Source organism: Candidatus Accumulibacter propinquus, assembly GCF_056856495.1.
In genome coordinates, this window is record NZ_JBSEHC010000006.1 from 461,374 (window position 1) to 556,607 (window position 95,234).

Sequence of the window (95,234 nt, forward strand, 5' to 3'; positions counted from 1 at the left end):
TGGCTCGGCGACAGCATGGGTGAAATGGCGGCCTATTACACGCTCGCCGACCTGGCGCTGATCGGCGGTACGCTCTTGCCTTTTGGTGGACAGAACCTGATCGAGGCGGCGGCCTGTGGCTGCCCGGTGTTGCTTGGGCCGCACAGTTTCAATTTCGCGCAGGCCAGCGCCGATGCGATTGCCTGTGGGGCTGCGCTGCAGGTTGCAGACGTCGGAGAAGCGGCGACTGCCGCCGGCGAACTGATCGGGCACCCACCGCGACTATGCGCCATGCGTGCAGCCGCGCTGCGTTTCAGTCAGGCACACTGCGGTGCCACGGTGCGTACGATGGCGTTGGTGCAGCGGCTTATGGAGCCTCGAAAAGGGTGTTGACCCGTTCCAGGTCGGACTCGCTGAGCGAGCCGACCGCCGCCTTCAGCTTGAGTTGCGCCAGCAAGGTGTCGAAGCGGGCTTTCGCCAGATCGCGCCGGGTGACGTACACCTGGTTTTCGGCGTTGAGCACATCGATGTTGATGCGTACGCCGACCTCGTATCCGAGTCGATTGGACTCCAGGGAACTGAGGCTCGAAACCAGCGCCGCGTCGAGCGCGCGGACGCCGGCCAGACCGTTGACCACGCCGAGGTAAGCCTGGCGCGCGCCGAGCGCCGAGTTGCGCCTGGCGCTGTCCAGCCCCGCCCGTTCGGCGTCACGGCGGGCGATGGCTTCGCGCGTTCTCGAGTTGACCGCCCCGCCCTGAAAAATGGGGATGTTGATCTGCAGGCCGACCTGGCCGGTAACCGTATCGATCGACCCGGCGCCAAGCTGGCCCGGGCCATTGTTGTGCCCGTAGTTGGCGACCACATCGACCGTCGGGTAATGCCCGGCGCGGTTGATGTCGACCGCCTTGTCGGCGGCTTCGGCGGCTGCCAGTTGCGCCTGCACGACGAAGTTGTCGCGTTCGGCCGCTTCGACCCACGGGTCCATGCTGGCGGGTTGCGGGGGTTCCATCATCGCTTGCGGCTTGAGTCGATGCAGTTCGCCGGGATCCTTGCCGACGAGGACGCGCAGCGCATAGCGCTTCACTTCCAGGTCGTTCTCGGCGGCGATTTCCTGGGCGGTGGCCAGGTCGAAGCGCGATTGCGATTCGTAAGTGTCGGTGATCGTCGCTGTCCCGACCTCGAAATTTTTCCGCGCCTGCGCCAGTTGCTGTGCGATGGCCGTCTTGTTGGCCTGAACGGCACGCAGGTTTTCGATCGCGAACAGGACGTCGAAATAAGCCTGTGCCACGCGCAGGATGAGGTCCTGACCCGCCTGTGCGAAGTTGGCCTCGGTCTGCATCACCAGCAGCCTGGACTGATCGTATTGCACGAAGTTCTGCCAGCGGAAAAGCGGTTGTGTCAGGTTGACGCCGTAGCTGTTGCTGTTGTACCTGTTCTGGTAGTTCTTCTTGACCGAGAAACCTGTTTTTTCGTCGTTGCTGGTGACCGCGTAGCGGGTGTCGTTCCCGAAGGTGTTGCCGCTCGCGCCAATGTTCGGCAGCAGGCCGGCGAGAGCCTGCGGCTGTTTCTCACGCCCGGCGGCGGCGGTCGCGCGTGCCGCAGCGTACTGGGCGTCGTAGGCCAGAGCTTCACGGTACACCTGTACCAGATCGGCGGCAAACGCCGGAATGGCCGATAGCAGAGCCACCAGTACAAAACTGTATTTGCCGGCGCTGAGTTTCAGGGGCATGACGCTAACTCGCTTTCAGTACTTGTGCATGGCCGGTTCAACATCGTCTGCCCACGCATCGACCCCCCCGGAGAGATTGTAGATGGCGCGGAAGCCCTGGCGTTCGAGGAAGGCTCCAACCTGCAAGCTGCGCACACCGTGGTGGCAGATCACGACAATGTCGGCGGTGGCGTCAAGCTCGTTGAGTCGGGTCGGCAAGGTCCGCATCGGCATCAGAAGCGATCCGGCGATATGGCACAACGCGTACTCCCAGGGCTCGCGCACATCCAGCAGCATCGGCTCTTGCCGATCCGGGGATGTGGCAATCCCCGGCGACGGTTCGCTTGCCGCCAGCCACTCTGCCAGTTCGACTGCCGAGAGGTGGTGCATCGAGGGAGGCAGTCCTCAGAAGACGAATCTCTGGCGTTTGCCGGTGATCAACGCCGGAAGCACGGTTTCAAAGAGGTTGATCGAGTTGAACGCCTGGTCATCGCTACGGATGATCAAGCGTGCCTGCATGACCGGTGCCGTACCGATGAAAGCCATCAGGCGACCGCCGGGTTTGAGTTGCTGCAGGAAGGCGTCGGGAAGCTCCGGGAGGGAACCCGAGAGGACGATCACGTCATAGGGCGACGGCCCCGACCACCCGAGTGCCGCGTCACCGATTTCGACGCTGACGTTGCTTACCCCGGCCTGCCGCAGGTTGCGCCGCGCGGTTTCGGCGAGAACCGGGTCGATCTCGACGGTGTGTACGTACTCGGCCTTCGACGCCAGGAGTGCGGCCATGTAGCCGCTGCCGCTGCCGACCTCGAGCACGATATCGGTGCTCCTGACGCCCGCTTCCTGAAGAACACGCGCTTCGATCTTCGGCGACAGCATCGTCTGACCGTTGCCAATGGGCAGTTCCAGGTCGGCAAAAGCGAGTGCCTTGAGCGCCTCAGGCACAAAAACTTCACGCCTGACCATTGCCAGGATATCCAGTACCTCCGGATCCAGCACCTCCCAAGGGCGGATCTGTTGCTCGATCATGTTGAAGCGAGCCTGTTCCATGTCCATCTTCACCGCAGCCATAACCTTCCCCGTCACAAGTAATATTAGCACGTCCTAATATTCAACGCCCAGCCCAAAATTATACCTTGTAAAGGCAATGGCTCGGGCATCGGAAAAAGCCGGCGCACAGGCCGAGCGCTGAGGGTTGCGCCACAGGTGGTACTTCCTTACCCGGCGCGGGGCTGCTTGGGAAAAGGAGACGCGGAGACGGGAAATAGAAACGGCGCCACTTGGCGCCGTTTCCAATTGCTGCCGAAGATCGATCCCAGAATGCTAGGCGCTGAGGCCCTTGACCTGTGCGGCGAGGCGGCTCTTGTGGCGGGCGGCCTTGTTCTTGTGGATGATCTTCTTGTCGGCGATGCGATCGATCACCGCTACCGACTCCTGGTAAATGCTTTGTGCGGCTGCCTTGTCGCCAGCTACAACGGCCTTCTGCACGCGCTTGACGGCGGTGCGCAGGCTGGAGCGCAGGCTGGCGTTGTGGGCGCGTTGCTTGACGGCTTGGCGGGCACGCTTGCGCGCTTGTGCGCTATTGGCCATGAATGATTGTCCCTGTCAAAAACTGGTGAGTAAGTCGAAAGCGCGGAATTTTACAGAGTCCGTGTGCCGGACGCAAGCAGGATGTGACCAACGGGCGCATAGCCTGTGTCACGAACAAGAAAACGGGCGCCAGGGCGCCCGTTTTCTTGTGTTGAGCTGAGCGTTTGATCAGAAGCTGTGGCGAAGGCCTGCGCCAAGTGCGTAGTTGCTTTCGCCGAGCGCTCCAATGCCCCCAGTATTCGTCGCAGTGCCGATGGCGATCGATTGGCCGGGGATGGAGTACTTGTCGTTGCTGAAGTAGCTGTACGCGGCGTAAATGGCGGTCCGCTTGGAGAGCGGGTAGGTGTACATCGTACCCGCGCCCCAGCTATCGCCATCCGGCATATTGCGGTTGTTCAGCGACAGGCGGCCATAGCCGATGCCCAGTGTACCACGGCCGATCGGTGCGGTCAGGCCGACTGTCCAGAGGTTGTTGGACTTGATGTTCGAGACGACCAGGCTGTTGTTCTCGGTGCTGGCCAGGTACGCATGGCTAAGGTCGGCGGCTGCGCCGACGTTGTTGTTGTTGTAGAGGGTCTGGTAGCTGGCGAAGGCCTTGACAACTTGGAAGTCCCAACTACCGCCGACATACCATTCATTGATGCTCTTGCTGGTGCCAGGCACTTTGTATGCCGTGGGGGGGGCATTGTTATCAATGGCAGCAACGCGAGACTGGTAGACTGCGTCGACATTGACCGGACCATTGGCATAATTCAGACCGAGGCCGTAGGCGCTGTTGTAATACGGACTGTTGATGTCGTTGTTGTAAGTATTCCCGAGATTGCTTTCACCAAAGCTGTAGATGCCCTTGAGGGTGAATCCGGACAGATTGTTGCTGGTGTAGGCAATCGAGTTGTTGAAGCGTGCCGGGCTATTGGGAGTGATGGTATTACCGCCGAGATAGCTGAGGCTCGATTGAATACTCAGGTCGGTCGCATCGAGTGCGTCGTTGTTGGCGGTGGCGTCGAAGCCCGGAGCGTACTGACGTCCAAGCGAGAGCGTGCCGTAGTTGCTCGCCAGACCGACAAACTGCTGTCGGGCCCAAGCAATGCCAGTGTTCTGGTCGATTGAAAGACCGTATTCGAGAGTGAATACGGCTTTCAGCCCATTGCCCAGCGCCTCTTCACCCTTGAATCCCAGGCGATTGCCGGCGGTGAGTCCGTTGGCGACACCACTGAAGGTGTTCGTGCCCTTGATGCCCGGACCAGGGTTCCCGGAGCTATACAGGTAACCGGCGTCGAGAACGCCATAGATGGTGACGTTGGTCTGGGCAGCGGCAAAGCCTGAAGCCATTCCGGCAACCGCCAAAGCGATGAGTTTCTTTTGCATGTCTGCTATCTCCTGAGGGTTCAAAAACAAAATAAAGCTAGAAATCCTTGTCGCTCAGTCTGTTCCACTGGGGGAGAGCTTATGTGCGACGACGACTTGATTCTGGCAGACCTCAAGCGGGGGAGCAAGCTGCGCAGGCTTTGTTGCTGGACGATAATGGGTAAAGTGTTGCAATTGTGATACATACAAGACCAGCTGCTGAGGAACAATTGGCGATCACTGCGTCGGGCATTGACCTGCTGAAGTGCTGTAAGCCTTTGCTAAATAAAGAAAAAAATGAATCGTGCAAGAAATACGTTTGGGAATTCCGAGGCCACCGGCTGCCTTCCGTTCCAGGCGGAGCGTCGAACTTGGCAGAATATCCAAAAAAAACGGGCGCCGAAGCGCCCGTCGAAAGATCCAAATGACCGAAGTCAGATTAGAAGGAGTGGTTGATGCCGGCGAGGAACGTCTGGTTCTGTTCGTCGCGGGCAGCAGTAACCGGGAGACCCGCAACTGGCCCATTGGCAACACTGTTTCTGTCGTTATTGGCCCAGACATAGCCGGTGTACAGCGTGGTACGCTTGGACAGCTTGGTCGTCCAGCCGATCGCGAACACGTCACTGTTGCCATTCAAGAGTTTTTGGCCTAAGACATTCGAGCCTTGATCCCACATTTGCTGGGCGTAGCTCAGATGAACATTGCTCGCCGAGAGGACGGGGATTACAGCGCCAACACTCCAGGTCTGGTTATCCAGGTTGGCAGGATTCTTGTCGTTTTGCCCTTGGTAACTGGCCATCAGCTTGACCATTTTCAGGTCGAAGCTGCCACCGATGTACCACTCGTTGATGTCCTTGCCATTCCCTTGTACCAGGAACGCCCTCTCGTTATCCGGGAAACTGGAGGCATTGTAAGTGACGGCAGGCAGCGTGCTGTTGTTCGGGAACGGGGCAGCTAAGGTGGGTGCGGTCACTGCGGTCTGTACGTCCTGGCGCACTTGGTAAACGAGGTCGACATTCACGGGGCCGTTGGCGAAGTTGAATCCGAGACCGTAGCGGCTGTTATCCGTGGTGCTCACGCCCGCGCCGGTGCCGGTGCCGCTGAGGAAGCTGCCACCGTTGTTGTTTTCACCGAAGGAGTAAATCGCCTTGCCGGTGAAACCGCCCCAGTTCGGGCTGGTGTAGGTGATCGCGTTATTCCAGCGGGCGCCGCTGTTCGGGGTGATGGTATTGCCGGCATTGCTCGTCAAAAAGGATTGGGGCGAGAACAGTGCGCCGCCGAAGGCGTCATTATTAGCCGATGCGACATAGCCCGGGGCATACTGACGACCCAGTGCGACGGTACCCAGCTTGGCGCTGGACAGACCTACGAACTGCTGGCGGGCAGCAAGGCCGCTGGCGCTGGCGCCGACACCAAAGTTGCCGTCGATGTCGAGCGCGTATTCGAGGGTGAAGATCGCCTTCAGGCCATTGCCCAGAGCTTCCTCGCCCTTGAAGCCGATCCGCGAGCCGGCCAGCAGGCCGGACTGGACGCCGCTGAAGGTATTGGTGCCCCTGATGTTGGCACCAGCGTTGTCGAATCTGGTGCCAGCCACACGGCCGGGATCGCCCCAACTATAAACATAGCCGGCGTCGACGATACCGTAAATGGTGACGTTGGTCTGGGCAAAAGCAGCGCCCGAAGCCAGGCTGGCGACTGCCAGTGCGATGAGTTTCTTTTGCATTGTGAATCTCCTCTAGGTTTGAGATCGATGAGGCCAGACTGCGGCTTCATCAAACTGGACCTCTCGAAAAAGAAACGAGAAGTTGCAGAGATTCTGGCAAACGTCGGAGAGTCGAGCAAGCTCCCTGAGCGCTTTCGCCGACGGTATGCCACTCGCTGTTGGGTTTTTGCAACAGGCGTGGCAATTTGTCCCCCAAGCCTGCCACTCGGCGAGCGGATAGCGCGCAGGAGCGGGTCGATGGGATGTCGCGGAGTTGCCTGCGACCGAGCGAACACGGGTTGCCCGCGTCCGCGGACGGTCAGGAAAACAACTCGGCCAGGGCCATTCCGGGGTCAGCGGCGCGCATGCAGGCCTCGCCGACGAGAAAGGCGTTGACGCCGTTGTCGCGCAGCAACTGCACGTCGCTGCCGCAGAGAATGCCGCTCTCGGTGACGACGATGCGGTCTGCGGGGAGGGAAGGCAGGAGTTCGAGGGTGGTCTGCAGGCTGACCTCGAAGCTGCGCAGATTGCGGTTGTTGATGCCGATCAGTGGGGTTCGCAGTTGCAGCGCGAGGTCGAGTTCGCGGCGATCATGGACTTCGACGAGTACCGCCATGCCGAGCGCGTTGGCGATGGACTCGAAGTCGCGCAGCGTCGGCAGATCGAGTGCCGCGGCAATCAGCAGTATGGCGTCGGCACCCATGGCGCGGGCCTCATGGACCTGGTAAGGGTCCACCAGGAAGTCCTTGCGCAGCACCGGTAGATCGCAGGCGCTGCGGGCCGCCTGCAGGTACGCCGGCGCGCCCTGGAAAAACTGACGATCGGTCAGCACCGACAGGCACGCCGCGCCATGATGCTGATAACTGCCGGCGATTTCGGCCGGGCGAAAGTCGGCGCGCAGGACCCCCCGCGACGGGCTGGCTTTCTTGATCTCGGCGATCACGGCTGGCCGCCCGGCGGCGACGCGATCGCGAATCGCGCCGAGAAAATCGCGGGCCGCAGGCTGCCGTTCCGCGTCGGCGCGCAGCGCCACAAGCGGCACGTGGGCCCTGGCGGCAAAGACCTCTGCACGCTTGACGGCGAGTATGCGGTTGAGAATGTCGCTGCTCATCGCAGTGCCATGCTGCGGTTTCCTGTCGAGGCCGCCGATCAAGCCGAAAAGCGCTGCGTAAAGGCCACCAGGTCGTCGAGCCGGGCGCGTGCCGCGCCCGAGGCAATGGCTTCGAACGCCTGGTCAACGCCATCGGCCAGGGTGTTGGCCAGACCGCTCACGTAGATGCTGGCGCCGGCATTGAGCGCGACGATGTCGCGTGCGGCACCGCCCGTGTTTTCGAGCGCGCCAAGCAACATGGCTTTCGATTCCTCGACGTTGGCCACCCGCAGTACGCGCGGGTCGTGTACCGGCAGGTTGAACTGCTCGGGGTGGATCGCGTATTCCTCGACGCGGCCGTCCTTCAGTTCGCCGACCAGCGTTTCGCCGGAGATCGAGATTTCGTCGAGACCTTCTCGGCCGTAGACCGAGAGCGCGTGCGAACTGCCGAGCCGCTGCAGCACGCGCACCTGGATACCGACCAGATCGGGGTGGAAGACGCCGAGGACCTGATTGGCCGCGTTGGCCGGGTTGGTCAGCGGCCCGAGGATGTTGAACAGGGTGCGTACGCCCAGTTCGCGCCGTACCGGCGCGGCGTGCTTCATGGCGCTGTGATGATTGGGGGCAAACATGAAGCCGATGCCCACTTCATCGATGCTCGCCCCGACCTGCGCCGGCGTCAGGTTGATATTCACGCCGAGGGCTTCGAGTACGTCGGCGCTGCCCGACTGCGAAGAGACCGAACGGCCACCATGTTTGGCGACGCGCGCGCCAGCCGCCGCCGCGACGAACATCGCCGCGGTCGAGATGTTGAAAGTTTGCGCGCCGTCGCCACCCGTGCCACAAGTGTCTACCAGGCGGGTGCGGTCGCCGACCAGCACCTTGGTCGACAACTCGCGCATGACCTGGGCGGCGGCCGAGATTTCGCCGATCGTCTCCTTCTTCACGCGCAGGCCGACGATGATCGCGGCGATCATGACCGGCGTCACTTCGCCGCCCATGATCTGACGCATCAGGGAGATCATTTCATCGTGAAAAATCTCGCGGTGTTCGATGACCCGTGCCAGGGCGTCCTGGGGCTTCATTTGGCGTGCTCCTCAAGGAAGTTCTTCAACAGGTCGTGGCCACTCTCGCTGAGGATCGACTCGGGGTGAAACTGAACCCCCTCGACGGCCAGCGTGCGATGGCGCAAACCCATGATCTCGCCGTCTTCGGTCCAGGCCGTGATCTCCAGGCAGTCCGGCAAGGAATCCCGTTCGACGGCCAGCGAATGATAACGCGTGCAGGTCAGCGGACTGGGCAGACCACGAAACACGCCGTGCTGGTTATGATGGACCGGCGATACCTTGCCGTGCATCAACTTGCGCGCATGCACCACGCGGCCCCCGAAGGCCTCGCCGATCGCCTGATGGCCGAGGCACACCCCGAACAGCGGTATCTTGCCCGCAAACTCGCGAATTGCCGCCAGGGAAACCCCGGCCTGCACCGGTGCGCAGGGGCCCGGGGAGATCACCAGCCAGGCCGGCTTGAGACGAGCAATCTCGGCGACGGTGATGGCGTCGTTACGAAAGACCCTGACCTCCTGCCCCAACTCGCCGAAGTACTGCACGAGATTGTAGGTGAAGGAGTCGTAGTTATCGATCATGAGCAGCATTTTCGGTGCATCCTATTGATTTTGCTCGGCCGGTGCCTTTTGTCTTCCAATCGATACCCGCTTTATCTGTCGCTGGATGAATCTGCCGGCGAAAAGGGCTCAACCATGAGGTCTGGCATTGTCGCATTGTGCAGTTGCACTATCAAGAAACGGGCGGCGCGAAAACCGTACTGGCACCTCTGGCTTATGGATAAAGTGGCCCCCCCCCGAAGTCAAGACAAGAATCAAGTCTGTTCAAGCTGGGCACTTGACTTCAGTAGCAACTGGACGACGCTGCCCCGGTTTTGCCTTTGCTTTGTGCTGTTGCTGTTGATCTTGCGTAGCATTGCCGGTCGCCTGTCAGGCGGTGTATGCTCGTGCCCATGAGCACGCTGACTTTCGACACACTTCGCTACACCGAGCGCCTACGCGCCGCCGGCGTCCCTGAGCAACAAGCCAAGGCCGAAGCCGAGGCGCTACGCGATGTGCTCGCCGAGGCCATGGACTCATCGCTCGCCACCAAAGCCGATCTGATGGAGGTCAAGGCTGAGCTTCGGCTTGAGATGGCAGGCATTCGCGGCGAACTGTCGACCATCAAATGGATGATGGGCGTGTTGATCGCCGTGGCGCTCGCCAATTTCGCCAAGCAGTTCTTCTGAGATGGACGTTCGCCCCATCACCTCGCGGCGCGAGTCTGGGCTGCTTGCGTATCGTGCCGACGCAGCCATTGCTCCAGCATGGTCAGGATCCACACCATTTCTCCGTAATAGCCCGGGTGTCCCGGCAGATACTCGGCCATCAGCCTGGACGTGAAGTCGGCGCGCACGATTCCCCGTCCGGCGAGGGTACGCAGCGAATCCTCGGCGAGTTCCCGCAACGCCGGGGTGCGCGTCGCCCAGACGCCAAACGGCAGTCCGAAACCCTTCTTCTTCTTGGTGAGGATCGCGTCGGGCAGGAAGCCGCGCAGCGCCTCCTTGAAGAACCAGCGCAGCTTGAAGCGGCGCAGTTTCCAGTCGGGCGGCAGCGCCATCGAAAAATCGGTCAGCCTGTCGGAGAGCAGGGGATAAGCGACTTCGATACCGGCCATCTGCGTGGCGCCGCGTACTTTCGGCAGGTCACTGTCGGCGAGTGTGTAACGCCAGTCGTAAGCGAGCATTCGATTGACCAGACTCGGCGCCTGGCACTCGTCCCAGGTGGCCTGCATGTGTCTTGACGGCTCGTTCAGGTCGATCTGCGCCAGAAAGTCCGGGTTGAGCACGCTGGCCGGATCGAGTTGCATGATCAGGTTGAAACTCTGCAGGCGATCCGGCATCGGCACGCGGGCGTGCCGTACATAACCGGTAGCCTGCTTGATTCCGGGGATGCGGCGCAAGGGGCTGCCATCTTCGCACAGCGGTTCGATCGCTCGCCGCAGGCCTGGCGGCAGGTGGTGGTAGAACTCGAAGAGCCGTTGCATCGCGTAGCGCGAATTGCCCCCGAACAGTTCATCGCCACCGTCACCGGCGAGCATCTTGGTGCAGCCGTCGGCCTGCGCGATCCTGGCGCAGTAATAGGCCGGCAGGGCGGAAGAGTTGCCGAAGGGTTGATCGTGATGCTGTGCGACCGCCGGAATGCTGTCCAGGAGGTCCGTCGGCGTCACGTAATATTCGTGGTGTTCGCAGCCGAAGTGAGTCGCGGCGAGGCGGGCGTACGCCATTTCGTCATAACCCTCGGCGTCGAAGCCGATCGAGTATACGGGCGCTGGTTTGCCGGTGATCTGGCAGAGCATGCCGGCCACCGTCGAGCTGTCGGTACCACCCGACAGGAAGGCGCCGACGCGTTGGTGACCCGTGATCTGCTCGGCGACGCTCTCGCGGATCAGATCGCGGAAGCCGTCGCGTGCCGGGGCAAAGGATTGACGGTGTTGCTCGTCGAACTGCAGTGGCCAGTGGCGCTGCACATGCGCACCGTTGCGGTCGACCAGCAGCGAATGCGCCGCCGGCAGCCGGCGTACCTGCTGGAAGATGGTGCGTGGCGCAGGAATCATGTGGAAGTACAGATAGTCGAAAATCGCCTGTGGATCAAGTTCACCGCCGTGTCCCGGAACGCGGTCGGCGCGATCGGCAAAAGTGAGCATCTGGCCATCGGCCCGATAACACAGCGTCTCGATGGCGAAGCGGTCGGTGGCCAGGAAGGCGCACTGGCGCGCCGTATCGACAATGGCCAGGGCGTAGGAGCCGTGCAGTTGCGTGGCGAGGTCGACACCGCTGCGGTGCCAGGCTTTCAGAAGTTCCGCGGCAAGACCAGCGGGTCGCGACATGCCTGCGGCACCTCCGTCCCTGAACGAGGGGGAGCCGATGACCGCGCAGATGGCCTCTGCGTCGCGTGCGACATCATCGCCCTGCAGCGCCAGTGTCTTGATGGAAAGCGGCGCAGCGCCGGTGCCGAAGAGGCCAGCCAGGTCAATCTGGCCAGAGAGTCGATCTTTCATCATGAGGTGTGTTGGGGGCAGTTTGTTGGCCGACAGGATGCTACGCTAAAGCGGTGACTCTTGTTGTGTCAGATTTCACTCTCAAGCCTGATACACTTTTCGGAGGTGGCGGAGGCGTCCATGTTCCTGGTTGCCACTCCCGGTCGCGCCACGCAGAGACGAAAGACCGCTATTGTTGAAAACCTTGCCGTTCAATCCACTCCATACCAGAGGCCTGAGTCTCCTGCTGCTGCTCGCGGCGGCCGCACTGGGGGTCTTCATTGCCCTGCATCATCCGCTATGGCAGCCCGTTCCCCTGCTTGGATTCGTCCTTGCCGCCGCATGGTTCTTCGTCAATCCAGGCCTGTGGCTGGTCATCGTTCCGGCGCTGCTGCCGCTGCTGGGCCTTGCTCCCTGGACCGGGTGGATCAGCTTTGAGGAAGTCGATCTCCTGATTCTGGCGGCGGCTGTCGGGGGTTATGCCAGATGCGCTTACCGGACGAGCGCTTGTTCGCTGCGACTATCCTGGTCGTGCTTGTTTCTGGCCGGCCTGATGTCGATATCGCTGCTGCTGGCGATGACGCGTGGATTTGCCGATGCGGGAGGCTTCGTTTTCGGCTGGTATCAGGGTTACGACGGACCGATGAACAGTGTTCGCATTGCCCGGAGTTTCTTTCTGGCGTTGCTGATGGTTCCTTTGATGGCACCGCAGCACGACCAGTCCGCAACGGCGGTGGCCCGCAAACTGGCCCTGGGAATGGCTCTTGGGCTGGCTACCGCTTCGCTGGCGGCGCTGTGGGAACGCCTGGCGTTCACCGATCTGCTCAATTTCTCCAGCGACTACCGCTCGACGGCGCTGTTCTGGGAGATGCACGTCGGCGGTGCCGCGCTCGATGGCTGGTTGCTGCTGACCTTTCCGTTCGCCATCTGGGCCTTGCGCAACGCCGTGGGTGCGCCGCAGTCGGCGATCGCCCTGACCTTGGTCGGCCTGGCCGCGTATGCGTCGCTGACAACCTTTTCCCGCGGTGTCTATCTGGCTTTGTTGGTATCCCTCCCATTGCTTCTGTGGCAAACGCGCAGCAAGGGAGTGCTCGGAGAAGCGGGTGACCAGGCACCCCATTGGGGCGTCGTTCGCTGGGTGGTTGCCATCGCCTGTCTGGCCGCCATGGCGCGTCTCGTTTTTCCTTATGGCGGTTATCGCGGTCTGCTGGCGTTATTCGGGGTAGTGGTGGTGGCGCTGTCGACGCCCCTGGTGTTGCGGAACATTCCGCCGGGTCGGTTGCTTGCCGGTAGCGTCCTGGGCTTTCTGTTGGGCGCGCTGCTGGTCGTTTTCTCCAACTTCCTGCCCAAGGGTCCCTACGTACTCTTTGCGTTGCTGTTTTTCAGCGTGTTCGGATTGCTGCATGCTCCGAAAGTGATGGCCGTACGCTTCCGGCCGGCAATTTGTCTGGGCGGTTTTGTCTGCCTCGCGCTTGCCGCCGCCAACGTTACCGGTCATTGGGGAGGCGTCGAGGCTCTGCCGGGAAGCTGCCTGGCGCTGGCAATGCTGTTCCTGGTTGTCCTCGTCGGCGCGCTGGCCAGGCAGCCCCTGTGGCCTGCCGATTGGCGATGGCAAGGCGGTCTGCTGACGATTGCCCTGGTGGTCAGTGGAACGGTGGCGGTTTTTTTTGGCGGGGCCTACATGGGAGACCGGTTCTCGACGTCGGGTCAGGATCTTGATTGGCGCTTGTCACACTGGAAGCAGGCGGTGGCGTTACTGGAGACTTCCGGGGACGTCGTGTTTGGCAAAGGCCTGGGGAGATTTCCGGCGAATTATTATTTTGCGGCCCCGAACGGCGCATCACCCGGGGCGTATCAGGTCCGCGGCGAAGGGGGGCAGACCTGGCTTTATCTCCTGGGTGCGCGCCATCCGATGAGCGTCGGCGATATTTTTCGCGTTTCGCAGCGACTGGACCTCGCTGCCCAGGGGCCATTCGAGTTGAAACTCAAGGTGAGGGCCGGCGCGGATGTGGGAATCCATGCCGAAGTCTGTGCCAAGCATCTTCTTTATTCGGCGGATTGCGCGATCGGAACGGCGACCATCAAGGCGAGCAAGGGCACCTGGCAGCCTGTCCAGTTACGTCTGGAGGGCAAGGCTTCGGCTGGCGGCCCGTGGTATGCCCCACGTTTCAAGATGTTTTCCGTGGGAATTCTGAATCAGGGCGGGGCTGCCGATGTCGACGATCTGGTATTGACTGCGGGCGGCAGCGACAACCTGCTGGCGAACGGTGACTTCGGCAAGGAAATGCAGCGTTGGTTCTTTACCAGTGACCACGAGCACCTGCCGTGGCATGCGAAGAATGTGCTGGTCAACATCCTGTTTGATCAAGGGGCGCTGGGTTTGACGGTGTTTCTGCTGATGACCCTGGGCGCCTTGTGGCGCTTGAACCTCGGCAAGGCTCGCGGGCACCGGTTGTCCCCGTACCTGACGGCATCGATCGTCGGATTTCTGGCCGTGGGCATGTTCGACAGCCTGACCGACGTACCCAGGCTGGCCTTCATCTACTACCTGCTGGTCTTGTACGCGATTTCTCTCGTTGCTTTCGGTCCACCGCCGACCACGCTGCAGGCAACCAGACAAACTCCATCGCCACGCGAGGCTGTGTAGCGATGCGGCACGCCTGGCTGACAACCCTTCTGGTCTGTTCGACGCTGCTGTCGCCCTCGTCATGGGCGCGCGTGATCCGCGTCGGCGTGGGTGGGGATGTCTCGCGCATCTCGGATGCCGCACAGTTGGCGAAGGATGGGGATATCGTCGAGATTGCCGGGGGCGAGTGGCACGGCGATGTCGCGCTGTGGTCGCAGCGGCAATTGACGATCCGTGGCATTGGGCGACGCCCGGTCCTGGCTGCGGATGGGAAGAGTGCCGAAGGAAAGGCCATCTGGGTCATACGCAACGGCGACTTCCTGATCGAGAACATCGAGTTCAGAGGGGCCCGCGTTGCGGACGGCAATGGTGCCGGTATTCGTTTCGAGGGCGGAAGGTTGCTGATCAGGAATTGTGCCTTTCTGGACAACCAGATGGGTGTCCTGACCAGCAATGACGAGAAGGCTGAACTGGTGATCGAAAGCAGCCTCTTTGCCGAGGCTGTCAAACAGGAGCAACCCCTGTCGCATCTGCTCTATGCTGGCCGGATTGCCTCGCTGAAGGTCTCCGGGAGCCGTTTCCATTCCGGGCATATTGGCCATCTGATCAAGTCGCGGGCGCGCGGCACTGATCTTCGCTACAACCTGATCTACGATGGTGCTGCGGGCCGAGCTTCCTACGAGGTTGACTTGCCGAACGGTGGGGAGGCGATACTGATCGGCAATGTGATCGGGCAGAGCAGCACCACCGCCAACCCGGTGGTCATTGCCTATGGTGCCGAAGGCGAGTCCTGGCCCAGGAATCGGCTGGTGTTGTCGCACAATACCTTGATCAGCGAAGGCATGCAGCCGGCCTGGTTCATCCGTGCGTGGCGGCAGCGACTTCCGGCAGGGACGCAGGTGCACACGCTGAACAACCTGTTTTCGGGTGTTGGTCTGTTCAACTACGGCTTGTCCGGAATCCAGGTGGGCAACTATCCGCTGTGGCACGGAGCGTTCGCGGGTGTTGAAGTCCTGGACTTCCGGCCCAACGGCGCCTCCTGGTTGCGAGGCGTGGTGGGCAAGCCTTCCATCGAAGGCCAGGATGTCAGTCCGGGCGCTGAATTCGCCTTGCCTTTGGGACTCAGAAATCTGACGGATGTGGAGCTTCTGATGCCTGGCGCGATGCAGTAAGCGGTGTGCCGGTATCGACGAGAGGGTACAAGGTCAAGGTGCATCTCTCCCGCCGGTCAGCAAACCCGTCCCTGGAGTTCTCGACAAATCAGGTGGTTGAGGTAAGCGTTGACGCGGATGACGCGGCGTAAACCAGGAACTCCGGGTTGTCTGCCAGGCCGCTGATGAACGGCTGCGGCGCGGAGAAGTCGGTTCCACAGTGGTAGATGGCCCGGTCCTCGCGCGAGGCGACGTAGAAGTTGCCGGTATTGTCGAAGCACATGCCGGCGATCGTCCTGACGCCACTGAGCACCGTTTGCAGTTCTCCTGTTCCAAGGTGATACCGAAGAACGGTATCGGTGGCGCTGCTGCCGATGTAAAGATGTTCGCCTTGCGCCAACAGGTGCACCGGGGCTCCCAGGAACTGGGCGGCGGCGATTTGTCCTTGCAGTTGCCCTTGCGTCTTGCCGTTCCGGAGATCGTAGATCTTCACTGTGTTGCCGGGTTCGTCGGCCACGTACAGCGAGGTGCCGCAGACCACGACATCGCGTACCGAGTGCGCGACCCGGCGCCGCTTGGGTTTCTTCTTTGACGGAACCGCTTCGAAGAGCACGTCCAGCCCCACCGGCCGGCTGAGGTTGGAAGGTGCACGCCGTGGAGATGCCGGCAGGTCGCCGATGGACGACGCGACGAAAGTGCCATCGAGGAAGCGTTTGCCCTTCTGCGCTTTCAGGAAGCTGGCAAGCGGCAGGGTGCGAGCGCGCTTCACGACACCTCCCGGCGCTTGCAGCGCGGTGACGACATTGCTGTCCTGGCTGGACACGTACGCCCGGTCGCTGCCATCGAAGGCCAGAGCGAAGGGGTGTACAACGCCATCGGAGACGCGTGCATCGGCATAGATTCCCAGGTAGGCATGCGTGTGGTCGGCATCGGGCTTTCCGTTGTAGACGAGGACCTGGCTGGCATCCTTGTAGCCGTTGATGACATACAGTCTGTCTCCCGGACCGAAAACGATGTCGCGCAGTTCGTTCAGCGGTGGGGATTTGGCTGGCGTCTGCAGCGCCGCAGTCGTGACACAGGTTGGCTCGCCATTGATCACGTCGTAGGCATGGACATTGTTGATCGCGTTGCTCACTCTGCCGCCGTGAAACGTCACATAAAACATGTGCTTCTCCTTTCCAGAGCCCAAGGCTCGACAACGAAGCCAGGAAGCATAACCGCTTTTGGCGATCGGCAAAACGTTGCTGGTGCCCCTGGGAACTGGCCGGCTAACTGGCCGGCAGGTCACCCGGCGTGTCGATATCCCGATGGACGCCCGCATCATCGACTTCGATCAGCACGATCGATGGCTGGAGATCGTCGATGAACTGCCTGGCGCCGCGATCGCCCTGCAAGCCCGCAAGCTCGGCGAACCAGCGCCGGGAAAAGCCCATCGGGTGACCACGGCGCCCGCGATACCGCGGCGCAGCGATCTCGGCGCCGTTTTCCAGTGCTTCGAGTACCGACCGCAGGGTGCGTACATCCAGGAACGGCATGTCGGCGAGGGCAACCAGCCAGCCGGCGGCGCGCGGGGTCAGCCGCACGGCGGATGCGAGACTGTCTCCGAGCCCACGTGCCGGTGCCGCGTCGACGTGGACCGCTACGCCAACATCGATCAGGAGGTTGCGCAGTGTCGTCTGTTCGGGCCGCAGCACACTGATCGAACGCGGGCAAACCGCAAGCAGGGTTCTTGCTGCGGCGACGGCGATGGCTGTCCCGTCAGGAAGCGGCTGAACAAGCTTGTCGACTCCGAATCGTCTTGAGTATCCTCCGGCCAGGAGAACACCGACGATCTCTCCGTCTGCCTCGGGCATCGATTAGGCCCCTGGATGGGCAGCGTCGATGTCAGCAGCAGGGTGTGGGTGCGCCGGGCACTCCACTTCGGCAGCGCGCCGCGTCGCCAGGCCGTACTTGGCTGCCGTCATTTCGGCGAGGATCGAAATCGCGATTTCCGGTGATGTCCTGCTGCCGATCGGCAGCCCGACAGGCCCGTGGAGGCGATCGACCTGCTGCGTGTCGAGATCGAAGTACTTCCGCAGCCGTTCCCGGCGTCTGGCGCTGTTGGCGCGAGAGCCGAGCGCGCCAACGTAGAACGCCGGCGACTTGAGCGCTTCGAGCAAGGCGAGATCATCCAGTTTCGGATCGTGGCTGAGTGCCAGTACGGCCATCTGCGGGTCCGGTTGCATCGCCAGCACCACATCATCGGGCATGCCGTCGGCGAGCGTGGCGCCGGGCACATCCCATCCCTGGCGGTATTCCTGCCGCGGATCACAAACGGTGACGGCGTAATCCAGTGCCTGTGCCATTTCGGCAAGATAGCGCGAAATCTGGCCGGCGCCGATGAGCAGCAGGCGCCAGGCGGGTCCATGCATGGTGCGTAGTCTCTTGCCGTCCCAACTCATCGTGTCGGTACCGGCGGCGTCTTCGACGCTGACCTGCCCGCTGGCGATATCCAGGGAACGGATCGTCGACCGCCCCAGCGCGATGGCCTTCTCGATTTGCGCCAGCAGGTGTACCTCAGGGTGTGGTTCGATGACGAGTTCGAGAGTGCCCGCGCAGGGCAGGCCGAAACGTGCGGCCTCGGCCTGGGTGCCCCCGTAAGTCCGGGTGAGAGGGAGTGTGCCGGCCAACTGCCCGGCCAGCATGCGGTTGATCAGGTCGTCTTCGATGCAACCGCCCGAAACCGAACCCTGCACCCGTCCATCGTCGCGGATGGCCATCCAGGCGCCGGCAGGGCGCGGTGCAGAACCCCAGGTGCGGGCGACAGTCACCAGTGCCAGGCGATGGCCTTGTGCCGCCCAGTTTCGTACTGCCTTGAGTAATTGCCGGTCGCTGCTGTCCATGTTCAGGTGCGCCAATCTTCGCTGCGGAAACGCCGGCGGCGTTGGTGGCCAATCGCTTGCAGGGCGTTCATGAGGGGGGGCTCCGGCCGTTGACGGGACGCAGCACAAGCGGTGAGCCGCTACGGACCAGCGTTCATTGTCGGCGAATTCCTTCAGCCCGTGGCGCCGGCGCGGCAGAAAATTTCCATCACGGCGAGATCAGGGAGTCGCCGTCTGTCGAGTGAAGCAGGCGCAATCAGGCGCGTCGCTGTTGCCGCCCCGCGGAACAGGTATTGACGTCCTGTTTGTGGCATGCCTTTCGGGCAACTGGCAAACTCGGCATAATCCGGACTGCGGAAGTGCCGCGGAACAGGAAAGGTCGAATGCATGGGTCCTCTTGTTTGCCGATGAGCAGTCAATGAACGCTGCGACAAAAGCGGTTTCGATAGTCGATCGGGTACAGCTTGTCCGGATTCGCATCTTTTGTGGACATGCGAACGGGAATATGGCGAGCGTCATGATCGGTGCGCTTCTGATCGCTACCGTTCTGCACAGCGGCGGTGTTTCCTTGCGCACGCTCGCGGTCTGGGGTCTGGCGATCGGCCTGGCATCGGCTGGCGTGCTGCTGTTCGAGCGTTACGTTGCACGCGTCGGGATCACGATGGAGAACTGCCGCCGACTGGCGTACGTGCGCATCGGGCTGGGTGCCGGAATCGCCCTGCTTTATGGCCTCTCGGGTTTTTTGCTGCCGGGCGCAGTTCCCGCGGCGGACACGTTTCTATTCATCATTGTCTCGACACTGGTCACCGTCGGTGCCCTGGGCTACGCCATGGTGCCTGCGTACTACCTCACCCTGAACGCGGTCAGTCTGCTGCCACTGACCGGACATTTTCTCCAGCAATACCTGGCTTCTCGGGACAGCTACTATCTGTTGCTGCTGATGGTTTCGATCATTTGGCAGGCGGTGGTGCTGACCAAGGCGCACCGCGCGTCGCTGACCGCGATCGACGCCATCGTGCTCAATGAACGCCTCAAGGACGAGGTCGAGGAGCACCGTCGCACACGCGAAGCCATGCGTCACATGGCGCTTCATGATGAATTGACCGGCCTCGGCAATCGCCGCTACTTCGAGGAGACGGCGACACGCACGCTGAAGATCGCCGCGCGTGACCAGACCAGATTCGGTCTGCTGGTCGTCGACTTGAACGACTTCAAGCCGGTCAACGACCAGCATGGACACGCGGGTGGAGATTCCCTGCTGCGGGCGGTCGCCGCTCGCCTGCTCGGTGCCGTGCGTGCGGCAGATTTTTGTGCGCGCATGGGCGGCGACGAGTTTGCGATCGTCGTCGCCAGCGTTCATGACGATGACGATGTGGTCGAGGTCGCCGAGAAATTGCTGTCGGTGCTTGCCGAACCCTTCATGCTCGATAACATCGTGGTGCAGACCAGTGCCAGTATAGGATGGGCAGTCTATCCCGACGATGGGAGCGACGCCACAGAACTGATGGCGGTTGCCGATCAGCGAATGTATCGCGAAAAGCGGTCCAGCAAGGAGGACCAGTCGAACCTGCTCTCCGCCTACTAGCGGACCTTCTCCTGACGCTCCCGATAAAGAGACACCGGCATGCCTGCATACCAGGTCAAGCACGAAACCATCGCCGTTGGCGGTGCGCTGTACCTGATCCGATCGCTGCTCGACCTTCGACAGTATTCCGATCCGCTCGGTGAAGCAGCCCGCGCGGGTATCTCAACGGCCAGTTGGCCGTTGTTTGGCCAGTTGTGGCCGTCGGCACGGATTCTCGCCGCGGCCATGCAGACTTTTGACCTGCGCGGGAAACGTATTCTGGAAATCGGCGCCGGTCTCGCCCTCGCCAGTCTGGTGATCCACAGCCGCGCCGGCGATATGGTGGTCAGCGACTATCACCCTTTGAGCCGGGTCTTCCTGAAGGAGAACCTGTTGTTGAACCGACTCGGACTCCTTGTGTCCGGTCGGGGAAAGGTTGCGCCCGTCCTGAAGGAGAACCTGTTGTTGAACCGACTCGGACCGCTGGAATACCAGACCGGCAACTGGGAGGGCAGCAACCCTGGCCTTGGACTCTTCAACCTGATCATCGGTAGTGATGTGCTGTACGAACGACAACAGGCCAGCCAGCTTGCCGGCTTTATCGATCGTCACGCAGCGCCCGCCGCCGAGGTGATCATCGTCGATCCGGATCGAGGCAACCGTGCCGGGTTTTGTCGAGAAATGGTCAGCCGCGGCTACCGCTACAGTGGTCGACGCGCGGCCAGCTTCCTGGAAAACGGCGATCGTTTCAAGGGATGCTTCCTGACGTTCATCAACGCTGCCACTTTGCAATGTTCGTGATTTCCCGCACCTCCCGAGCGATGTGCCGGTCGGCAACGTCAAATTGGAAAGCAAGAGTCGGAGTGTCCAGACCCAGGCAAACGCCTAGAGTGTAATCACCAATCCGGCGGCGACGCGAAGGACAATGACCAACATGGCACGAGATGGCGACCAACGCGCTTTGGCAACGCTGAGTGACCCTCGCTGGGCAGCCGTCGTCGCCCGCAACCCGGCCGCCGACGGGACGTTCGTCTATTCGGTGGCCACGACTCGCGTGTATTGCCGGCCCAGCTGTTCGTCGCGCCGGCCCAAACCGGAGAACGTGGCCTTTCATGTCACGCCGGTCGACGCCGAGCGCGCGGGTTTTCGTCCCTGCAAGCGTTGTCAGCCCGATCAATGCTCGCCCGGAGCGCGCCATACGGAAAGCATTGCTGCTTTGTGCCGCTTCATCGAGACCGCCGAACAGGTGCCGACCCTGGGAGAACTGGCGGCGCGTGCGGGTTTCAGCGCCTATCACCTGCACCGTCTGTTCAAGGCAGTGACCGGCCTGACGCCGAAGGCCTATGCCAGTACGCAGCGAGCCGCAAGAATCCGCCGCGAGCTGCTGCAGAGTGCGACCGTGACCGAGGCGATTTATGGCGCTGGCTACAATTCCAGCAGCCGCTTCTACGAACAGTCGGATCAATTGCTGGGAATGACGCCGTCGGACTACCGTGGTGGCGGCGCCAACCAGGCCATTCGTTTTGCCGTCGGTGAATGCTGGCTGGGATCGATCCTCGTCGCGCAGAGCCGGCGCGGCGTTTGCGCGATCCTCATCGGAGACGACCCGGACGCCCTGGTCCAGGAACTCCAGGACCGCTTTCCCGCGGCCGAATTGATCGGTGGCGACGCCGAATTCGAGCGACTCGTGGCCAGCGTCGTTGGCCTGGTCGAAACGCCCCGACTTGGGCTCGATTTGCCTCTTGACGTCCGCGGTACGGCTTTTCAGCAAAGGGTATGGCAGGCGTTGGGCACGATTCCGGCTGGTGCGACGGTAAGTTATGCGGAGCTCGCCGAACGCATCGGTGCGCCCGCGTCAGCCCGCGCCGTGGCCGGCGCATGTGCGGCCAATATCCTGGCGGTGGCCATTCCCTGCCATCGCGTCGTGCGCAGCGATGGCAGTTTGTCAGGCTATCGCTGGGGGATTGAGCGAAAACGCGCCCTGCTGGAGCGCGAGGCGACGTCGTGATCGTGCCTTGTCCTCGCAAGCCGTTGTCGTGCAGGCGTCAGGCCTGCGGCTGCCTTGGCCATGCGTGGGACCGGTTATTCCGCACAGCCGCCTGCTGGTAGCGTGGCACAACGTGCCGCGGCAGCGCCCGCGGCCCCTGGCGAGCAAGGACTGCCATCGGCAGTGGTGGACAGTCCCGTGGCCCACAGCGTATGCTGACCAAGTGGTGGCGCCGACAGGATCTTTCGTTCTGACCACCACGGCTTGGTTGCCGGCACAACAGCCCGTTCGGCCGGGCAGTGCTTGCCGGGTTGTCGCGAGGGAGCGGAGTGGACAGCGAACAAATCAGGGACGAGGTCCTGGCCAGGCTGGAAATCGAACGTGAGGTCCGCGAGCAGTTGGCGCGCCAGCAAAGCGAGCCGAGTGTCCCGAGCGGGACGGGTATCCGGGCATGGCTCGACAGCAAGTTTGGTCTGCTGCTGATTGGGGCGGTGATCAGCGGCATGCTCGTGCCGACCTTCCAGTTCACCCAGGAGGAGATCCGGTGGCATCGGCAGAATCGCTACAACAATCTCGAGCGCCAGCTTGGCAGCATGCGCGAGAGTCTGAAGCAGTTCATCGCCGTGCAGGCCTTGAGCGCGGAACTCTACGATCTCGGTCTGGCGGTCCTGGATACGCCTGCAGCCGCCGCCGATCAGCCGCAACGGGAACAGTGGCGCAAGGAACTGCGTGCGCTGCAGGCACGCCGAGTGCAGCAGAACGCGGTCTTTGCGGCGACGGTGTTCTACTTTCCAGGCGCTGCGCAGCAGCCTATCCGCACCGCCTGGAATGACTTGATGCGGCCAGCACAACAGTTGCAGGCCTGCGTTGGCGAACTTCTCGGTGAAAACGGGCCCCTCAGCGGAGCGAAAAAGTCTGCCGACAAAGCGGTCGATGCCAACGAGGTCGCCGTGAGACTGGATAGCAGCCTGGCCGAAGTCAATCAGGCTTACGAGCGCGTGTTGTCGATGTTGAGGCAGCAATTGATCGAGGTGGAGCATGAAAGTTGGAAATTCCAGTAAATCCGCGCTCGCACTGGGCGTGTCGATTCTCCTCTGCGTCGCGCCGGGGTCGGTCCCGGCCGATGTGGGCGGCGGCAAGGGCTATCCGGCGACTCCCTGGAGGATCGCCGGACCCAGGAACGTGCAGGAGATCGAGAAGGCGAAAGCCCTTGCCGCGCAGTACCAGACGCTTTCGATGACCTCCGACACGGCTTCCGGGGATGGCTCTGACGTGCTCCGCCTCAGGCGTGTCACGCTGCGGGTCGAGCAGCCGCGGGCGGACGACAGCGTCGGGTACGCCCTGGTTGGCAAGTCAGCTTCCGGCGAGACCGTCACGCTGTCCTTCAGCGAGATCGAGAGTTTCGTGGTCACCTCCCGGAAGGCGGCGACGCTTACCTTGTCCGTGACGGTCTGGCCAGACATCTCGCCACAGCAACTGCTCGACAAGCAGCCGACCTATCAGCAACTGTCGGCTGGCTACCGGCGGACGGTCGCTCTCGAGGTGAGCACGCGCTCCGCGGATGGGCGCCCTCTCGTTTTTGCCGAGAAAGGCGAGTTCGGGTCCATGCTTCCCCTCGAAAAACTCGCCGCAGGGACGCCCGGCAACTTCTATGGAGAACATCCGCACATGACTCACCCACTGCGCTTCTGGTGGGCGATCCCGTCGGTCAGCAACGACCCGGAATATCCTTATCGGATGATTCCCGCCGCGTCACGGGGAGATGCTCCCCCGGCCGCGGTCGTGGTGAAGCTTGCCGATCGCTGAGCATGGTCGAGTTCTCCGCTCAGTGGCGGATACAGATCTTGCCGAATTGTGCGCCGCTCCTGAGATACGCCAGGGCATCCGGCAGCGCTTCAAACTCGAAGACGCGGTCGACGATTATCGGTACACGGTGTTGTTCGAGTGCCCGGAGCATCGCTTCGAAACCGTCGCGGTGGCCGACGGTAACACCCTGCAGCCGTACCTGCCGGGTGATGATCAGGCCGAGCGGCGTAGACAGCGAGGCGCCCGAGAGGACGCCAATCATCGACAGCGTCCCGCCCGGGCGAATGCAGCGCAGTGACTGCGGCAGCGTTTTCTCGCCGCCGAGTTCGACGATGTGGTCGAAACCGCGGCCACCGGTGATTTCGCGCGCCGGTTTCGACCATTCAGGTGTCGTCCGGTAGTTGATCGTCGCATCCGCACCCAGGGCCTTGAGGCGTTCGATCTTTTCGTCGCTGGAGGAAATCACGGTGACCTGGGCGCCGGCAAGCTTGGCAAACGCCAATGCAAACAGTGCGACCCCGCCAGATCCCTGCACCAGTACCCGCTCGCCTGGCTTCACCGCGCCCAGGGTGGCGACCGCGCTCCAGGCGGTGAGCGCGGCGCAGGGCAGCGTCGCGGCTTCGCTGTCGCTGAGGTAGTCAGGCACCTTCACCACGCCCTGCTCGGAGAGGCACATGAACTCTGCCATCGTGCCGTCGATCGGGCCGCCCAGCGAACCCGTCATGCGTGCAAGGTCCGGGTCGCCGGCGATCCAGCCCTGGAAGAAGGTCGGGCAGACACGGTCGCCGACGGCCACGCGGGTGACGCCCGAGCCGACCTCGACGACCTCGCCGACGCCGTCTGATAGAGGAATCAGGGGCAGTGTTCCGGTGAAGCTGCCATAGCCCCGCTCGGGAACGACCAGGTCGCGGTAGTTCAGCGACGAGGCGCGCATCCGCAGCAGCACCTGCCCCGCCTGCGGCTGCGGTTGCGGGCGTTCGGCGATCTTGAGGTTGGCCATGCCCCAGTCGTCCTGAATCTGAAAAACGCGCATTCATCACCTCCGATATTGAATGTTGAGCGCCGACCACGGCGCACGGACTGCCCTTAATCTACCCCATCCGCGCCTGTTGCCGGACGAGGACCGGTATTGCCACGCCGCTTGATGAGAGTCTGCAGGCCGTGCACGGTCGTCAATCGGTGATTTCATGCCGGTGACGTCGCCACCACACCCGGCCCCTCGTCCCTGCTGGCGATCTCGACCAGGCAGTCGTAGAAGGTTGCACCACCTCCCATGTCGGTCAACTCCTGGCTGGTTACCTCGTTGCAGTTGCGTCCGTCTGGCGAAAGCTTGCGCCACCAGATCGAGGTAGCCATGACCACGCCCGGTCGCACGCGGTCGCTGATGACGGCGCGGGCGTGGAATTCGCCGCGCTCGTTGAAGATGCGCACCGTGTGATCATCGGTGATCCCGCGTGTCGCCGCGTCCACCGGATGGATGAGCACGCTGGGCGATTTTTCCTGGGCCAGGAAACGCGGCGAATTGGCGAAGCTGGTGTTCAGGAAGTTGCGTGCCGGCGGCGTGATCAGGGCCAGAGGGAATCTGGTGGCGAGCGCACTCTGCCGCCACTCGCGAGGCGCGATGAAATCGGGCAAGGGGTCCAGCCCGGCACGGGCAAGCATGTCGCTGCTGAATTCACATTTGCCGGAAGGCGTCGGGAAGCCACCCTGCGCAAACGGCGCGGCACCACGCGGCAGGTTCAGGCGGGCGTGGCCGTCGGCCTTGAGTTTTTCCCAGGACAATCCGGCGAGCCGCGGATCGTCCCAGTCGAAGGCCTGGCGACAAAGGTCGTCGTCGCTGTCGGTAAAACACGCCTCGCTGAAACCCATCCGCCGCGCCAGACGACGAAACAGTTCGGTATTGGGCAGCGCCTCGCCAAGCGGTGCGATTGCCGGTTGGTTGACCTGCAGGTGCAGATGGCCGTAGGACTTGTGGATGTCGAGTTGTTCCATGTGGCTCGTGGCCGGCAGCAGGAGGTCGGCATAGTCCGCGGTGTCGGTCTGAAACAGATCGTGGACGACGGTGAACAGGTCGTCGCGGGCAATACCGCGCACCACTTCTCCCGCTTGCGGGGCGACCGCGACCGGGTTGCTGTTGTACACGAACAGCGCTTTGATCGGCGGCTGCGCATGCAGCAGATCGTGGCCGATGCGGCTCATGTTGATCGTTCGCGGTGCCGGTTTCGGCATCAGGTCCGGCCGCTCCAGGGCCGCTTCATTGACCGGGTAGTTGCCCGAGGTGGAGAGCAGCACGCCGCCTGCCGGATCTCGCCAGGCGCCGGTGAGTGCCGGCAGGCAGGACACCGTTCGCAGTGCCATGCCGCCGCCGGCAGTACGGTTGATGCCGTAGTTGGTGCGAATCGCCGTCGGGCGGATCGTACCGTAGGCGTGCGCAAGGTTTTCGACTTCCGCCGTGTGCAGGCCGCAGATTGCCGCCACGCGCTCCGGCGGGTACGCCAGCGCCCGTTCCCGGAGGGCCTCGAAACCGAGCGTGTGGTGCAGGATGTAGTCGTGATCGAGGAGGTCGTCGCGGATCAGCACGTGCATCATTCCGAGGGCCAGGGCGCTGTCGGTTCCCGGCAGCAGGGCGATGTGCTGGTCACACTTGTCGACGCTTGCCGTGCGGCAGGGGTCGATGGCGATCAGGCGTGCGCCGCGTCTTTTCGCTTCCTGAACCAGGCGCCAGAAATGGAGGTTGGAAACGATGCTGTTGGTGCCCCAGAGGAGGATCAGCCGCGCATCGACGACATTTTCCGGGTCGAAGCCGATGCTCGCGCCGATCGTCGCCCGATAGCCCATTGCACCCGCGCTGGCACAGATCGTCCGGTCGAGCTGTGCCGCGCCGAGACGGTGAAAGAAGCGGCGGTCCATCGACCCATAACCCAGCAGACCGGAGTTGCCGGCGTAGCTGTACGGTACGATCGACTCGGCGCTACTTTCAGCGGCGATGCGGCGCAAGCGCTCGGCAATGGAGGTCAGTGCCTCTTCCCAGGAGATGCGCTCGAATCTTGCGCCGGGACCCTTGGGGCCGACCCGGCGCAACGGGTGCAGCAGGCGGTCGGGATGATAAATGCGCTCGGGGTAGAAGGCGACCTTGGTGCACAGCACCCCTGCCGTCGGGGCATGATCGGCCGCGCCGGCGACCTTGAGCACGCGACCATCGCTGACGGTTACTTCGAGCGCGCAGGTGTCGGGGCAATCGTGTGGGCAAACGCCGCGCACCCGGTGCGTGGCTGCAGGTTTGGGGGCGGGTTTGACCATTCGGCTCTTTCAGTCTGATGTCGACGGCGAAACGATAGCAGCTTGTGGGCCGTTCCGGCACCCCGCGGTGGATATGCCGCCTGCAGGCACGACGCGTTCCGCGGTGTATTCGCGCGCGCGGGCCTGGGGCCTGCGCCGGCTAGGGTAGAATGACGCCGATGCTGGTTCTTGGGATCGAATCCTCCTGCGACGAAACGGGTATGGCGCTGTACAGCAGTGATGCTGGCGGCGTCCTGCTGGCGCACGCATTGCATTCACAAGTCAGCATGCATGCTGACTACGGCGGGGTGGTGCCGGAACTCGCATCGCGGGATCACATCCGTCGCGTCGTGCCGCTGCTGCGCAAAGTACTGGCCGATAGCGGACGTTCGCTGGCCGAGCTTGACGCCGTGGCTTACACGCAGGGACCTGGCCTGGCTGGCGCCTTGCTGGTTGGGGCGGCTTTTGCCGAAGCGCTGGCCATGGCCCTCGGCGTGCCGACCATCCCGGTGCATCACCTGGAAGGTCACCTGCTGTCACCTTTGCTGTCAAGCCGGCCGCCATCGTTCCCTTTCGTCGCCCTGCTCGTTTCGGGTGGCCATAGTCAACTGATGCGCGTGAGCGGTATCGGCGAATACGAGTTGATGGGCGAAACGCTTGATGACGCGGCCGGCGAGGCTTTCGACAAGACGGCCAAACTGCTCGGTCTCGGCTATCCAGGTGGCCCGGTGCTGGCTGCCCTGGCCGACCGTGGTCGGCCAGGGCAGGTCAAACTGCCGCGCCCGATGCTGCAATCCGGGAATCTCGATTTCAGCTTCAGTGGTCTGAAGACGGCTGTGCTGACCAAGGTGCGCGAACTGGTCACGCTCAGCGATCAGCAGCGGGCGGACATTGCGCGCGGATTCCAGGATGCGATTGTCGACGTGCTGATCAGCAAGGCTCTGCGTGCGGTGAAAGTCAGCGGTCTGAAACAACTGGTAGTCGCCGGTGGCGTCGGTGCCAACCGCGAACTGCGGCGGCAGCTTGATGCACAGGCTGCCAGAACCGGAATCGCCGTTTTTTACCCTGAGTTCGAATTCTGCACCGACAACGGTGCGATGATCGCGTTGGCGGGGGCCTTGCGTTTCCAGGCTGGTGGGGCGTGCGGCAAGCCGGCCGGCGCCTTCGCCGTGCGGCCGCGCTGGCCGCTGACCACATCCTGAGGCAGCGCCTGCTGCCGGCGGCAAGCTGTTCTACTGGCGGAAGACCGGTTTGGAGCAGCCAGGGGTTCCTGTTCGTCGTAATGCGGTCAGCGGGATTTCCCGGCACCGATTTTCGGCTCGCTGCCGGCCATCAGGCGTTGCAGGTTCTGCCAGTGCTTGCCGACCAGCGCCATGGCGATGATGCCGACGACCAGTACCCGGCTGTCACCCCCCCATATCAGGAGCGCGTAGGCCGGTGCTGCGGCTGCCGCGACCAGTGCCGCCAGCGAAGAATAACGTAGCGTGAAGGCGACGAGTATCCATGTACCCAGGGTGGCCAGGCCGAGCCAAGGGTTGATTGCCAACAGCACGCCGGCGGCCGTAGCCACTCCTTTGCCGCCCTTGAAGCGGAGAAAGACGGGGTAGAGATGGCCGAAAAAGACGGCCAAGGCCACCCATCCTACCGCGTAGCTACCCAAGGCGTACTCTGACGAGTAGCGACTGACGAGGAAGACCGCCAGCCAGCCCTTGGCCGCATCGCCAAACAGGGTGAATATCGCTGCACCCTTGTGGCCACTCCGCAACACATTGGTGGCGCCGGGATTCTTCGAGCCATAAGTCCGTGGATCGGCGAGGCCGAAAAGTCGGCTGGCGACCAGGGCGAAGGAGATGGAGCCCAGCAGATAAGCGGCAAGCACCACCAGCAGAGTGATCAGGGACGGCGGCATCGGGCGTGATCGAGTAGTCGGTAGTGCTCTGGGTTAGAATGCGCGCTCTGTCGTCGCGCTGCGAACCGGGCGCCTTACCCACAATTCTACACCGACCTGAAGCACTCCCGTATGGACATCATCTTCATCAACGATCTGCGCGCCTCGACCCTGATCGGCATTTACCCGCGCGAGAAGGCGATGCCCCAGACCATAGAAATCTCGTTGCAAATCGGCACTTCGACGGCCAGTGCCGGTGCCAGTGACGACATCCGCGACACCATCGATTACGCCATGGTGGTCGAGCGCCTGCATGCCGAACTCGCTGCACGCCACTTCAATCTCCTTGAAAGGCTGGCTGAGTACGTGGCCACGCTCCTGCTCGAAGACTTTGGTGCGACCTGGGTGCGCGTCTCGATTGCCAAACTCGGCATGCTGCGCGGCGTGCAGCGCGTCGGCGTGGTGATCGAGCGCGGCGCAGCGGCCTGAGGTGCCCTCGTCAGCCGCCTGCGGCAGCGGGCTTTGGCGGCTGTTTGCTGGTCGTCGGCAGGTGCACGTCGAGTTCCCTGGCCTTGGCGTCGGGGACGACTTCCAGCAGCGTCACCACTTTCTTCACATCGCTCGTGGTTCTCGCTACCTGGATCGCTGAATCGGCCTCGCGCTGGGTGACGAGGCCAAGCAAATAGACGATACCTGCCTCGGTCACCACCTTGACGTGTATCGCGTTGAACTTGCCGGAGTCAACAAAGCGGCTCTTGACCCTGGTGGTGATATACGAATCGTTGCTGCGCGTCGAGAACGACGTGACCGGGCCGATGGCAAGTTCGTTGTAGACGCCTTGCACCTGCGGGACGCCGGAAACGAGACGTTCGATTTCGGCCTTGTTGGTCTCGGAAGCGACCTCGCCAGTGATCAGGACCTTGCGGTTGTAACTGGTGAAGTTGGTATGCGAGGTCTCGCCGAATTTTTCGTTGACGCGCGCGCTGGCCTTCCATTCGATGGTTTCGTCATCGGTTTGCGTGCCCAGGGAACGGCGATCCATGGTCGCCAGTGCGCCGCCGGTGGCGCCGGCAGCGACCATCGGCAGGCAACCCTGGAGCGTCGGCAGGAGGGCTGCGCCGAGCAGCAGGCCGGTGGCCAGAAACCGTTTCATTCTTCAACTCCCATAAGCAGACAATCGATCCCATCGCAAAGGCAGTGGATGATCAGCAGATGCGTTTCCTGAATTCGCGCCGTACGCTCGGCCGGTACGCAGATGTGGACGTCGCTGTCGCGCAGAATCTCGCCGATGGCGCCGCCGCCCTTGCCGGTGAGCGCAACGACGCGCAAATCGTTCTCGTGGGCGGCATTGATCGCTTCGATGACGTTGGGTGAATTACCCGAGGTCGAGATTGCCACGAGGATGTCGCCGGGTTGCCCCAGGGCGCGCACCTGCTTGGCGAACACGGCTTTATATCCATAGTCGTTGGCGATCGCCGAAATCACCGAGGTGTCGGTACTCAGTGCGATTGCCGCCAGTTCGTGGCGCTCCACCTCGAAGCGTCCGACCAGTTCGGCTGCCAGGTGCTGCGCGTCGGCCGCCGAGCCGCCGTTGCCACAGGCAAGGATCTTGCCGTTGTTCAGCAGACTCCCGACCATCGCCTCAATTCCTTCGGCAATGGGCGCGGCCAGCAACTCGACAGCGTCGAGTTTGGTTTGTGCGCTCTCCTTGAAGTGCTGACTGATACGGTCGGTCAAGTCCATGGGTGGTGATTCTGTTCTGCAGAAAGGAGTGCCGACGATTCTAACATCACAGAGAGAGGAAGACCTCGAACTCGATTCGTCGCCAGGGATTCGGGTCCGCCCGCAGCTTCGAAACGCGTGCCTCGAGTTTCTCGCCGGCGTCGAGGGCGGTGGCTACGGCACGGTTCTCGGCGCGCGGCACGTAACCCAGTTGCCGACCATTCCATTCCACGCGGATCGCTTGCGGGTCGTGGCGGTTGCCGGGTTCGCGGACGAGGGTCAGTCGATCGCCGACCCTGATCTGCGGCCACAATTCGGCTACGGCGTAATATTGGCTGCCGGCCAGCGGCGAGCTTTGCACAAGAATTCGGATCGTCTCCGCAGCGCCGGCGTCCAGGCAAAGACCCAGCCAAAGCAGCGCGCTAAGGCTCGGAAAACGCATCACGAATCCATTCGATAGCCGTTTCGGACAGTCCGTCGAGCAGGATGCAGTCGAAACGGCAGTCGCATTCCCGGCCCGGGTGTGTGGCCAGATAATGCTGTGCCGCCAGCACGATGCGCCTCTGCTTGGCCGTGGTGATGCTGGCCGCCGCGCCGCCGAAGCGGGTATTGCGGCGCAGGCGAACTTCGACGAATACCAGCACCCGCCCTTCGCGGCAAATCAGGTCGACCTCACCACCCCGACAGCGATGATTACGGGTCAACAGTGACAGGCCGTGCCGTTCGAGAAAACGCGCTGCCAGATCCTCGGCCAGCATCCCCTGGCCGGTGGGGTGTGCGGCTGCGCCGCTCGTGTTATCTTTGTCGCTCACCTGCAAGCTGATCTCCATGACGGAAGAATCCCCCACATTATATGTAGTTCCGACTCCCCTTGGTCACCTGGGCGACATGACCCCGCGCGCCATCGAGGTCCTGCGACAGGTGCCGTGGATCGCCGCCGAAGATACGCGCCACAGTGCGCCGCTGCTGCGCCACTACGGTTGCCAGGCGCGCTTGCTGGCAGCACACCAGCATAACGAGGAAAGTGCAGCGCAACAGGTCATCGCACGCCTGGCTGTCGGAGAGTCGGTGGCGCTGATTGTGGACGCGGGCACGCCCGCCGTTTCCGATCCCGGAGCGCGACTGGTGGCGCGTGTGCGTGCCGCAGCCTACCGTGTTGTCCCCTTGCCCGGTCCTTGTGCGGCCATCGTCGCGCTGTCTGCGGCCGGGCTCAGCGAAGCGCATTTTCTGTTCTACGGATTCTTGCCGAGCAAGGCCGGGCAGCGCGCAGAGGCCTTGCGGGAACTCGTGCATTTACCGTACGCGCTGGTCTTCTACGAGGCGCCACATCGCATTCTCGAAACTGTCGCCGCTTTGACCGAGGTCTTTGGACTCGAACGAACACTGGTGCTGGCGCGTGAGTTGACCAAGTTGTTCGAAAGCATTCATGCCTGCGCGCTTGGTGAAGCGCAGGACTGGTTGTTGGCTGACAGCAATCGCCAGCGCGGCGAGTTCGTGCTGCTCGTCTCCGGTGCGCCGCGTGTCGAGGAAGCGGCCGAAGGCGAGCGCGTGCTCAAGCTGTTGCTGGATGACGGACTGTCGGTGAGCCAGGCGACCAGGCTGGCGCACGCAATCAGTGGTGTCGGGAAGAAGGCGCTGTACCAGCGCGCTTTGCTCCTGCAGGGCTGAGGCGGCCGGGCGGGCGTGCCGTTCCATGCCGCTGCCAGCGGCGGTGAATGTCATCCCGATGACGGTCATCGAGGGCATGTCCTGTCCCGGCATTGCTGATGCGTTTCCCGCTTGCACCAGAGAGATTGCTGCTTCGTTGAAGCCGCTTTCACATTAGAATTGCAGAATGACCTCCCAGAATCCCGGGACTGACTTCGCCGGACGAACGCATGCTGATCACCCTTATCCGTCCCGATGACTGGCACCTCCACCTGCGCGATGGCGCAGCGCTGAGGGCCGTCCTGCCGCACAGCGCGCGCCAGTTTGCGCGTGCCATCGTGATGCCCAACCTGCGCCCACCGATCACCACGGTCGCCGCCGCCGAGGCGTATCGCGCGCGCATCCTCGATGCCCTGCCGCCGGGAATGTCGTTCGCACCGCTGATGACTTTGTACTTGACGGACAACACGCCGGTCGACGAGATCCGGCGCGCCGTCGAGCACCCTGACGTGCACGCCGTCAAGCTCTATCCCGCCGGCGCCACGACCAACTCCGACTCCGGGGTGACGGACGTCGATAAGTGTGACGCGGTGCTGGCGACGATGGAGGAACTGGGGATGCCTTTGCTGGTGCATGGCGAGGCAACCGACCCGGCGATCGACGTGTTCGACCGCGAAAAAGTGTTCATCGAGCGTGTGCTGCAACCCTTGCTGACGCGCTATCCGCGTCTCAAGGTCATTTTCGAGCACATCACGACCAGCGATGCCGTAGAGTTTGTCGCTGCCTGTGGAGCGAACGTCGCGGCGACGATCACCGCGCATCACCTGTTATACAACCGCAATGCCATTTTTGCTGGCGGCGTGCGCCCGCACTACTATTGCCTGCCGGTTCTCAAACGTGAGGAGCATCGGCGGGCCCTGCTGCGTGCGGCCACCTCCGGCAACCACAGGTTCTTCCTCGGGACCGATTCCGCGCCGCATGCGCGTCACACCAAGGAGGCTGCCTGCGGCTGTGCCGGGTGCTACACGGCGCATGCCGCGCTCGAACTGTATGCTGAGGCGTTCGCGTCAGCAGGCGCTCTGGATCGGCTGGAAGCTTTCGCCAGTTTCAATGGTGCCGATTTTTACGGGCTGCCGCGCAATACCGACCAGGTGACGCTGGAGCAGGCTCAGTGCCGGGTGCCGGACACCTATGCTTACGCCGAGGGAGAAGCGCTGGTGCCCTTGCGGGCCGGAGAATGGCTGCCGTGGCGATTGCTCGCCTGAGGCGGACGCGGTACCGCGAAATGCAACTGGGGAGGTGGCGCGTGGCGTGGGAAAAACTGTTGGCCGTATTGTTGGTGCCCCTGCTGGTCGGCTGCTCGGATCAGCGCATGTCTTTCGACATTGCCTCGAGCAAGCATTCGCTGACGCTGATCCGCGTGCTGAATTTCTTCTGGGAAAGGACCGCCAACTACTCGGTGGTTGCCACGCGCATGCCCGATTGCATGCGCCGACATGAGATGGGACCGGGCGGTGCGGACAGCAAGGTGGAAGTGTATGCACCGGGCAACGATGCCTGGATTCTCAAGCAGGGCAAGCGCATGTTTGTCGTGGAAACGCGCACCTGCGAGGGTTTTGCGAAGCTTGACGGAGAGCCGGAAGGCGGCCTCGGTCCCTTGCAGGGAACATTCCAGATGCGTAGCGGTACGTTGACCTTTGTGGTTGCACCGAAACGAGAGGCCGCTGAAAGAGCACCGGCAAGCGAGTGAGCCCGGATGCCTTTCCTTCGCCGGGGGGCTTGTTCGCGCCCTTGTCACCGCTGCTTGAACAGATTCCCTTTGCCCCGGATCCGGCTTCGCTCGACCTCCTGATGGCACCGCTCGACCTGCGCACCGGCAGCGGGCGGCTGCTCCGTTTCGTGCCGCCGCCCGGCGACGGCCTTGATTATGAAATGCGCATTTGGGAGCGTGGCGAAGTGGTTACGCGACCGGACAACTGGCACGACTTTTTCAATGCTTTGGTGTGGTGTACCTTTCCGCTGGCCAAGGCCGCCCTGAACGCACGCCATGCCGCCGCGCTGACGGTGCAACCCGCAATCCGCGGCAGCGATCGTGACGCGCTGACGCATTTCGATGAATGCGGCGTGGTGGTGGTGGCCTCGGATCCCTCGCTGCTGGCCTTGCTCCGCGGTTTTCAGTGGCGGGCCTTGTTCTGGGCGCGCCGACACGATCTGGCGCGGGCGCTGCGTTGCTTCGTCTTCGGGCACGCGACCTACGAACACTTGCTGCGGCCGTTCCGGGGTCTGACCGCCAAGGCGGTGCTCTACGAAGTGACTGCGGACTGGCTGTGCCGTCCATTGTCCGGGCAACTGTCGGATATCGACCGGCGCCTGGCCAGCGAGTTCGCGGCTGGCGAGCACCTGTGCGCGCGCGCCTTGCACCCGCTGCCGTTGATGGGGCTGCCTGGGGTCACACGGGACAACGAAACCGCCGCGTATTACGACGACCAGTGGCAATTCCGGCCGGGGCGTCGCGCACCCGGCGTATAATCAAGCCGGGAAGTCGGTCAGGCAGCCGCTGGGCAAGAGGTGCAGACCTCGCGCCGAGAGGAAAGTCCGGGCTCCGCAGAGCAGGATGCCGGTTAACGACCGGGCACCGTGAGGTGACGGAAAGTGCAACAGAAAACAGACCGCCGATGTCCTTGCGCAGGCCAGGGCAGGTAAGGGTGAAACGGTGAGGTAAGAGCTCACCGCGGCCGTGGTAACACGGACGGCACGGCAAACCCCATCCGGAGCAAGGCCAAATAGGGAAGCTTGGGCGTGGCTCGCGCTGCTTCCGGGTAGGCTGCTTGAGCGTGCCGGTAACGGTACGCCTAGAGGAATGGCTGTCCACGACAGAACCCGGCTTATCGATCGGCTTCCCACCTTCCCGCATTGATTTCCAGCATCGCCGACGGCGACAGCTGCGCCGGCATTTCGCGGTTTACTCCCCTTCAGATTGGATCCAACTGGCATCAGTGTGCCAGTTTTTCGCACGCTTCCGGTGCATATTTCTGTCACTTGGCGCGGTTTTTTAAGAAACTACTTTAACTGCGCTGATTTCGGCATTGTTTTTTTGAAGGGATCTCTTTCTTCTTTGCATCAGAAGTCGTCCATAACCCATTGTACATATTGGGAAAGGCAATATCGCACCTCTTGCTTTGGCAGAATCTTTGCCTTACAGTGGGAGCAAGTGGTGGAAAGTGGGAAGTTTGCCGTCTCGGTGCTTGGAAAGCAAGGAAAGAGTTGGATTGATGTTTCAGGGCGCGGCTGCACTAAGTCTGGATGCCAAGGGTAGGCTCGCCATTCCGGCTCGCCACCGGGAAGCGCTCGCGTCCGCCGCCGATGGCAGGCTGGTGCTTACCGCGCACCCGCATCGCTGTCTCCTGCTTTACCCTGAACCCGCGTGGGCGCCCATTCGGGACCAGGTCCTGGCGGCTTCGAGTTTCAATGTGCAAGCGGCGGCGATCAAGCGTCTGCTGGTCGGGCATGCCCGTGAAGAGGAGATGGATGCGGCCGGTCGGCTTCTGGTAGCGCCTGAACTGCGCCAGTTTGCACAGCTTGAGAAGCAGGTGTGGCTGGTGGGTCAGGGCAGTCATTTCGAAATCTGGTCCGATGCCGGCTGGCAGAAGCAACAGGAAGCAGTTTTCGCTCTTGGCGATCAGTTCTTGCCCCCCGGGCTCGAAAACCTGGCGCTGTGAGCTTGTACTTGCAGCACCAGACCGTCCTGTTGCGGGAGGCGGTGGCGGCACTGGATATCAAGCCCGCAGGAACATACGTCGACGGCACTTTTGGTCGCGGCGGACACAGTCGGGCGATCCTTGATCTGCTCGGACCCGATGGTCGTCTGCTGGCGCTAGATTGTGATCCGCAGGCGGTGGTGTTGGCCGGCGAGATTCGGGATCGGCGACTGCTGGTGATGCACCGACGCTTTGCCGACTTGGCAGATGCCGTGAGTCGGGCCGGGATTGAGATCGAGGAAGGCGTCGATGGCGTCCTCCTCGATATTGGCGTTTCATCGCCACAGCTGGACGACGGAGCGCGCGGCTTCAGCTTTCGCTACGACGCGCCTCTTGACATGCGGATGGATACGACACAAGGCGAGACCGCGGCAGAGTGGCTGTTGCGGGCTGGCGTGCAGGAGATCACGGAGGTCATTAGGAATTATGGTGAAGAACGGTTTGCTTTCCAGATTGCAAAGAAGATTGTGGCTGCTCGGCGAGAGCGGCCGCTGGCAAGCACCGGCGAGCTCGCAGCCCTTGTACGCGCGACCGTGCGGACCCGCGAGCCCGGCCAGGACGCGGCGACGCGTACCTTTCAAGCTCTACGGATTCATATCAATCAAGAACTCGAACAACTCGCGTTAGTGCTGCCGCAGGCCATGACTGTCTTGAAACAGGGAGGGCGCCTGGTGGTGATCAGTTTCCATTCGCTCGAAGACCGGATCGTCAAGCACTTCATGCGCGACGAGGCGGTTCCTGACCACGCGCCGAGAAAGCTGCCCCTGCGTGCCACGGAGTTGCCGCAGCCCAGGCTGCGTCTGCTGGGCAAGCCGCTCAGGGCAAGCGCAGCCGAGGTCGCGGCCAACCCGCGGGCCCGCAGCGCGGTGATGCGTGTCGCAGAAAGACTCGCCGGGAGGGCCGCCTGAGATGGTTCGTCTGAACGTTTTTCTGTTGCTTGCCGTCGTCATCTGCAGTCTCGGTGTGGTGACTTCACAACACAAGGCGCGCAAGATTTTTCAGGCGCTTGAGGTCGAACAGGAGCGCGCGCGGCAACTCGAGGTCGAATTTGGGCAGTTGCAGCTGGAACTTTCGACCTGGGGCACCGCGCCACGTATCGAGAAGATTGCCCGCGAGAAACTCAAGATGCGGACGCCGGAAACGGAACGGGTGATTACGGCAACCCCTGCCGGAGGACTAACGCGATGATGCGTTTCAAAGGAAAAGTGGCACACAAGTTTGCCGAGAGCCCCTTGCTGCAGATGCGTCTGCCACTTTGGCGTTCGCGCCTGATGGCCCTGCTGATTCTGGGCTCTTTCGCCGTGCTGATCGGGCGTGCCTTCTACCTGCAGACGCTGAACAATGACTTCCTGCAGGAGAAGGGCGAGTCACGCTACCGGCGCGATATCGAAATCTCGGCTTCGCGTGGGCGAATTGCTGATCGTCACGGCGATGTCCTGGCCATTTCGACGCCGATGAAGTCGATCTGGGCGATCCCGCCGGCGACGACGATGTCGCCGGTGCAGACCAGACAATTGGCAGCTCTGCTGGAAACCGACCCCAAGCAACTGGCCCAGAAGCTCGACACCGACAAGACTTTCGTATTTCTTCGCCGGCAGATTCCACCGCCGGTGGCCGAACAGGTGGCGGCGCTGAAGTTGCCTGGGATTGGCCAGGACAAGGAGTACCGTCGCTTCTATCCGACCGGTGAGATGACCGCGCACATGGTGGGATTTACCGGCGTTGACGACAAGGGGCTCGAAGGCGTCGAACTGGCCTTCCACGGGCAACTGCTGGGCCAGCCGGGTAGCCGCAGCGTGATCAAGGATCGGCGCGGCCAGATCGTCGAGGATGTCGGTTCGATCAAGCCGCCGCAGGATGGCAAGGAAATCCGTCTGGCGCTCGATTCGAAGATTCAATACCTGGCCTACAGCCACCTCAAGCAGGCGATCGCCGAGAACAATGCCAAGGCTGGCGGGGTCGTCGTGCTCGACGTGCGCACCGGCGAAATCGTCGCGCTGGCCAACTGGCCGACCTACAATCCGAACAATCGCGAGGGGCTGTCCGGCGGGCAGTTGCGCAACCGCGCCGTCACCGATACTTTTGAGCCCGGCTCGACGCTCAAACCTTTCACCATCGGTCTCGCCCTCGATAATGGCAAGGTGCGCTCAGACACCGTCATCAACTGCGCGCCCGGTCGGCTGACGATCGGCAGCGCGACGATTTCCGACGCCCATCCCCACGGTGCGCTGACGGTGGCAGAAGTCATTCAGAAGTCGTCGAATGTCGGAGCGGCCAAGATCGCCGCCATGTTGCCCGCGCAGAAGATGTGGCAGATGTTCGACGATGTCGGTTTCGGTCAGGTGCCACGCCTGGGCTTCCCCGGTGAAGTGAGCGGCCGGGTTCGTCCATGGAAGAACTGGCGGCCAATCGAACAGGCAACGATGTCCTACGGCCATGGCATTTCCGTGTCGCTGATCCAGTTGGCGCGCGCCTATTCGGTATTTGCCCGCGACGGCGATCTGATGCCGCTCTCGCTGACACGACTCGATTCCTCGACGCCAACCGGCGCCGCGGTGTTCAGCCCGAAGACCGCGCGCGAAGTTCGCAGCATGCTTGAAATGGCCGTTCTGCCAGGCGGGACGGCGCCCAAGGCGCAGATTCCCGGTTACCGGGTGGCCGGCAAGACGGGTACCGCGCACAAGCTCGAAGGCGGTCGCTACGCCAACAAGTTCGTCTCCTCGTTTGTCGGTTTCGCGCCGGCATCGGACCCGCGGCTGATCGTTGCCGTCATGATCGACGAACCCAGTGGTGGCAAGCACTATGGGGGTGATGTCGCGGCGCCGGTGTTTGCCGCGGTGATGGGCAACTCGCTACGCACCCTCGGCATTGCACCGGATGCACCGCTGGTGGTCGCGCAAAGCCCGAAGACGCCAACGCCGAAGGCCAGGCTGTGAGCAATCTTCAGGCGGCAGTCGCGCATGGCGACGCCAGCAGCAGCGTGCTGCGGCGGCTGGCAGCGCTCGGCGTTGTACCGAGCGGCGTCACCGACGACAGCCGTCAGGTTCGTCGTGGCGACCTGTTCCTGGCCTATCCCGGCGACCTGGCCGACGGCCGTCGTTACATCGCCGAAGCCATCAGCCACGGCGCGGCGGCCGTGCTCTGGGAGGAAAACCCGGTTGCGGGTGGCGAATTTTCCTGGCACAGCGGCTGGCAGATCGCCAATCTGCCGATCAACGGTCTGCGCACGTTCTGCGGACCGCTGGCGCACGCCATCTACGGGCGTCCAAGCGAGCGCTTGTCGCTGGTCGCCGTCACCGGCACCAACGGCAAGACCAGCGTCACGCAGTGGATCGGCAGCACCCATCCGCGTCGTTGTCCGATCATCGGTACGCTGGGAGCCGGCTTGCCGGGTCAATTGCTTGAAACCGGGTTCACCACTCCCGAGGCGACAACGCTGATGCGCTTCCTGGCCGACTTTGCCGACCGGGAAGCGCAGGCCTGCGCGCTCGAAGCCAGCTCGATCGGTATCGCCGAAGGGCGCCTTGACGGCGCCCGCGTTGACGTGGCGGTGTTTACCAATCTGACGCGCGATCATCTCGATTACCACAGCAGCATGGAGCAGTACGCGCAGGCCAAGGCGAGACTGTTCACCTGGCCGCGCCTGCGCCTGGCGATCAGCAATCTCGACGACCCCTGCGGGCGTGCGCTGGCCGCATTGAGCACGGCGACCAAGGTCATCGGCTACACCCAGCAGGATCTGCCCGCCGATCGGCAGGCGACGATCCGTGCCGAGGAGGTCGAGGAAACCATCGACGGCCTGCGTTTTCGCCTGTGCGCGCCGAGTGGGCGTGCCCTCGTCGAGACCGGCCTGCTCGGTCGCTATAACGTGTCGAATCTGTTGGCCGTGGCCGCGGTTCTGCTCGACGCCGGCCTGACGCCGGCGGCGGTTGCCGAGCGCTTTGCGGGCCTGACGCCGCCGGCCGGTCGCCTGGAAAAGATCGGCGGTCACAACGAGCCGCTGGTGGTGGTCGACTATGCGCACACTCCCGATGCCCTGGAGAACGCCTTGCGGGCCTTGCGGCCGGTGGCGAGCGCGCGCGGAGCGGGTCTGACTGTGGTGTTCGGTTGTGGTGGCGATCGCGATCGCGGCAAAAGGCCGTTGATGGGTGAAATCGCGGTAAGCCATGCCGACCGTGTGGTGCTGACCAGCGACAACCCGCGTAGCGAGGATCCACAAGCCATTCTTGACGATATCCGCGTCGCCGCCCCAACCGCCGAGAGCATTGTCGATCGTGGCGAAGCGATTCGTCGCACCATTGTTGCCGCGCATCCCGCCGACGTGGTGCTGCTGGCCGGCAAGGGGCACGAACCCTATCAGGAGATCGCCGGTGTGCGGCGGCCGTTTTCGGACGTGACGCAGGCGCGTGCGGCGCTCGATGCCCGCCGGGAGAGCGAGCGATGAGCGTGATGATGGATCTGCTGAGCGCTGCACGCGCCACTGCCGGCAAGCTGCTCGGCGACAATCGGACCTTTTGCGGTGTATCGACCGATAGTCGCAGTGTTGCTGACGGCGAGCTGTTTGTCGCCCTGCGTGGCGATAATTTCGATGGCCACGATTACGTCGCCGCTGCTGCCGCGCGCGGTGCGGTTGCCGCCGTGGTCGCCGCAGACGCGGCCGAAGGCTTGCAGGCGTTGGGCTTGCCACTGGTGCAGGTCGCCGAGACGCGGTTGTCGCTGGGGGCGCTGGCCGCCGACTGGCGTTGCCGTTTCACGCTGCCGCTGATCGCCGTTACCGGCAGCAACGGCAAGACGACGACCAAGGAAATGATTGCCAGCATCCTGAACACGGCCTTCTCCGAAGCGGTCCTGTCAACCCGCGGGAATTACAACAACGACATCGGCCTGCCACTCACGCTGCTCCGGTTGAACGCGACACATCGCGCGTCGATTCTCGAAATGGGCATGAACCACCCCGGTGAAATCGCGTATCTGGCGGGCATCGCACGTCCCACGGTGGCCCTGGTGACCAACGCCCAACGCGCGCATCTGGCCGGGATGGGTTCGCTGGAGGCGATTGCCGCAGAAAAGGGGAGCATCTACAGTGGTCTCGATGAAAGCGGTGTCGCCGTGTTCAACGCCGATGACGCCTGGTCTGCGCTGTGGCGCGACCAGAGCCGCGGCCTGGCGACGATGACCTTCGGCTTTGAGCGGCCGGCGGAGGTGACCGGCAGGTTCTACCTGCATGGTCTCGAAAGTCGTCTCAGCGTTTGCGCTCCGGGTGGCCAGTTCGATGTTCTGCTGGCCCTGCCGGGGCAGCATAACGCGCGCAACGCTCTGGCCGCAGCCACGGCCTGCCTGGCGGCAGGTGTTTCGCTGGCCGACGTGCAGGCTGGTCTGGCCAGCTTTCGAGGGCTCAAGGGGCGGCTGCAGCGACGGCCGGCCCGGCAGGGTGCAGTGCTGCTCGACGACACTTATAATGCCAACCCCGATTCGGTACGCGCCGGCATCGACGTGCTGGCGGCGATGATCGGCAAGACGGTTCTGGTGCTCGGCGACATGGGCGAGATTGGCGAGATGAGCGCACAGTTCCACGATGAGATTGGTGGCTACGCCAAGAGTCAGGGAATCGATCGGCTGCTGGCATTGGGCGAAGCGAGTGCCTTGGCGGCGCTCAATTTCGGCGCCGGTGGCGAGCACTTCACGGAGATCGACGCCTTGATTAACGCCTTGTCCGCTGAATTGACCCCGGAAACGACGGTGCTCGTCAAGGGCTCGCGCTTCATGCGCATGGAGCGGGTGGCCGATGCCATCAGCGTTTCTGCACCGGGGAGAGGCGCGTAATGCTGCTGCTACTGACGCAATGGCTGGCTCAGGACGTGCGCGCATTCAACGTCTTCGGCTACATCACGCTACGCACCGTGCTCGCGGCGATGACCGCGCTGGTCATTTCCTTCATCGCCGGCCCGCGCGTCATCCGTTGGCTGGCCGCGAAGAAGATCGGCCAGGCGGTGCGTCAGGATGGTCCGGAGACGCACCTGATCAAGTCGGGAACGCCGACCATGGGCGGCGCGCTGATCCTGATCGCCATCATCATTACCACGCTGCTGTGGGGCGACCTCAGCAATCGCTATGTGTGGGTGGTGATGATCGTCACCGTCGGTTTCGGCGGCATCGGTTGGTACGACGATTGGCAGAAGGTGGTCAAGCGTGACCCGCGCGGCTTGCCGGCGCGCTGGAAGTATTTCTGGCAATCGGCGATCGGTTTGCTGGTGGCGGTCTATCTCGGGCTGACGGCTACCGGGTCGGCACAACTGGAGTTGATCGTTCCCTTTTTCAAGACCATCTCCTATCCGCTGGGCGTCATCGGCTTCATCTTCCTCAGCTATCTGGTCGTCGTGGGTACCAGCAATGCCGTCAACCTGACCGATGGCCTCGATGGCCTGGCGATCATGCCGGCCGTGATGATTGCCGCCGCCCTGGCCATCTTTGCCTACGTGGCCGGGCATGCCCTCTATGCCAAGTACCTGCTGCTGCCGTACATTCCCGGCGCGGGCGAACTGGCCATTTTCCTCGGTGCCATGGCCGGAGCCGGACTTGGCTTCCTGTGGTTCAACGCCTACCCCGCGGAGGTCTTCATGGGCGATGTCGGCGCACTCGCGCTCGGCGCCGCCCTCGGTACCGTGGCGATCATCGTGCGCCAGGAAATCGTACTGGCGATCATGGGTGGGATCTTCGTCGCCGAGACCCTGTCGGTGGCGGCGCAGGTGCTGTACTACAAGATGACCGGTGGCCGGCGGATATTCCGCATGGCACCGCTGCACCACCATTTCGAACTGGGCGGCTGGAAGGAGACCCAGGTAGTCGTCCGCTTCTGGATCATCACCATCATGCTGGTGCTGGTCGGCCTGTCAACCTTGAAGCTGCGCTGACATGGACCTGCGGGGAAAGTCGACCCTCGTCCTCGGCCTCGGGCAGAGCGGGCTGGCGATGGCCAGGTGGCTGGTGCGCCAGGGCGCCTGCGTTCGCGTTGCCGATAGCCGCCGTAGCGCGCCGCAGGTCGATGCGCTGCGTGCCGCGCTGCCCGAAGTGACGGTGTTGGCCGGCCCGTTCGCGCCGGAAGCTTTTGCCGGCGTCGAACTGATCGCCATTTCGCCAGGCGTACCGGTGCAGGAACCGCTGGTCCAGGACGCCATCGCGAGATCTGTCCCGGTGGTTTCCGAGATCGAACTGTTTGTCTGGGCAGTTCGCGACCGCACGCCGCAGGCGCGCTTGATTGCCATTACCGGCAGCAACGGCAAGACCACGACGACAGCCTTGACCGGCGCCCTGTGTCGTGCCGCCGGTCTGCGGACGGCGGTTGCCGGCAACATCAGCCCGGCGGCGCTGGACGCCCTGATGGCGGCCATCGACAGCAACGATCTGCCGGAAGTCTGGGTCCTGGAACTGTCGAGTTTCCAGCTCGAAACGACTTATACCTTGAATGCCGATGTGGCCACCGTGCTCAACGTCAGCGAGGACCATCTCGATCGCTATCAAGGGATGGATGATTATGCAGCCAGCAAGGCGCGGATCTTTCAGGGCGATGGCGTGATGGTCCTCAATCGCGACGATGTGCGCAGTCTGGCTGCCGCTCGTCTGGATCGCGATCTGGTGACCTTCGGTCTTGATCCGGCAACGCGCGCCGGGGACTACGGCGTGGTGGACGGCTGCATCGTGCGCGGCGGCGAGAAACTGCTTGCCCTTGGCGAATTGCGCCTGGTCGGCCGCCACAATGCCGCCAATGCCATGGCTGCACTGGCCTTGTGCGAGGCGGTCGGCATCCAGTCCGGGTCGGTGCTGCCGGCGCTGGCCGATTTCAGGGGGCTCGCCCATCGCGTCGAGTGGGTCGCCGAAATCGATGGCGTCGGCTACTTCGACGACTCGAAAGGAACCAACGTGGGTGCCACGCTGGCGGCTATCGAGGGTCTCGGTCGTCGCGTCGCGATCATCCTCGGCGGCGACGGCAAGGGGCAGGATTTCTCGCCCTTGCGGCAGGCGATCGAGCAGCATGCGCGGGTGGTGGCGTTGATCGGCCGCGACGCGTCGGAGATTGCTGCGGTCCTGGCGGGTTGTCAGGTGCCACAACGCGTTTGCGCCGACATGCCGGAGGCGGTGCGCTGGTGCGCCGCCCAGGCGCAGCGCGGTGACGCCGTGCTGCTCTCGCCAGCCTGCGCCAGCATGGACATGTATCGCGACTATGCGCATCGCGCCGAAGCCTTCGTCGATGCCGTTCGTCATATCGAAAGGGAGGCTGCCTGATGCTGCACACTCTCGACGCCCCGCGTCGTCTGCCGTCGGAAGTCGACCTCGCGCTGCTGTGGAGCACCCTGATGCTCCTGGTGATCGGCATGGTCATGGTCTATTCGGCCTCGATGGCCATTGCCGAGGCCGGGCGCCAGACCGGCAACCAATCGGCGTATTTTCTGATCAGGCATGCCGTGTTCCTGGTCGTCGCGCTGGTCGCCTCCATGGTTGCGTTTCAGGTGCCGCTGGCGACCTGGCAGCGCTGGTCGCCGTGGCTGTTCGTGGGTGGATTCGTGTTGTTGGCGCTGGTGCTGATACCCGGTATCGGTCGCGAGGTCAATGGTGCGCGCCGCTGGCTGCCCCTGGGAATCGCCAACCTGCAGCCCTCCGAATTGATGAAGCTGTTTGCCGTGCTTTATGCTGCCGACTACACGGCACGCAAGATGCCGCACATGCACGATCTGAAAAAGGCCTTTCTGCCACTGGCGAGCGCGATGGTCGCCGTCGGCATCCTGTTACTCAAGGAACCTGACTTTGGCGCTTTCGTGGTGATCATCTCGATCGCCATGGGCATCCTTTTTCTCGGCGGCATGAAGGCTCGCCTGTTCGTCGTACTGATCATCGTGCTGGGTGCCGCTTTCGCCGCGCTGATCATCTTTTCCCCTTACCGGCGGGACCGCATTTTTGGTTTCATGGACCCGTGGGCGGACGCGTTCGGGCGGGGCTATCAGCTTTCGCATGCGCTGATCGCTTTCGGGCGAGGCGAGTTGCTGGGAGTCGGCCTGGGCGCGAGCGTCGAGAAGCTGTTCTATCTACCGGAAGCCCATACCGACTTTCTGCTGGCGGTGATCGCCGAAGAACTGGGTTTTGTCGGCGTCCTGGTGGTCATCCTCCTGTTCGGGCTGTTGATCCAGCGCGCCTTCGCCATCGGGCGCCAGGCCGTCGCCCTGGAGCGTCTGTACTCCGCGCTGGTGGCGCAGGGCATCGGGGTCTGGCTGGGCGTTCAGGCCTTCATCAACATGGGCGTAAATATGGGTCTGCTGCCGACCAAGGGATTGACCCTGCCCTTGATGAGCTTCGGCGGTTCGGGGATTCTCGCCAACTGCGTGGCGCTGGCGGTGCTGCTGCGAATCGACTGGGAAAACCGCCAGTTGATGCGTGGAGCGAAGGTATGAGCAAGGTCGCGGCATGAACAGGACCCTGCTGGTGATGGCCGGCGGCACCGGTGGCCACGTGTTTCCGGGTCTGGCGGTGGCTGACCTGCTGAAAAGCCGTGACTGGCGCGTCGTCTGGATGGGGGCGCCGGACGGTCTGGAGGCGAAGCTGGTTCCGCCGCGCGGCTATGAAATGGCCTGGGTGCGCTTCGCCGCGTTGCGCGGCAAGGGTCTGCTGCGCAAGCTGCTGTTGCCCTTTCACCTGTTCGCCGCGTGCTGGCAAGCGCGGCGTGAAATTCGCCGCGTCAGACCCGACGTGGTTCTGGGCATGGGTGGCTACGTCAGCTTTCCCGGCGGCATGATGGCGGCGCTGCTGGGCTGCCCACTGATCATCCATGAACAGAATTCGATTGCCGGGCTGGCCAACCGGGTGCTCGCGCGCTTTGCCAGGCGCGTCGCCTGCGGGTTCCCGGATGCTTTGCCGAGCGGCGTGTGGGTGGGCAATCCCCTGCGTCCGGAAATGAGCCGCGTGCCGGCACCGGCGCAGCGTCTCGCCGGCCGTCAGGCGCCGCTGCACCTGCTGGTCCTCGGCGGCAGTCAGGGCGCCGCGGCGCTCAATGACATCGTGCCCCGGGGGCTGGCCTTGATCGATTCCGAACAGCGGCCGTTGGTCGTGCACCAGGCGGGCGAGAAGCACCTCGCGCAGCTTCGCCAGAACTACGAGGCGGCCGGTGTGCAGGCGCACTGCGCGGCGTTCATCGACGACATGGCCGGGGCCTACGAGTGGGCAGACCTGGTAATCTGCCGCGCCGGCGCGCTCACCGTCGCCGAACTGGCGGCCACTGGCGTGGCCAGCGTGCTGGTGCCGTTTCCGTACGCTGTGGACGACCATCAGACGCACAACGCCATCTTCCTGTCGCAGGCAGGTGGCGCCATCCTGTTGCCGCAGGACCAGATGACACCCGAATCGATCAGCGAGATCCGCAACTATCCCCGTAGCCAGTTGCAGGAAATGGCCGAAAAATCCCATGAACTGGCCAGACCGGAAGCGACGGCAGAGCTTGCCCGGATGTGCGAGGAGCTTGCGCAATGAAACACAAAGTCAAGAACATCCACTTCGTCGGCATCGGCGGCGCGGGCATGAGCGGCATCGCCGAAGTGCTGGCCAATCTGGGCTTTTCGGTCAGCGGCTCGGACCTCGCCGAGAGTTCGACGACCCGGCGCCTGGCCAGCCTTGGCGTGCGGATCATGATCGGGCATGCCGCCGCGAACGTGGACGCCGCCGAGGCGGTGGTGGTTTCTTCAGCGGTCAAGTCCGACAACCCTGAAGTCCTCGCCGCGCGCCGTCGCAAGGTGCCGGTGGTGCCGCGTGCGCAGATGCTTGCCGAGTTGATGCGCCTCAAACAGGGAATCGCCGTCGCCGGCACGCACGGCAAGACCACTACCACCAGCCTGGTGGCGTCGATTCTTGCCGAGGGCGGCATGGACCCGACCTTCGTCATTGGCGGCCGGCTCAACGCCGCCGGCGCCAACGCACGCCTCGGGTCCGGCGATTTTCTGGTGGCCGAGGCCGACGAGTCCGATGCGTCCTTCCTGCTCCTGTCGCCGGTGATTTCGATCGTCACCAACATCGATGCCGACCACATGGAGACCTATGGCCATGATTTCAGCCGGCTCAAGCAGGCGTTCGTCGATTTCCTGCAGCGCCTGCCGTTCTACGGCGTGGCCGTGCTCTGCGCTGACGACGCCAACGTTCGCGAAGTCATGCCCCTGGTCAGCAAGCAGATCGTCAGCTACGGTTTCGACGCGTCGGCTAACATCTATGCCGAGAACCTGACCGCCGTCGCCGGCCAGATGCATTTCGATTGCGTTCGGGTCAACGGGAGCGTCAGTCGACTACCGGTGATCCTCAACCTGCCCGGTCGCCACAATGTTCTGAATGCGCTCGCAGCGATCGCCGTAGCCAACGAACTGGGCATTGCTGACGCGGCGATCGTCAAGGCATTGGGCGAGTTTCGCGGTGTCGGCCGGCGTTTCCAGCGTTACGGAGATCTGGCGTTGCCGGGCGGCGGCCACTGCACGCTGGTCGACGACTATGGGCACCACCCCGTCGAGATGCGCGCGACCCTGACCGCAGCGCGCGGGGCTTTCCCGGGTCGTCGTCTGCTGCTCGCGTTCCAGCCGCACCGCTACACCCGTACGCGTGACTGTTTCGAGGATTTCGTCAAGGTGTTGAGCGGCGTCGACGCGCTGGTGCTGACAGAAGTCTATGCAGCTGGCGAACAACCCATCGTCGCTGCCGACGCGCGCGCACTGGCGCGGGCGGTACGGGTCGCCGGCAAGGTCGAGCCGGTATTCGTCGAAGCCATTGCCGATCTGCCGCAAGCGATTCTGGACGCCGCCCGCGATGGCGACGTGGTGATGACCATGGGCGCCGGGTCGATCGGCGCGATTCCCGGCAAACTGGCTGCCGGTTAGGATAAGGACGATGACGGTCAAGGAATTCGGCAAAGTCGCGGTGCTCTTCGGGGGGCGTTCGGCCGAGCGTGAAGTGTCGCTGAACAGTGGTTCGCGGGTTCTGGCGGCTTTGCAGCGGCAGGGCGTGGACGCCGCTGCCTTTGATCCGTCAGAGCGCAAGCTCGACGAACTGGCAGCCTTCGATCGCGCTTTCATTGCGCTGCACGGGCGTTACGGCGAAGACGGCACCATCCAGGGTGTTCTCGAACTGATGGGCATCCCTTATACCGGCAGTGGCGTGATGGCCTCGGCGCTGGGCATGGACAAATGGCGCAGCAAATTGCTCTGGCAGGCAAGTGGGCTGCCGGTGCCGGAATACGCGCTGCTCGACGCCGACAGTGACTTTGCCCGCGTCGAAGCCGAGTTGGGCTTGCCGCTGTTCGTCAAGCCGGCCTGCGAAGGATCGTCGATCGGCATCAGCAAGGTCAAGCAGGCGGGCGATCTTGGCGTTGCCTACGCCGAAGCGGCGAAGCACGATTCGCTGGTGATTGCCGAACGCGCGATCCTGGGTGGCGAATACACCACCGCCATCCTCGGCGATGCAGCGCTGCCGATCATCAAGATCGAACCGCGCGGCGAGTTCTACGATTACGAAGCCAAATACCTCCGCGACGACACCGCTTACCGCTGTCCCTGCGGCCTGTCGGAGGAACGCGAGCGTGAATTGCGCGCGCAGGCCCTTGAGGCCTTCCGGGTTCTCGGCGGCCGCGGCTGGGGGCGGGTCGACTTCCTGATGGAGCCGGCGGCGAACGGCGGCGGTCGGGCCTATTTTCTGGAAGTGAATACCTCGCCTGGAATGACCGATCACTCGCTGGTTCCGATGGCGGCACGCGCGGCTGGCGTTGCCTACGACGAACTCGTGCTGCGGGTGCTGGCACTCGCGGCACTGGGATGAGCGATGTGGCACAAACCGCGGGTGATGACGGCTGTTTCCGACCTGCTCTTCCTGGCAGGTGCCGCGGCGTTGCTGGTCGCGGCGGTCGTTTGGGGGACGCCGCGGCTGCGCCTGTTTCCGCTGCACGAAATACAGGTGACGCACGCCTTGCAGGAGGTGCGCCAGAGCGACGTGGAGCAATCGCTGTCGGACGTGCTGCGCGGCAATTTTTTTACCGTCGACATCGAAGCATTGCGCCGCGCCGTCGAGCAGTTGCCGTGGGTACGGCGTGCCGAGGTCTGGCGAAAATGGCCGTCACGCATCGAGGTGCGCATCGAGGAACATCGGGCCGCAGCGCACTGGGGCGATGGGCCGGAGCAATTGGTCAACACCTACGGCGAGCTGTTTTCTGCCGTGCTGTCGCAAGATCAGCAGCTTCCCCGGCTCAGCGGACCGGTCGGTTCGTCGAGCGAAGTTCTGCGCCGATACGAGGAGTTCGCGCAGATCCTGAAACCCACCGGCCGGCTGCCGGCGCAGATGGCGTTGTCGCCTCGCCTGGCCTGGCTCCTGAAACTGGAGGATGGAATGTTGGTTGAACTGGGTCGCGAGCAGGCCAAGGCGCCGATCCGCATGCGCCTGCAGCGGTTTGTCGACTACTACCCGACACTGTCGAACACACGCCAGGGGCGGCCGATGGCGGTGGATATGCGGTATCCAAACGGTTTCGCATTGCGCTTTCCGGCCAGTGCGGCTCAAGAAGTCAAAGGAAAGAAATGAGCAGGGATAGCAAGGATCTGATCGTCGGACTGGATATCGGCACGTCGAAGATTGTGGCACTGGTTGCCGAAGTCACCCCGGAAGGGCGACTGAACGTCATCGGCATGGGTTCGCAGGAATCGAAGGGTCTCAAGAAAGGCGTCGTGGTCAACATCGAAGAGACTGTCGCCACGATCTCTCGCGTGCTGCAGGAAGTGGAACTGATGGCCGACTGCAAGGTTCGTGACGTATACACGGGAATCGCCGGCAGTCACATCCGCAGCTTCAACTCCAACGGCATGGTGGCCATCAAGGACAAGGAAGTCACCACCATGGATGTCGAGCGGGTGATCGAAACGGCGCGTGCGATGCCGATTCCCGCCGATCAGGAAATCCTGCACATCCTGACCCAGGAATTCATCATCGACGACCAGGATGGCATCCGCGAGCCGATCGGCATGAGTGGTTTCCGGCTCGAGGTGAAGGTGCACATCGTCACCGGCGCGGTTTCCGCCGCCCAGAACATCGTCAAGTGCGTTCGTCGTTGCGGACTGGAGGTGAATGACCTGGTGCTGCAGCCACTGGCGTCGAGTTGCGCGGTGCTCTCGGAAGACGAGAAGGACCTCGGCATCTGCCTGATCGACATTGGTGGCGGCACCACCGATCTGGCGGTGTGGACGCAGGGGGCCATCCGCCACACGTCGATCATCCCCATCGCCGGCGACCAGATCACCAATGACATCGCAATGGCGCTGCGCACACCGACGCGCGAGGCCGAAGACATCAAGCGCAAGTATGGCTGTGCGTTGGCGCATCTGGCCGACCCGGAAGACGTGCTGGACGTCGCCGGGGTCGATGATCGCCCGTCGCGCAAACTGTCGCGCAGGGCGCTGGCGGATGTCATCCAGCCGCGTGTAGAGGAATTGTTCGAACTGATTCAGGCGGAGCTTCGTCGTTCCGGTTTCGAGGATGTGTTGTCCTCCGGCATCGTCCTGACCGGAGGCGCCTCGGTCATGCCGGGGATGATCGAACTGGGCGAGGAAATCTTTCACATGCCCGTTCGCCTGGGTGTTCCCAAGTATCAGGGGGCACTTGCAGACGTGGTGCAGAGTCCGCGTTTTGCGACGGCCTGCGGTTTGTTGCTTGAAGCACAGACGCAGCGCAAGCGCGGCTTGAAGGTGCGGGAAACACGCGATGTCAAACAGGTGTTCGGGCGCATGAAATCGTGGTTTGAAAAGAATTTCTGATCCCGTTGTGGACGATAATTACCCGTTTTATTACCAGCTATTGAGCTACTTTTGCAGAGGAGGCAACAATGTTTGAAATCATCGACAAAGTCGAAAGAGACAGCGATCAGGATACGGTGATCAAGGTCATCGGGATCGGCGGCGCCGGAGGCAATGCCGTCGATCACATGATCCGCGAAGGAGTCAATGGTGTGATCGACTTCATCGCCGCCAATACCGACTCGCAGGCGCTGGGTCGCAGTATTGCCGTCCAGAAGCTGCAACTGGGCAAGACCGGCCTCGGCGCCGGGGCCAAACCGGAAGCCGGGCGCAGCGCCGCCATCGAGGAGCGTGACGCCATCGCCGAGGCGCTCAGGGGAGCGCATATGGTGTTCATCACCGCCGGCATGGGGGGCGGCACGGGAACCGGCGCCGCCCCGATCGTCGCCGAGGTGGCCCGTGAACTCGGCGTGCTGACCGTGGCCGTGGTCACCAAGCCATTCGGTTTCGAAGGCAAGCGCCTGAAAGTGGCTGACGTCGGCATTGCCGAACTTCAGAAGCACGTCGATTCGCTGATCGTCATCCTGAATGACCGGCTGATGGACGTCCTTGGCGACGACATTTCGATGGATGATGCCTTCAAGGCCGCCGACAACGTGTTGCGCAACGCGGTTGGCGGAATTGCCGAGATCATCAACTTCCCCGGCCTGGTTAACGTCGACTTCGAGGACGTGCGTACGGTGATGGGCGAGATGGGCATGGCCATGATGGGCTCGGCCAACGCCGCCGGTGTCGACCGCGCGCGCATTGCCGCCGAACGTGCGGTTGCCTCGCCATTGCTAGAAGGCGTCAACCTGTCCGGCGCCAAGGGCGTACTGGTCAACATTACCGCCACGCGCTCCCTGAAGATGAAGGAAGTGAATGAGGTGATGAATACCGTTCGGGCCTTCGCTGCTGAAGACGCGCATATCATCTTCGGCGCCGTCTATGATCAGGACATGGGCGAGGACATCCGCGTCACGGTGGTGGCTACGGGTCTCGGTCAGCCGCAGGCCAAGCGGCAGAATTTCGAAGTGATCAACTCGGCTTCCAGCCTCAATCAGGCCACCGGCACCGGCGACCGTTACCCGCATGGGCCGAGCATCGACTACTCAAGCCTGGATCAGGTCCCGGCGATTGTTCGCAAGGGCCGCAGCGCGACCGTCGAAGCGCTGGCCAATAGCGGCGTTGATCGCTACGACATTCCGGCGTTCCTGAGAAAACAGGCCGACTAGGCCGGGCCGTCGTCTACTCCTCTGCAGGCGGATTCCGGGGCAGGCCAGCCTGTGCTAGAATCCGCCGATTCCAGCGTTTTTTCAGATACATGTTAAAGCAGCGAACACTCAAGTCGGTGGTCCGCGCCGCTGGCGTCGGACTGCATTCCGGCGTCAAGGTGACCATCAGCCTGCGCCCGGCAGCTCCCGGTACAGGCATCGTTTTTCGCCGCATTGACCTCGATCCGGTGGTCGACCTGCCCGCGTCGGCACTGCTTGTCGGCGATACGCGCATGTGCTCGTGCCTGGAGCACGATGGTGCCAAGGTGGGCACGATCGAACACCTGATGTCGGCTTTTGCCGGCCTCGGCGTCGACAACGCCTTCGTCGACCTGGACGCCGCCGAAGTGCCGATTCTGGACGGATCGGCGTCGCCATTCGTCTTTCTGATCCAATCGGTCGGCATCGAAGAGCAACCGGTCGCCAAACGCTTCATCCGCGTCAAACGCCCGATCGAAGTCCGCGACCGCGACGCCTCCGGCGAAAAGTGGGCGCGGCTCGAACCTTACGATGGATTCCGCCTGTCGTTTTCGATTGGTTTCAATCACCCGGCAATCGATCGCACCGGTCAGTCGGTGACCATCGATTTTGCCGACCACTCGTACATCCGGGAAGTCGCGCGGGCGCGCACCTTCGGATTCATGCAGGAAGTGGAATGGCTGCGCGAGAACGGGCTGGCGCAGGGGGGCGGTCTGGACAACGCCGTCGTGCTCGACGAATTCCGCGTGCTCAACGCCGACGGCCTGCGCTATAGCGACGAGTTCGTCAAGCACAAGGTGCTCGACGCGATCGGCGACCTCTACCTGCTCGGGCAGCCCTTGCTGGCCTCGTTCATCGCCCACAAATCGGGGCATGCACTGAACAATGCGCTGGCCCGCGAACTGCTGGCCAGCCCCGAAGCCTGGGAATTCGTCAGTTTCGAAAACGTCGACCTGGCACCACAGACGGTTTCCCGCTGGCTGGCGTTGCCGGCGTTCTGACGGCATGTGGTTGTTGCGCCTGCTGGCGGTCCTGACCATGATCAGCGTCGCCGTTGGCGTGGTGGTGTTCCTGTTCACCAGGGACACACGCTACCTGCAGATCTCCTGGCGTGTGTTTCGCTATGCGTTGATCGTCGCCCTGCTCGTCTTCGCGCTGATGATCCTTGAGCGGGTGGCGATCATTCCTGTCTAGACGAACGCGCCAGCAGCGTTTCGAGTGCAGCGCGCAGCGGTGATGCCGGCAGCGATTCGCTCAAGTGCTTCAACTCCTGGCTGGCCCTGCTGCTCAACGGTTTCAGGGTGGGCTGAGTGGCCGCAGCCTGGCTTTGTTGGGCATGCACCTTCACCTGCACGCCGGTGCACGCGAGTCCCCGCTGCGAGAACGCGTCGACCAGCGTGGGCGCCATCTGGCGTAGCTTGCTCGCCACCGCGCCGCTGGTCGCATGAATGACCACTATCCCGGATTTCAGATTGGCCACGCTGCTGGCCTGGCCCAGGTGAGGAGGCGCGATCTCCTGATACCAGCCGGCGAGCTTGAGCAACAGTCGCGCATGCGCCAGCACCTGGCCCGCGCCTTCGGGTGTGTCGAGATAGGTCTGGAGCAGGTCAGGCATCGGGAATTTCAGGCACAGGCAATGCCTGCATCTTATGCGCGTCGCCAGGCGTCTGGCAACGTCCGCGCTGCGACCCCGAACCGCTGGCCGGTTCAGGCGGCTTCGAGTGGCGACTGGCGACGCTCGTAGACCACGAAGTCGAACGTCGGAAAGTCCGCCGCAGTGTCGGGGCAACCGGCGCGTCGCGAGACTTCCCGCCACTCGGCCGCCGTCACCGCCGGGAAGAACGCGTCCCCGGCGGGGTCTGCCGCGACTTCGGTCAGGTACAGGCGCTGGGCAAGTGGCAGCGTCTGGCGATAGATCTCCGCTCCGCCAATGATCAGCACCTCGTCGGCGTCGCCGGCGAGTCGTATGGCTTCGGCGATCGAGTCCGCCAGCGTCGCCCCGCTCGCGAGGTAGGTCGGGTTGTGGCTGACGACGATATTGTGCCGCTGCGGCAAGGGGCGAAAGGTGGGCGGCAGCGACTCCCAGGTTTTTCGGCCCATGATCACCGGCTTGCCGCGAGTCGTCTCGCGAAAATGCCGCAGGTCTTCAGGCAGGCGCCAGAGCAACTTCTGGTCGTTGCCGATGGCGCCGTTCCTGGCAACGACGGCAATCAGCGCAATCATCGGCTCAGACCGCCACCGGTGCGGCGATGTGTGGGTACGGGTCGTAGCCTTCGAGTTCGAAGTCCTGAAAACGGAAGGCAAACAGGTCGTCGATCGCGGGGTTCAGGCGCAGCGCCGGCAGGGCACGCGGCGCGCGGGTCAACTGCAGGCGCGCCTGTTCGCAATGATTGTTGTAGAGGTGCGCGTCGCCAAAGGTGTGCACGAAATCGCCGGCGCGAAAGCCGCAGACCTGCGCCAGCATCCGCGTCAGCAGCGCGTACGAGGCGATGTTGAAGGGTACGCCGAGAAAGATGTCGGCGCTGCGCTGATAGAGTTGGCACGACAGTCGGGGGCGCGGATCGGCGTCGGTTGACGCTGCCGGGGCGACGTACAACTGGAAAAACGTGTGGCAGGGCGGCAGCGCCATGCGTTCGACATCGCCCGGGTTCCAGGCGGTCACCACATGCCGCCGTGAATCGGGATTGTTTTTCAGACCGTAGACAAGTTGCGCGATCTGGTCGATTTCGCGTCCATCCGGGGTTTTCCAGTGACGCCACTGATGGCCATAGACCGGGCCGAGATCGCCGTTCGCGTCGGCCCATTCGTCCCAGATGCGCACGCCGTTCTCCTGCAGGTAGCGGACGTTGGTGTCGCCCTGCAGGAACCACAGCAGTTCGTGGATGATCAATCGCAAGGGCAGCTTCTTGGTGGTCAGCAGCGGGAATCCCTGACTCAGGTCGAAGCGCATCTGCCAGCCGAATACCGAGCGCGTGCCGGTTCCGGTACGGTCTGCCTTGGTGGCACCGTGTTCGAGGATGTGCCGCATCAGGTCGAGGTATTGCTGCATGTCCTTATGTCTCTCGGTCCGCCAAGGCGGGTTGCACATTGTAAGGTAAAGGGAGCACGCTGACCTCGCTTTGGTAGAATGCCGCTTTGCCCCGATTGCGCCAACACCCATGACACGCCAGATTCTGGTCACTTCCGCCCTGCCGTATGCGAACGGCGCAATCCACCTCGGTCACCTGGTCGAGTACATTCAGACCGACATCTGGGTACGCTTCCAGAAAATGCGCGGTCATGAGTGCTGGTACGTCTGCGCCGACGACACGCACGGTACGCCGATCATGCTGCGCGCCGAAAAGGAGGGCATCACGCCGGAAGCGCTGATCGAACGTGTGCATGGAGAGCACACGCGTGATTTCGCCGGCTTCCACGTGGGTTTCGACAATTACTACACGACCCATTCGGACGAGACGCGGTCCTGTGCCAATGAGATCTACGCCCGCCTGCAGGCGGCCGGCCTGATCGAGACGCGCACCATCGAGCAGTATTACGACCCGCTGAAGCAGATGTTCCTGCCCGATCGCTTCATCAAGGGCGAATGCCCGAAATGCGGTGCGCATGACCAGTACGGGGACAACTGCGAAAGTTGTGGGTCGGCGTACACCGCCAACGAACTAAAGAACCCTTATTCTGCGGTTTCCGGCGCGCGGCCGGAACTGCGGCAGTCGGAGCACTTCTTCTTCCGATTGTCCGACCCGCGCTGCCAGTCCTTCCTGCGCCGCTGGACGCGCGGCGAAGGTCGGCTGCAGATCGAAGCGGCCAACAAGATGCAGGAATGGCTAGGCAGCGAGGGTGAGAACAAACTCACCGACTGGGACATCTCGCGCGATTCGCCGTATTTCGGTTTCGAAATCCCCGCTGCGCCAGGGAAATATTTCTACGTCTGGCTGGATGCGCCGATCGGTTACATGGGGGCATTCCGGAATCTCTGTGCCCGCGAAGGGCTGGACTTCGACGCCTACTGGCGGCCGGATTCAACGGCCGAGCTCTACCACTTCATCGGCAAGGACATCCTCTACTTCCACGCCCTGTTCTGGCCGGCGGAACTCGCGCACGCCGGTTACCGTACGCCGACCAAGGTCTTCGCGCATGGCTTCCTGACCGTCGATGGCGCCAAGATGTCCAAGTCGCGCGGCACCTTCATCACCGCCGAGAGTTACCTGGCGCAGGGCCTCGACCCGGAGTGGCTGCGCTACTACTACGCGGCAAAGCTCTCTAGTTCGATGGAGGACATCGACCTCAACCTCGACGACTTCATTGCCCGCGTCAACTCCGACCTGGTCGGGAAGTTCGTGAATATCGCCAGCCGTTCGGCGGGGTTCATCGTCAAACACTTTGCCGGCCAGTTATGCACCTGTGACGAATCGCTGCCGGCGATCCAGGCGATCTGCGCGCGGCGTGCGGCGATCGCCGAATACTACGAAGCGCGCGACTTCGGCAAGGCGATCCGCGAGATCATGGCCCTCACCGACATCGCCAATCAGTACGTCGACAGCGTCAAGCCCTGGGAACTCGCCCGTCAGGCGGGTCGCGAGCACGAGCTGCAGGCTGCGTGCAGCAACGCGCTGAATCTGTTCCGGTTGTTTGCCATTCTGCTCAAGCCGGTCCTGCCAGCACTGGCGTCGAGGGCCGAAGCCTTCCTCAACGTCGCCCCCTTCGTCTGGGACGACAGCGCGACGGTGCTCGCCGCCGGGCATGCGATCAACGCCTACCGGCACCTGCTGACGCGGGTGGACAAGAAACAGGTCGAGGCCCTGGTGGCGGCCAACCGCGAATCGCTGGTAGCCACTCCGCAAGCGGCCCCACAACAACACGCCCAGCAGCAGGAGCACGCGGCAACCGTCGCCGTCGCGCAGGCCACTGTCGGAGCGGCCGCCGTGCCGCACATCGGCATCGACACTTTCATGAACGTCGACCTGCGCATCGCACGCATCCAGGAGGCGACGCAGGTCGAAGGCGCCGACAAACTCGTGCGTCTGCTGCTCGACATCGGCCCGCTCGGCTCCCGGCAGGTTTTCGCCGGCATCAAGTCAGCCTACGATCCGGCGACGCTGGTCGGTCGACTGACGGTGATGGTTGCCAACCTGGCGCCGCGCAAGATGAAATTCGGAATGTCCGAGGGCATGGTCCTGGCTGCATCCGACCCCGAGGGGCAGACGCCTGGCATCTTCCTGCTCTCGCCCGATGCCGGCGCGCAGCCCGGCATGCGCGTCAAGTAGACCGGCACATGAACGTCGGCCAACGTCCGCAGGTCACGCTGAAAGTGATGGGCTATGCGCTGCTTGACGCCGTCGGCATGCTCGTCTTCGCCAGCGGCCTGATGTGGCTGGCCCGGCACGAGACCCTGTTCATTCCCGGGTTCCCGACCGGCACGGGCACCGCCGTGCTCACCGTCGTCGCCGGCATCGCCCTGATGGTCTGGTCAGCGGCCCGGATTCTGCGCGAACTGGCGAATCCTCCGCGCGACCGCGAACAGGCCTGAATCCGCGTCAGGCGCCAGTCCACCAGAGTCTCCGCTCGCTGTCCGCAGGTCGCACGCGACCTCAGACCGTTGCCGCTAATTTGACTGTCAATGTCGATTCCGGAGATACTTACGATCCCCCTGAATTTCCGATTCCAATTCGCTGCTTCAGCAAGTTCTGCGCAGCCCTGCCGCCGTTGCCCCGTGTCTTCGTCCCCTCCATCAAAACCGTGGTATGTCTGTCTCACCAAGCCCCGGCGCGAAGCACTGGCGGTGCGCAAGCTGGAAGAGCAGGGCTACGAGGTGTTTCTGCCCTTGCTTACGCAGTGGGAAAAGAAGAAAGCGGGCTGGACAAGGAAGCAGCAGGTGATGTTTCCCCGATACGGTTTCGTACGTTGCAGTCGGCCTGGGCAGAGCATTGCTCCCATCCGCAGCACACCCGGCGTCACGGGGCTGGTAACGTTCGGGAACGTGCCGGCCACCCTGCAGGAACCGACGCTGGACGCCATCCGCTCGCTGGCAGAGCGTCAGGCCACCGTACTGGACGGTGAAATGTTCCCTTTTCAGGCGGGGGATAGCGTGGAAATATCAGCCGGTCCGCTGAAAGGCCTGTCCGGTATCGTTTCCCTGGTTGCGGAAGTAAGGGTAACGGTGCTGCTCAACTTGCTCGGCCGCGAAAAGCCCGTGGCGATTCCCGCCGATCATTTGACGCTGGTTTGATAACTGTCGACTCGCAGCATCCCTTCTGCTGAATGCGCAAACATTCGGGCATAGCGGTAGCGTGTCCGACAGAGCTTCGCCATACACCTACCGTCAGACACCGGGCTGAGCCGGTGCGACACTTCATCAAGGAGAGTTTTTTTGGAAAGCAATGGGAAAGTAGCCCTGATTACCGGCGTCACCGGGCAGGATGGAGCCTATCTGGCAGAATTGTTGCTAAACAAGGGCTATGTCGTTCACGGCATCAAGCGCCGGTCGTCGCTGTTCAACACCGATCGTATCGACCATCTCTATCAGGACCCGCACGAAACGGGGCGGCGCTTCATCCTGCATCACGGCGATCTCACCGATTCCACCAGCCTGATCCGTATCATCCAGCAGGTGCTGCCGGACGAGGTCTACAATCTCGCCGCGCAAAGTCACGTCGCGGTCAGCTTCGAAGAACCCGAATACACGGCCAACGCTGATGGCATCGGCGCGCTGCGCATGCTGGAAGCGATCCGCATCCTCGGCCTCGAGAAAAAGAGCCGCTTCTACCAGGCCAGCACCTCGGAACTCTACGGGTTGGTGCAGGAAATCCCCCAGAAGGAAACCACGCCGTTCTACCCGCGCAGCCCCTACGCCGTGGCCAAGCTCTACGCCTACTGGATTACCGTCAACTACCGTGAGGCCTATGGCATCTACGCCTGCAACGGCATCCTCTTCAATCACGAAAGCCCGGTGCGCGGCGAGACCTTCGTCACCCGCAAGATCACCCGGGCCATCGCCCGCATCGCCCTGGGCCTGCAGGATTGTCTCCACCTCGGCAACCTGAGCGCCCTGCGCGACTGGGGACACGCCCGCGACTACGTCGAAATGCAGTGGTTGATGTTGCAGCAGGATCATCCCGAAGACTTCGTCATCGCCACCGGCGTGCAATACAGCGTGCGCCAGTTTGTCGAATTCGCGGCTGCCGAACTGGGGATCAGCGTGCGCTTCGAAGGCGAGGGGGTCGATGAGGTTGGAATCGTCGACACGGTCGAGGGCGACCAGGCCACGGTCAAACCGGGCGCCGTCATCGTCAAGGTGGACCCGCGCTACTTTCGCCCGACCGAAGTCGAGACCTTGCTCGGCGACCCCGGCAAGGCCCGCGAAAAACTCGGCTGGACGCCCACCACCAGCCTGCAGGAACTGGTCAAGGAAATGGTCGTCGCCGACTACAACTCGGCCAAACGCGATGCCCTGGTGAAGCTTGCCGGCTTCAAGATCTTCGACCACCACGAATAAGGGCCAGAGCAATGACCGAAACCCGGATCTATGTCGCCGGCCATCGCGGGATGGTCGGCTCGGCCATCGTGCGTATCCTCCAGCGGCGCGGCGAAACCCGGCTCATTACGCGCAGCCACGCCGAACTCGACCTGACCGACCAGGCCGCCGTGCGTGCCTTCTTCGAGGCGGAAATGCCCGAACAGGTCTACCTGGCCGCCGCCAAGGTCGGAGGCATCCACGCCAACAATACCTATCCGGCAGAATTCATCTACCAGAACCTGATGATCGAGGCCAACATCGTTCATGAGGCCTGGCGTGTCGGCGTGCAGAGACTTCTCTTTCTCGGCAGCAGTTGCATCTATCCCAAACTCGCCTCGCAACCGATGAGTGAAGAAGCGCTGCTCACCGGCACGCTGGAACCCACCAACGAACCGTACGCCATCGCCAAGATCGCCGGCATCAAGCTGTGCGAAAGCTACAACCGCCAATACGGCACCGACTACCGCAGCGTCATGCCCACCAACCTCTACGGACCGGGTGACAACTATGACCTGCAGAACAGCCACGTCATCCCGGCGATGATCCGCAAGCTGCACCTTGCCAAACTTGCTGCCGACCACGACTGGCAGGCCATCGAACGCGACGAAGCCCGGAACGGTGCCATTCCGGAAGACCTCAAGCGCCAGTTCCACGACACCTGCAGCCGGCAACTCGCGCCTTGCCTCTCGCTGTGGGGTACCGGCACCCCGATGCGCGAGTTCCTCTACGTTGATGACATGGCCGACGCCAGCATCCACGTCATGAATCTCGACCGGGCTACCTACCAGTCGCACACGCAGGTCATGCTCTCGCACATCAACGTCGGCACCGGCGAAGACATCACCATCCGGGAACTGGCCAAACTGGTGGGCAAGGTCGTCGGCTACACGGGGCGCATCGAATTCGACCCCAGCAAACCGGATGGCACGCCGCGGAAGCTGCTCGATGTCTCCCGCCTGCATGCCCTGGGCAACCGGGCCAGCGTCGGCCTGGAAGAAGGGTTGGCCAGAGCGTATGCCGATTTTCTCGCCAGGGAGGCCCGTCCCTGATTCAGCGCCCGGGCGCAGCCCCTTGAAGGTCAGCCGATTTCGACGTCGAGAGAATCCCCATAGGTTTCGATTCCCAGACGTTTGGCCACCGGTTGCGCCCGCGCATCGATCATCGGCGAGATCACGATCAAGCGATCGGCCTGGTGCTGGTGCCGCTGCTCATAGAACCGTGCTTTCCGCTCGAAGATATACATTCCGGCCTTGTCGATCCACGACTTCCCATGATTTCTTCGTGCATTCGGTCAAATCGCTCCCCCGAATCTACCTACTTGCGGTTTTGTTCTCCCATTTTCGGTCTTGCTCAGCCTTCTGCTCGTCCCACTTGCAGTTCTGAACCTCCCCGGGCAGTTCCCGCTTGATCGCTTCTTTCAGGGATTCCGTGTTCATCGGCCAGACTCCTCAGGTTCGACTCAACAACCACGAGTTGCGCCATGCCGCCGTGCATGCGGGCTGGCAACGCCAACCGCACCACTGTGAGTAAATTGGCGCAGCGCAACCGCGGTCAATCCGGGGAAACTTCCATCTCATGCACCTGCGCAGTGTACCTGCGGCGCCAGCCAGTGGCCATCGGGCAGAAAGGTTTCCCGCAGCTAGCACCGACAGCCACCGCGATCCCGGAGTCTTGCTCCACTCCCCCCGCTTCCCTTACAATCTCTGTTCAAAAATTGAACGGCCATCATGACCCCTACCGATCAGGTCCAGTTGCACATTCTCAAGATCGTCGAAGAGCAGCCCGAGATCAGCCAACGGCAACTGGCGGAACGGCTAGGAGTCAGCCTGGGCAAGATCAACTACCTGCTGAAATCCTTGCTGGACAAAGGCCATATCAAGGCCGGCAATTTTCTTCGTGCGGAGGACAAGCTCAAATACGCCTATCTGCTCACCCCGGAAGGCATGAGCGCCAAACTGCAACTGACGCGCAGCTACCTGGCACGCAAGGAGCAGGAGTACCTGGCGATGAAAGCGGAAATCGAATCCATGCGCGACGAACTGGCAAGATACGATGAATTGGCATGAATGGTGGCCCGGGCCGTTGACGTTTCGGGGGCAATATCCGGGGCGCGACGGGTAGCTCACCGGATGGCCTGAGGCGCAAGGCCATTCCGGATAATGTCCGGCAAGCGACCGGAGCACGCCGCAAGAGCCGGGGAGTACCGTTCGCGACCGGGCGCGGCAAGTAAGAAATGACCTCATGTGCTGAATGATCAAACATTCGGGCATGGCGGTAGCGTATCTGAGCGCGCGCGATTCGCGGAGAAATCCCGGAATGTATGTTTTCTGGAATTCACCTTACAACTACCGTCTCTTTGATCGCAACGCTTGCCCGATCGCCAGCCTGGCCGTACTGGACTGGATGATGCGGTACCGGACAGTCTCGAACAAAAGCTGCGGCAAGATATCGCAGTCTTCGAAGGAGAAAGCAAAATGCGCTACGTCACCAGCGTCGAACGCCTCGCCACCCAGCGCGGCGTTCAGCAAGGCGAACAGTTGGGCGAAGCAGCGGTGATTCAACGCCAGATTACCAAACGCTTCGGCCCCCTCAACGCGGAAACCCTGACGCGGCTGCAAGCCGCGCCGTGCGAACAACTGGAAAGCTGGGCCGAAAACCTCCTCGATGCGGCTACGCTCGACGAGATTTTCAAGGACAACTGAGTTTCACCCGAAGGAAGCCTTGCTGGGGGATTGCCAGATCTCAGCAGGGAGACTGGAAAGGAACGTCGCCATGCCCTACGTCACCTCAGCCGAACGATTCGGCATCGAAAAAGGATTGCAACAAGGATTACAGCAAGGTCGTCAGGAAGGTCGTCAGGAAGGTCGTCAGCAAGGTCGTCAGGAAGGCCGTCAAGAAGAGGCCGTAGTTTTACTACAGCGCCTACTCACTCATCGTTTTGGCCGCTTGCCGGATGCGGTTTGCGCTCGCCTGACCAGTGCCAGCATTGAACAACTAGAAACCTGGATACTCAACATGCTCGATGCTGAATCCCTGGACGATTTTTTTGACCGATGCTGATCGAAATCGCCCGATGATTGAGGCGCTTACAGCGTATCACCCCATCCGTAAAGCGATGGAAATGCGCCCCCCATTCGTCGGGTGGTGTTGATGCGCGCCGCGTCCATCGCGTCAAATGGCCCATCCGCATCGCATTCGTCAGGCAAGACAGTCCTCTGACCCGGCCGAACACCATGACCGAACCCACCGCACCGCAGCCCGCCGCCGACGACTACGACAGCCCCTGGAAAGACGTGCTCGAACACGCCTTTCCCGAGTTCATGGCGTTCTACTTCCCCGAGGCGCACGCCCAGATCGATTGGGTCCTTGGCCATGAGTTCAAGAACACCGAACTACGGCAAGTGGTGCGCGACGCCGAACTCGGCAGACGCCTTGCCGACGCACTGGTGCAGGTCACCCTCACCAGCGGTGAGCAGCGCTGGATCTACATTCACATAGAAGTCCAGGGCCAACGCGACGCCGATTTTGCGCAACGCATGTTCACCTACAACTATCGTCTCTTTGATCGCTACGCCTGCCCGATCGCCAGCCTGGCCGTGCTGGCGGACGACGACGACGGCTGGAAGCCCGACCACTACGGCTTTGAAGTACTCGGCTGCAAACACCACTTCCAGTTCCCGGTGGTCAAACTGAGCGGACTGGCCGACCAGACCGAAGCCCTCGACACGCACCGCAACCCCTTTGCCCTGGTGACAGCCGCCCACCTGCGCACCCGGCAAACCCGTCACAACCCGGAAGCCCGCTATCAGGCGAAGCGGACCCTGGTTCGCCTGCTCTATCAGCATGGCTGGGAACGGCAACGGATTCTCGACCTGTTCGCCGTGCTGGACTGGATGATGCGGCTACCGGACAGACTCGAACAAAAGCTGTGGCAAGATATCGCAGCCATCGAAGGAGAAAGCAAAATGCGCTACGTCACCAGCGTCGAACGCCTCGCCATCCAGCGCGGCATCCAGCAAGGCGAACAAAGAGGCGCACAAAAGGGCGAAGCAGCGGTTATTCAACGCTTGCTTACCAAACGCTTCGGCACCCTCAACGCGGAAACCCTGACTCGGCTGCAAACCGCGCCGTGCGAACAACTGGAAAGTTGGGCAGAAAACCTCCTCGATGCGGCTACGCTCGACGAGGTTTTCAAGGACAACTGAGTTTCGCCCGAAGGAAGCCTTGCTGGGGGATTGCCAGATCACAGCAGGGAGACAGGGAAGGAACGTTGCCATGCCCTACGTCACCTCTGCCGAACGATTCGGCATCGAAAAAGGATTGCAACAAGGATTACAGCAAGGTCGTCAGGAAGGTCGTAAAGAAGGTCGTCAAGAAGAGGCCGTAGTTTTCCTGCAGCGCCTACTCACTCATCGTTTTGGCCGCTTGCCGCTTGCCGGATGCGGTTTGCGCTCGCCTGACCAGCGCCAGCATTGAACAACTAGAAACCTGGATACTCAACGTGCTCGATGCTGAATCCCTGGACGACTTTTTTGACCGATGCTGATCGAACACGCCTTTCCCGAATTCATGGCGTTTTACTTTCCCGAAGCGCACGCACAGATCGACTAGGCGCAGGGTCACGAGTTCAAGAACACCGAATTGCGGCAAGTGGTGCGCGACGACGAACTCGGCAGACGCCTTGCCGACGCGCTGGTGTAAGTCACCCTCACCAGCGGAGAGCAGCGCTGGATCTACGTGCACATCGAAGTCCAGGGTCAGCGCGACGTCGATTTTGCGCGATGCATGTTTACCTACAACTATCGTCTCTTTGATCGCTACGCCTGCCCGTGCTGGCGGACGACGACGAATCACCCGTCAGTGACGCAGCCAAGGGCGGGGAAATGGATCTGCGGAAGATCGATCTCACGCCGAAGCTGTGGGTGTCTTGGCCCGGCTGCGCCAGTAGCTCGGCGAGCGCAAGATCGACCTTGTGACCGATCCGAATCCGATCAGGCAGCTTTCCCGAACGGTCATCGAAAAAGGCGTGCGACTGTGACGCAAGTGAAAGCTGAACTCCTGCAGCAAGAACTGGCTGGCCTGCCGCTCGTCGCGGGGTGCTCTCGGGTTGCCATGAACGGCTGCGGCAATCGTGAAAATAATCTCAGCCGACCGGACGGGTCGGTGAGATCATTCGGGACGGTCGCAGGCCGGGGGCACTCGCTGTGCGGCCCAGTGTTGACCGGGCTCGACTGACAATCGCACTCGACCGGCAGTTGCCTGCAAGAGCAATCTGCTGGGGACTCTCGGAAGCAAGCGCCGCGCCGTCACGGCCGTTGTGAAAGGAACAATGGACGACCATCCTGCTGAATACCAAAGCATTCGGGCATGGCGGTAGCGTGCACGAATGCGCGGACCGGCAGGCGCTGCACACGTCGATAGTCGTCCGATCCAGCCGCAAGAGCCGCTGGGTCGTAACAGTTTCCCCATTCGGGGCGAGCCATGCTCGGCGGCTTCTTGGCGCGCAATAACGACGGCGAGCCGTGTGTCAAAATGATCTGGATCGGGTTGCAGCGCGTCATGGACTGCGCCGTCGTCCTCCAGTTCATCTGTGGGCGGCTCAGGGGTGAGTTGTGTATAAGGATATGCTTCTTACCCTACGCTAACTGCCAACTCCGCAACAGCGTAGGGGCGTGAATGTTTTTGGAGAACGAATGACCAACGCCGGACCCAAAACCAGGCGAACCGCCTTCCAAACCCTCTGCCGGTGCATAACTGGCGCTCTCGGGCAGCCGTTAGCACCGCCAGACTTGCCGGCCAGCCCTGCCGAGTGGGAAAAGGTTCTACGTCTATCGAGCGCTCATCTGGTAACTCCGCAGCTCCGCTGGGCACTGCAAGAGCAGGGGAAAGACCTTATATCCGCGATACCAGCCGACGTGGTCGATTATATCGACGCGATTTATACGCTCAACCTTGAAAAGACTGGTAGCGTTAAAGAACAGTTGGCTCAATTCATTCAGGCGCTGAACTGCCTCGGAGTACGACCGCTCCTGCTCAAGGGCGCAGCGGTGATCGTGGGTGGACTCTATCCAACGGATGGTGAAAGGATGGTCGCCGACATTGATGTTTTGATTCCGCCGTCGAGCTTGCCTAAAATCCTTGAAAAGCTTGCCAGCATTGGCTATCAGGAAATGGACAAGACGGGAGGTCTGGTCAAGATTCGAACTGCGGAAGCACTTTCTCATCATCACTATCCACCACTCTTTAATCTGGATTGGCCAGTATCGGTTGAGTTGCACGTGCAACCTGTTTTGTTGCGCTACGGCCGCTTACTGTCAACTGAAGAGTTATTCCTTGCCGCAACACCATTGTCGTGGCCAGAGGCAGATTTTTTATTACCAGCGCCAGAGCATATGATTGTGCACAACATTATTCATGCCTTCCTGGTGGATGCGCGGGATCAGATGAGGAACATCTCGCTAAGGCAATCGTTTGAGTTTGTCTTGGCCAGTCGTACCTACGCGGATCGTATCGACTGGGATGCCATCAGGGAGCGCTTCGACACGATCGACCAAGGGATTCCTTTGCGACAGTATCTGGCATTGGCGAACCACTGTTTCAACTTTCCGTGGCCAAGCGCAATTACGGTCGATCCGAATCAAGAAGCGAGAATCTGGCCGTACGTGGTCCGGCAGAATCTGGAGAATAACCTTGCACGATTGGCCGTCAACTTTCTATGTGAGTCGGGCCTTCGTCTGCGAAGACTCTATAACGACCCCAGAAGAATCAAGCGGTTGATTGATGCTGATTTCTACTCGAAACTGCGGGACAGCGCCAAGAGATTATAACTGTCGTCCTCAGATGGCGGCCATGGTCTGGAAGTTGATCGGCAGTAGTCACTCACACGCCCTGAAGATAAGCTGTTAGGGAACCGCTGTTTTAATCGCCGCATATCTGTATGGTATAATCTGGGTATCCCCCCCCGTTGAGTCGAGCGATGAAGCAGATCAGTTTTTCGCAAGTCGAGTATGCAGGCAAGAAGCGGACGACGCGGCGGGAAGTGTTCCTTGCCGAAATGGAGCAGGTGATGCCGTGGAGCGAGGTGCTGGGGGTGATCGAACCGCACTACCCGAAGGGGAAGCGGGGTCATCCGCCGGAGGGACTGGAGCGGATGCTGAGGGTGTATCTGGTGCAGCAGTGGTACAACCTGTCGGATGAGGGTGCGGAAGATGAGATCACCGACAGCCAGGCATTGCGCGGGTTTGTGGGGATCGACTTGTCGCGGGAATCGGCACCGGATGCGACAACGCTGTTGCAGTTCCGGCACCTGCTGGAGAAGCATGAACTGACGAAGCAGGTATTCGAGGCGATCAACGGCAAGTTGTCTGCCGCGGGCCTGATGATGCGGGAAGGGACGATCGCGGACGCCACGATTCTTGCCGCACCGCCGTCGGTCAAGAATGAGGCCCAGGCTCGTGATCCGGAGATGCACCAGACAAAGAAGGGGAACCAGTGGTATTTCGGCATGAAAGCGCATATTGGCGTGGATGCCGAAAGCGGTCTGGTGCATACGGTGGTGGGGACGGCGGCGAACGTTGCGGACGTGACCCAGACCGGGGAGGTCCTGCACGGCGAAGAGAAGACGGTGTATCTGGATGCGGGCTATACCGGTGTCGAGAAGCGGGAAGAACTGAAGGATCGGGACATTGACTGGCAGGTGGCGATGAAGCGTGGCAAGCTCAAGGCCGTGCCGGAAGAGAGCGTGCGGGGTCGGCTGTTGCGCCAGTTGGAATCGGTGAAAGCCAGCATCCGATCGAAAGTGGAACATCCGTTCCATATTGTGAACAACCTGTTCCATTTCCGGAAAGTGCGTTACAAAGGCTTGGCCAAGAACACGGCGCAGCTCCACATGCTGTTCGGCCTGGCCAACCTGGTGATCGCCAAGCGGCGGCTGTTGGCGCCCAACGGCCAAGTTGCGTCCTGATGAACGAAGAAGGCCCGGAAGCGGGCGGAAAAAGGGGGAGAACCTCGGCGGATCGACCAAAACTGCATCCAGAAGTCATAACCAGTCAGGTCTGGCACGGCTGCGGGCGGCTTCGCGTCGTCAAGTCTCTCCGAAAGGTGCGTTATTCAGCACTTCCCTAGGTAGCTTGTCGTGCGGATTTCAGCATGTGAAGGGTAAGGATGAAGAAGGTAGTAATACTGTTGCCAACTCACTGGTCGGCCATTCAGGGCGGTGCTGAATATCAAGCGAAACTGATTTGCCGTCACCTCATCGCCAGCGGGCGCTTTGAGGTGCACTGGCTGTCGCGGCGAATTCACCCAGATTACCAAGCACAGGGATACACTATCCATCGAATTTCGGATCCAGCCGGACTACGCGGCAAGGCGCGTTTCTTCGACTACTGGGCACTCACTCGCTTGTTGCGCGAGATTCGCCCTGACGTTGTCTATCAACGTTCGGGTTCAGCCTACACTGGAATAGCGGCGAGATATGCAAGAAAAAGCGGTTGTCGCTTGATCTGGCATGTGGCCTCGGACAGCGACTTGATCCCTTTCTCTGGATCAGTCTGGCAGCCTAAAGCCCTGCTGAAGTACATGGACAAAGCCATCCTGGAATACGGAGTTCGACGGGCGAGCGAGATCGTGGTGCAGACGCATGTCCAGCACCAACTACTGCAAGAGCATTATGGTCGTCAGGCGAGTATGCTGGTCCGCAACCTGCATCCGCTGGCAAACGAAACCCTGGATAAGTTCGCCACCCCGACGGTGCTCTGGATTGCGAACGTTAAACCAAACAAACAACCAGAGGCGTTCATGCGGCTCGGAAGTGCCTGTCTGGATATGCCGAAGGTACGCTTCCTGATGATTGGCCACCCGTTGCCGCACGCGGGGCTGCAGAGCGCCTTTGAGCGTGCTGCAGCGGCAATTCCTAATCTGACTTACCTGGGTAGGCTGCCGTTAGAAGAAGTCAACGTACTGATTGCCCGTAGCCATGTCTTGGTTAACACCAGCCTGATCGAGGGCTTCCCTAACACGTTCATTCAAGCCTGGATGAGACAGGTTCCTGTCCTGAGCCTGAATGTCGACCCTGATCAGTTGCTCGAACATCAAGGGATCGGCTTCTGTGCCCGTGGCGATGAAGCAATCTTGCTTCGGACCCTCCGCGACTGGTTGAACGATGAGTCTCTCCGATCGAGCATTGGCTGCCGCGCGCAAGCCTATGCTCAGGCCGAGCATTCCGAAAGGAACCTGGAACCGCTGGTCGAGCTGATATCGGGGTGTGTATGACCGAACGCGACCCCTACCAAGGCAGGAATGTGCGGCGTGGAATACGTCAGTTCCTCTCCGGGAAACTTATCCAAGCCGTGGCGAGCGTGATGGTGATGCTCATCACGGTGCGGGTAATGGAGGTCGCCCAGTACGCCCTTTATATCACAGCCCTCTCGCTGGCGATTTTCTTGGGCACTGTTTCCATCCTGGGGTTGGACCGCGTGCTTACCCGCTATGTCCCGGAAGGCCGGCTCAAGGCGACCCCTGCCCAGCTCATCCGTTTTATTGGCCAGGTAAGAGGCCTGCGGTTGCTCGCCGTGGGGGGAGTTACCTTAAGTGTTGGACTAGTCTGGCCCTATTTGGCGCCACGGTTGCAGCTGCCTCCGGCTGGCCTCACCCTGCCGGTGCTGGCGTATTCCGTTGTTCACGCATTTGACCAGGTTCAACGTATCGTCCTGCAGTCCCTTATGTTGCAAGCCGCATTGCGCAACGCTATTGCATTTACGTGGATGCTACGCCTCACTCTGCTTTCTGTGGTTATAGTTGCCAATATACCCCTGAATGCTGAACTCGCGATATGGATTACCCTGGTATCGGAAGCTGCGGGTTGGCTATGGATGGTGCTTGCGACAGGAAAACATTATGTTGCGCTTCGGCGAGCCCTGCCGGGTGCTACTGCGAGTAACGTGGTCTGGCCAGGTGACATGCGCGCGATTCTGCGCTTCGGTTGGGACAACTACCTGATGGGGCAGGCATCCTTTCCGTCGCAGGCGCGCGTGCAGCAACTCTTGGTCGCAGCTTATTTCCCGCTGCCGATAGTCGCAGCCTTTGGCTTTTTCCGAAATCTCAGCGAGCAGCTTCGTAGTTATCTGCCTCTTCAACTGATGAAAAACCTGGCCGAGCCTGTGATGTATAGCCGCTATGTGCGGACGCAGGACTTTTCACAGCTCAACGCCATGACGAGTGCCCTGCTAAAAGTTAATATCCTGCTTATTGCTCCCTTGACGGCCTGGCTTTTTGTCGGCGCGGAACCAGCGATTGGTCTCTTGACGGGAGGTAAGTTTGCCGACCAGGTCTGGGTGCTGGCGGTCCTGGTCGCGTCGCAGGTGAGCAGTAGCCAAGTAACCCTGTTAGTCATTGCAGCTAATGCCACTGGGACCAGCCGTCGGCTGCCTGTCGCCACTATCTCTGCCTCTATCTGTACTGTACTACTGCTGTGGACACAGATCTCGACAATTGGAATTCTCGCGATAGCTTTATCGGACTTCGTCTTTGGTTTGGTCACCGTTGGCATCACGGTTGCCGGCATGAGGCGGGAGGGTTACAGGTACGAATTCGATGCTCTGGTCCTGGTGAGGATGACCATGTTTGCGGTTCTGGTGGCGGGACTCTTCATGCTCGCAAGAAAATTCTGGCCCGATCCAGGTGGCCTATTCGGATCCGTGAGTGCCGGCGTTGCCATTGCCGCCGTTTATTGGGCACTCAATATCGCATGGAACCCCTTTGGCACGCAGGAACGTGAGCTGCTGAGCAAGGCTTTGGGGCGGATTCGTCAGCCGTCTTGACGGCAATCCAGCCAGTAAAGCTGCGTGGCCGGGTACAGGGCGACCCAAATGAGGATAAGCAATGACGTTTAAAGAGTACAAATATCTTGTTCTGGCCGATCTCTATCGATTTTCGGGTTCCATCCAGCTCACCGCACTGTTGAGGCATGTCTTGCGCGGAGGGTCATACAAATATGTTTTCTGGATGCGCACTTGTCAATATACTCGTGCCAGCAGGGTTCTTAGATACTGTGTTTATCCCTTTGCACGGTTACTGCTTGGTCGGTACAGATACCGGCTGGGGATATCAATACCTCCAGAGACGTGTGTCGGCAGTGGTTTATATATTGGTCATTTTGGGGGTGTCGTGGTCAACAAGAATAGTGTGATCGGACGGAACTGCAATATATCCCAGGGTGTTACTCTTGGTCAGTCCAATAGAGGGTCGAAGACGGGTTGCCCAATAGTTGGGAACAACGTATATATTGGGCCAGGCGCAAAGATTATCGGTGCCGTAAGAATTGGCAATGACGTGGCAATCGGCGCCAATTGTGTAGTGACGAGAGATGTGCCCGATCATTCGGTAGTGGTTGGTGTGCCGGGCAAAGTCGTTTCGCAGGGCGGGTCAGTAGGCTACTGCAATCGTACGGACTACGATGAACATTTTGGTAAATTTTGATTGGTTGTTTGGGAAAATATGCGCAGTATCTGGAACCCTATCAAGAAAAAAATAACGGTCAGTCCCTGGCCCAAACCTCTGGTTGCCATTTACCTGATGGTGAAGTGGAAGTGCTTTGTGCATCCTGGTGCCCGGATTGCACGTCCGGGAAAAATACGAATTGGAAAAGGGCCGAGTATCGGTCGATGTGTGATCAATATTTGGAGTGATCCAAGGCATGGAGAAGCATATGCAGTGGAGGTTGGGGAGCGGACGGTAATACACGAGAACGTCATCATCGCTACCCAGGGTGGTTATGTGCATCTGGGGAAGGATGTCAGCGTTCATCCATTTTCTGTGGTCTATGGTTATGGTGGTGTGACGATTGGGGACGGGACCAGAATCGCTACTTCAACCGTGATTGTTTCATCGACCCATGGAATAGACGATCCCGATAGAAGAGTTGCCGAGAGTTGGTCAGGAACAGGAATAGAGATTGGTGAGGATGTCTGGGTGGGTGCTGGTGCTCGAATATTGGATGGCATCAGAATAGGTCATCGAAGCGTCATCGGTGCTGGTGCCGTTGTTACCAGGGACATACCCGATGCGAGTATTGCAGTTGGGGTGCCTGCACGCGTCGTGAAGAAACGGTTCGGTGGGGTGAGTCTTGGCCGGTAGCCGCACAGTTCGCCGAGAAGGCTGCATGTCAGAGGCTCGGTTCGCCATCCTCTACCTCACCCCTGAAAGGCATCCGTCGCCGCGCGCGGACGTTGCTGCCCTGTTTGGGAAGTATTTGCCGCGTTTCGGTTTCAGGGTCGACCTTCTGACGCAAGCGGCCGAACCCGGCGCTGTCGCAGATTGGCCGGGTGGACATAACCGAGTCAGACCTGTTAAAGGTCGACGAAGTCGCGACACCTTGGCGGGTCTGGTACATCGACTGAGGTCCTTGTACTTGGCATCATTGTCTGGCTACGATGTGGTCGTGGTGCGGGACATGCCCAGCATTGCAGCGCTGGGCTGGCTGGCTTGTCGCTTGAGGGGCCGGGCTTTTGTCTACTGGATGTCATTTCCCATCGTCGATTCGTATCGCATGCTTGCCGACCTAGGTCCGCGCAAAATTGGCTGGTTGCGCTGGCTCTATGCCCGTCTAAGAGAACACGCAGGGGGTTTTCTCCTCCGTCGTGTGGTGTTGCCGGGTGCCAACCATGTTTTTGTGCAAAGCGCTGCGATGCTCGAGGACGTGTTGACTAAAGGCTGCTCGTCGGAACGAACGACACCCGTTCCCATGGGCGTCGATGTGGAGTTGATGTCCGCGGAGCTTGTCGAAGCGGCAGCGGACCCCAGATTGATCGGCCGCGAAACACTGATCTATTGTGGGACGTTTTCCGCGTCGAGGAGGCTGGATATCGTTATTGAAGGATTCGCCCTGGCTTGGCGCGAACGTCCGACGATTATTTTGGTAATGGTTGGTCGAGAAGAGATCAACGGCGAGATCGCCGCCTTGCAGGCAGGTGCGGAGCGGCTGGGAGTGGCTGAGCACGTGGTATGGGCTGGCTGGCTGCCGCTGGCCACGGTCGCAGGCTTGGTGCGCGCCGCAAGGATCGGCCTATCGCTGATCCCTCGTGGTCCGCTGTTCGATGTCTCCTCGCCGACTAAGCTCTGCGAGTACCTGGCCTTGGGCGTGCCCGGGCTGGTCAATGACATTCCCGATCAGGCACTTGTAGCTCGGCGCTCGCAAGCTGCAAGAGTCGTGGCCATGGAACCGGCGGCGATTGCTGGCGGGATCCTCGCCATGCTGCGTAATCCCGAGGACTTGGCCGCCATGAGCGCGCGTGGCCCGGCCTATGTACGTTCGGAGCGGAGCTACGGAGTAATTGCAGGTCAGGTGGCAAATGTCTTGGTAGCATGTGCGCAGAGTAGTCCCAGGAAGAGCTTGTGCCCATGATCTCGCTCAGGCTACTCGTGGTGGCACCGCAGCCTGGCATGATTGGCGGCGTCAGCACTTTTGCCAACACGCTTTGCGCGTACATGGGCGAGCGGCACAAAGTGGTGCGGGCCGCTGTCGGTCAGGACCAGAGCAGCTTACCTCTGCCGCTACGCTTGCTACGCGACGGTTGGCGCCTAATGCGGCAGATTCGCGGATTAAGACCCGATGTGGTCCTGCTCAATCCATCTTTCGACAATGCAATTCTTCGCGACGCTTTCTATCTGCAACTGATCCGACTGGTGCATCGCGGGGTGATCGTTGTTTTCAACCATGGCTGGGGTACCTCCTATCCGGAGCGCGTCGGACGCAGTCCGTTCCTGCGCTTTTTGGGCAGACTCTTGTTCGGCCACGTCGAACGGATCTACGTGCTCGGGCAGGCGCGTAGGGAGATCCTTCTCGCGTGGCGCTTTGACGCTGGGCAGGTCGTTGCAACGACCACCATGTATGATCATCGGCAGTTTGATGGCCTGGCACGGCTTCGCAGGACTACTAGTGAGCGACAGTCTATTCGCTTGCTTTTCCTGTCACGCATGGCCATCGGCAAGGGTGCGAGTGAACTGGTGCAGGTACTGGCGCGTCTTGCGCAGGCGCATCCCGAGGTTGAACTGGAATGCGCCGGCGACGGCGAAGATCGTCCCCGAGCGGAGCAACTGGCCGCCGAGTTGGGCGTTACTGACCGAGTGAGCTTTAGAGGTTTCGTCAGTGGAGAAGCCAAGGCGCAGTCCTTGTTAGATGCCGACCTGTTCGTGCTGCCTACGCGCCTGAACGAGGGCTTGCCGGTATCGCTTCTGGAAGCGATGGGGGCTGGTCTGCCGATTATTGCCTCCGGTCAGGGCGGTATCGTCGATCTTTTTGACCAGGGTGCTCAGGGGAGCATGATGTCAGCCACGCCAGAAATTGAAGAGATCGAGGTCTGCCTGCGTGGATGGATCGCCGATCCCACCCGCAGCCGCATGGCTGGGGAGGCGAATCGTGCTCTGGCCATGCAGAAATTCTCGGCCAGCGCGTGGTGTGACGCCCTTGGGGAGGATTTCCTGAGCCTTGTTGCTGCTCGAGGCGCATGCGCGGGCAAAGCCGCGGCCAAGCGGTGACAGCCATGTCGGTATTTCGCTGCGTGGTAAGCGCGATGCTTCGGCATCTGCCGGGCCGTGGCCTGCATATCAGGCGGTTGTGGCACCAGATCAAGGGCTATCGGTACGCACGTACAAAGTATCGGCTGGCGGCCGCTTCGGGCTGGCGTTTGCCCGATCCGGACCGTGTGCTACTCTTGCCTCCGGACATGGTGGTGGGGCATACGTGCTTTCAGCCGGAAGGATCAACGCTCGAGTTGCGTAACGCTGTTTTCGGGCTGGATGTCATTCCTGGGAGCGTTCTCGGTGGCGAATGGGATGTCGGCGCCCCGCCTTTCGAATCGTTGGCTGCTTACCGTTCGATCGAGCAACGTGTGCGCCAGGGAACACACTGGCGCGACACCGAGTACTTCGCGGAGTCAATGCGTGACATCAATGCAGGTCGTACGCTGTGGAACTGCCGCAATGAGAACGAGTTGGAGGCGCGCCTGCAATACATCGACAGCGTCGTCGACAGTGTGCGCCAGCATGGCATGCTGCGCCAACGGGAGGTTACTGCGCAGCATGACCCGACTCGTCGCTTTTCCGATGAGGTCGAGGTCAATGTTGCCCGCAATGGTGCGATCCTGTTTCAAGACGGCCGTCACCGGCTATCCATCGCCAAAGTGCTGAAGGTGCCACTCATTCCGGTGAAGGTACGCGTTCGCCATCGGCAGTGGCAGGTGCTGCGCGAGCAAGTCCTGGACTTGCGCAGCACTAGCGACGATGGTCGGCTACTGCTGCCTTTCCCCGTGCCGCACCCTGATTTTGGGGACATTGCGAGCGACGACACGGCCCGTCTTGCGATCGATACCTTGCTTCAGCTACTGGGGAAACGGCGACTGCGTGTGCTGGATCTGGAAGGACGTCTCGGCTTTGTGTCTTGCCAGCTAGCCGTTGCGGGACACGAAGTGACCACGGTCGAGCCTGACGACAAGCTCCGCAGGATAGGTGCTGGCGTCTGCGCTTCGCTCTTGCCTGCGCTACTTTGGCTGGGGCAGAGTCCTGCCGACACGACAGCATTTGACTTGGTGGTCGCGTTCGGCAGCACCGGAATCGCGCCCCGAACGACTTTGGAGATGCAGCAGTTGACGGCAATTGCACGGCACGCACCGGGACCTCCGGTTCTGGCGACGATGCCCTCAACCCCTGCGCTGGGGCACACCGTGGTACCCTTGCCAGGGGACTGGCAGCTTGTGGGGTGGAACCTCGACGGCCTACCAAGGAACCGCTTGCTGTGTCAGGATAGCTGTAGCCCCGAAAATCTCTGAGGCGAGGAATGGGGTTACGCACAGTAGCTTTGCTGTCAACCGGTGTCCGATGTCATGATTGAGTTCTCTAGTCATTCGCAGGCAGTCGAAGATTTGCGTATTGGGAAGTTGAGCTGCCTCTGAAATTTTGTCTTCCCAGGGTGACGCAGAATCTAGTCACTTTGGGAGCGAGCCCTGAATCAGGTTCGGAGCGCGGACATCACCTGCTTATGGGACGCTGAAGGCTGGCTGTACCTGGCCATGGCCTGATTTAGGAAACGACCGGCACTTGGTCTGATGTACCACTCCGATCGAGACAGCCAGTACGCCAGTCATGCCTTTCAGGACAAACTCAAGGCCTCCGGCATGACCTGCTCCACGAGCCGGTAAAGCAACTGCCGAGACACGTGCCGATGGCAAGCTGATTCAACAGCTTCACGAACGAGAGGGTGCGTGGTCTTCGCTACACTACTCACCCCAAGATCAATGCCGCCGCCTTTGAATTGATTGAGGTCCTCTACATTAGAAAGCTGCAGCATTCGACCTCTCGGCTAGAGGGCGCCAGTTCAGTTTCTGGGGATCTGTATCAGAGCGCAGCATCCGGAAAAACTGTTAGCATCAAATTTACTCTTTGAAACACGAAAAACCGAGGGAACTTCAGCTAGTGGCTGGAGTGGTCTGTCGTCTGTCGTCTGTTGGACTGGCGGCTCGGCATTGGACCGTTGCCGGTTTGGTCTGGAATGGTCGTTTCGTGCATTATTCGTGCAACGAGCAGTGAAGCTGCGCCCAGGGCTTCCGCACTCGGATATCATATATACTAGGCCACATAACCGTATGATTCGTGAAAACTATATTTCATTTTTTTGCCTTATCCTGCATCGCTTCGTATTACCGAGCGCTGGCACCCATGATGGCAATCTGAGCGTTGGATTGACGCGACACCCAACAATAGCAAGAAATTATATTGGAAACATTAACTTTGCTGACAACGGTGTCCGGCTGTGATTCAAGCCGAAGCAGGCAAGCTTGCCCATGAGACAGCGTCAGCCCCGCTATACGCAGATAATGGGATCGTTTAATAGGAAAAGGCCGGTGCGCAATCTACGCTCCCTATGGAACAGATCATGGGACGGAAAAATTTTTTCAAAAATATCGCAAAAAACACTTGACACAGGTTTAGCAAAATGCTCGCAATTTATGCTGTATAAACAACAGCTTATTGGAGCCTCGTGTGGATACCGAACGATTAACTGCAGTCATGGACAGCCTCATGAATCAAACCGTCTTGGGAGAATTGTTGGCGCCGGTGGCTCGTGCCTTGGCGCAGATACGCGGTACCGACACGGTATCGCGGGTGTTGAGCATGGCGGATTTTATCGGCCTTGGAGTACTGCGCCACCTGCAAGGCATGCGCACGCTGCGCGAGCAGGTGCAGTCGCTGCTGCATTGGGAGCCGGGAACGGCGCTGCGCGCCCCACTGGCGCGTTCCACCTGGTCGGACGCGCTGTCCTCGCGCCACCGCCGCGCAGTCTTGCAGGCAGCGATGGCGCCGTTGCTCGGCGAGGCACGGGCGGTGCTGCCGGATCGTCTGGCGCAATTCCCTGCCCTGCAAGGGCGCCCGGTGTATGCGATGGATGGGACGTATCAGAGCGAAAGCGCACACTACGGGCGGTGTACGCCCCGGCAGGGCGGCGAGGACAATCCCAAGGGACACGCGCTGTTGAGCTTCTACGACGTGCGCCTGGGTTGTCCCACCGACGTGCACGTCGATACCCGCAGTCGCCACGAGACGGCGCTGTTGCGCGACTACGATCAATCCGCGCAGCCCATGACCCGTCACAAGGGTGCGCTGTGGCTGGTCGACCGCGCGTTCATCGACGCGGCGTTTTGGGATAGCCGGAAAAAGCGCTTGGGCATGACCCTGATCACGCGCATGAAAAGCAGCCTGTGCATCGAGTCCACCGAGCCCTTGCCGGTGGCGGACGTGCCGACTAACGAAGGGGTGCTCAAGGATCTGCGCATCACCTTGCGCAGTTCCCGCCAAAACTGGCGCCTGATCACCTTCCGCAGCCCGCGTGGCCATCTCGTGGAGTTTCTGACCAACGAGTTCAAGCTCGAACCCGGCGTCATCGCCTTCCTCTACTCGCGTCGCTGGGAGGAGGAGAAGTGTTTTGACACCTGGAAGAACGACTTCAGCCTGGCCAAGGCCTGGGGCGCCAGCCTGGCGGCCATCGAGAATCAGGTCCGCCTGGCCATTGTCACCAGCCTCTTGGTGGCCCTGCTGTTGCACCGCAGAATGGGCCAGCACGGAATCGCGGACGAGAAAGCGTTGCGCAAGCAGGACCGGCGCCAGACCTCCGCGACCGACGGGACCGATCGCCCCGACTGGAGCACCCCGGTATTCCGCTACACCTCGAAGGTGAGCCGCCAAGTCCTGCGCTTCTTCAAGCACTGTTTTCACAAACCAGCCTCCCAGGCGCTCTATGAGGCCCAGTTGAGGCCATTGTTGTTGGCATACCTATGAAGCAACCGGACACCGTTGCTTTGCTGATGCATTCCGAGAGCAGAGACCCTGGGGCTGCGTCAGGCTACGGCAGTTCATTTTGATATCATCGGTCAAGGATGGCAATCCATGAGGGTCCGACTCAATCTGGTCAATATCGCTGTTGGCATAATGCTCGTGATGAGCTTTACGGGCAGCTATTTCGTATTCCTAGGGCTGCTTCCCGAATTGGTTCCGAACCAGATCGTTATCGCTTGTACCTTGTTGGTGCTTACAAAGTGGCGAATGGGGAATCAGCGGAGAGCAGCTTTCATTGTTGTGCCCGGGAGAGGATGGATTCTAATGCTGTTGGGGGTGACGCTGTTTTCCGGCGCGCTGTCCATGGAGGGCGCGTTACAGATCTTGTTGTTCAGCTATAGCGCTCTGCTGTTCTATCTCGTGCTGCTGATACTGGCGAATGCTCGTCTAAACAGCAATGACTACTGGTTTTTCGCGCTGATAGTAGTCATTCTTTCTTTGATTCAGATTCCTGTCGCCGCGTATCGGCTAATGGACATGGGCTGGTCTGTTCAAACCGAAGTGTATTCGGAATTAAGTGGCTTCGGCAGCGAGGGCGCCAGCGGCACTTTCGGTTCAGCCACGGGAACGATGGGTACCCTGTTCCCGCTGGCCGCAATTGGCGTGGCTCTTAGCTTGACAGTCAATGGAGCGATCCGTACACGAACCTTCGTCCTCCTCCTGCTCTGGTTCGTCGTGTTTGCGTTCCTCGTGGGCAAGCGAGCGTTTCCCCTTGTCCTCCCAGTGTATCTGGCAATTGCATATTACTTTCTCTCCTGGAGCAGGAATCGTCTGGGAGCTCTAATCAAGGCAGTGCGGTTAACTCTACCCATAGCCATGATCATGATTTTTTTCGCCGCTAAACTTCATCCATCGCTGAATCCTGAGCGTCAGGTGTGGGGGTCTTTCGATCTGGCCTATATTCACCAGTACGTTATCGACTATGAATCCGGTGAGAGTTACGAAGGTTCGTCTACCGGGCGTCTTTCGAGCACGCTGAGGGCGCTAGGGTATAGTGTTGAGCAGGGATTCAGGACCGTCCTCATCGGCAGAGGCCCAGGGGCCTTGGTAAAGTCGGGAGTTGCCGAGCGTAAGTATGAGGCGACTCTGGAGGAGATCGGTATAGCCTATGGGGTAAGCGGCGCTCTCTGGATCTTTGTGCAATTGGGAGTCGTTGGCCTCGTAGCGATGAGTGGTTTGCTGATCGCTCTGACACGGCGAGCCTATGTCGCGTACCGGCGATCGGTGACCTGTCTTGATCGTGCGTGGTACGGCAGCGTTTTTGCCTTGGGGCTTGTGTTAGTGATGGATTTCTTTTTCTACTCACGTGGCATACTTACTCCGCTATCGATCGTTTTTGCTGTAGCGTTGGCTCCTTGCTACGCACCAATGCGTCGCGTCTCTGGTCAGCTATTCATGCTTCCTAAATGACGTGCGGTCGTCCTGCATTTCGGAGAGAGTGGATGGCAAAAGCAGGCTGGTACTTTCAGCGCATGCGGGCGATGGGTCCCACAGAGCTTCTTTGGCGTGCGTGGCGCTTGGGCAGGGCTTGTGTAGGAGCGCTGCGGCCTTGGCGCGAGGCCAAGTTCACGGACCTTGGGGAGATCTGGAATGGGTGTCCTTGCGCCGAGGAACTAATGCGGCTGAATCCCGCCTTTCCGGTGTGCCCGGTGACAGAACAACTTGCGACATGGCCACCGGAGTGGCGGGCAGCTTGCCTGACCGATGCGGACGCGGCCCTGGCACACCGGGCGGATTTCTTCATGCTGCGAGGGCGAGAACTCGGTGAATCTATTGACTGGCACTGCGATTATGCCAGCGGCCTCCACGTCGAACTGGTCTATTCGGCTTTCCTTGATTACCGCGACGCCCGACGGGTAGGGGATGTTAAGGTTATCTGGGAGGTGGGCCGGATGGGGCAACTGCCCCGTCTCGGACAGGCTTGGCGGTGGACTCGGGATGATCGGTATGCACGGGAGATCGTTGGGCAGATTAAGTCGTGGATTGAAAGTAATCCCTGGATGCGGGGGATCCACTGGACCAGCCCGATGGAATGCGCTTTGCGCCTCATTGCCTGGACTTGGTCTTTCCACCTCATCCGCGATTGGGACGGGTTGCAGGACGATTTCTGCCGTCTTCTCGTCGCCTCCATCCATCAGCATCTCGTATTCATCGACCGAAGCTACTCATTGTTCAGTTCGGCTAACAATCACCTCATCGCCGAAGCGAGCGGAGTCTATGTCGCTGCAGCGTACTGGCGCGGTTTGAAAGGCTCGGCGCGCTGGGTTCGTCGGGCGCGGGCGCATCTACTTCGGGAATGCCTTAGGCAGAATACGGGCGATGGCGTGAACCACGAGCAGAGTTTTGCTTACCAAATCTTCGTATGGGATTTGCTTGTGCTGCCGGCCTTGTTCGCGCGTGCATCCGGTGACGACTTTCCACCCCCTTATTGGGATCGCGTCGAACGAATGGCGGAGTTCATGGCTTGGGCCAGTGATGGCGAGGGCAATACCCCTAACATCGGCGATGAGGACGAAGGTGTAGCCATACGCTTGGGTGGAGACAGGGACAAGCCTGTCCGGAACATGCTCGCCTTGGCGGCAGCATTGTTCGGTAGAGGTGAGTTCCTTTCCAGAGCCGGACCCTATGCACAAGAGCGTGCTTCCTGGCTGGTACCCCAGCAGTTGCCAGAGCCGATAGATCAAGCATGGGCAAGTCAAAGCTTTCCAGAAGGTGGCTACCAAGTAATCCGTTCCGCGACCGAGGTGAAACGAGAGTTCTTCCTTGTGTTCGACGTGGGACCCAATGGCGACCGGGTAACAGGGGTTCACGGTCACGCCGATGCTCTCAGCATCGTGCTTCATCTTGGAGGTCAGCCGTTTCTGGCAGATCCCGGCACTTTCAGCTACCAGGATGTCCCGTCACGACGTTACTTCCGGTCCACGCTACGGCACAACACGCTGTGTTTCGGCGAAGACGACCAGAGCGAGTACCTCAACCGCTTCCTCTGGGGGCGGCGCGCCGAGGTGGAACTCCATGAGGCCAACTTGGGCCGGGAGGAGGGCCTTGTTGCAGGGCGCGTGAGGTGGTGGACTGGTGCAACGCACCAACGTCGGATCGCCTACGATTTGGGTGCATCCACTCTCAGTCTGATGGACCAATGGAACGGGTACAGAGCACCCACTCTGAATTTTACTCTTGCGCCCCAGATCGGGATCGCATTGCTGACTGATCGGTCTGTGCGCCTTGTGGGTGCGCATGCGAGCTTGCTCTTGGAAAGCACCCTTGGGCGTTTCGAAGTTCAGAAGATGGCGTTTTCCCGGCGCTGCTACGAGCAAGAGATGACCTGTGCATTGCGACTCCAACTACCGGGGATGCGAGGCGAGGCAACGACCACACTGACGTGGCAGTGGGCTTGACAAATGACCGGCAACTGCAGAAGCCTGCTGGGCGTCCAGTGGTAGGGCCCTCTGCACGGATTGGAGAAAGATATGAAACGGGTAGACCGTGTGACGATTCTTGGCGCGCCTGTGGACTGCCTCGATATGGCTACGGCCATCGAGTTAGCCGAGGCACGCATCCGAGACTCGCGTTCAGCAGGAGCGGTCTTGGCGGTCAATCCAGAGAAAGTCTATGCTCTGCGAGACAACCGCTTCTTGGCCGAATTTTTCGCACAGGCGGCAATCCTGATCCCCGATGGCATCGGTGTGGTCCTCGCCATGCGGCTGAATGGCTATCGCGCCGCCCGTGTGCCGGGAGTGGATCTCATGCAGAAGCTCTGCGCGGTAGCCGAGGACCGCGGATATCGAGTTTTCATCTACGGAGCTGAGGAGGATGTCAATCGCGCCGCGGTTGCGCGTCTATGTGAGCGACATCCGGCCCTGCAGGTCGTGGGCCGCGCCAACGGCTATACGAAGGATCAAGAAATGGCTGGCCTGGTGGACCGGATCAATGAATCGAAGGCCGACATTCTATTCGTTGCGCTCGGTAGCCCGCGCCAAGAAGCATGGATGTACCAATACCTCGACCGACTGCAGACTGTACGCATTTGCCAAGGCGTCGGAGGGAGTCTTAATGCCATTGTGGGGACCGTGAAACGCGCACCGGTAACTGTGCAGCGGTTGAATCTCGAGTGGTTGTTTCGTTTGGTTCAGCAGCCCACCAGAGCCCGAAGGCAGATCAAGCTGTTGCGATTTGTATGGGAAGTTGGCCTGGATAAGGCAAGGGCATTACTTGGCAATCGGAATGCCTGACTTTCTGATTTGGGTGCGGCTCTTTTGAGCCACAGTTTCTCGGCGATCACGCAGCCAATTTGATGTCATCGTTTTGGGGTGCCAACAGATAGTTGCGCTGGCGTTCTTGTCGATGGTGAAAGGCTATGTACTCCTCGAAGTCGCCGCTGGCAAGGAGTGAGCGCAAGCGGAGCACCGCTTCCGCGCCGTCCAGACTCCAGCGAGCGTCGGTGAGGTCCATGCGGTCCTTGACCAGGTGACGACAAGCGTCCTTGATGATGCCGGTGGCGATCGGTCAGCCGTTGGCCAGTGAGGTGGCATAGTCGAAACGTGCCATGTTCTTGAGTGAGTGAGGCTTTGGCGGGTGGCGCTGCGGTATATCCCCGCGGCCACGTCGCTGACTTTACCCTGGTCCGGGATTACAGGCTGTCTCCCAGTTGCTTCAGCCGGAACATCATGTTCTCGGCGATGCTGCGCCGGTGGTAGCCGCTGTCGTTCTTCCAGCCGGCGAGTCCCTTGGCTTCGATTGCTTGGAGGATGGCGTCGCGGTGGTGGTCGTCTCCCCACGCAAACGCACCATCGTGGGGCAGGAGGGTGGCCACGCGCGTCCCGTTCGGCAATTGCCGCGTGGCAGCCGTGGCTGTCGTAGGCGCCATCGGCCGAGACCTGCGAGACTTTCCCCTCGACCTGATCAATCAGGCCGGGCAAGATTTCGCTGTCGCCCCAGGCGGTGGTGGTCACTTCGATGCCGATGATGTCCTTGCTGGTTTCGTCAACCGCCAGATGGATCTTCCGCCACGTGCGACGCTTACCCACCCCGTGCTGACGCACCGTTCCACGGTCGGCTTTGCACAGCCGACCGGCTCCGGCGGCGCGAAGCGATGCTTCACGCAACCACTACTTCGCCTATTCGCCTTCGCCGAAGAACTTCAGGTCGGTCGAATCCACCACCCCATGCGTTGGACCCTGGCGCGGCAGCCGGGGAATCCCGGTTGGTACCGCCGAGTGGACTGGGGAAAAAGGTCCGCTCGGCGGGGATATGGCGGTGGTCAGGTTACGAAGATGTCAGCGCTGGTTAGTCCTAGTCCGACTCCAAGCAGGGCGACCTCCACTGCTATGGCACTACCATTGCCGTCCGCGTCGTAGTAAAGCGCTCCGCTGGTGCTGTCGTAGATCACGAAGTCATTGCTGTCGGCAGCGGTGGCGCCAGGGCCCGAGACGAATAATCCGGCAGCGAGGGTCCCCGTCGCGGTAAGCGAGGTGAAGATAGAGTTCTCGAACTGGATCGTGTCATCTACCACGGTAAAGTCGCTAATCGTGTCGTGGTTTGTGGTGCTGTGGGGCAGGCTATCGAAGCGGAAGACATCGTTTCCTGAACCACCCTGCAGGGTATCGTTGCCCAGACCGCCGTTGAGAGTGTCATTGCCAGCCATGCCAGACAACACATCACTGCCAGAATTGCCTCGCAAACTGTTGTCAAGATTGTTGCCAGTCAGTGTAGCCGCCGAGGTGATGTCGAGACGAAGCGTTTCTACGCTGGAGCCGGCCTGGAGTGTGTAACTGCCGTAACAGTACACCGTGTCAGACCCTTCACCAACCAGTTCCGTGACCAAGTCGTTACTTCCCACGTAGTATGCGTCGTTCCCTTTACCTCCGGCCAGAATGTTGGTGGCGGAATTGCTGGTGCCGTAGAGGATATTGGCCAGGTCATTGCCAGTCGCATTGATAGCGCTGCTACCGGTCAACGAGATCCGTTCAACCTCATAGACGTTATCAAGACTGAAACTAACGCTGCTATACACGGTATCAGTGCCTTGAGCTGCGGACTCGCGGACGCTGTCGTTTACATTGTCCACCGTGTATCTGTCGTCCCCGAGTCCACCGTACATGGTGTCGGCGCCGGCCCCACCGTCCAGGGTATCGTTACCTTCGAGGCCATGGAGTGTGTCTGAACCACTATTGCCCCGTAAGCTGTTGGCGCTGTCGTTCCCGGTGAGTGCGGCACTACTTGTTCCGGAGAGGTAAAGATTTTCTACGTTTGACGATAAGACATAGTCAGCAGTTGTATAGACCGTGTCGACCCCTGCGTTAAGGTCTTCGTTGGCCGTATCGCCAGCAGTAACGTAGTAGGTGTCATTGCCGAGTCCTCCATACATGGCGTCGGCGCCGGCGCCACCATCCAGGGTGTCGTTCCCATCAAGGCCATGCAACGTGTCAGCACCAGCGTTCCCCCTCAACTTATTCGCCATGCTGTTGCCTGTGAGGGTCGCTGGCGCAGTGACGTCGAGGTAGAGATTTTCCACGTTGGCTGACAGCGCGTGACTGACAAGCGCATACACGGTGTCTACTCCCGCGTCCAATCCTTCGCTGACGAAGTCGCCGCTACCGACGTAGTAGGTGTCATTTCCCGTGCCGCCCGCCAGTTGGTTGGCTCCGCTATTGCCATTTCCGTAGAGTATGTTGTTCTGGCTGTTACCTGTCGCCACCGTATTTGCGGTGCCGGTGAGGAAAAGCCTCTCGACGTAGAATGGAAGGGTCCAGGAAATACTGCTGTAAACCGTATCGGTGCCCCCACTCGAGGACTGAACCTCTTGGACAATGTCGCTTAGGTTGTCTACATAGTAACGGTCGTCACCTGCCCATCCAGACATTGTGTCGGCACCGCTGCCGCCGTCCAGGGTATCGTTGCCTTCGCCGCCGTCCAGCAGATCATTTCCGCCAAGTCCATAAAGGGTATCGTTGCCTCCTAGTCCGTAAATCTCTTCACCAACTGCCGTTCCGGTTAGCAGGTTCGCGCTCTCTGTACCGATGATGACGCCGGTCACGGCGATCGCGAAAGTCTGTTCTGGCAGTTCGTTGGCCGGGATTTCATCGGAAACCTTGAACTTGAAACCGTCAGTCGCCGACGCATCTCCGTTGTTGGTGTACTTGATCAGGTTGCTATTGATGTCAGCTTGGGTGAAGGTGCCGCCCACGACCATCGCCACGTTGTTTTTCAACAGAGTGCCGTGCGTTGGCAACTGGGTGATCTTGAAGGAGATCTGACCGACACCAGAATCTTGGTCCGTCGCTCTCAGCAATGAGTTGGAAATGGTCAGACCAGTAGCGCCTCTCGCTGCCGTGAGTCCTGCGTTGGTCGCGATCACCGGTGCTTCGGTGGAGTCATTCTGCACCGTCACCACTATCGCCTGGTTGACCCAGACGCCAAAGTCATCGGTCACTCGCACAGTGACGTCGTACTGATGATTGCCACCAACGTCATCAGGATTCTCATAATCAGGAGCACTGTTGAAGGAGAGCACACCGGTGCTGCCATTGATGGAGAGCCGACCGAGGTCAGCACCACCCACCAGGCTGAAGTGCTTGTGGTCGCCAGCGTCAGGATCAAATGCGGTGATGGTCCCCGCCACGAGAACGTTCTCTTCAATCGTCAGCGAAGGCAGGGAGGTGATGCTCGGTCCCTCGTTGACGTTGGTTATGGCGATGCTGAAAGACTGGGTGCTGAACGAACCGTCAGAGCTGTTCGCGCGCACCGTGATGCTGTGGGTGTTGGCGCTCTCATAGTCGAGAGCACCTGCAACAGTCACGATGCCAGTCGTTTCGTCAATGGCGAACTTGCCGCCTGCATCGTCGGTGAGGAGGTAGCTGATAGTGGTACCGATGTCAGCATCGCTGGCTACGGCCGTGATGCCGACGGTGGTGCCTGCAACTGCGTTTTCCGCCGCGCTATTGGTGGCAGCGTTGCCATCGTTGGGGCCCTGTACCGGGTTGTCGTTGACGTTGGTCACCTGGATGGTGAAGGTGTTGCTACCCGTTGATCCATCGGAACTGGTAGCAAGCACGGTGATGTTGTGGCTGGTGGCGCTCTCATAATCAAGTACGCCTGCCACGCTCACCACGCCGGTGCCCGAATCAATGCCAAACCTGCCGCCCGCGTCGTCCGTCAGGCTGTAGGTGATGCTGGTGCCGAAGTCGGCATCACTTGCAAAGGCATTGATGGCCAAATGGGTGCCGATGCTGGCATTCTCGGCCACCGTGTCGTCGCCCGTATTGCTGTCGTCCGGGCCGACAACGCCGTTGTCGTTGACACCGGTTACGCTGATGCTGAAGGTTTGGCCAGTCACTGTGTCATGGCCGTCGGAAACCGAGAACGTGAAGCCATCCGTTGCCGATTCAGCGCCGCTGTTGGTGTACTTGATCGCACCGGCTTCGATGTTGGCCTGGGTAAATGTGTCATTCGCGGCCAAGGCGTTACCGTTCTTCGTCAGCGTGCCATGAGCAGTGGCAGCCGTGAGCGTGTAGATGATCGCACCACTTCCTGACTCCTGATCTATGGTGTTCAGTACGCTGGTGCTGATCACGGTATTGACGGAGTTTTCCAGGACGGTCAGGCCTTGATTGACTGCCACGACAGGTAGCTCGTTGGTGCCGGTGATGGTGATGACCAGATTAGCGGTGTTGGAGACGGTGCTGTTCTCGTCGGTGGCGGTGAACGGGATGGTCAGTTCCAGTTCTTCGCCATCGTTGAGGCTGTCGTAGCTGGAAGCGTCGAAGCTGTAGGTGCCGTCCGGGTTAAAGGTCAGACCGGTCGGGGCCGCACCCACCAAGGCGTAGACCAGGGTGGCGGTTTCGCCGGCATCGGCGTCGGTGGCGACGACGCTGCCGCTGATGCTGGCGTCCTCGGCGACGGCGGCGACAGCGGCCTGTGCTACCGGGGCGTCGTTGGTGCCGTGCAGGGTGACGGTGAGCTCCCGGGTGGTGCCGTCGGCGGTGGCGACGGTGATGCTGTCGGTGTAGTCGGTACCGCCGACGAACTCGTTGTGGGCGCTGTCCATGGTGTAGGTCCAGGCGCCGGTATCGTCGATGGAGAACGTGCCGTAGCCGTTGGAGCCGGCGACGGCGGTCTGGACGACGAAGGTGTTGGAGCTATCCACGTCGGTGGCGTCGAGGTTGCCGCTGGTGCTCTGCACGGCGTTGGTCTCGGTCAGTTCGGCGGTGCTGCTGCCGGTGATGATCGCCGCGTCGTTGGTGCCGTGCAGGGTGACGGTGAGCACCTGGGTGGTGCCGTCGGCGGTGGCGACGGTGATGCTGTCGGTGTAGTCGGTGCCGCCGACGAACTCGTTGTGGGCGCTGTCCATGGTGTAGGTCCAGGCGCCGGTATCGTCGATGGAGAACGTGCCGTAGCCGTTGGAGCCGGCGACGGCGGTCTGGACGACGAAGGCGCTGGAGCTATCCACGTCGGTGGCGTCGAGGTTGCCGCTGGTGCTCTGCACGGCGTTGGTCTCGGTCAGTTCGGCGGTGCTGCTGCCGGTGATGATCGCCGCGTCGTTGGTGCCGTGCAGGGTGACGGTGAGCACCTGGGTGGTGCCGTCGGCGGTGGCGACGGTGATGCTGTCGGTGTAGTCGGTGCCGCCGACGAACTCGTTGTGGGCGCTGTCCATGGTGTAGGTCCAGGCGCCGGTATCGTCGATGGAGAACGTGCCGTAGCCGTTGGAGCCGGCGACGGCGGTCTGGACGACGAAGGCGCTGGAGCTATCCACGTCGGTGGCGTCGAGGTTGCCGCTGGTGCTCTGCACGGCGTTGGTCTCGGTCAGTTCGGCGGTGCTGCTGCCGGTGATGATCGCCGCGTCGTTGGTGCCGTGCAGGGTGACGGTGAGCACCTGGGTGGTGCCGTCGGCGGTGGCGACGGTGATGCTGTCGGTGTAGTCGGTGCCGCCGACGAACTCGTTGTGGGCGCTGTCCATGGTGTAGGTCCAGGCGCCGGTATCGTCGATGGAGAACGTGCCGTAGCCGTTGGAGCCGGCGACGGCGGTCTGGACGACGAAGGTGTTGGAGCTATCCACGTCGGTGGCGTCGAGGTTGCCGCTGGTGCTCTGCACGGCGTTGGTCTCGGTCAGTTCGGCGGTGCTGCTGCCGGTGATGATCGCCGCGTCGTTGGTGCCGTGCAGGGTGACGGTGAGCACCTGGGTGGTGCCGTCGGCGGTGGCGACGGTGATGCTGTCGGTGTAGTCCTGGCCGCCGACGAACTCGTTGTGGGCGCTGTCCATGGTGTAGGTCCAGGCGCCGGTATCGTCGATGGAGAACGTGCCGTAGCCGTTGGAGCCGGCGACGGCGGTCTGGACGACGAAGGCGCTGGAGCTATCCACGTCGGTGGCGTCGAGGTTGCCGCTGGTGCTCTGCACGGCGTTGGTCTCGGTCAGTTCGGCGGTGCTGCTGCCGGTGATGATCGCCGCGTCGTTGGTGCCGTGCAGGGTGACGGTGAGCACCTGGGTGGTGCCGTCGGCGGTGGCGACGGTGATGCTGTCGGTGTAGTCGGTGCCGCCGACGAACTCGTTGTGGGCGCTGTCCATGGTGTAGGTCCAGGCGCCGGTATCGTCGATGGAGAACGTGCCGTAGCCGTTGGAGCCGGCGACGGCGGTCTGGACGACGAAGGTGTTGGAGCTATCCACGTCGGTGGCGTCGAGGTTGCCGCTGGTGCTCTGCACGGCGTTGGTCTCGGTCAGTTCGGCGGTGCTGCTGCCGGTGATGATCGCCGCGTCGTTGGTGCCGTGCAGGGTGACGGTGAGCACCTGGGTGGTGCCGTCGGCGGTGGCGACGGTGATGCTGTCGGTGTAGTCGGTGCCGCCGACGAACTCGTTGTGGGCGCTGTCCATGGTGTAGGTCCAGGCGCCGGTATCGTCGATGGAGAACGTGCCGTAGCCGTTGGAGCCGGCGACGGCGGTCTGGACGACGAAGGCGCTGGAGCTATCCACGTCGGTGGCGTCGAGGTTGCCGCTGGTGCTCTGCACGGCGTTGGTCTCGGTCAGTTCGGCGGTGCTGCTGCCGGTGATGATCGCCGCGTCGTTGGTGCCGTGCAGGGTGACGGTGAGCACCTGGGTGGTGCCGTCGGCGGTGGCGACGGTGATGCTGTCGGTGTAGTCGGTGCCGCCGACGAACTCGTTGTGGGCGCTGTCCATGGTGTAGGTCCAGGCGCCGGTATCGTCGATGGAGAACGTGCCGTAGCCGTTGGAGCCGGCGACGGCGGTCTGGACGACGAAGGTGTTGGAGCTATCCACGTCGGTGGCGTCGAGGTTGCCGCTGGTGCTCTGCACGGCGTTGGTCTCGGTCAGTTCGGCGGTGCTGCTGCCGGTGATGATCGCCGCGTCGTTGGTGCCGTGCAGGGTGACGGTGAGCACCTGGGTGGTGCCGTCGGCGGTGGCGACGGTGATGCTGTCGGTGTAGTCGGTGCCGCCGACGAACTCGTTGTGGGCGCTGTCCATGGTGTAGGTCCAGGCGCCGGTATCGTCGATGGAGAACGTGCCGTAGCCGTTGGAGCCGGCGACGGCGGTCTGGACGACGAAGGCGCTGGAGCTATCCACGTCGGTGGCGTCGAGGTTGCCGCTGGTGCTCTGCACGGCGTTGGTCTCGGTCAGTTCGGCGGTGCTGCTGCCGGTGATGATCGCCGCGTCGTTGGTGCCGTGCAGGGTGACGGTGAGCACCTGGGTGGTGCCGTCGGCGGTGGCGACGGTGATGCTGTCGGTGTAGTCGGTGCCGCCGACGAACTCGTTGTGGGCGCTGTCCATGGTGTAGGTCCAGGCGCCGGTATCGTCGATGGAGAACGTGCCGTAGCCGTTGGAGCCGGCGACGGCGGTCTGGACGACGAAGGTGTTGGAGCTATCCACGTCGGTGGCGTCGAGGTTGCCGCTGGTGCTCTGCACGGCGTTGGTCTCGGTCAGTTCGGCGGTGCTGCTGCCGGTGATGATCGCCGCGTCGTTGGTGCCGTGCAGGGTGACGGTGAGCACCTGGGTGGTGCCGTCGGCGGTGGCGACGGTGATGCTGTCGGTGTAGTCCTGGCCGCCGACGAACTCGTTGTGGGCGCTGTCCATGGTGTAGGTCCAGGCGCCGGTATCGTCGATGGAGAACGTGCCGTAGCCGTTGGAGCCGGCGACGGCGGTCTGGACGACGAAGGTGTTGGAGCTATCCACGTCGGTGGCGTCGAGGTTGCCGCTGGTGCTCTGCACGGCGTTGGTCTCGGTCAGTTCGGCGGTGCTGCTGCCGGTGATGATCGCCGCGTCGTTGGTGCCGTGCAGGGTGACGGTGAGCACCTGGGTGGTGCCGTCGGCGGTGGCGACGGTGATGCTGTCGGTGTAGTCGGTGCCGCCGACGAACTCGTTGTGGGCGCTGTCCATGGTGTAGGTCCAGGCGCCGGTATCGTCGATGGAGAACGTGCCGTAGCCGTTGGAGCCGGCGACGGCGGTCTGGACGACGAAGGTGTTGGAGCTATCCACGTCGGTGGCGTCGAGGTTGCCGCTGGTGCTCTGCACGGCGTTGGTCTCGGTCAGTTCGGCGGTGCTGCTGCCGGTGATGATCGCCGCGTCGTTGGTGCCGTGCAGGGTGACGGTGAGCACCTGGGTGGTGCCGTCGGCGGTGGCGACGGTGATGCTGTCGGTGTAGTCGGTGCCGCCGACGAACTCGTTGTGGGCGCTGTCCATGGTGTAGGTCCAGGCGCCGGTATCGTCGATGGAGAACGTGCCGTAGCCGTTGGAGCCGGCGACGGCGGTCTGGACGACGAAGGCGCTGGAGCTATCCACGTCGGTGGCGTCGAGGTTGCCGCTGGTGCTCTGCACGGCGTTGGTCTCGGTCAGTTCGGCGGTGCTGCTGCCGGTGATGATCGCCGCGTCGTTGGTGCCGTGCAGGGTGACGGTGAGCACCTGGGTGGTGCCGTCGGCGGTGGCGACGGTGATGCTGTCGGTGTAGTCGGTGCCGCCGACGAACTCGTTGTGGGCGCTGTCCATGGTGTAGGTCCAGGCGCCGGTATCGTCGATGGAGAACGTGCCGTAGCCGTTGGAGCCGGCGACGGCGGTCTGGACGACGAAGGTGTTGGAGCTATCCACGTCGGTGGCGTCGAGGTTGCCGCTGGTGCTCTGCACGGCGTTGGTCTCGGTCAGTTCGGCGGTGCTGCTGCCGGTGATGATCGCCGCGTCGTTGGTGCCGTGCAGGGTGACGGTGAGCACCTGGGTGGTGCCGTCGGCGGTGGCGACGGTGATGCTGTCGGTGTAGTCCTGGCCGCCGACGAACTCGTTGTGGGCGCTGTCCATGGTGTAGGTCCAGGCGCCGGTATCGTCGATGGAGAACGTGCCGTAGCCGTTGGAGCCGGCGACGGCGGTCTGGACGACGAAGGTGTTGGAGCTATCCACGTCGGTGGCGTCGAGGTTGCCGCTGGTGCTCTGCACGGCGTTGGTCTCGGTCAGTTCGGCGGTGCTGCTGCCGGTGATGATCGCCGCGTCGTTGGTGCCGTGCAGGGTGACGGTGAGCACCTGGGTGGTGCCGTCGGCGGTGGCGACGGTGATGCTGTCGGTGTAGTCGGTGCCGCCGACGAACTCGTTGTGGGCGCTGTCCATGGTGTAGGTCCAGGCGCCGGTATCGTCGATGGAGAACGTGCCGTAGCCGTTGGAGCCGGCGACGGCGGTCTGGACGACGAAGGCGCTGGAGCTATCCACGTCGGTGGCGTCGAGGTTGCCGCTGGTGCTCTGCACGGCGTTGGTCTCGGTCAGTTCGGCGGTGCTGCTGCCGGTGATGATCGCCGCGTCGTTGGTGCCGTGCAGGGTGACGGTGAGCACCTGGGTGGTGCCGTCGGCGGTGGCGACGGTGATGCTGTCGGTGTAGTCGGTGCCGCCGACGAACTCGTTGTGGGCGCTGTCCATGGTGTAGGTCCAGGCGCCGGTATCGTCGATGGAGAACGTGCCGTAGCCGTTGGAGCCGGCGACGGCGGTCTGGACGACGAAGGTGTTGGAGCTATCCACGTCGGTGGCGTCGAGGTTGCCGCTGGTGCTCTGCACGGCGTTGGTCTCGGTCAGTTCGGCGGTGCTGCTGCCGGTGATGATCGCCGCGTCGTTGGTGCCGTGCAGGGTGACGGTGAGCACCTGGGTGGTGCCGTCGGCGGTGGCGACGGTGATGCTGTCGGTGTAGTCGGTGCCGCCGACGAACTCGTTGTGGGCGCTGTCCATGGTGTAGGTCCAGGCGCCGGTATCGTCGATGGAGAACGTGCCGTAGCCGTTGGAGCCGGCGACGGCGGTCTGGACGACGAAGGTGTTGGAGCTATCCACGTCGGTGGCGTCGAGGTTGCCGCTGGTGCTCTGCACGGCGTTGGTCTCGGTCAGTTCGGCGGTGCTGCTGCCGGTGATGATCGCCGCGTCGTTGGTGCCGTGCAGGGTGACGGTGAGCACCTGGGTGGTGCCGTCGGCGGTGGCGACGGTGATGCTGTCGGTGTAGTCGGTGCCGCCGACGAACTCGTTGTGGGCGCTGTCCATGGTGTAGGTCCAGGCGCCGGTATCGTCGATGGAGAACGTGCCGTAGCCGTTGGAGCCGGCGACGGCGGTCTGGACGACGAAGGCGCTGGAGCTATCCACGTCGGTGGCGTCGAGGTTGCCGCTGGTGCTCTGCACGGCGTTGGTCTCGGTCAGTTCGGCGGTGCTGCTGCCGGTGATGATCGCCGCGTCGTTGGTGCCGTGCAGGGTGACGGTGAGCACCTGGGTGGTGCCGTCGGCGGTGGCGACGGTGATGCTGTCGGTGTAGTCGGTGCCGCCGACGAACTCGTTGTGGGCGCTGTCCATGGTGTAGGTCCAGGCGCCGGTATCGTCGATGGAGAACGTGCCGTAGCCGTTGGAGCCGGCGACGGCGGTCTGGACGACGAAGGTGTTGGAGCTATCCACGTCGGTGGCGTCGAGGTTGCCGCTGGTGCTCTGCACGGCGTTGGTCTCGGTCAGTTCGGCGGTGCTGCTGCCGGTGATGATCGCCGCGTCGTTGGTGCCGTGCAGGGTGACGGTGAGCACCTGGGTGGTGCCGTCGGCGGTGGCGACGGTGATGCTGTCGGTGTAGTCCTGGCCGCCGACGAACTCGTTGTGGGCGCTGTCCATGGTGTAGGTCCAGGCGCCGGTATCGTCGATGGAGAACGTGCCGTAGCCGTTGGAGCCGGCGACGGCGGTCTGGACGACGAAGGTGTTGGAGCTATCCACGTCGGTGGCGTCGAGGTTGCCGCTGGTGCTCTGCACGGCGTTGGTCTCGGTCAGTTCGGCGGTGCTGCTGCCGGTGATGATCGCCGCGTCGTTGGTGCCGTGCAGGGTGACGGTGAGCACCTGGGTGGTGCCGTCGGCGGTGGCGACGGTGATGCTGTCGGTGTAGTCGGTGCCGCCGACGAACTCGTTGTGGGCGCTGTCCATGGTGTAGGTCCAGGCGCCGGTATCGTCGATGGAGAACGTGCCGTAGCCGTTGGAGCCGGCGACGGCGGTCTGGACGACGAAGGCGCTGGAGCTATCCACGTCGGTGGCGTCGAGGTTGCCGCTGGTGCTCTGCACGGCGTTGGTCTCGGTCAGTTCGGCGGTGCTGCTGCCGGTGATGATCGCCGCGTCGTTGGTGCCGTGCAGGGTGACGGTGAGCACCTGGGTGGTGCCGTCGGCGGTGGCGACGGTGATGCTGTCGGTGTAGTCGGTGCCGCCGACGAACTCGTTGTGGGCGCTGTCCATGGTGTAGGTCCAGGCGCCGGTATCGTCGATGGAGAACGTGCCGTAGCCGTTGGAGCCGGCGACGGCGGTCTGGACGACGAAGGTGTTGGAGCTATCCACGTCGGTGGCGTCGAGGTTGCCGCTGGTGCTCTGCACGGCGTTGGTCTCGGTCAGTTCGGCGGTGCTGCTGCCGGTGATGATCGCCGCGTCGTTGGTGCCGTGCAGGGTGACGGTGAGCACCTGGGTGGTGCCGTCGGCGGTGGCGACGGTGATGCTGTCGGTGTAGTCGGTGCCGCCGACGAACTCGTTGTGGGCGCTGTCCATGGTGTAGGTCCAGGCGCCGGTATCGTCGATGGAGAACGTGCCGTAGCCGTTGGAGCCGGCGACGGCGGTCTGGACGACGAAGGTGTTGGAGCTATCCACGTCGGTGGCGTCGAGGTTGCCGCTGGTGCTCTGCACGGCGTTGGTCTCGGTCAGTTCGGCGGTGCTGCTGCCGGTGATGATCGCCGCGTCGTTGGTGCCGTGCAGGGTGACGGTGAGCACCTGGGTGGTGCCGTCGGCGGTGGCGACGGTGATGCTGTCGGTGTAGTCGGTGCCGCCGACGAACTCGTTGTGGGCGCTGTCCATGGTGTAGGTCCAGGCGCCGGTATCGTCGATGGAGAACGTGCCGTAGCCGTTGGAGCCGGCGACGGCGGTCTGGACGACGAAGGTGTTGGAGCTATCCACGTCGGTGGCGTCGAGGTTGCCGCTGGTGCTCTGCACGGCGTTGGTCTCGGTCAGTTCGGCGGTGCTGCTGCCGGTGATGATCGCCGCGTCGTTGGTGCCGTGCAGGGTGACGGTGAGCACCTGGGTGGTGCCGTCGGCGGTGGCGACGGTGATGCTGTCGGTGTAGTCGGTGCCGCCGACGAACTCGTTGTGGGCGCTGTCCATGGTGTAGGTCCAGGCGCCGGTATCGTCGATGGAGAACGTGCCGTAGCCGTTGGAGCCGGCGACGGCGGTCTGGACGACGAAGGCGCTGGAGCTATCCACGTCGGTGGCGTCGAGGTTGCCGCTGGTGCTCTGCACGGCGTTGGTCTCGGTCAGTTCGGCGGTGCTGCTGCCGGTGATGATCGCCGCGTCGTTGGTGCCGTGCAGGGTGACGGTGAGCACCTGGGTGGTGCCGTCGGCGGTGGCGACGGTGATGCTGTCGGTGTAGTCGGTGCCGCCGACGAACTCGTTGTGGGCGCTGTCCATGGTGTAGGTCCAGGCGCCGGTATCGTCGATGGAGAACGTGCCGTAGCCGTTGGAGCCGGCGACGGCGGTCTGGACGACGAAGGTGTTGGAGCTATCCACGTCGGTGGCGTCGAGGTTGCCGCTGGTGCTCTGCACGGCGTTGGTCTCGGTCAGTTCGGCGGTGCTGCTGCCGGTGATGATCGCCGCGTCGTTGGTGCCGTGCAGGGTGACGGTGAGCACCTGGGTGGTGCCGTCGGCGGTGGCGACGGTGATGCTGTCGGTGTAGTCGGTGCCGCCGACGAACTCGTTGTGGGCGCTGTCCATGGTGTAGGTCCAGGCGCCGGTATCGTCGATGGAGAACGTGCCGTAGCCGTTGGAGCCGGCGACGGCGGTCTGGACGACGAAGGCGCTGGAGCTATCCACGTCGGTGGCGTCGAGGTTGCCGCTGGTGCTCTGCACGGCGTTGGTCTCGGTCAGTTCGGCGGTGCTGCTGCCGGTGATGATCGCCGCGTCGTTGGTGCCGTGCAGGGTGACGGTGAGCACCTGGGTGGTGCCGTCGGCGGTGG

General features: G+C 61.8%; 80 protein-coding genes, 1 other RNA gene and 3 pseudogenes (1 of these 84 running past the window's edge). 56 read left to right on the forward strand and 28 right to left on the reverse strand.

Annotation, left to right across the window (positions count from 1 at the left end):
* Nucleotides 1–372, forward strand: the 3' portion of a protein-coding gene (gene waaA / locus AC15MQ_RS20335) for a lipid IV(A) 3-deoxy-D-manno-octulosonic acid transferase (protein WP_287653628.1). It extends 903 nt beyond the left edge of the window; only the last 372 of its 1,275 coding nucleotides appear in the window; its start codon lies beyond the left edge, outside the window; its stop codon occupies nucleotides 370–372.
* Here waaA and AC15MQ_RS20340 read toward each other — a convergent pair.
* The 9 genes from AC15MQ_RS20340 to AC15MQ_RS20380 form a co-directional block, all read right to left on the reverse strand.
* The gene (locus AC15MQ_RS20340; RefSeq protein WP_287653629.1) at nucleotides 347–1,708 is read right to left on the reverse strand and encodes a TolC family outer membrane protein; all 1,362 of its coding nucleotides are present in this window, start codon (nucleotides 1,706–1,708) and stop codon (nucleotides 347–349) included. The two genes, waaA and AC15MQ_RS20340, sit on opposite strands and share 26 nt — an antisense overlap.
* A gap of 15 nt (nucleotides 1,709–1,723) precedes the next feature.
* On the reverse strand, nucleotides 1,724–2,077 hold the full coding sequence (locus AC15MQ_RS20345) for a rhodanese-like domain-containing protein (protein WP_483081146.1): 354 nt from the start codon (nucleotides 2,075–2,077) through the stop codon (nucleotides 1,724–1,726).
* A 15-nt stretch (nucleotides 2,078–2,092) separates the two neighbouring features.
* Nucleotides 2,093–2,743, reverse strand: coding sequence for a protein-L-isoaspartate O-methyltransferase family protein (locus tag AC15MQ_RS20350; RefSeq protein ID WP_483081198.1), 651 nt, complete (start codon nucleotides 2,741–2,743; stop codon nucleotides 2,093–2,095).
* A gap of 267 nt (nucleotides 2,744–3,010) precedes the next feature.
* A complete protein-coding gene (rpsT, locus tag AC15MQ_RS20355) occupies nucleotides 3,011–3,277 on the reverse strand; it encodes a 30S ribosomal protein S20 (RefSeq protein ID WP_287670257.1) in 267 nt (88 codons plus the stop codon).
* Nucleotides 3,278–3,445: 168 nt separating this feature from the next.
* Nucleotides 3,446–4,645: a porin gene (locus tag AC15MQ_RS20360; protein WP_483081147.1), complete on the reverse strand. Its 1,200-nt coding sequence runs from the start codon at nucleotides 4,643–4,645 to the stop codon at nucleotides 3,446–3,448.
* A gap of 418 nt (nucleotides 4,646–5,063) precedes the next feature.
* Nucleotides 5,064–6,347: a porin gene (locus tag AC15MQ_RS20365; RefSeq protein WP_483081148.1), complete on the reverse strand. Its 1,284-nt coding sequence runs from the start codon at nucleotides 6,345–6,347 to the stop codon at nucleotides 5,064–5,066.
* 298 nt (nucleotides 6,348–6,645) lie between these two features.
* Nucleotides 6,646–7,437 carry an indole-3-glycerol phosphate synthase TrpC gene (gene trpC / locus AC15MQ_RS20370; protein ID WP_483081149.1) on the reverse strand — a complete coding sequence of 264 codons (792 nt, stop codon included), beginning with the start codon at nucleotides 7,435–7,437 and terminating at the stop codon, nucleotides 6,646–6,648.
* Between the two features lie 38 nt (nucleotides 7,438–7,475).
* Nucleotides 7,476–8,501 carry an anthranilate phosphoribosyltransferase gene (trpD, locus tag AC15MQ_RS20375; protein ID WP_324573091.1) on the reverse strand — a complete coding sequence of 342 codons (1,026 nt, stop codon included), beginning with the start codon at nucleotides 8,499–8,501 and terminating at the stop codon, nucleotides 7,476–7,478.
* On the reverse strand, nucleotides 8,498–9,070 hold the full coding sequence (locus AC15MQ_RS20380) for an aminodeoxychorismate/anthranilate synthase component II (RefSeq protein ID WP_287653639.1): 573 nt from the start codon (nucleotides 9,068–9,070) through the stop codon (nucleotides 8,498–8,500). Before AC15MQ_RS20380 ends, trpD begins: the two co-directional genes overlap by 4 nt.
* 362 nt (nucleotides 9,071–9,432) lie before the next feature.
* Between AC15MQ_RS20380 and AC15MQ_RS20385 the strand changes: the two genes are divergently transcribed.
* A complete protein-coding gene (locus tag AC15MQ_RS20385; RefSeq protein WP_332337185.1) occupies nucleotides 9,433–9,708 on the forward strand; it encodes a CCDC90 family protein in 276 nt (91 codons plus the stop codon).
* 17 nt (nucleotides 9,709–9,725) lie between these two features.
* Here the strand turns inward: AC15MQ_RS20385 and AC15MQ_RS20390 are convergent, their stop codons facing one another.
* Nucleotides 9,726–11,522, reverse strand: a complete 1,797-nt coding sequence (locus tag AC15MQ_RS20390; protein WP_483081150.1) for an asparagine synthetase B family protein — start codon at nucleotides 11,520–11,522, stop codon at nucleotides 9,726–9,728.
* Between the two features lie 169 nt (nucleotides 11,523–11,691).
* Between AC15MQ_RS20390 and AC15MQ_RS20395 the strand changes: the two genes are divergently transcribed.
* Nucleotides 11,692–14,145, forward strand: coding sequence for a hypothetical protein (locus tag AC15MQ_RS20395; RefSeq protein ID WP_483081151.1), 2,454 nt, complete (start codon nucleotides 11,692–11,694; stop codon nucleotides 14,143–14,145).
* A gap of 2 nt (nucleotides 14,146–14,147) precedes the next feature.
* Nucleotides 14,148–15,296 (forward strand): right-handed parallel beta-helix repeat-containing protein, encoded by a 1,149-nt coding sequence (locus AC15MQ_RS20400; protein ID WP_287653644.1) that lies wholly within the window; start codon nucleotides 14,148–14,150, stop codon nucleotides 15,294–15,296.
* Nucleotides 15,297–15,384: 88 nt separating this feature from the next.
* Here AC15MQ_RS20400 and AC15MQ_RS20405 read toward each other — a convergent pair whose 3' ends face one another.
* The 3 genes from AC15MQ_RS20405 to AC15MQ_RS20415 all read right to left on the reverse strand — a co-directional run bounded on the left by AC15MQ_RS20405 (nucleotide 15,385) and on the right by AC15MQ_RS20415 (nucleotide 18,157).
* On the reverse strand, nucleotides 15,385–16,440 hold the full coding sequence (locus AC15MQ_RS20405; RefSeq protein WP_483081152.1) for a hypothetical protein: 1,056 nt from the start codon (nucleotides 16,438–16,440) through the stop codon (nucleotides 15,385–15,387).
* Nucleotides 16,441–16,543: 103 nt separating this feature from the next.
* The gene (locus AC15MQ_RS20410; protein WP_287670274.1) at nucleotides 16,544–17,128 is read right to left on the reverse strand and encodes a nucleotidyltransferase family protein; all 585 of its coding nucleotides are present in this window, start codon (nucleotides 17,126–17,128) and stop codon (nucleotides 16,544–16,546) included.
* A gap of 3 nt (nucleotides 17,129–17,131) precedes the next feature.
* Nucleotides 17,132–18,157, reverse strand: a complete 1,026-nt coding sequence (locus tag AC15MQ_RS20415) for an XdhC family protein (RefSeq protein ID WP_483081153.1) — start codon at nucleotides 18,155–18,157, stop codon at nucleotides 17,132–17,134.
* Between the two features lie 496 nt (nucleotides 18,158–18,653).
* Here AC15MQ_RS20415 and AC15MQ_RS20420 point away from each other — a divergent pair, with 496 nt between their 5' ends.
* From AC15MQ_RS20420 to AC15MQ_RS20440, 5 genes are all read left to right on the forward strand, one after another.
* Nucleotides 18,654–19,721 (forward strand): diguanylate cyclase domain-containing protein, encoded by a 1,068-nt coding sequence (locus tag AC15MQ_RS20420; protein WP_483081154.1) that lies wholly within the window; start codon nucleotides 18,654–18,656, stop codon nucleotides 19,719–19,721.
* A 39-nt stretch (nucleotides 19,722–19,760) separates the two neighbouring features.
* Nucleotides 19,761–20,501, forward strand: a complete 741-nt coding sequence (locus tag AC15MQ_RS20425; RefSeq protein WP_483081155.1) for a class I SAM-dependent methyltransferase — start codon at nucleotides 19,761–19,763, stop codon at nucleotides 20,499–20,501.
* 133 nt (nucleotides 20,502–20,634) lie between these two features.
* Nucleotides 20,635–21,708 (forward strand): bifunctional DNA-binding transcriptional regulator/O6-methylguanine-DNA methyltransferase Ada, encoded by a 1,074-nt coding sequence (gene ada / locus AC15MQ_RS20430; RefSeq protein WP_483081156.1) that lies wholly within the window; start codon nucleotides 20,635–20,637, stop codon nucleotides 21,706–21,708.
* A 308-nt stretch (nucleotides 21,709–22,016) separates the two neighbouring features.
* The gene (locus AC15MQ_RS20435) at nucleotides 22,017–22,748 is read left to right on the forward strand and encodes a hypothetical protein (RefSeq protein ID WP_483081157.1); all 732 of its coding nucleotides are present in this window, start codon (nucleotides 22,017–22,019) and stop codon (nucleotides 22,746–22,748) included.
* Nucleotides 22,726–23,493, forward strand: coding sequence for a hypothetical protein (locus tag AC15MQ_RS20440; protein ID WP_287670280.1), 768 nt, complete (start codon nucleotides 22,726–22,728; stop codon nucleotides 23,491–23,493). The genes AC15MQ_RS20435 and AC15MQ_RS20440 overlap by 23 nt, the downstream gene beginning before the upstream one ends.
* Nucleotides 23,494–23,512: 19 nt before the next feature.
* On the opposite strand, the gene AC15MQ_RS20445 is transcribed toward AC15MQ_RS20440, so the two are convergent.
* Both AC15MQ_RS20445 and AC15MQ_RS20450 read right to left on the reverse strand, forming a co-directional pair.
* Nucleotides 23,513–24,526, reverse strand: a complete 1,014-nt coding sequence (locus AC15MQ_RS20445; RefSeq protein WP_483081158.1) for a zinc-dependent alcohol dehydrogenase family protein — start codon at nucleotides 24,524–24,526, stop codon at nucleotides 23,513–23,515.
* Between the two features lie 152 nt (nucleotides 24,527–24,678).
* Nucleotides 24,679–26,793: a molybdopterin-containing oxidoreductase family protein gene (locus AC15MQ_RS20450; RefSeq protein ID WP_483081159.1), complete on the reverse strand. Its 2,115-nt coding sequence runs from the start codon at nucleotides 26,791–26,793 to the stop codon at nucleotides 24,679–24,681.
* A 158-nt stretch (nucleotides 26,794–26,951) separates the two neighbouring features.
* On the opposite strand from AC15MQ_RS20450, the gene tsaD reads away from it, so the two are divergent.
* The gene (gene tsaD, locus AC15MQ_RS20455; protein WP_483081199.1) at nucleotides 26,952–27,974 is read left to right on the forward strand and encodes a tRNA (adenosine(37)-N6)-threonylcarbamoyltransferase complex transferase subunit TsaD; all 1,023 of its coding nucleotides are present in this window, start codon (nucleotides 26,952–26,954) and stop codon (nucleotides 27,972–27,974) included.
* Between the two features lie 86 nt (nucleotides 27,975–28,060).
* Here tsaD and plsY read toward each other — a convergent pair whose 3' ends face one another.
* A complete protein-coding gene (gene plsY, locus AC15MQ_RS20460; protein WP_287653664.1) occupies nucleotides 28,061–28,681 on the reverse strand; it encodes a glycerol-3-phosphate 1-O-acyltransferase PlsY in 621 nt (206 codons plus the stop codon).
* Between the two features lie 111 nt (nucleotides 28,682–28,792).
* On the opposite strand from plsY, the gene AC15MQ_RS20465 reads away from it, so the two are divergent.
* Nucleotides 28,793–29,149, forward strand: coding sequence for a dihydroneopterin aldolase (locus AC15MQ_RS20465; protein ID WP_287653666.1), 357 nt, complete (start codon nucleotides 28,793–28,795; stop codon nucleotides 29,147–29,149).
* Between the two features lie 10 nt (nucleotides 29,150–29,159).
* Here AC15MQ_RS20465 and AC15MQ_RS20470 read toward each other — a convergent pair whose 3' ends face one another.
* Genes AC15MQ_RS20470 through AC15MQ_RS20485 form a run of 4 tightly spaced genes read right to left on the reverse strand, consistent with a single transcriptional unit; the run spans nucleotide 29,160 to nucleotide 31,212 of the window.
* Nucleotides 29,160–29,813 carry a BON domain-containing protein gene (locus AC15MQ_RS20470; protein WP_287653667.1) on the reverse strand — a complete coding sequence of 218 codons (654 nt, stop codon included), beginning with the start codon at nucleotides 29,811–29,813 and terminating at the stop codon, nucleotides 29,160–29,162.
* Nucleotides 29,810–30,403 carry a phosphoheptose isomerase gene (locus AC15MQ_RS20475; protein ID WP_287653668.1) on the reverse strand — a complete coding sequence of 198 codons (594 nt, stop codon included), beginning with the start codon at nucleotides 30,401–30,403 and terminating at the stop codon, nucleotides 29,810–29,812. Before AC15MQ_RS20475 ends, AC15MQ_RS20470 begins: the two co-directional genes overlap by 4 nt.
* A 46-nt stretch (nucleotides 30,404–30,449) precedes the next feature.
* Nucleotides 30,450–30,824, reverse strand: coding sequence for an HIRAN domain-containing protein (locus AC15MQ_RS20480; RefSeq protein WP_350496091.1), 375 nt, complete (start codon nucleotides 30,822–30,824; stop codon nucleotides 30,450–30,452).
* Nucleotides 30,805–31,212 carry a YraN family protein gene (locus tag AC15MQ_RS20485; RefSeq protein ID WP_332335479.1) on the reverse strand — a complete coding sequence of 136 codons (408 nt, stop codon included), beginning with the start codon at nucleotides 31,210–31,212 and terminating at the stop codon, nucleotides 30,805–30,807. Before AC15MQ_RS20485 ends, AC15MQ_RS20480 begins: the two co-directional genes overlap by 20 nt.
* Between AC15MQ_RS20485 and rsmI the strand changes: the two genes are divergently transcribed.
* From rsmI to AC15MQ_RS20595, 22 genes are all read left to right on the forward strand, one after another.
* On the forward strand, nucleotides 31,211–32,050 hold the full coding sequence (rsmI, locus tag AC15MQ_RS20490) for a 16S rRNA (cytidine(1402)-2'-O)-methyltransferase (RefSeq protein WP_483081160.1): 840 nt from the start codon (nucleotides 31,211–31,213) through the stop codon (nucleotides 32,048–32,050). The two genes, AC15MQ_RS20485 and rsmI, sit on opposite strands and share 2 nt — an antisense overlap.
* 209 nt (nucleotides 32,051–32,259) lie before the next feature.
* Nucleotides 32,260–33,294, forward strand: coding sequence for a dihydroorotase (gene pyrC, locus AC15MQ_RS20495; RefSeq protein WP_483081161.1), 1,035 nt, complete (start codon nucleotides 32,260–32,262; stop codon nucleotides 33,292–33,294).
* A gap of 41 nt (nucleotides 33,295–33,335) precedes the next feature.
* Nucleotides 33,336–33,779: a hypothetical protein gene (locus AC15MQ_RS20500; RefSeq protein WP_483081162.1), complete on the forward strand. Its 444-nt coding sequence runs from the start codon at nucleotides 33,336–33,338 to the stop codon at nucleotides 33,777–33,779.
* Complete coding sequence (locus AC15MQ_RS20505; protein ID WP_483081163.1) at nucleotides 33,776–34,558, forward strand: DUF3025 domain-containing protein; 783 nt, start codon at nucleotides 33,776–33,778, stop codon at nucleotides 34,556–34,558. The genes AC15MQ_RS20500 and AC15MQ_RS20505 overlap by 4 nt, the downstream gene beginning before the upstream one ends.
* A gap of 9 nt (nucleotides 34,559–34,567) precedes the next feature.
* Nucleotides 34,568–34,933: RNase P RNA component class A (gene rnpB, locus AC15MQ_RS20510), an RNA gene on the forward strand.
* 368 nt (nucleotides 34,934–35,301) lie between these two features.
* Nucleotides 35,302–35,748 (forward strand): division/cell wall cluster transcriptional repressor MraZ, encoded by a 447-nt coding sequence (mraZ, locus tag AC15MQ_RS20515; protein ID WP_287670293.1) that lies wholly within the window; start codon nucleotides 35,302–35,304, stop codon nucleotides 35,746–35,748.
* Entirely contained in the window at nucleotides 35,745–36,695 is a 951-nt protein-coding gene (gene rsmH, locus AC15MQ_RS20520) for a 16S rRNA (cytosine(1402)-N(4))-methyltransferase RsmH (RefSeq protein ID WP_483081164.1), read from the forward strand. Before mraZ ends, rsmH begins: the two co-directional genes overlap by 4 nt.
* 1 nt (nucleotide 36,696) lies before the next feature.
* Nucleotides 36,697–36,975 (forward strand): cell division protein FtsL, encoded by a 279-nt coding sequence (ftsL, locus tag AC15MQ_RS20525; RefSeq protein WP_287670297.1) that lies wholly within the window; start codon nucleotides 36,697–36,699, stop codon nucleotides 36,973–36,975.
* Entirely contained in the window at nucleotides 36,972–38,723 is a 1,752-nt protein-coding gene (locus AC15MQ_RS20530; RefSeq protein ID WP_287670299.1) for a peptidoglycan D,D-transpeptidase FtsI family protein, read from the forward strand. Before ftsL ends, AC15MQ_RS20530 begins: the two co-directional genes overlap by 4 nt.
* Nucleotides 38,720–40,231 carry a UDP-N-acetylmuramoyl-L-alanyl-D-glutamate--2,6-diaminopimelate ligase gene (locus AC15MQ_RS20535; RefSeq protein WP_483081165.1) on the forward strand — a complete coding sequence of 504 codons (1,512 nt, stop codon included), beginning with the start codon at nucleotides 38,720–38,722 and terminating at the stop codon, nucleotides 40,229–40,231. Before AC15MQ_RS20530 ends, AC15MQ_RS20535 begins: the two co-directional genes overlap by 4 nt.
* A gap of 5 nt (nucleotides 40,232–40,236) precedes the next feature.
* Entirely contained in the window at nucleotides 40,237–41,610 is a 1,374-nt protein-coding gene (locus AC15MQ_RS20540) for a UDP-N-acetylmuramoyl-tripeptide--D-alanyl-D-alanine ligase (RefSeq protein WP_483081200.1), read from the forward strand.
* Nucleotides 41,610–42,698 (forward strand): phospho-N-acetylmuramoyl-pentapeptide-transferase, encoded by a 1,089-nt coding sequence (mraY, locus tag AC15MQ_RS20545; protein WP_287653681.1) that lies wholly within the window; start codon nucleotides 41,610–41,612, stop codon nucleotides 42,696–42,698. The genes AC15MQ_RS20540 and mraY overlap by 1 nt, the downstream gene beginning before the upstream one ends.
* A gap of 1 nt (nucleotide 42,699) precedes the next feature.
* Entirely contained in the window at nucleotides 42,700–44,067 is a 1,368-nt protein-coding gene (gene murD / locus AC15MQ_RS20550) for a UDP-N-acetylmuramoyl-L-alanine--D-glutamate ligase (protein WP_350496084.1), read from the forward strand.
* The gene (gene ftsW, locus AC15MQ_RS20555) at nucleotides 44,067–45,227 is read left to right on the forward strand and encodes a putative lipid II flippase FtsW (protein WP_287670303.1); all 1,161 of its coding nucleotides are present in this window, start codon (nucleotides 44,067–44,069) and stop codon (nucleotides 45,225–45,227) included. The genes murD and ftsW overlap by 1 nt, the downstream gene beginning before the upstream one ends.
* A 13-nt stretch (nucleotides 45,228–45,240) precedes the next feature.
* Complete coding sequence (gene murG / locus AC15MQ_RS20560) at nucleotides 45,241–46,299, forward strand: undecaprenyldiphospho-muramoylpentapeptide beta-N-acetylglucosaminyltransferase (protein WP_287670305.1); 1,059 nt, start codon at nucleotides 45,241–45,243, stop codon at nucleotides 46,297–46,299.
* Nucleotides 46,296–47,684, forward strand: a complete 1,389-nt coding sequence (murC, locus tag AC15MQ_RS20565) for a UDP-N-acetylmuramate--L-alanine ligase (RefSeq protein WP_287653685.1) — start codon at nucleotides 46,296–46,298, stop codon at nucleotides 47,682–47,684. Before murG ends, murC begins: the two co-directional genes overlap by 4 nt.
* A 10-nt stretch (nucleotides 47,685–47,694) precedes the next feature.
* Nucleotides 47,695–48,618 carry a D-alanine--D-alanine ligase gene (locus tag AC15MQ_RS20570; protein ID WP_483081166.1) on the forward strand — a complete coding sequence of 308 codons (924 nt, stop codon included), beginning with the start codon at nucleotides 47,695–47,697 and terminating at the stop codon, nucleotides 48,616–48,618.
* Between the two features lie 3 nt (nucleotides 48,619–48,621).
* Nucleotides 48,622–49,374, forward strand: a complete 753-nt coding sequence (locus AC15MQ_RS20575) for a cell division protein FtsQ/DivIB (protein ID WP_483081167.1) — start codon at nucleotides 48,622–48,624, stop codon at nucleotides 49,372–49,374.
* Nucleotides 49,371–50,600, forward strand: a complete 1,230-nt coding sequence (ftsA, locus tag AC15MQ_RS20580) for a cell division protein FtsA (RefSeq protein ID WP_287653688.1) — start codon at nucleotides 49,371–49,373, stop codon at nucleotides 50,598–50,600. Before AC15MQ_RS20575 ends, ftsA begins: the two co-directional genes overlap by 4 nt.
* Before the next feature lie 68 nt (nucleotides 50,601–50,668).
* Nucleotides 50,669–51,853, forward strand: coding sequence for a cell division protein FtsZ (gene ftsZ / locus AC15MQ_RS20585; RefSeq protein ID WP_287653689.1), 1,185 nt, complete (start codon nucleotides 50,669–50,671; stop codon nucleotides 51,851–51,853).
* Nucleotides 51,854–51,942: 89 nt separating this feature from the next.
* Complete coding sequence (lpxC, locus tag AC15MQ_RS20590) at nucleotides 51,943–52,872, forward strand: UDP-3-O-acyl-N-acetylglucosamine deacetylase (protein ID WP_287653691.1); 930 nt, start codon at nucleotides 51,943–51,945, stop codon at nucleotides 52,870–52,872.
* A 4-nt stretch (nucleotides 52,873–52,876) separates the two neighbouring features.
* Entirely contained in the window at nucleotides 52,877–53,065 is a 189-nt protein-coding gene (locus tag AC15MQ_RS20595; RefSeq protein ID WP_287670309.1) for a hypothetical protein, read from the forward strand.
* Here AC15MQ_RS20595 and AC15MQ_RS20600 read toward each other — a convergent pair.
* From AC15MQ_RS20600 to AC15MQ_RS20610, 3 genes are all read right to left on the reverse strand, one after another.
* On the reverse strand, nucleotides 53,052–53,486 hold the full coding sequence (locus tag AC15MQ_RS20600; protein ID WP_332335487.1) for a DUF721 domain-containing protein: 435 nt from the start codon (nucleotides 53,484–53,486) through the stop codon (nucleotides 53,052–53,054). The two genes, AC15MQ_RS20595 and AC15MQ_RS20600, sit on opposite strands and share 14 nt — an antisense overlap.
* Nucleotides 53,487–53,578: 92 nt before the next feature.
* Entirely contained in the window at nucleotides 53,579–54,094 is a 516-nt protein-coding gene (locus tag AC15MQ_RS20605) for a dihydrofolate reductase (protein WP_287670312.1), read from the reverse strand.
* A gap of 4 nt (nucleotides 54,095–54,098) precedes the next feature.
* On the reverse strand, nucleotides 54,099–54,920 hold the full coding sequence (locus AC15MQ_RS20610) for a thymidylate synthase (RefSeq protein WP_483081168.1): 822 nt from the start codon (nucleotides 54,918–54,920) through the stop codon (nucleotides 54,099–54,101).
* A 109-nt stretch (nucleotides 54,921–55,029) separates the two neighbouring features.
* Here AC15MQ_RS20610 and metG point away from each other — a divergent pair, with 109 nt between their 5' ends.
* The 5 genes from metG to AC15MQ_RS20635 all read left to right on the forward strand — a co-directional run bounded on the left by metG (nucleotide 55,030) and on the right by AC15MQ_RS20635 (nucleotide 60,433).
* Nucleotides 55,030–57,135, forward strand: a complete 2,106-nt coding sequence (gene metG, locus AC15MQ_RS20615) for a methionine--tRNA ligase (RefSeq protein ID WP_483081169.1) — start codon at nucleotides 55,030–55,032, stop codon at nucleotides 57,133–57,135.
* An 8-nt stretch (nucleotides 57,136–57,143) separates the two neighbouring features.
* Nucleotides 57,144–57,398 (forward strand): hypothetical protein, encoded by a 255-nt coding sequence (locus AC15MQ_RS20620; protein ID WP_287670316.1) that lies wholly within the window; start codon nucleotides 57,144–57,146, stop codon nucleotides 57,396–57,398.
* A gap of 90 nt (nucleotides 57,399–57,488) precedes the next feature.
* Entirely contained in the window at nucleotides 57,489–58,097 is a 609-nt protein-coding gene (nusG, locus tag AC15MQ_RS20625) for a transcription termination/antitermination protein NusG (RefSeq protein WP_483081170.1), read from the forward strand.
* Between the two features lie 141 nt (nucleotides 58,098–58,238).
* Nucleotides 58,239–59,363, forward strand: coding sequence for a GDP-mannose 4,6-dehydratase (gmd, locus tag AC15MQ_RS20630; RefSeq protein WP_483081171.1), 1,125 nt, complete (start codon nucleotides 58,239–58,241; stop codon nucleotides 59,361–59,363).
* Between the two features lie 11 nt (nucleotides 59,364–59,374).
* A complete protein-coding gene (locus AC15MQ_RS20635) occupies nucleotides 59,375–60,433 on the forward strand; it encodes a GDP-L-fucose synthase family protein (RefSeq protein WP_483081172.1) in 1,059 nt (352 codons plus the stop codon).
* Between the two features lie 29 nt (nucleotides 60,434–60,462).
* On the opposite strand, the pseudogene AC15MQ_RS20640 reads toward AC15MQ_RS20635, so the two are convergent.
* Nucleotides 60,463–60,651 (reverse strand): annotated as a pseudogene (locus AC15MQ_RS20640) (PD-(D/E)XK nuclease family protein); the annotation flags it as partial.
* Nucleotides 60,652–61,111: 460 nt separating this feature from the next.
* Here AC15MQ_RS20640 and AC15MQ_RS20645 point away from each other — a divergent pair.
* From AC15MQ_RS20645 to AC15MQ_RS20665, 5 genes are all read left to right on the forward strand, one after another.
* Entirely contained in the window at nucleotides 61,112–61,450 is a 339-nt protein-coding gene (locus AC15MQ_RS20645) for a MarR family EPS-associated transcriptional regulator (RefSeq protein WP_483081173.1), read from the forward strand.
* A 303-nt stretch (nucleotides 61,451–61,753) separates the two neighbouring features.
* The gene (locus AC15MQ_RS20650; protein ID WP_483081174.1) at nucleotides 61,754–62,086 is read left to right on the forward strand and encodes a DUF4351 domain-containing protein; all 333 of its coding nucleotides are present in this window, start codon (nucleotides 61,754–61,756) and stop codon (nucleotides 62,084–62,086) included.
* 70 nt (nucleotides 62,087–62,156) lie between these two features.
* Nucleotides 62,157–62,444 (forward strand): DUF4351 domain-containing protein, encoded by a 288-nt coding sequence (locus tag AC15MQ_RS20655; protein WP_483081175.1) that lies wholly within the window; start codon nucleotides 62,157–62,159, stop codon nucleotides 62,442–62,444.
* Between the two features lie 173 nt (nucleotides 62,445–62,617).
* Nucleotides 62,618–63,589, forward strand: a complete 972-nt coding sequence (locus AC15MQ_RS20660) for an Rpn family recombination-promoting nuclease/putative transposase (RefSeq protein WP_483081176.1) — start codon at nucleotides 62,618–62,620, stop codon at nucleotides 63,587–63,589.
* A 70-nt stretch (nucleotides 63,590–63,659) separates the two neighbouring features.
* The gene (locus AC15MQ_RS20665; protein ID WP_483081177.1) at nucleotides 63,660–63,860 is read left to right on the forward strand and encodes a hypothetical protein; all 201 of its coding nucleotides are present in this window, start codon (nucleotides 63,660–63,662) and stop codon (nucleotides 63,858–63,860) included.
* Nucleotides 63,861–64,690: 830 nt separating this feature from the next.
* On the opposite strand, the gene AC15MQ_RS20670 is transcribed toward AC15MQ_RS20665, so the two are convergent.
* Entirely contained in the window at nucleotides 64,691–64,945 is a 255-nt protein-coding gene (locus AC15MQ_RS20670) for a hypothetical protein (RefSeq protein WP_483081178.1), read from the reverse strand.
* Between the two features lie 132 nt (nucleotides 64,946–65,077).
* On the opposite strand from AC15MQ_RS20670, the gene AC15MQ_RS20675 reads away from it, so the two are divergent.
* The 13 genes from AC15MQ_RS20675 (at nucleotide 65,078) to AC15MQ_RS20735 (ending at nucleotide 81,997) form a co-directional block, all read left to right on the forward strand.
* The gene (locus tag AC15MQ_RS20675) at nucleotides 65,078–66,211 is read left to right on the forward strand and encodes a nucleotidyltransferase family protein (protein ID WP_483081179.1); all 1,134 of its coding nucleotides are present in this window, start codon (nucleotides 65,078–65,080) and stop codon (nucleotides 66,209–66,211) included.
* A gap of 149 nt (nucleotides 66,212–66,360) precedes the next feature.
* Nucleotides 66,361–67,347 (forward strand): IS5 family transposase, encoded by a 987-nt coding sequence (locus tag AC15MQ_RS20680; RefSeq protein WP_483081180.1) that lies wholly within the window; start codon nucleotides 66,361–66,363, stop codon nucleotides 67,345–67,347.
* A 200-nt stretch (nucleotides 67,348–67,547) separates the two neighbouring features.
* A complete protein-coding gene (locus tag AC15MQ_RS20685; protein ID WP_483081181.1) occupies nucleotides 67,548–68,654 on the forward strand; it encodes a glycosyltransferase family 4 protein in 1,107 nt (368 codons plus the stop codon).
* Nucleotides 68,651–70,201, forward strand: coding sequence for a lipopolysaccharide biosynthesis protein (locus tag AC15MQ_RS20690; protein WP_483081182.1), 1,551 nt, complete (start codon nucleotides 68,651–68,653; stop codon nucleotides 70,199–70,201). Before AC15MQ_RS20685 ends, AC15MQ_RS20690 begins: the two co-directional genes overlap by 4 nt.
* Before the next feature lie 184 nt (nucleotides 70,202–70,385).
* A complete protein-coding gene (locus AC15MQ_RS20695) occupies nucleotides 70,386–70,859 on the forward strand; it encodes a serine acetyltransferase (RefSeq protein WP_483081201.1) in 474 nt (157 codons plus the stop codon).
* Nucleotides 70,860–70,877: 18 nt separating this feature from the next.
* Nucleotides 70,878–71,516: an acyltransferase gene (locus tag AC15MQ_RS20700; protein WP_483081183.1), complete on the forward strand. Its 639-nt coding sequence runs from the start codon at nucleotides 70,878–70,880 to the stop codon at nucleotides 71,514–71,516.
* A 25-nt stretch (nucleotides 71,517–71,541) separates the two neighbouring features.
* Nucleotides 71,542–72,783 carry a glycosyltransferase gene (locus tag AC15MQ_RS20705; RefSeq protein WP_483081184.1) on the forward strand — a complete coding sequence of 414 codons (1,242 nt, stop codon included), beginning with the start codon at nucleotides 71,542–71,544 and terminating at the stop codon, nucleotides 72,781–72,783.
* Nucleotides 72,780–73,916, forward strand: coding sequence for a glycosyltransferase family 4 protein (locus AC15MQ_RS20710; RefSeq protein WP_483081185.1), 1,137 nt, complete (start codon nucleotides 72,780–72,782; stop codon nucleotides 73,914–73,916). Before AC15MQ_RS20705 ends, AC15MQ_RS20710 begins: the two co-directional genes overlap by 4 nt.
* 5 nt (nucleotides 73,917–73,921) lie before the next feature.
* Complete coding sequence (locus AC15MQ_RS20715; protein ID WP_483081186.1) at nucleotides 73,922–75,205, forward strand: hypothetical protein; 1,284 nt, start codon at nucleotides 73,922–73,924, stop codon at nucleotides 75,203–75,205.
* 1,249 nt (nucleotides 75,206–76,454) lie between these two features.
* The gene (locus AC15MQ_RS20720; RefSeq protein WP_326529172.1) at nucleotides 76,455–77,708 is read left to right on the forward strand and encodes an IS4 family transposase; all 1,254 of its coding nucleotides are present in this window, start codon (nucleotides 76,455–76,457) and stop codon (nucleotides 77,706–77,708) included.
* Between the two features lie 108 nt (nucleotides 77,709–77,816).
* Nucleotides 77,817–79,175: a hypothetical protein gene (locus AC15MQ_RS20725; protein WP_483081187.1), complete on the forward strand. Its 1,359-nt coding sequence runs from the start codon at nucleotides 77,817–77,819 to the stop codon at nucleotides 79,173–79,175.
* 206 nt (nucleotides 79,176–79,381) lie between these two features.
* Nucleotides 79,382–81,163, forward strand: coding sequence for a heparinase II/III family protein (locus AC15MQ_RS20730; protein ID WP_483081188.1), 1,782 nt, complete (start codon nucleotides 79,382–79,384; stop codon nucleotides 81,161–81,163).
* A gap of 72 nt (nucleotides 81,164–81,235) precedes the next feature.
* Nucleotides 81,236–81,997: a WecB/TagA/CpsF family glycosyltransferase gene (locus AC15MQ_RS20735; RefSeq protein ID WP_483081189.1), complete on the forward strand. Its 762-nt coding sequence runs from the start codon at nucleotides 81,236–81,238 to the stop codon at nucleotides 81,995–81,997.
* A gap of 46 nt (nucleotides 81,998–82,043) precedes the next feature.
* Here the strand turns inward: AC15MQ_RS20735 and AC15MQ_RS20740 are convergent.
* From AC15MQ_RS20740 to AC15MQ_RS20750, 3 genes and pseudogenes are all read right to left on the reverse strand, one after another.
* Nucleotides 82,044–82,271 (reverse strand): annotated as a pseudogene (locus tag AC15MQ_RS20740) (hypothetical protein); the annotation flags it as partial.
* Between the two features lie 127 nt (nucleotides 82,272–82,398).
* Nucleotides 82,399–82,807: pseudogene (locus AC15MQ_RS20745) on the reverse strand (transposase); the annotation flags it as partial.
* Between the two features lie 218 nt (nucleotides 82,808–83,025).
* On the reverse strand, nucleotides 83,026–95,234 hold a 12,209-nt coding region (locus AC15MQ_RS20750; RefSeq protein WP_483081190.1), incomplete at its 5' end, for a VCBS domain-containing protein.

Coding starts and splice junctions, on each gene's coding strand:
- AC15MQ_RS20340 (WP_287653629.1), bottom strand. CDS start 1,708: ATGCCCCTGAAACTCAGCGCCGGCAAATACAGTTTTGTACTGGTGGCT.
- AC15MQ_RS20345 (WP_483081146.1), bottom strand. CDS start 2,077: ATGCACCACCTCTCGGCAGTCGAACTGGCAGAGTGGCTGGCGGCAAGC.
- AC15MQ_RS20350 (WP_483081198.1), bottom strand. CDS start 2,743: ATGGACATGGAACAGGCTCGCTTCAACATGATCGAGCAACAGATCCGC.
- rpsT (WP_287670257.1), bottom strand. CDS start 3,277: ATGGCCAATAGCGCACAAGCGCGCAAGCGTGCCCGCCAAGCCGTCAAG.
- AC15MQ_RS20360 (WP_483081147.1), bottom strand. CDS start 4,645: ATGCAAAAGAAACTCATCGCTTTGGCGGTTGCCGGAATGGCTTCAGGC.
- AC15MQ_RS20365 (WP_483081148.1), bottom strand. CDS start 6,347: ATGCAAAAGAAACTCATCGCACTGGCAGTCGCCAGCCTGGCTTCGGGC.
- trpC (WP_483081149.1), bottom strand. CDS start 7,437: ATGAGCAGCGACATTCTCAACCGCATACTCGCCGTCAAGCGTGCAGAG.
- trpD (WP_324573091.1), bottom strand. CDS start 8,501: ATGAAGCCCCAGGACGCCCTGGCACGGGTCATCGAACACCGCGAGATT.
- AC15MQ_RS20380 (WP_287653639.1), bottom strand. CDS start 9,070: ATGCTGCTCATGATCGATAACTACGACTCCTTCACCTACAATCTCGTG.
- AC15MQ_RS20385 (WP_332337185.1), top strand. CDS start 9,433: ATGAGCACGCTGACTTTCGACACACTTCGCTACACCGAGCGCCTACGC.
- AC15MQ_RS20390 (WP_483081150.1), bottom strand. CDS start 11,522: ATGATGAAAGATCGACTCTCTGGCCAGATTGACCTGGCTGGCCTCTTC.
- AC15MQ_RS20400 (WP_287653644.1), top strand. CDS start 14,148: ATGCGGCACGCCTGGCTGACAACCCTTCTGGTCTGTTCGACGCTGCTG.
- AC15MQ_RS20405 (WP_483081152.1), bottom strand. CDS start 16,440: ATGTTTTATGTGACGTTTCACGGCGGCAGAGTGAGCAACGCGATCAAC.
- AC15MQ_RS20410 (WP_287670274.1), bottom strand. CDS start 17,128: ATGCCCGAGGCAGACGGAGAGATCGTCGGTGTTCTCCTGGCCGGAGGA.
- AC15MQ_RS20415 (WP_483081153.1), bottom strand. CDS start 18,157: ATGGACAGCAGCGACCGGCAATTACTCAAGGCAGTACGAAACTGGGCG.
- AC15MQ_RS20420 (WP_483081154.1), top strand. CDS start 18,654: ATGATCGGTGCGCTTCTGATCGCTACCGTTCTGCACAGCGGCGGTGTT.
- AC15MQ_RS20425 (WP_483081155.1), top strand. CDS start 19,761: ATGCCTGCATACCAGGTCAAGCACGAAACCATCGCCGTTGGCGGTGCG.
- ada (WP_483081156.1), top strand. CDS start 20,635: ATGGCACGAGATGGCGACCAACGCGCTTTGGCAACGCTGAGTGACCCT.
- AC15MQ_RS20440 (WP_287670280.1), top strand. CDS start 22,726: ATGAAAGTTGGAAATTCCAGTAAATCCGCGCTCGCACTGGGCGTGTCG.
- AC15MQ_RS20445 (WP_483081158.1), bottom strand. CDS start 24,526: ATGCGCGTTTTTCAGATTCAGGACGACTGGGGCATGGCCAACCTCAAG.
- AC15MQ_RS20450 (WP_483081159.1), bottom strand. CDS start 26,793: ATGGTCAAACCCGCCCCCAAACCTGCAGCCACGCACCGGGTGCGCGGC.
- tsaD (WP_483081199.1), top strand. CDS start 26,952: ATGCTGGTTCTTGGGATCGAATCCTCCTGCGACGAAACGGGTATGGCG.
- plsY (WP_287653664.1), bottom strand. CDS start 28,681: ATGCCGCCGTCCCTGATCACTCTGCTGGTGGTGCTTGCCGCTTATCTG.
- AC15MQ_RS20465 (WP_287653666.1), top strand. CDS start 28,793: ATGGACATCATCTTCATCAACGATCTGCGCGCCTCGACCCTGATCGGC.
- AC15MQ_RS20470 (WP_287653667.1), bottom strand. CDS start 29,813: ATGAAACGGTTTCTGGCCACCGGCCTGCTGCTCGGCGCAGCCCTCCTG.
- AC15MQ_RS20475 (WP_287653668.1), bottom strand. CDS start 30,403: ATGGACTTGACCGACCGTATCAGTCAGCACTTCAAGGAGAGCGCACAA.
- AC15MQ_RS20480 (WP_350496091.1), bottom strand. CDS start 30,824: ATGCGTTTTCCGAGCCTTAGCGCGCTGCTTTGGCTGGGTCTTTGCCTG.
- rsmI (WP_483081160.1), top strand. CDS start 31,211: ATGACGGAAGAATCCCCCACATTATATGTAGTTCCGACTCCCCTTGGT.
- AC15MQ_RS20485 (WP_332335479.1), bottom strand. CDS start 31,212: ATGGAGATCAGCTTGCAGGTGAGCGACAAAGATAACACGAGCGGCGCA.
- pyrC (WP_483081161.1), top strand. CDS start 32,260: ATGCTGATCACCCTTATCCGTCCCGATGACTGGCACCTCCACCTGCGC.
- mraZ (WP_287670293.1), top strand. CDS start 35,302: ATGTTTCAGGGCGCGGCTGCACTAAGTCTGGATGCCAAGGGTAGGCTC.
- ftsL (WP_287670297.1), top strand. CDS start 36,697: ATGGTTCGTCTGAACGTTTTTCTGTTGCTTGCCGTCGTCATCTGCAGT.
- AC15MQ_RS20530 (WP_287670299.1), top strand. CDS start 36,972: ATGATGCGTTTCAAAGGAAAAGTGGCACACAAGTTTGCCGAGAGCCCC.
- AC15MQ_RS20540 (WP_483081200.1), top strand. CDS start 40,237: ATGATGGATCTGCTGAGCGCTGCACGCGCCACTGCCGGCAAGCTGCTC.
- mraY (WP_287653681.1), top strand. CDS start 41,610: ATGCTGCTGCTACTGACGCAATGGCTGGCTCAGGACGTGCGCGCATTC.
- murD (WP_350496084.1), top strand. CDS start 42,700: ATGGACCTGCGGGGAAAGTCGACCCTCGTCCTCGGCCTCGGGCAGAGC.
- ftsW (WP_287670303.1), top strand. CDS start 44,067: ATGCTGCACACTCTCGACGCCCCGCGTCGTCTGCCGTCGGAAGTCGAC.
- murG (WP_287670305.1), top strand. CDS start 45,241: ATGAACAGGACCCTGCTGGTGATGGCCGGCGGCACCGGTGGCCACGTG.
- murC (WP_287653685.1), top strand. CDS start 46,296: ATGAAACACAAAGTCAAGAACATCCACTTCGTCGGCATCGGCGGCGCG.
- AC15MQ_RS20570 (WP_483081166.1), top strand. CDS start 47,695: ATGACGGTCAAGGAATTCGGCAAAGTCGCGGTGCTCTTCGGGGGGCGT.
- AC15MQ_RS20575 (WP_483081167.1), top strand. CDS start 48,622: ATGTGGCACAAACCGCGGGTGATGACGGCTGTTTCCGACCTGCTCTTC.
- ftsA (WP_287653688.1), top strand. CDS start 49,371: ATGAGCAGGGATAGCAAGGATCTGATCGTCGGACTGGATATCGGCACG.
- ftsZ (WP_287653689.1), top strand. CDS start 50,669: ATGTTTGAAATCATCGACAAAGTCGAAAGAGACAGCGATCAGGATACG.
- lpxC (WP_287653691.1), top strand. CDS start 51,943: ATGTTAAAGCAGCGAACACTCAAGTCGGTGGTCCGCGCCGCTGGCGTC.
- AC15MQ_RS20595 (WP_287670309.1), top strand. CDS start 52,877: ATGTGGTTGTTGCGCCTGCTGGCGGTCCTGACCATGATCAGCGTCGCC.
- AC15MQ_RS20600 (WP_332335487.1), bottom strand. CDS start 53,486: ATGCCTGACCTGCTCCAGACCTATCTCGACACACCCGAAGGCGCGGGC.
- AC15MQ_RS20605 (WP_287670312.1), bottom strand. CDS start 54,094: ATGATTGCGCTGATTGCCGTCGTTGCCAGGAACGGCGCCATCGGCAAC.
- AC15MQ_RS20610 (WP_483081168.1), bottom strand. CDS start 54,920: ATGCAGCAATACCTCGACCTGATGCGGCACATCCTCGAACACGGTGCC.
- metG (WP_483081169.1), top strand. CDS start 55,030: ATGACACGCCAGATTCTGGTCACTTCCGCCCTGCCGTATGCGAACGGC.
- AC15MQ_RS20620 (WP_287670316.1), top strand. CDS start 57,144: ATGAACGTCGGCCAACGTCCGCAGGTCACGCTGAAAGTGATGGGCTAT.
- nusG (WP_483081170.1), top strand. CDS start 57,489: ATGTCGATTCCGGAGATACTTACGATCCCCCTGAATTTCCGATTCCAA.
- AC15MQ_RS20635 (WP_483081172.1), top strand. CDS start 59,375: ATGACCGAAACCCGGATCTATGTCGCCGGCCATCGCGGGATGGTCGGC.
- AC15MQ_RS20645 (WP_483081173.1), top strand. CDS start 61,112: ATGACCCCTACCGATCAGGTCCAGTTGCACATTCTCAAGATCGTCGAA.
- AC15MQ_RS20655 (WP_483081175.1), top strand. CDS start 62,157: ATGCCCTACGTCACCTCAGCCGAACGATTCGGCATCGAAAAAGGATTG.
- AC15MQ_RS20660 (WP_483081176.1), top strand. CDS start 62,618: ATGACCGAACCCACCGCACCGCAGCCCGCCGCCGACGACTACGACAGC.
- AC15MQ_RS20665 (WP_483081177.1), top strand. CDS start 63,660: ATGCCCTACGTCACCTCTGCCGAACGATTCGGCATCGAAAAAGGATTG.
- AC15MQ_RS20670 (WP_483081178.1), bottom strand. CDS start 64,945: ATGACGCGCTGCAACCCGATCCAGATCATTTTGACACACGGCTCGCCG.
- AC15MQ_RS20675 (WP_483081179.1), top strand. CDS start 65,078: ATGACCAACGCCGGACCCAAAACCAGGCGAACCGCCTTCCAAACCCTC.
- AC15MQ_RS20680 (WP_483081180.1), top strand. CDS start 66,361: ATGAAGCAGATCAGTTTTTCGCAAGTCGAGTATGCAGGCAAGAAGCGG.
- AC15MQ_RS20685 (WP_483081181.1), top strand. CDS start 67,548: ATGAAGAAGGTAGTAATACTGTTGCCAACTCACTGGTCGGCCATTCAG.
- AC15MQ_RS20690 (WP_483081182.1), top strand. CDS start 68,651: ATGACCGAACGCGACCCCTACCAAGGCAGGAATGTGCGGCGTGGAATA.
- AC15MQ_RS20695 (WP_483081201.1), top strand. CDS start 70,386: ATGCGCACTTGTCAATATACTCGTGCCAGCAGGGTTCTTAGATACTGT.
- AC15MQ_RS20700 (WP_483081183.1), top strand. CDS start 70,878: ATGCGCAGTATCTGGAACCCTATCAAGAAAAAAATAACGGTCAGTCCC.
- AC15MQ_RS20705 (WP_483081184.1), top strand. CDS start 71,542: ATGTCAGAGGCTCGGTTCGCCATCCTCTACCTCACCCCTGAAAGGCAT.
- AC15MQ_RS20710 (WP_483081185.1), top strand. CDS start 72,780: ATGATCTCGCTCAGGCTACTCGTGGTGGCACCGCAGCCTGGCATGATT.
- AC15MQ_RS20715 (WP_483081186.1), top strand. CDS start 73,922: ATGTCGGTATTTCGCTGCGTGGTAAGCGCGATGCTTCGGCATCTGCCG.
- AC15MQ_RS20720 (WP_326529172.1), top strand. CDS start 76,455: ATGAATCAAACCGTCTTGGGAGAATTGTTGGCGCCGGTGGCTCGTGCC.
- AC15MQ_RS20725 (WP_483081187.1), top strand. CDS start 77,817: ATGAGGGTCCGACTCAATCTGGTCAATATCGCTGTTGGCATAATGCTC.
- AC15MQ_RS20730 (WP_483081188.1), top strand. CDS start 79,382: ATGCGGCTGAATCCCGCCTTTCCGGTGTGCCCGGTGACAGAACAACTT.
- AC15MQ_RS20735 (WP_483081189.1), top strand. CDS start 81,236: ATGAAACGGGTAGACCGTGTGACGATTCTTGGCGCGCCTGTGGACTGC.